This window comes from Paenibacillus sp. J22P15, assembly GCF_056269345.1.
The window spans coordinates 173,015-288,357 of sequence record NZ_JBWDNT010000005.1 but is presented as its reverse complement, the minus strand read 5'-3'; the positions used below and the strand labels follow the sequence as shown (position 1 = coordinate 288,357).

50 protein-coding genes, 1 tRNA gene and 2 pseudogenes (2 of these 53 running past the window's edge) are annotated in these 115,343 nt (G+C 45.4%); 8 read left to right on the top strand and 45 right to left on the bottom strand.

The window, feature by feature from the left end; translation table 11 throughout:
* The 24 genes from AC0YN6_RS14740 to AC0YN6_RS14625 all read right to left on the bottom strand — a co-directional run.
* A protein-coding gene (locus AC0YN6_RS14740) for an ABC transporter substrate-binding protein (protein WP_475747708.1) crosses the window boundary here: on the bottom strand, positions 1–1,243 show its 5' portion. Its footprint begins 71 nt before the window's first position; 1,243 of the gene's 1,314 nt are visible here — the first part of the coding sequence; it begins with the start codon at positions 1,241–1,243; its stop codon lies beyond the left edge, outside the window.
* Positions 1,244–1,347: 104 nt separating this feature from the next.
* Positions 1,348–2,898 carry a response regulator gene (locus AC0YN6_RS14735; protein WP_475747707.1) on the bottom strand — a complete coding sequence of 517 codons (1,551 nt, stop codon included), beginning with the start codon at positions 2,896–2,898 and terminating at the stop codon, positions 1,348–1,350.
* Position 2,899: 1 nt separating this feature from the next.
* A complete protein-coding gene (locus tag AC0YN6_RS14730) occupies positions 2,900–4,717 on the bottom strand; it encodes a sensor histidine kinase (protein ID WP_475747706.1) in 1,818 nt (605 codons plus the stop codon).
* Positions 4,718–4,817: 100 nt separating this feature from the next.
* Positions 4,818–11,933 (bottom strand): discoidin domain-containing protein, encoded by a 7,116-nt coding sequence (locus AC0YN6_RS14725; RefSeq protein WP_475747705.1) that lies wholly within the window; start codon positions 11,931–11,933, stop codon positions 4,818–4,820.
* 323 nt (positions 11,934–12,256) lie between these two features.
* On the bottom strand, positions 12,257–17,344 hold the full coding sequence (locus tag AC0YN6_RS14720; RefSeq protein ID WP_475747704.1) for an Ig-like domain-containing protein: 5,088 nt from the start codon (positions 17,342–17,344) through the stop codon (positions 12,257–12,259).
* 120 nt (positions 17,345–17,464) lie between these two features.
* Positions 17,465–22,807, bottom strand: coding sequence for a DUF7402 domain-containing protein (locus AC0YN6_RS14715; protein ID WP_475747703.1), 5,343 nt, complete (start codon positions 22,805–22,807; stop codon positions 17,465–17,467).
* Positions 22,800–25,775: a malectin domain-containing carbohydrate-binding protein gene (locus AC0YN6_RS14710; protein ID WP_475747702.1), complete on the bottom strand. Its 2,976-nt coding sequence runs from the start codon at positions 25,773–25,775 to the stop codon at positions 22,800–22,802. The genes AC0YN6_RS14715 and AC0YN6_RS14710 overlap by 8 nt, the downstream gene beginning before the upstream one ends.
* Positions 25,776–25,897: 122 nt before the next feature.
* On the bottom strand, positions 25,898–26,719 hold the full coding sequence (locus tag AC0YN6_RS14705) for a helix-turn-helix domain-containing protein (protein WP_475747701.1): 822 nt from the start codon (positions 26,717–26,719) through the stop codon (positions 25,898–25,900).
* Positions 26,720–26,831: 112 nt separating this feature from the next.
* Positions 26,832–33,293, bottom strand: a complete 6,462-nt coding sequence (locus AC0YN6_RS14700) for a discoidin domain-containing protein (RefSeq protein WP_475747699.1) — start codon at positions 33,291–33,293, stop codon at positions 26,832–26,834.
* A gap of 387 nt (positions 33,294–33,680) precedes the next feature.
* A complete protein-coding gene (locus tag AC0YN6_RS14695; RefSeq protein ID WP_475747698.1) occupies positions 33,681–34,049 on the bottom strand; it encodes a DoxX family protein in 369 nt (122 codons plus the stop codon).
* 464 nt (positions 34,050–34,513) lie between these two features.
* Complete coding sequence (locus AC0YN6_RS14690) at positions 34,514–35,362, bottom strand: EamA family transporter (protein ID WP_475747697.1); 849 nt, start codon at positions 35,360–35,362, stop codon at positions 34,514–34,516.
* Positions 35,363–35,590: 228 nt separating this feature from the next.
* Positions 35,591–36,358, bottom strand: a complete 768-nt coding sequence (locus AC0YN6_RS14685) for a DeoR/GlpR family DNA-binding transcription regulator (protein WP_475747695.1) — start codon at positions 36,356–36,358, stop codon at positions 35,591–35,593.
* 247 nt (positions 36,359–36,605) lie between these two features.
* Complete coding sequence (locus AC0YN6_RS14680) at positions 36,606–40,394, bottom strand: family 20 glycosylhydrolase (RefSeq protein ID WP_475747694.1); 3,789 nt, start codon at positions 40,392–40,394, stop codon at positions 36,606–36,608.
* Between the two features lie 102 nt (positions 40,395–40,496).
* Positions 40,497–45,491 carry a beta-N-acetylglucosaminidase domain-containing protein gene (locus AC0YN6_RS14675; protein ID WP_475747693.1) on the bottom strand — a complete coding sequence of 1,665 codons (4,995 nt, stop codon included), beginning with the start codon at positions 45,489–45,491 and terminating at the stop codon, positions 40,497–40,499.
* A 149-nt stretch (positions 45,492–45,640) separates the two neighbouring features.
* A complete protein-coding gene (locus AC0YN6_RS14670; protein ID WP_475747692.1) occupies positions 45,641–48,820 on the bottom strand; it encodes a beta-N-acetylglucosaminidase domain-containing protein in 3,180 nt (1,059 codons plus the stop codon).
* A 35-nt stretch (positions 48,821–48,855) separates the two neighbouring features.
* Positions 48,856–51,807 carry an Ig-like domain-containing protein gene (locus AC0YN6_RS14665; RefSeq protein ID WP_475747691.1) on the bottom strand — a complete coding sequence of 984 codons (2,952 nt, stop codon included), beginning with the start codon at positions 51,805–51,807 and terminating at the stop codon, positions 48,856–48,858.
* A gap of 85 nt (positions 51,808–51,892) precedes the next feature.
* Positions 51,893–54,862, bottom strand: coding sequence for a family 20 glycosylhydrolase (locus AC0YN6_RS14660; RefSeq protein WP_475747690.1), 2,970 nt, complete (start codon positions 54,860–54,862; stop codon positions 51,893–51,895).
* A gap of 147 nt (positions 54,863–55,009) precedes the next feature.
* The gene (locus AC0YN6_RS14655; protein WP_475747689.1) at positions 55,010–55,855 is read right to left on the bottom strand and encodes a carbohydrate ABC transporter permease; all 846 of its coding nucleotides are present in this window, start codon (positions 55,853–55,855) and stop codon (positions 55,010–55,012) included.
* 13 nt (positions 55,856–55,868) lie between these two features.
* Positions 55,869–56,771, bottom strand: a complete 903-nt coding sequence (locus AC0YN6_RS14650) for a carbohydrate ABC transporter permease (RefSeq protein WP_475747687.1) — start codon at positions 56,769–56,771, stop codon at positions 55,869–55,871.
* Between the two features lie 91 nt (positions 56,772–56,862).
* Complete coding sequence (locus AC0YN6_RS14645; RefSeq protein WP_475747686.1) at positions 56,863–58,227, bottom strand: ABC transporter substrate-binding protein; 1,365 nt, start codon at positions 58,225–58,227, stop codon at positions 56,863–56,865.
* 187 nt (positions 58,228–58,414) lie between these two features.
* Entirely contained in the window at positions 58,415–59,692 is a 1,278-nt protein-coding gene (locus AC0YN6_RS14640; RefSeq protein WP_475747685.1) for an extracellular solute-binding protein, read from the bottom strand.
* Positions 59,693–59,721: 29 nt separating this feature from the next.
* Positions 59,722–60,708, bottom strand: a complete 987-nt coding sequence (locus AC0YN6_RS14635; protein ID WP_475747684.1) for a substrate-binding domain-containing protein — start codon at positions 60,706–60,708, stop codon at positions 59,722–59,724.
* Positions 60,709–60,721: 13 nt separating this feature from the next.
* Complete coding sequence (locus AC0YN6_RS14630; protein WP_475747683.1) at positions 60,722–62,506, bottom strand: cache domain-containing sensor histidine kinase; 1,785 nt, start codon at positions 62,504–62,506, stop codon at positions 60,722–60,724.
* 1 nt (position 62,507) lies between these two features.
* Entirely contained in the window at positions 62,508–64,133 is a 1,626-nt protein-coding gene (locus tag AC0YN6_RS14625; RefSeq protein WP_475747682.1) for a response regulator transcription factor, read from the bottom strand.
* Positions 64,134–64,537: 404 nt separating this feature from the next.
* Here AC0YN6_RS14625 and AC0YN6_RS14620 point away from each other — a divergent pair, with 404 nt between their 5' ends.
* Both AC0YN6_RS14620 and AC0YN6_RS14615 read left to right on the top strand, forming a co-directional pair.
* Positions 64,538–65,482 (top strand): permease, encoded by a 945-nt coding sequence (locus tag AC0YN6_RS14620; RefSeq protein WP_475747680.1) that lies wholly within the window; start codon positions 64,538–64,540, stop codon positions 65,480–65,482.
* 23 nt (positions 65,483–65,505) lie between these two features.
* On the top strand, positions 65,506–66,432 hold the full coding sequence (locus AC0YN6_RS14615) for a TIGR03943 family putative permease subunit (RefSeq protein ID WP_475747679.1): 927 nt from the start codon (positions 65,506–65,508) through the stop codon (positions 66,430–66,432).
* Between the two features lie 186 nt (positions 66,433–66,618).
* Here the strand turns inward: AC0YN6_RS14615 and AC0YN6_RS14610 are convergent, their stop codons facing one another.
* From AC0YN6_RS14610 to AC0YN6_RS14600, 3 genes are all read right to left on the bottom strand, one after another.
* A complete protein-coding gene (locus AC0YN6_RS14610) occupies positions 66,619–67,719 on the bottom strand; it encodes a HupE/UreJ family protein (protein WP_475747678.1) in 1,101 nt (366 codons plus the stop codon).
* A 99-nt stretch (positions 67,720–67,818) separates the two neighbouring features.
* Entirely contained in the window at positions 67,819–71,940 is a 4,122-nt protein-coding gene (locus AC0YN6_RS14605; protein WP_475747676.1) for a LamG-like jellyroll fold domain-containing protein, read from the bottom strand.
* A 446-nt stretch (positions 71,941–72,386) separates the two neighbouring features.
* Positions 72,387–77,294, bottom strand: a complete 4,908-nt coding sequence (locus tag AC0YN6_RS14600; RefSeq protein WP_475747675.1) for an alpha-N-acetylglucosaminidase TIM-barrel domain-containing protein — start codon at positions 77,292–77,294, stop codon at positions 72,387–72,389.
* A 257-nt stretch (positions 77,295–77,551) separates the two neighbouring features.
* Here AC0YN6_RS14600 and AC0YN6_RS14595 point away from each other — a divergent pair.
* Positions 77,552–77,743: pseudogene (locus AC0YN6_RS14595) on the top strand (transposase zinc-binding domain-containing protein); the annotation flags it as partial.
* Between the two features lie 473 nt (positions 77,744–78,216).
* Here the strand turns inward: AC0YN6_RS14595 and AC0YN6_RS14590 are convergent.
* Positions 78,217–82,692 (bottom strand): discoidin domain-containing protein, encoded by a 4,476-nt coding sequence (locus tag AC0YN6_RS14590; protein ID WP_475747674.1) that lies wholly within the window; start codon positions 82,690–82,692, stop codon positions 78,217–78,219.
* 203 nt (positions 82,693–82,895) lie between these two features.
* On the opposite strand from AC0YN6_RS14590, the gene AC0YN6_RS14585 reads away from it, so the two are divergent.
* Positions 82,896–83,054: a hypothetical protein gene (locus AC0YN6_RS14585; RefSeq protein ID WP_475747672.1), complete on the top strand. Its 159-nt coding sequence runs from the start codon at positions 82,896–82,898 to the stop codon at positions 83,052–83,054.
* 44 nt (positions 83,055–83,098) lie between these two features.
* On the opposite strand, the gene AC0YN6_RS14580 is transcribed toward AC0YN6_RS14585, so the two are convergent.
* The 9 genes and pseudogenes from AC0YN6_RS14580 to AC0YN6_RS14540 form a co-directional block, all read right to left on the bottom strand.
* Positions 83,099–83,713, bottom strand: coding sequence for an SGNH/GDSL hydrolase family protein (locus AC0YN6_RS14580; protein WP_475747671.1), 615 nt, complete (start codon positions 83,711–83,713; stop codon positions 83,099–83,101).
* A complete protein-coding gene (locus tag AC0YN6_RS14575; RefSeq protein WP_475747670.1) occupies positions 83,700–86,075 on the bottom strand; it encodes a glycoside hydrolase family 95 protein in 2,376 nt (791 codons plus the stop codon). The genes AC0YN6_RS14580 and AC0YN6_RS14575 overlap by 14 nt, the downstream gene beginning before the upstream one ends.
* An 8-nt stretch (positions 86,076–86,083) precedes the next feature.
* Positions 86,084–86,926: a carbohydrate ABC transporter permease gene (locus AC0YN6_RS14570; protein ID WP_475747669.1), complete on the bottom strand. Its 843-nt coding sequence runs from the start codon at positions 86,924–86,926 to the stop codon at positions 86,084–86,086.
* Positions 86,927–86,939: 13 nt separating this feature from the next.
* Positions 86,940–87,833: a carbohydrate ABC transporter permease gene (locus AC0YN6_RS14565; RefSeq protein ID WP_475747668.1), complete on the bottom strand. Its 894-nt coding sequence runs from the start codon at positions 87,831–87,833 to the stop codon at positions 86,940–86,942.
* A gap of 90 nt (positions 87,834–87,923) precedes the next feature.
* The gene (locus AC0YN6_RS14560) at positions 87,924–89,297 is read right to left on the bottom strand and encodes an extracellular solute-binding protein (RefSeq protein WP_475747667.1); all 1,374 of its coding nucleotides are present in this window, start codon (positions 89,295–89,297) and stop codon (positions 87,924–87,926) included.
* 94 nt (positions 89,298–89,391) lie between these two features.
* Entirely contained in the window at positions 89,392–90,984 is a 1,593-nt protein-coding gene (locus tag AC0YN6_RS14555) for a response regulator (protein ID WP_475747666.1), read from the bottom strand.
* Positions 90,977–92,815: a cache domain-containing sensor histidine kinase gene (locus AC0YN6_RS14550; RefSeq protein ID WP_475747665.1), complete on the bottom strand. Its 1,839-nt coding sequence runs from the start codon at positions 92,813–92,815 to the stop codon at positions 90,977–90,979. The genes AC0YN6_RS14555 and AC0YN6_RS14550 overlap by 8 nt, the downstream gene beginning before the upstream one ends.
* 432 nt (positions 92,816–93,247) lie before the next feature.
* Positions 93,248–98,209 (bottom strand): glycosyl hydrolase family 95 catalytic domain-containing protein, encoded by a 4,962-nt coding sequence (locus AC0YN6_RS14545; protein ID WP_475747664.1) that lies wholly within the window; start codon positions 98,207–98,209, stop codon positions 93,248–93,250.
* 262 nt (positions 98,210–98,471) lie between these two features.
* Positions 98,472–98,975: pseudogene (locus AC0YN6_RS14540) on the bottom strand (transposase); the annotation flags it as partial.
* Between the two features lie 1,261 nt (positions 98,976–100,236).
* On the opposite strand from AC0YN6_RS14540, the gene AC0YN6_RS14535 reads away from it, so the two are divergent.
* Positions 100,237–100,521, top strand: a complete 285-nt coding sequence (locus AC0YN6_RS14535; protein WP_475747663.1) for a hypothetical protein — start codon at positions 100,237–100,239, stop codon at positions 100,519–100,521.
* On the opposite strand, the gene AC0YN6_RS14530 is transcribed toward AC0YN6_RS14535, so the two are convergent.
* From AC0YN6_RS14530 to AC0YN6_RS14515, 4 genes are all read right to left on the bottom strand, one after another.
* Entirely contained in the window at positions 100,511–101,911 is a 1,401-nt protein-coding gene (locus AC0YN6_RS14530) for a DHA2 family efflux MFS transporter permease subunit (RefSeq protein ID WP_475747788.1), read from the bottom strand. The two genes, AC0YN6_RS14535 and AC0YN6_RS14530, sit on opposite strands and share 11 nt — an antisense overlap.
* A 97-nt stretch (positions 101,912–102,008) precedes the next feature.
* Positions 102,009–102,575 (bottom strand): TetR/AcrR family transcriptional regulator, encoded by a 567-nt coding sequence (locus AC0YN6_RS14525; RefSeq protein WP_475747662.1) that lies wholly within the window; start codon positions 102,573–102,575, stop codon positions 102,009–102,011.
* Positions 102,576–103,163: 588 nt separating this feature from the next.
* A complete protein-coding gene (locus AC0YN6_RS14520; protein ID WP_475747661.1) occupies positions 103,164–103,856 on the bottom strand; it encodes a DUF4367 domain-containing protein in 693 nt (230 codons plus the stop codon).
* Positions 103,837–104,397, bottom strand: a complete 561-nt coding sequence (locus AC0YN6_RS14515) for a sigma-70 family RNA polymerase sigma factor (RefSeq protein WP_475747787.1) — start codon at positions 104,395–104,397, stop codon at positions 103,837–103,839. Before AC0YN6_RS14515 ends, AC0YN6_RS14520 begins: the two co-directional genes overlap by 20 nt.
* 320 nt (positions 104,398–104,717) lie before the next feature.
* Here AC0YN6_RS14515 and AC0YN6_RS14510 point away from each other — a divergent pair, with 320 nt between their 5' ends.
* Complete coding sequence (locus tag AC0YN6_RS14510; RefSeq protein ID WP_475747786.1) at positions 104,718–104,951, top strand: winged helix-turn-helix transcriptional regulator; 234 nt, start codon at positions 104,718–104,720, stop codon at positions 104,949–104,951.
* 292 nt (positions 104,952–105,243) lie between these two features.
* Positions 105,244–105,543: a hypothetical protein gene (locus AC0YN6_RS14505; RefSeq protein ID WP_475747660.1), complete on the top strand. Its 300-nt coding sequence runs from the start codon at positions 105,244–105,246 to the stop codon at positions 105,541–105,543.
* Here AC0YN6_RS14505 and AC0YN6_RS14500 read toward each other — a convergent pair.
* From AC0YN6_RS14500 to nrdR, 4 genes are all read right to left on the bottom strand, one after another.
* Positions 105,434–108,997, bottom strand: a complete 3,564-nt coding sequence (locus tag AC0YN6_RS14500) for a DUF4855 domain-containing protein (RefSeq protein ID WP_475747785.1) — start codon at positions 108,995–108,997, stop codon at positions 105,434–105,436. The genes AC0YN6_RS14505 and AC0YN6_RS14500 overlap by 110 nt on opposite strands.
* Before the next feature lie 599 nt (positions 108,998–109,596).
* Complete coding sequence (locus tag AC0YN6_RS14495) at positions 109,597–113,883, bottom strand: S-layer homology domain-containing protein (RefSeq protein ID WP_475747659.1); 4,287 nt, start codon at positions 113,881–113,883, stop codon at positions 109,597–109,599.
* A 630-nt stretch (positions 113,884–114,513) separates the two neighbouring features.
* Positions 114,514–114,589 (bottom strand) — tRNA-Ala (locus AC0YN6_RS14490).
* Between the two features lie 43 nt (positions 114,590–114,632).
* Positions 114,633–115,115: a transcriptional regulator NrdR gene (gene nrdR / locus AC0YN6_RS14485; protein WP_053377232.1), complete on the bottom strand. Its 483-nt coding sequence runs from the start codon at positions 115,113–115,115 to the stop codon at positions 114,633–114,635.
* A gap of 143 nt (positions 115,116–115,258) precedes the next feature.
* Here nrdR and AC0YN6_RS14480 point away from each other — a divergent pair, with 143 nt between their 5' ends.
* Positions 115,259–115,343, top strand: partial view of an alpha/beta-type small acid-soluble spore protein gene (locus AC0YN6_RS14480; RefSeq protein WP_190865494.1) — the 5' end (the start) only. It continues 134 nt past the right edge of the window; only the first 85 of its 219 coding nucleotides appear in the window; its start codon is at positions 115,259–115,261; its stop codon lies beyond the right edge, outside the window.

The following is a 115,343-nucleotide window of genomic DNA, read 5'->3' as shown; positions in this document are numbered from 1 at the left end:
GATCTTCCAAACCAATCAGAATACGCTCTAATGCTTCGTTATAAACCTTAGCACCGTCCGGATACAAGTAAGGGGCCTCCAGGAAGTTATATTTCGAATCTATCATTTGATCACGAAGTGCAAGCTTTCCTTCTAGAACCCCTTCTTCTTTCCATGCTGCTTGCTTCTCCGCATTATCATACAAAGCTAGATCCGTTGTACCGCGAGAAAACTTCATTTGGTATTCCTCTGACCCCAAGACTTTCAGGAAATCCAATGCTTCTTTTTTATTTTTAGAATTTTTGAATACGCCAAATTCAACACCGCCCAAACTTGTAACGCTTTTTCCACTTTTACCGACAGGCAATGTCGTATAGCCAGTATCGATGCCCGCATCTATTGTAGGAGCGATCTCCCAGTCTCCAACTGGAAAGAATGCAATCTGTCCATTCAACCACATTTGATCGTAGGTACCATCCACTTTTGGAGCCCAACCATTTTTAACGAAGTCACTCATTACTTGGAAAGCTGCAATAGATTCAGGAGAATCGATCAACGTTTTCGTGTAATCCTCATTCATTTGTTGACCACCGTTAGACCAAAGCCAGTAATCTGTTGCCCAATTTCCGCCTTCGAAGTTAGTCGCATAAATCGTTTTTCCATCATCCGTCTTCAAGTCTTGGTCTTTAATTATCTTAGCAATATCAGCCAACTCGTCGATCGTTTTCGGCGGTTCCGTAACTCCTATTTTGCTTAAAATATCTTTGTTGTAGAAGAGGAAGACCGAATTGTTGCCCATAGTAATTCCAAATATCTTATCGTCGTATGTAATCCTTTGCTTCTGTCCTTCGGACAGCTTATCGTACATTTCCCATGTCTTTACTTCATCCGTAATATCTTCAAGCACGCCGGATTTGAAAAATTCCTTCCCCCATACCATCTTGCCGATATCAGGAGCCTGTCCGCCGCTCAACAGAATCAATTCCTTGTTCCGCATCTCTTGACCACCGTTGCCCCACGGTGAAGTAATTACTTCGATGGTTGCATTCGGATATGTTCTTTTGTAAATCTCAGTTGCAATGTCTAAACCGTCATCAGAGTTGCCCGATGACACAATTTTTAATGTGAATTTCTTGTTTGTATCCGCTTGCTGGTGACCTGTCTCTGGCGATGAGTTGGGCTGCTCTCCTTTATTACTCGCCCCACATGCAGACTGTAATCCAATGATTAACATTAACGCGATTACAAATGGCGCTTTTTTCATTTGTCTTCCCCCCAAAGTAATTATTTATATTGTACATTTTCATTATAAAGCGCATACATTTTTAGTTAAATAATCAGATATTCCGAACCTTGTTCTAATATTCTTCACTTCACCCGTTGACGAAATTCATTTGGCGTAATCCCTGTACTTTCTCGGAAAACTCTGCCAAAGTGGCTCTGATTTTTGTAACCAACCTTCGTTGCTATTGTATTTGCACTCCATTCGGTCGTACGTAACAACTCTTGCGCCTTGTTCATACGCACTGCGGTGAGATAATCCCAGAAATTATCCCCAGTCTTTCGCTTAAAGAAGGTACTGAAATAATTTTTGCTCATATTAACCTGCTCTGCAATGCTCTCAAGCGTGATCTCCTGCGCATAGCTTTCCTCGCAATAGCTTAATACCTTCGCAATAATCCGCCCATCTTCGCCCATACGATTCCTGTCCATTAGATCAAATAATTGTATCGTCAATTCACAGATCTCTGAGCTTAGTAAAGATAATGTCGAATATTTCTTCAGTTCTTCTACACTAATGAACTGGATCAGTTTCGATATATTGTCATCTTTGTCTGTCAACAGGCTAGTATGCTGAATTACTTTCTTCAAGGCTGATACATGCTCATAATAGAACTGGTACACGTCTTCTGGTCGCCTGTTTTGGTTGCTCGCCAAAGATTTCTCCGTATCAGATAAATACTGAAGAGCCTTTTCTCGCATGCCAAGGGTCACCCGTTCAAGGAACAACTCGATCCTTCCCACATCATTGTGAACCTTATGGTCCCAGCTTGTCTCAACTACATACTCAAATCGTAGTGTTTGATCGTTATAAAACCGCATTTCCAAAGCCATATTAGCTTCCCTATAAGCCATCACCATCTGCTTGAGCGCATAGTTCGCACGGCTAACCCCGATAATAAATTCATCTACGAATTCCTTATGCAGCGCTGCATCGATTCGGTTCAAATATTCATCTTGCTCGTATATGAGAACGAGTTCATCATCATGATTGAAGAAAACAATTCCATTCATCTGCGAGCGAGAATTATGCAGTATCCCCTCTACTATCTCCCCAATTTTATTACGAGAAACGGTACGATTACGATTAAACCTAATAATAGCCAGTTGACATTTTTCTTCATAGAAATGATGACGGTAGCCTATCGTTTGATTCATATCAACATACCGTTCATAATCCACAATCAAATAACGCAACAGATTTTCCCGAATCATCGGTTCCAACTGTGCGACTGACTGCTTCAACTGATTGTTCCCAACTTCTTCATCGAGCGCCCGTACTACAACGCCTATAGCTTCAACCAGCTTCACCTCATCGACTGGCTTAACAAGGTACCCGCATGCTCCATAATCAATGGCTTGACGCGCATATTCGAACTCTCGGAATGCGGACAGAACAATAACTTTAAGAGCAATATTTTGCTCCTTGAGCACACGCATTACATCCAATCCATCCATTTGAGGCATTCTGATATCCATAATGACAAAATCTGGACGTTCGGATTTAATAATCTCTAACGCCTGCAAGCCATCAAAAGCCTCACCAACAATCATGATATCAAGTTCGTTACGTTCGATTAATTTTTTAATAGACTGAACGATTAACATCTCATCATCTATAATAACGGCACGTTTCATGTTAACCCTCCCAAGGCATGTATACTTGTACTTTCGTTCCTTCGTTACGACGACTCAGCACCTTAACTCCATAAGGCTTCCCATATTTTAATCTAATTCGCTCATGAACATTAAGAATACCAATTCCTTGCCTTCCTTCCCTCACAATATTCGATTCCAAATAACACTCTAAATCAGTGTTAATCTCGGTGAGTTTCCCTTCAGTCATACCAACGCCATTATCGCTTACTTCGAGAACAAGCACCTTATCCTCGATTGTACTTATAACACTTATAAGTTTTCTATCTTTCTTGTTCTCCAATCCATGAAATACAGCATTCTCAACAAGCGGTTGAAGTAATAACTTCATAATCTGTGAGCGCTCGACCTTTTCATCTATTTCAAGAACGACATCTATCGTGCCGTTATAACGGATATTCTGAATTTCTAAATAGCTCTTAATATATTCAATTTCTTTAAACAGCAATACCATCTCATTCTTTTCGTATATCGTATAATGCAGTAAATTGCCGAATGCAACTGTAACCCGCTCTACATCGCGACTTCGCTCCATCACTGCAAGAGATTGAATCGTTTGCAACGTATTATAGAGAAAGTGTGGATTAATCTTCGCCTGCAAAGCCTTGAACTCAGCCTCCTTCTTATGTATTTTCTCTATATACAGCTCCCCCATCAGCTTTTCTATTCGGTCCAGCATTGTATTAAATCCGTTGTTAAGAACCCGAAATTCATAAGATTTCGATTTCTCCGGAATTCTCAAATGGAATCGACCTCTACCTGCCTCGCGCATATGAGTAACAAGATTGATGATCGGGCGTGTATTGATTTGGGATAAGATGCTAGCAATAATGACACTTGCAACCATACAAATTAGAATGAGATATACAGTGAACTTAGCCATTTCATGCACATTCTTCTGTAGGGTGGTTAGTTTGCTAATATACACTAACTTCCAATCGTTGATTGCAGAGCTCTTGAAAGTGACCAATACCTTCTTTCCTTCCACTTCTCCGATGAAACTCCCACTACTTCGTTCAACAGTCAAATTCCCATTCGTTTCTTCGCTTATCAGCTTAATCCCTTGGGCGGGCTCAGCAGATGTTGTATAGATTGGACGATTATTATGATCGACAAGCAGCACTAAATCTCCCGAGTCCATAACTGATTGATCGATAATGTCTCCAATTTTGGTAAAATCTATATCTACCAAACTTATAGCAAGATTAGACGTGCTGAAAACGTTCAAATCTCGAATCGGATAACTTAGCGATATCCGTTCTTGAACGTTGGGGGGATAATAATAATTGGTTAAATGGTTAATGTGATATGAAATTTTTACTTGGTTCTCAATAAGATTATCTTTCCATATTTGCTGCAAGAAAGGTGAATTCAAATTGGCGGACTGAAAATTTGAGCTCATATGGAACTCCTGATTGTAAATCATTATGTTATTGATATCCGGATTAAGTGCCTGGACATCACCCAACAAGCGAATAACTTGCTGCCTATTTAAATAATTTGTATAATCGGAGTTCCCTTGGTAGCTTTTTAATGTTTCAATAACATTTCGATTAACGGATACAATCCGCATTGAATTTTCAATATGAGTAAAATATTCATCCATCAATAACATCGTTTGTCCCAAAACTTTGAAGGAATGTGTTCTCGCATCCGCTTCCATGGACGCAGAGGATTTAGCATAGGATATGTAACCTAAAGCACTTAAAGAAAGGACTAGCAATATGGAATAGGACATAATCATTTTCGTAGATATGGAGTGGAATCGGTTATTCCAGCGCTCTTTGTCCCATAATTTCATCTAAGCATCCGTCCTCTTAAAGTAATAATATTTGATATGATTAATTCATCCTATCGATAAAAAGAAAAGGGGAAGGCATCCCACCATCCCCTTTTCGAAATTAACCCAGTATCAATCTAGCAATCTCTGCAAGATCAACGATGTCGATTTTATCGTCACCGTTCATATCCGCTTTTTCATACATAGCCCATTCTGCATCAGCAGAAGTCTTTCCATAACCAACTGCGATGAGAGCGAGATCCCCAATGCTGATTTTACCGTCTCCATTTAGATCACCAGAAGCCGCTACATTCACGGAAGCTTTAAATGCTTGCAACGCTGCTTCTAGTTGAACGATCGCTTGCTCCACTTGATCTTGAGTAGCCCCGCCTTGACCCGCTACTGCCTTGGCAAGATCAATTGCCGTTTGCAATATCGCTTTCGAACCAGCTGGATACTGACCAATTCCAGCTCCTTCTACCGCTGCATCATGCGATGCTTGCGCACTCGTAATAAGTGCTTGCAATGCCGCTTTATCCAAGACAATAATTTGAATCGTGTACGGGGAACCATTGTTCACCGTCGTTTCGATTCCGCTTGCACCCGCAACAGCCGCGTCGGTTAAGAAGATCGAGCTCGTTAAGTTCTGGTCAGCCTCTTTGGCCTTGAAGTTCAGTTTCAATACAGGAGCCGTAGACTTTATTGCACTTCCGGACCCCGCACTTGCCATCAGAATGCGAACCTCACCTTCTCCTTCTTTCTTTCCGACGATAGAAAATCCACTCTGCAGGGCATCGACTGAAAGCAATTCTACTTGGGACGGATCATAATGGATCGTTTGATCCAGCGCATAAACGCTATCTGCAACATTGCTTAAGATGTAGGTCACATCAAAGGATTCGCCTGCAATGACGCTAGCGTCTCCCGTAGCCGTTAGGGTGTAGCTGCCCGTTTCGACATTTTCTTTAACTGTTATTATTGCTTTGGCTCTTACTGTTGTTCCTTCAACTTTGCCTGCAACGGAGAACACACCCTTGTTCGCCACCATGTCTGGTGTAATAGAATCCCAGGCAACGTCAACCATTCCGGTAGTCCCATCGTTGTATACGGCCTCCACCTGTGCAGGCAGCGCTGGGACTTCACCTTGCTCCGTATCTACAGTGACCGATTTGTGGTCTACGATTGTTTTCACAAAAGGCTTCTGCGCTTCGAACACCTCAAATTCCATCAGTCCGGGATTGTATGCGATCTTATTGATCGTCAGCTTTACCCAACTGGTTGTGATTGGCGTTTCAAAATCTACTACATTGTCTCCACTGGCTTTCAGCCCTGACAACTCTCTCGATCCGCCTTCCCATTCGAGCTTGGCATTCGTAAACACATCAAGAGGCGAATTTTCCCGTTCCACGAGATTAATTCTGCCAAGCGTAACTTCCTCATCGAACGTCAGCTTGATCCATGGGTCGCCTAGACTGCCTTGGCTGGCCCATGCCGTCGTCCGATTCCCATCTATCGCATTTCGCTCTGTATAGGAAGTAGTGTTAAAAGCTGAGCTCGCCGTCACGGTCGAAGTCGATGCGATGTTACTACTTCCCGTTACTTTAATTGACACCGGACGGCTTGCAACGGTCACCCCATCTAGAATAACATTTACTGTAACCGTTGCTTGAAAACCGATACGAACATCGTCTTTCAGGATGATCGTGTTACTGCCTTCCACAACAGCAAGTCTGCTGTCGCTGAATTGATATTCCACAGTAGCCCTTGATAAATCTACTAGCTCGCCATTATTTAGTAGTCCCTCCAACGAACCGACAATCGGTTCATTCCACTTGATCAAACTCTTATTTAAGGACAACTTCGCTTCTTTCAAGAAAGGGTTCAGATGCATTTTGCCATCAGCATCTACATCCACATAGAAGTAATCGCTTGCGCTATAGCCGTTATGCCTTGTGGTTACATTGATCTTCGCTCTTCCTTTTTCTCCGGCTGTAATCACTCCAGACGTTCCTACCGATGCGACGGACGTATTTTCACTTGTAATTGTGATTTTCGCATTTGTAAGATCCACAGGATCACCAAGGAAGGAATTTCCTTTCACATCAACCGTTAAAGTTTTACTATCTGCACCCATTTTCGGATCAATCTGAATGTTAGCAAGACCTGTCAAATCTGACGATGCGAACACTCTAACTTCCAACACATCGATCGGGCTGCCGCCTTGACCGCCGCCTGGGAAGGAAACCCTTACATAACGTGCCTGCACACTTGCTTTGTTCGGATCGACCGGATAGTTGTAATACAAGCCCTCTTGTTCCCAAGCATACAAAGTCGTATTACTTCTCGGAACGGCCAGTGTATTTCTCGATGTTGGCAATCCGCCGCCAGACAACGTGTTTGTTTCATTACCTGCTGTCCAATTTACACCGTCATCACTGTACTCAATCTTTACTTTTTCAGGCACATTGTAATAAGTAACATTGTTAGCATTCGGCATGTGGTTATTGAAAAATAAATTAACACGAGTAAGATCATAAAGCTTACCTAAGTCATATGTGATGCTTGAATTTTTTTCACCTTCCGCTGATACCCATTTGGAGAGATTGCCTCCGCTCGGGTCATTGATTATGCCATCTGATAATTTCTCGGCATTACCACTATCGGTTGTAACTGTCGGCGTAATGCCAGCTGCGACGTTTGCATCCGGGATAAGTGTAATGTAGTTGCGGGTTGATGTATACGTCTGTCCATCTACAGTTATGTCAGCCCAGTAGCTGTACATCGTAGGAGTCGAGATGATATCTGTAAATTGCATCGTGTTGCCGTTTACAACGAATGGCACTTGATCAGCAGGTACTTCCGTTACAATGATTTTACCCGTAGGGTTACTGCGGTTACCGTCAACTGTTGCATAGTGGTAGGTGATATTTTCGCCGCCTAGAATATCAATCGCGCCGCCCTTTTCTGTGAAGCCCTTGAATGTAACATCAAGGTCTTTATTGGTCGAGAATTGACCCCAAAATAATGCGCCTTCTGTGAACATATTCACACCAACAAGCGGAAGATTAGCCGAAATCGCACCTCCCGACACTTTTACAGGGTATGTGTCGGTCTTAACCTGAGTTTCATTTACCCCATCATCATAGGTTGCCGTAACTGTAATTGTAGCTGTACCGTCACCGGCAGCTGTTACTAAACCTGTTGCTGAGTCTACAGTTGCTACGCTTGTCTTATCACTTGTGTAACTAAGTGTAGCCGGTGCGAAAACATTGGTGTAATTTTTCAGATAGCTTTCTGCTCTAAGTTGCAGCTTATCGGTGGATGTCTGGCTGCTAAATAATTTAACACTAGTCATCGCATAGTTTCTTGTCTGGTCTTCGGTTGTAATCTTCAAGATAGTATCGATTGGGTCGGCAACAACACTCGATGTGTCGATTGTAATATAGTATTTGCCATTGTTTTGCTCAATTGTGAATGGCAGAGAAACCCCCTTGTTCAACCACTCGACCTTGTTAACCGGATAATTAAAGGGACCAATTCCGCTCATTGAGTCTTGATCGGTAAATCCTGTTTTGCTCACGCCAGAAATTTGGTTTTTAATCATGTGCATATACACATATTGGTCACGATACATGGCGTAACCCCAATCAGGACCCTGACCGTGTGCGATTGCTTTCTGCGGGTTAGTATGCCAGCCCTGTTTAATCGTGTAATCCATTGTGTATGGCAATGTACCGTACATAGACTCACGTAAGTCAGGACTTCCATCATTCACCATCCACTTTACAATGGAAGTACGAATATCTGATAATTGCTGCGAGGAAATCGGCACCATTGAGAATATATTGGTGTTATCCAAATTGCTGCTCAGGTTATCCATACCGCGGGTAACCGTTATGGACGAGTCATAATTCATGACATAACCGTGTCCATATTGGTTAATCATTTCCTTTGCTGCTTCCGGCCAACTGTCGCGCTCGTTGCCGCCTGCGTAAATTGTCCAAACGTCCAATGCTGTTGTATAGGGGTCGTTCCATTCCTCATGTGCCACTTTTTTTGTTTGTGGCAACACACTATATCTCCAGCCACCGTCGTTATAAGGCTCACTGTTCCAGAATGGACGCTCGTAAAGTGTAATATCTTGGTCACCCGTTTGGGCATCGGGGTTTGCATCAATTAATACACGATCGTTATAGTTACGGGCCGAACTCCATGCTATGTCTACATTGCCATAGCTCTGAGGATTACCATCGGCAAAGACATACCATGGGTCGTATCTTTCTACTAAGTCTTGGATATCACTTTCTATAATGTTCTTTCCACTGTATTGAGACGACAGGTATACACCAAATTTTAAACCGTAACGCTCCGCTGCCTGCTTCGCCTGCATAACTCTGTCTTTTACCTGCCATGTGCCGTCCTCAGATTGGTACATAGCGTTATATTTGTACATATTGTTACTATCGCTTGGAGTTAAGTTTGCGTTGCGTGACGGCCAGTAGTAAATTGCGTTTTGAACGCTTTCTGTTGATAGCATAGTCATGCCCATTTCTTTCGCTGTGTGTGCCCACTCGTCATAGTTGTAGTTCGGGTCGTAAAGATTCGGCATGGTTCCTGTGGTGTGTGACAGGGCCGCCATTTTGCCCTCAATAAACCAATCCACCGGGTTTTCCTTGACCGTGATCGTAAATGGCTTTGTTGTAGAAACAGCTAGACCGTCTGTAACCTTCACCGTGAAGGTATAATCCTTTTGTGATGCGCCCTGAGCACCGTCTGCAACATGACCTGCAATCTGTCCGTTAGATGTCAATGTTAGACCGGGCGGCAACTGACCATCGGAAATTTCCCAAGTGTAGTTGGGATTTCCGCCCGCGGCCTGGAATGTAAAGGGAGATGCCTGAGGGGCAATGCCTGATGTATGCAGGTTGCCGTCATATTTTGCAACCATCCACACATAGGGATTTTCATCGTAAGCAATTGGCAGCATATTTGACGGATAGTCGTTTGCTGGGACATTTGCATTACGAGCATCAAATTCAGCTTTATCAACTGCGAGTCCCTGTGTAACAATTGTCAGTTCGTCATCTGTTGTGTTTGGGCCTGTTACGGAATAGGTTAGATTAGGAATCTCATTTCCTGCGTTATCAGAAAGCCTTGTGTAGAAGCCGAGGAAGTTCATGTTAGTGCCGGAGTTTTTATGTTGAATTTCAATTAAAAGATTATTCCAACCTTGTTTTAATTCGATTGCGTATTTTGTACCATTCTTATTCACACTGCCAGCAATTTGGTCTTGTTTCCCGCTGAGAATACCGTTAGCGAATAGTTTATACACACCCGAACCGCCTACCTGCCACTGAACCGTTTGCGCTGTGGGACTGTAAACATAGGTTGCAGCGGCAACCCACTTGTTGGTTGTATCCTGCCCCTGCTTGACATCAAAGTAACCCATCAAGTCATTGTAATCGTCATAGTTGCGGTTGAAGATCCGGTCGTCGAAATATTGCCAGGTGGATGTTTCTGTGCTGTACGGATCGGCAAAAGACTGACCAATGACAGGAACGATGTTTCCAAGAGGTAGCTCTGGCTGATCAGGCATAGCTTTGCCGGTAAGTGAGATTTCTCTGAAACCGAACAAATCGTTAATGCCTGTTGCAGGTGCAGTATTAATTGCCATCTTAATTTTAGAAACATTATTTACACCAACGCCCAGATCAATTATACGATCAACATTTTTACCTGTAACCGCGGTATCTCCAAAATAAAGCACCTTAGAGTCGGAGTCGAGCAACTGATAGCTGACATGGAAAGGCACTGTTCCAGATGCCTCCGTCATATTGAATGTAATTGCATTGACCATCGAATTTTGCGGTAAGTTGGCCGTGATCGTTGGGTAGTCATCATCCCAGACAACACCCTGTTTATCATTGGACTTCCAAGCAGTGCTTACATTACCATCAAATGCATTAGATGCCAAATTTGTTTGATAGGTGGATGATGCTGTTATTCCGGTAAAGCCTGTGATTTTCTCCACGCCTTGAAGCAACGGTGCGCCTATCAACTGGGCAGTTCTAAAGCCGAACAAGCCGTTCCTTGTGGAGTCAAGTGTGCTAGTGCCGCCATTGCTTGGGTCTATAGACAGTGTAACCTTGCTGACATTGGTCAGACCATAGTAAAGGTCGATTTTCTGATTGTCAGTAACAGAACCGGATACATCATACTTTGTTCCGCTTGCAAGCACATTGTTCGCTGCATCATAAAGCTTGTAGTTAACCGCAAACTTGTAAGTGCCTGAGCTTTCGTGTGCCACAAAAGGAATGGATGTAATAATTTGAGGTTGCGGCAGTGTTATTGTCAACGTTGGATTGCTGTCCCACCCTGTCGTATCTGGACCCAGCGGGGTGCTAGACTGCCAGTATGTATCTTTATTTCCATCGAGTGCATTAGCTGCTCCATTTGCATCGCTTGTAGTGCTGGCAGATGCCGTAACACCAGTTATATCGTTAACATCGTTATCCGGTGGTGAAGGAGGCAAAGCATAGACACTGGCTTCGCGCATGCCGTAGTTGGTACCAGTGCGTCTGCTGCCATTTGTTCCACTTGTTGCGTCAATCGTGAACAAAACATAAGCAACATTTTGCTGAACCTTGGGAAACTCAATTACTTTCATGTCATTTATGTCATTTGTTACATTATTAACTGTACCTGAACTAAGCTTTACTCCCGATGTGTTATAAACCTCATATTTTACGGAAAACGGATCTGTTGACGGTGTCGAAGAAGATGTGTAATATCCATGAAGCCTGATAGATGTTACGTTTCCGGTATATTCAAGCACTACTTTACTTTGCCTTGTACCGCCGCTGCCTGAATTGTCGGTTCCACTCAGCGAGGATTGCCAAGTTGTATTCAGGTCTCCGTCAACATTCAAGCCTCTTGACGACCCTTTCAAAAGAGTTGGGTCAGGGCTGCTAGCAGTGTAAGCCCAAATCTTCTGAGTTTGGTTGAAAGTCGGTGAATCCATCTCACTAGTAGTTGGCGGTGTCAATCCGTAAATATTATCAACCACCGGATTTGTAAAAGGACCAGTTACTGCCCATTGATTAATATAGGGTGCAGTGCCTGACGTTTGTAGTGCATTTACATGTGGAGCACCCGGCATAAGTGTGATCACTCCCGCTACCATTGATAGTGCTAGATAACCAGAGAAGACTTTTTTGACACGCTTTTTCAGCTTCAATTTCAATCCCTCTTTTCATTTTTTCATTATCATGGTTAACCTGCATTTCCCAACAAGGGTTCGTTGATTTGCCCAATCACTTCCTTTTATGATACATGTCGTATCATTCGTTTCATGGAAAACGCTTACAAAGGCAGTGAAGACACTTTCCTTTGCAACCTAATAATAACAAGCCATTAAAATCTGAATACTCGAAAAAGTATATTTCTCTCTGATATTTCTTAAATGGGGTTCTTTGAAAAGAATGAATTTCACTGTTTTTTGATATTCTACTGAAATTCAGCTCAAAAAAAAGGGGAGGCATTACGCCTCCCCCATTCGCTTTAACCCAGTATCAATCTAGCAATCTCTGCAAGATCAACGATGTCGATTAAACCGTCACCGTTCATATCCGCTTTTTCATACATAGCCCAGTCTGCATCAGCAGAAGTTTTTCCATAACCAGCTGCGATGAGAGCGAGATCACCGATGCTGATTTTACCGTCTCCATTCATATCACCAGAAGCCGCTACATTCACGGAAGCTTTAAATGCTCGCAACGCTGCTTCTAGTTGAACGATCGCTTGCTCCACTTGATCTTGAGTAGCCTCGCCTTGACCCGCCACTGCCTTGGCAAGATCAATTGCCGCTTGCAAGATCGCTTTCGTACCTACTGGATACTGACCAATTTCAGCTCCTTCTACCGCTGCATTATGCGAAGCTTGCGCACTTGTAATAAGTGCTTGCAATGCCGCTTTATCCACTGCGATAATTTGAATCGTGTACGGGGAACCATTGTTCACCGTCGTTTCGATTCCGCTTGCACCCGCAACAGCTGCGTCGGTTAAGAAGATGGAGCTCGTTAAGTTCTGGTCAGCCTCTTTGGCCTTGAAGTTCACTTTCAATACAGGAGCCGTGTGCTTTATTGCACTTCCGGACCCCGCACTTGCCATCAGAATGCGAACCTCACCTTCTGCTTCTTTGTGTCCGACGATCGTAAATCCACTTTGCAAAGCATCGACTGAAAGCAATTCTACTTGGGCCTTGTCATAATGGATCGTTTGATCCAGTGCATAAACGCTGTCTGCAACATTGCTCAAGACGTAGGTCACATCGAATGTCTCACCTGCGATGACGCTAGCGTCTCCCGTGGCCGTTAGGGTGTAATCCGTTGTTATAGGTGCCGCTTCCACGATAACCTTCTGCAAAACATTACCCAGATAACCTTCAACGTTAGCAACCGCAATGATTGTACCTGTATTTGCATACATGGCTGGATCGAATTCAGCAAATGTTAACGCCAAATCTTGAGTACCATTAGTAAATTGTGCGCTAATCGTTGATGGCAATTCAGGCGCTGTCCCCGCAATGGTAGTAACATCCTCAAGCTGACTTAGCAGCTCAAGTCCTTCGACGTTAACCGTTGTGCTGACCTTACCGTTTAATCCGACCAATTGTCCGTGAACAGTGAACGTACCTGACTTTTTGTACTGGGATGGATCCACAAGATCCCACTGGATATTGGCCCTTTGGCTCGTTCCATCTTCGAACGTCACGTTGGTCGATGTAGGCAATGCCGGAGCTGTGCCTACCTGCGTAGTGACAGACGCAATTGCGCCTACTGTTTTTATCGTATAAGGCTTGTCGATGTAAACCGTGTAGGTTTGGCTTCCTGCCAACGTTGTTTGGGCCAGAACCAGCACATTTCTTCCCTTGATCAGATTTAATGAAACTGGCGTAACATCATCTGTAAAGCTGCTTGTAATATCTGTACCGTTCAGCTTAATGGCAATGCTTGTGTTATCCAATACGACTTTAGGTCTGATTAGTGTCACAGGTTGTGTATCATCTGTTACAGTTGCCATATAAGTGTCGTGCCCCGGGTTAAAATCGCCGTTCAATGTAGCATTGCCAAGGCTCAAATCAGATGCATAATTGACATACTGCGGATTCGTTATGACTTGAATATCATCAAAAAACTGATCACAGTTATAGGTACCGAATCCGAAGCTGCCGCTTGTATAGGCGTTGCTAGAATGAGAGATTATTTTTTGTCCATCAACGACAAGTCCAATTTTGCCGCCGAACACTTGAATTTGAAAATCATGCCACTTCGAAGGATCAAATCCTTCGGGGGCAGGAGCTGTTGCTAACGTTGCATCCCCGGGGTTGTGTTGATTGATTGCAAAGAACGGTGTGCCCGCTGGATACTGACTAGATATGCCGCCTTTCAAGTTTCTTCTAAAAATAATTTGGTAAGCCGATGGGTTAGCTGTAGGATTACCTTGCGCATCAACGAATACGGTAAAGCCGTCGTACTGATGCACATTATCCGAAACATTGTTCCATGCCCCTAATTTCCACTTGAATTTAAGCATGTAGTTGCTCCACGACTGGTTAGAATATTGGGAAACACCACCATTCTGATAAAGCACTTTGCCGCTTTTGTTGATGCCTGATGATTCGGGGTTGTCAACTACGCTCAATTTGCCATTATAGTAATTCGTAAAATTGCTAGGTGTAACGCTGTTTTCAAAATCCCAACCCAACTGTTCAATATTGTCATTCGAACCATCATAAGGCGGCGGTGCTTGGAAAGGAATAAAGCCAGGCTCCGGTGCTTGATTTCCACCATAGATATTTAACTGATCAAAGTAATTATGACCGGTACCATTCGGTGAACCAAGTGATACGTAGTTGAAAGAGTTTGGTGTGTTTTCCCATGTTGTGCTATTGAGCGTCTTCACCACTTCCCCGTCAATAGAAAGCACGATTGTCCCTGGCGTTGAATAGTCGAACTTAAGCGTGTGCCAGCCCGTCGTTCGGCGAAGATTCGTTGCCGTTATTGTATTACCAACATTCACTACATAGTTGCTTCCATTAATGGCTGTATTAACGCCCATCGCAACGATACCCTCAGTTGTTCCATCGTCTACTCTTGCGTAAGTATTCGTTGTCACATATAGCGGATGTCCCACGTCATAGGTTACAAGACGTGATGGCGCCCTGTCGAAGAAATCAACGGTGACCACTTTGTTAAGATTGTCTGCAAAATTGCGGTAAAGCATTGACTTTGTTGCTCCGAGGTTGTTTAAGTCTAAGGCACCTTTACCAACAATATCCTCCGACATATATTCTTTCGAAATAGTAGGTTGAACTCCGCTGTATGACCATTTCGTCAAATCCAATTCTTCCTCAAAATGATCCGAAAAATATAGGTCTTGTGGAGGCGTTATTTCCGTATTCGTAATGGCGCCTGCATACTCTGCCGGGTAACGCCAAGTTTGAACGCCGATATTCGCATAATCCATTTTGGAATCATCAAAGCTTTCAAGTCCATCTTGTGGTCCCCTAAAGTTGAACGTAGTGTTGTCAACGACAACCTGGCCGTTTTGAAGATTGCTATTTTCAATGTTAAATTGGTGCGCATTCACCGTTTTAATATTTGACATATGAATCCCAACCCAACCCATATCAAGATTGATGTTGTTTGGCGCGATGTCCTTCATCGTCGGAATTGCGGCAACTTTATCTATAATAATCTGATCAAAATAGTTGGGCTGTGAATAGTTGTCACGCGGGTAGTATAGAAATGCCGTCATGATACCACCGTCATCGCCACCGTCCTGCTGAACATTGTGAATATAAATATTTGAGAACGTATTGTGGTGGGCATACTGGTCGCGTTTCAGGTCGTAAGGAAAAGCCGGATTCGTATATCCATCACCTAACCAGCCGTTATCCCAGCCTTGAACATTTGAACTTTGCAGTATAATCGCACGGCGCGGAGAATTATACATTTCAATATGCGATACCGTATTGTATGTTGCATTGCTTATCCCAACCGCGTGAGACAGCAAGGAAAGCTGACCTACGTCATGGATAACTAAGTTGTCGATAAGATTATGATTGGTAAAGCTTTCTGCCTGAGAGTTTCCGTCCACACCTGGAAAACCGCCCTGAATATCGACGCCGCCATGACCGGTATATTCAATAAGCGAATTGCTGACGGTAATATTGCTGGTGCCTACTCCAAGCTCTACACCCATCAATCCCGCATTTTTAATGTGTGAGTTTGTCATTGTAACATGACTCGCATAATTCAATGTGAGCACGCCACTCATAAACTGCGGACGTTCGCTCTGGCCTGAATATGTCGGGTTAGACGAATTTTTTGCATAATCTGGGAATGGATACTGCTTTACGCCATTACCATACTGAAGCCATGGAAAACCGCTTGAGTAATAACTCGGAAAGCTGGTGTCTTTAAAACCAAGTCCATCAAAAACGATATTATGAACAGGCGTAATGACGGTGTCATCCCATGTACCGGTTCTCTCGCCGGTCATGTTAATAATCTGTTCCGTCGTCGGAACAATAATATCCTGCTGCTCCAAATCTACTTCATCATTCTTTGGATAATAGTAAAGATCGTATGATACCGGGTTAAAGTAAAACTCACCAGGGGTATCCAAATAAGCTAGATTTCCTTGCAAATAATACCTGGAAGTGCCTCCGATCGTGTAGAGCGATGCAAAATCTGCAACATTGTTCGGGTTGAACGTAAGCACTTTCGAAGAGGGGTTTATATTGGTTACAGGCAAAGTATTGGAATTCCAAGAATGATCTCCACCAATATCGTTAGTGACAATCTGTACCGTTAAATCGCCCCGTGCTTGTGCGTTAACAAGCTTGCTTTCAAATATATTCGAAGCATCGGCAGCCTTGTAAGTCATATTGATATAAGATCCGCCTGCAGAATAAAGCGGATTGTCAAAAAACGATGACGGAAAGCCCGGATATTTATTTGAGTTAAGCGTCCTTGCCTGTGTTGCTCTCGTGTCATTGACATACATGGTGTTCACATGAAATGCTCCGCTTGCATTATTCGGCAGCGGACCTGAAGTAGCAGGGAGCCCATCCGGAAATATTGTATTCAATTGCGACTGCAAATTTGTCTTAAATACTTTGCCGACCATGCTTTGCTGCATATCCGACTCAGGGTTATTCGGATCGGCTGATACCTGCACTTCCGACCAGGCGGAGGTTGTTTTCATACCACCAATAAAGGACACACTGCCTGGAGCGCCTAATGTCCGATAGATCACATCAAATCCATTTGTTCCCGAATCATTCTTATCAAATGTAATTGGCTCGTATACATAATATTTGCCCGGAGCAATAAAAACGTAAATATCACCAGTCATATCATCATTAATTAAGCGAACAGCATCCTTAGCCGCTTGCAAGGTCGCGAATGGATGGTCGTAAGAGCCGTCATTCGAATCACTGCCAGATGTCGACACAAAGAACTCAGCCTGTATTCTATTGGTGGAAACGCTTTCTGAAGCAATAGCACTATTTCCCATAGTTGAGAATAGGCTGATTAACATGCAAAGTACCACGAATGCATTTAACTGCTTTTTACGCATTTACTGTCCCTCCCAATTTTCATTAATCATCTGCGGTTATTTCCATGCTTTTAAACACATGGATTAATTCATCCATTTGACAATAACAGGGGGAGACATTGCAGCTCCCCCCATTCGTAGTTAGCCCAGTATCAATCTAGCAATCTCAGCAAGATCAACGATGTCGATTTTATCGTCACCGTTCATATCCGCTTTTTCATACATAGCCCAGTCTGCATCTGCAGCAGTTTTTCCATAACCAGCTGCGATGAGAGCGAGATCCCCAATACTGATTTTACCGTCTCCATTTAGATCACCAGAAGCCGCTACATTCACGGAAGCTTTAAATGCTTGCAACGCTGCTTCTAGTTGAACGATCGCTTGCTCCACTTGATCTTGAGTAGCCTCACCTTGACCCGCCACTGCCTTGGCAAGATCAATTGCCGCTTGCAATATCGCTTTCGAACCAGCAGGATATTGACCGATTCCCGCTCCTTCTACCGCTGCATCATGCGATGCTTGCGCATTCGTAATAAGTGCATGCAATGCCGCTTTATCCACTGCGATAATTTGAATCGTGTACGCGGAACCATTGTCCACCGTCGTTTCGATTCCGCTTGCACCCGCAACAGCCACGTCGGTTAAGAAGATGGAGCTCGTTACGTTTTGGTCAGCCTCTTTGGCCTTGAAGTTCACTTTCAATACAGGAGCCGTAGACTTTATTGCACTTCCGGACCCCGCACTTGCCATCAGAATGCGAACCTCACCTTCTCCTTCCTTCTGTCCAACAATCGAAAATCCTCTTTGCAAGGCATCGACTGAAAGCAATTCTACTTGGGCCCTGTCATAATGGATCGATTGATCCAGTGCATAAACGCTATCTGCAACATTGCTCAAGACGTAGGTCACATCGAATGTCTCACCTGCGATGACGCTAGCAGCTCCCGTAGCCGTTAGAGTGTAATCCGTTGTTATAGGCGCCGCTTCCACGATAACCTTCTGCAAAACATTACCCGGATACCCTTCAACGTCAGCAACCGCAATGATTGTGCCTGCATTTGCATACATGGCTGGATCGAATTCAGCAAATGTTAACGCCAAATCTTGAGTACCATTAGTAAATTGGGCGCTAATCGTTGATGGCAATTCCGGCGCTGTCTCCGCAATGGTGATAACATCCTCAAGCTTGCTTAGCAGCTCAAGTCCTTCGACGCTAACCGTTGTGCTGACCTTACCGTTTAATCCGACCAATTGTCCGTGAACAGTGAACGTACCTGTCTTTTTGTACTGGGATGGATCCACAAGATCCCACTGTATATTGGCCCTTTGGCTCGTTCCATCCGCGAAAGTCACGTTGGTCGATGTAGGCAATGCTGGAGCAGTGCCGACCTGCGCAATGATTGGCGCAATCTCGTCTATTGATTCAATCGTATAAGACTTCTCAATATTAATAGTGAAGGCTTTCGTACCTGCCGACGTAATTTCCGACAAAACAAGTTTATTTCTTCCTTTATGCAAACCAAGAAGCTCTATTGCTGTGCTATAGTCGTTAAATTGATCCGTAATATCTACGCCGTTAAGCTCTACCTTTGTTTCCGCTCCAGCCAAAACCGGACGCGGACGGATCAAGGTAACTGGCGCGTCACTATCGTTGATCGTCGCAGCATAGAGAAACGCAGTCGGATTGTATTTACCATTCAACGTCACATTACTTAAATTAAAATCCGTTCCAAATTCGACATAGGTCGGATTGGAAATAATTTCGATGTCGTCTAGTAACACCTTAGAGTTGATTCCACCAAAACCGAACCCTCCGGATGTGTACATCCCGTCATTAGCTGACATTATTGTAACGCCATCAACGATAAATCCGACTTTACCTCCGTAAGCTTGAATTTGGAAGTCATGCCATTCTGTCTCATCGAATCCGCTTGGCAGTGCAGCTCTCCCAAGCGAGACGTCGCCTGGATTATGTCTGCTAATTTCAAAATATGGTGTACCTGCCGGATAACCAGGAGCTCCATTTTTATTCCGTCTAAAGATTACTTGATAGCTCGACGGATTTGCCACAGCTGTACCTTGAGTCATTACATAGATTGTAAAATGATCATATTGATTATTAAAAAGATTATGGGTGCCCCAATTAACAAACTTCCACTTCATATTGACAGTATAATTGCTCCATGGAGCATCTGACTGATAGAATAAAGTCCCATCATTACTTGAAGTTTGTAACACTTTATTGTTCAAGTCTGTCGGATCGGCAATCACGCTCAATTGGGGTTTTCCTGAGCCGAAAAGATTAAAATTCGGTACATTTCCATCCTCAAAATCCAAATCTAGCTGAACCTTATTGTCGTTAGATGAATCATAGTCGGGCACAGGCGGCGTGGATACCAAACCAGGATCTGGTGCTTCTGTTCCGCCATAAATATAGAACTGGTCGTAATAACTTACGCCTTTGCCATCATCGGTTCCAAGCGCAACATGATTAAAATTGGTCGCTGTATTCAATGTGTTAACCAAGACATCATCAATGTACAGCTTCACATCCGTACCGCTCGTATAATCCCATTTCAATTCATGCCAGCCATAGGTACGCGGGACAGAAGTAGCCGTCACCTTGGAACCATCTGAGAAAACATAAAATTTGGAACTGGACGTCGTGTCCAAGCCAAGCCCCACTGTATTAGTAGAATTGTCTACTCTTGCGATCGATTTAATGGTTGTTGCTATTGGTTCTCCAACATCATAAGTAGGAAGGAAGTTGTTTTGTCTGTCAAACAATTTCACAGTGACTATTTTATTAAGGTTAGTACCAAAATCCCTGTATAATACAGGTTTTGAACCTGCTGCCGCCGCGTCACTGTTTATTTTCAGTGATCTTTTGCCGACCCTCACATCTTCCGACATGAATTCTGTTGACGTGGTTGGTTTATTTCCGCTATACATCCACTTGGACAATTCCAATCCTTTCTCAAAATCATCCTTGAAATAGATGTTGGAAGGCTCTTGGTAAGTAGTGCTTGCCGGCAGGTATGCGCTCGGGTAGCCGACGATTACTCCTATATTCGCATAATCCATCAATGAATCGTCAAACGTGTCTATCTGTGAGTATCCTCCAAAGTTAATGTTTGTGTTGGTCAATACATATCTTGAATCGCCGCCGCCTATTTCAGCATTGTAATGCTGTGGATTGACGGATTTAAAATTGCTTATTTCGAATCCTGACGTTCCCATGTCAAGGTTCATGTTATTTGGAGCTATATCCGCCATGCTCGGGTTTGCTCCGGTGCTGCCAATGAGCATCTGATTAATATAATTCGGCCTGTTGATTGGACCTCGATACAAGAAGCAAGCAAAGAATGATCCGTCATCCCCGCCATCTTGCTGGTTGTCATGCAAGTAAATATATTCAAAGGTGTTATGATGCGAATACAAATCAGTCATTGGATTGTAATCTCGGTCCCCATCTATCGTATTTGGGTCTCCATCCGGAGCCGGATAATTAGGATTGCGGCTATATCCTGCAGAAAGGAAGATTCCTCTTCTTGACGAATTGTAAACCTCTAGATGGGATAACGTGTTATAACCTGAGTTCATTATTGTAATGCCGCTTGCTGAACCGACCAGCTCGCCTATATTACGAACAATCGTATTTGTTATTGTGTTATAGCTGTTATATCCATTCCCTTCCGAGTCCCCGCCGATGCCTGGATAACCGCCCTCCAGTTGAATACCGTTCATACCGGCGCCTTCTACCAAGGAGTTATTTATATTCGTGTATTGGTTGGCCAGATATACGTTTATTCCCATTAAACCCACATTCTTTATATGCACATTTTGGATTGTAATATGGTGTGTGTTCGTAAGCTGTAAGGCGCCCTTCTGAAACTCAACTCTTTCGGTCTGTTCGCTGTAAGACGGCTGTTTGACTCCGACTACTTGAGCTTCCGGCGGGTAAATACCCATGCCTGAGTAATCTCCATAATTCCATGCAAAACTGTAATAGTCAGGGAAATTAGTATCCTTTATCTGCAAACCGTCAAAGGTAATGTTCGATACAGTGCTTGTGCGTGATGAGCCCATGACTTCAATTATTTTCTCAAGTTTGGGAATTACGATATCCTGACTGCTTATATCGCCTGCTTCAGAAATCGGATAGTAATACAGGTATCCGGTTGTTTTATTGAAATAATATTCACCCGGCTGATCCAGAAAGCTTAAATTTCCCTGTAAAACAAACCTGGCGGCGGCGCCTATCGCATAATGCGGACGGTTTGCTTCAGGATGCCCAGGCGTTGTTTTGAAATGAATAGTGCCTGTGGACGGATTGATGCTTCCAATCGGAATCGTATCTGTCATCCAATCCCTGTAATCACAATCCCAAACATACACCTGTGCATCCAGTTCGCCGCGTGCCTGTGCATTTATCAGACCCGCTTCCGATACGGCATCCAGATTTTTACCATATTCAGACGACACTGTAACTGCAGCATTTGGTGAAATATTGGCATCTGTTGTATCCAATACCTTGAATTCTGAAAGGCCATTATTGCCGCTGCTGCCTTCAACCTGGAATTTGACCCAGCTTATGGTCTTATCTGGAAATGTAACCTCTTTAGCTGCGCCATCATTTGGAATCCCGGTTACATCGATTGAGCTTCCATCGCTGAAAGTCAATGTACCTCCCTTTGTCCAGTCAGAAGGGTTCAAACGGTCATGAAGGGTGACCTTATTGATCGTTTGGCTGCTGCTCCATTCAAGCTTGATCCATGGATTATTTTCACTGTTGGACGACCACTCGGTATTGGTTAAATTATCCACGGCTTTAGTCTTTATGTACGAGCTGCTGGAACTATTATAAACAAGTGATGATATACTTCCGCCCATGGCACTCATATATTCCGTAGAAGATACAGGAAACCCGGGATACCGATTTAAATTCCTTGTTCTCGCCATTACCGCCCTTTCATCATTTACGTATAACGTGTTGAAGTTGACTTCTGTTCCCACATAGGTCTTGTAAACATCACCTTCTACTAAAGCAGGCATATCTGCATCTGCTCCTGTACGGGCTACCAAGCTCCACTCTGAGGTTACTTTATTCCCGCCAATAAATTTCGCGCTTCCCAGTTCATCCAAATTTCTATAAATAACGTTAAAGCCATTGGTGCCTGAATCGCTTTCATTGAATGAAATCGTCTCGTTCACGTAATAATTCCCAGCAGCAATAAAAACGTAAATATCACCAGTCATATTGCTGTTAATTAGCCGCACAGCATCACGAGCCGCTTCCAAGGTCGCGAATGGATGGTCGTACGAACCGTCATTGGTGTCGTTACCTGTTGGTGCAACGAAAAATTGTGCTTGTATTCTGCTCTGTGTTACACCAGAAGCCTGTGCAGCATTGGTCCCCCAACTTAACAAGGTCGTTGATAGCATACAAAACATAACTAGAATAGTTAATTGCTTTTTAAACATTCGGTTTTCCTCCTTCATAAAGTACTACTGTTTGATTTAGTGCCGGTGCAGTTACTGGAAATTTCAATTTCTCATTATTTGCAATATTTGCTTCAATGAAGTATTCGAAATCTTCATCTGATTCCGGCAATAAGGAAACCTGATAAACACCGCGGTTTACATGAGTGCATGGTACTTTCTGATAATCCTCTTTCCCAAGATGTCTCCAATAAAGTGTTGCATCTACTGGACTTGTCACATTACAAACAATGATCACTTTCAGTTGAAGCGTCTCACCAACTCCAATGCTCGTGCGGACTGTTGGAACGATCAACCGAGCTTTGCCCGATAAAACACTAGGCGGCAGTGCATCTTCCGGAAGCGGCTTGCCGAGTAAATTCTCAAGCTCCTTACCAAGTTTATAAAGCTGAGACTGCATCGTTTGTTGCTGAATGTTGGCGAAGTTTCCCATTTCACCAGGGGTAGAGATGGTTGCTAGTAAATAACCGTTAAATTCCGAATACTGAACAACCAGTTGTTTGTAAATCGGTAATAGCTGAGTGTTAGCAATCATTAGTTTCTGATCAACGGAGGCATGCGCATGAAGTTTCTCTAACGCCGTTTCATACAATCCTAACGTGCAACCAATCTGGGCAGCAGCGCGTACAAACCGGAATTGATTGAGCCAATAATCGTATCGGTCCAGATGCCCAGCACCTTGAATAAGACTTCGTAAAGCTTCTAACTTTGCTATAAAATCATACTGAGTAGATACGTCATCCCATGGTGCTCGATTCACTTCGATCGTACTGCCCGGACCTGATACCCAATTGATTGGGCGTGGTAGATTACCATCTATTTCAGTAAAAATTGAAGCTGCATCTGCCGCTATTTCCGAACCAAATTGAGCTGTTGTCCAATCTTCATAAAAATCTGCAACGGGCAAGTCACGATCTCTGACTTTAAGCTCTGGCAGATCCGCTTCATATGAACCAACTGCAGGTCCTCCGCAATTGATAAATCGCGAGTAAGCAAAACCCTCAAACTGATTAATATCGTCGGTCTTCCCTACAACCTCTATCGCACTTAAACAAGCTTCGCCGTTATGACTTCTAAACGTTAAATCAAGCAACCCATCCGATACTTTTACTTCTTCGATCGAACGTTCCCAAGGCCTATTAATGCCTGCCCCAGCAAAGATGTCGAGTTGAAAAAGTCTTGCTTCTACACCGCTATTCGTGTATACATCAAAAACTCGTTTGCCTGGTTCTTTAATTTCCCACTCTTTGAATTTCAGCGTCAATTTATAGGTGCCGTTAGGTATTTGCAAACGGTATCCTTTCATTCCTGTTCGAACGGTATTATAGATTTCATCTGAACAATCCAGTATTGTTTCTAATTGTATGGATTGCCCCCCTGTAGATCCTTCAGAACTATAGTCCGTTTCCACTTGTTTTCCGAAGTCGGGACTCCAGCTTGCTTGCTCCCAGCCTGCAGCTGCAAGAGCAGCAAAGGTTGGATCAATCACTTTGGTTCTCCAATGGATGCCCATTAATCCTTCGCAGCCATAAGATAGTGCATCAGCGGCATCTCGGCGCATCCGACCTGACCACAATTGCGGCAAATTCATGGCAGGATCGTCTTCCACCCATGGAATTGCCCAAGTTGGACGTTCTTGAATCATTTGAAAGCTCGGCTCCACGAAATCAAGTCCGAGATTTCGGTTTATGCAACTGAAAGGCACAGATTTAGGAAGATGGCGGTCAAACAATGTCCGATCCGCTTGAGGACCAAGTACCCAGCCGCTTGTTGCAATCTGAATAGCAGGATTTACTTTTTCTGCGGCTTGAATTGCCAGTTGGATATCTGTTAATGTCGCTTGCGTTTGTTCCACTGAATTTCCGCCCCATGTCCAACTTTCTGGTGTCCATAACCAAAAATAATCAAGCGGGTGAGCACGTTCGATTCGTGTAAAAATCCCTTCGTAAAGCTGCTGAACTGTTGCTTGTTCCTGAGCGTTCAACCCTTTCTCTAATAAATGAGATTTAACTTCTTCTGGTATAGTAAGAGGTCCTTCCATTCCTAAACATGTGGTAATGTTATGCTCCTTCGCATAATCGAAAATATTTTTTAATACACGTCCAAAACGATTGAAAAGTTCATTGCTTGCTTCCATATCTTTTGGCCAAGGAGCCATATCTTGCATGTAATCCGCACCATAGTCGTCTCTCTCGAACAACTGATCGCCACCATCGGTAAAGCTGCTCGTTGTTTGCGCTGCATACCCCCATGCTCCGTTAATAGTCGTATAATGCCTAGATTGATAACTGTACGTTACATCGCCATTTTCCTTCACATCTTCTGCAAGTCCAATCCAGGTTGTCGGTTCCGCACTTGCATATAGATTTGTTCGCGGTCTCTCCGGGTACGTATGTAGTCCAATAAAATTCATACGAAGCTTCGTCAGTTGGGAAAGTACGCTTTTGTAATCATCTTCACTCCACCAATCCGGACCTTCCGGGAAATCATGGAAAGGAAGAATACCCCGTAAACGAAATAACGGTGAGCTCGTTTCATCAAGGTTTGGCAAAAAAAAAGGGATTTGTTCGTCAGGCACGATATCACCATGAAGGGAAAACCGGATTCCATAACGCTCGGCTAAACGATAAGCGGCATAAAGCAATCCTCCCTCTCGACCGCCTGTCACGATAACCCATTCCCCATCAGCGACTGATAACGCTTTCAAGATGTAGCTCTGTTCAAGCGTAGTTTGCTCTTGTTGCTCATTTACCACAATAGAATCCCTAATCAGCCTACTATCCGGATATCCGATAATAATTCCATTCGCACCTTCTGGAACGAAATCCACCGAAAGGATAGGCAAAAGGGTGGAAGTTCGCAAATAAATGTATCTGCGTACTTCCCTTGCCGCAAATCTTTCATACTTGGATGCGTTTCGCGAGTAAATAATTAGATTCTGTTCAAGCATGTATAGTCACTCCAATGTTGTGCGTTGTTATTCTGCATATTATGAAATCAGTTTACTTCGCGAGAGTCTCACCAACAATGGCTGTAATTTGTTTATTGTGTCTGTAATTGAGCGTTATGTATTTATTTAAGCTGATTCATGTTCCAGTGTTGATTACGAATTTCTGTAGGTGTATGAGTAGTCCATTTCTTAATCGTGCGTGCAAAATGATAGGAAGTTTTGAAGCCGCATTGATAGGCCACTTCTGTGATAGTCAACCCGGTATGGACTAATAAATCTACGCCTTGTTTGACACGATACTGCCATAAATAATGTATTGGAGTCATTTTCATATGCTTGTTAAACAATTTAATTAAATGCTCCTCTGTAACATTCGCTGCTTTTGACAGATCCGATAGACTAATGTCGTCGCTATAATGTCTTTGAACAAAATTTTTGGCTAAGTAAACCGCAGGGTGTTCATCTTGACCTTTCTCATGTTCGCTTGCCTCAGCTGCATACAAATAAAAGGCAGTTAAACCAAGCGCACGAAGCAGCATTCTATTTTCCCATGCGGACTTATGTTTAAGAGGTATCATCTGATTAACCAGCCGGTTCATTTCTTCAGATACTGGAATAGAAAAAGGCAGTTGCTTAAAAGCATTCTCAATCTCTGTCGATCCTTGCTCCACTTCTATAGTTACCCATCGATGCCAAGTTTCTTTCTCTCTAGCAAATTCGAATCTCTCTCTATGACCAGGCTTCAGAAGCACAACATGGCCAGGTTGAACAATATGTAATACTTCATCTATCCATAAACGAAGGGAACCCGAATCTAATATGAAAAGCTGCCAATCCCGCTGAATCCGCGGTCCGAATTGACTGCCTGGTGAATATACAATGGTGCCTGGTGATGCATGCAGAATACGAAAAGCAGGAAACCCGGATTCCATTTCATTTTTCATATGTTTTATTACCCCTTCCCCCTATTCGAACACGGAAGCTACGAACCATTGATTAATTCATCCTATCGACAAAAAGAAAAGGGGAAGGCATCGCACCTTCCCCTTTTCGAAATTAACCCAGTATCAATCTAGCAATCTCTGCAAGATCAACGATGTCGATTTTATCGTCACCGTTCATATCCGCTTTTTCATACATAGACCAGTCTGCATCAGCAGAAGTTTTTCCATAACCAGCTGCGATGAGAGCGAGATCCCCAATGCTGATTTTACCGTCTCCATTTAGATCACCAGAAGCCGCTACATTCACGGAAGCTTTAAATGCTTGCAACGCTGCTTCTAGTTGAACGATTGCTTGCTCCACTTGATCTTGAGTAGCCCCGCCTTGACCCGCTACTGCCTTGGCAAGATCAATTGCCGCTTGCAATATCGCTTTCGAACCTACTGGATACTGACCAATTCCAGCTCCTTCTACCGCTGCATCATGCGATGCTTGCGCACTCGTAATAAGTGCTTGCAATACCGCTTTATCCACTGCGATAATTTGAATCGTGTACGCGGAACCATTGCTCACCGGTGTTTCGATTCCGCTTGCACCCGCAACAGCCACGTCAGTTAAGAAGATGGAGCTCGTTACGTTTTGGTCAGCCTCTTTGGCCTTGAAGTTCAGTTTCAATACTGGAGCCGTAGACTTTATTGCACTTCCGGACCCCGCACTTGCCATCAGAATGCGAACCTCACCTTCTCCTTCCTTCTGTCCAACAATCGAAAATCCACTTTGCAAGGCATCGACTGAAAGGAATGTTACTTGCGTTGGATCATAATGGATCGTTTGATCCAGCGCATACACGTGTTCTGCAACATTGCTGAGCGTGTAGGTCACATCAAAGGACTCGCCCGCAATGATGCTTGCGGCTCCGGTAGCCGTTAGGATGTAGCTGCCCGTTTCGACATTTGCAGTAACTGTTATTATTGCTTTAGCTCTTGCTGTTGCTCCGTCCACTGTACCTGCAACGGAGAATACACCCTTGTTCGCCACCATGTCTGGTGTAATAGAATCCCAGTCAACGTCAACCATACCGGTAGTCCCATCGTTGTATACGGCCTCCACCTGTGCAGGCAGTGCTGGGATTTCACCTTGCTCCGTATCTACAGTGACCGATTTGTAGTCTACGATTGTTTTCACAAATGGCTTCTGCGCTTCGAACACCTCAAATTCCATCAGTCCGGGATTGTAAGCAATCTTCTTGATCGACAGCTTCAACCAACTGGTTTTAATTGGTGTCTCAAACTCTACTACATTATCTCCACTGGCTTTCAGCCCTGACAATTCTCTCGATCCGCCTTCCCATTCGAGCTTGGCATTTGTAAACAAATCAGCAGGTGAATTTTCCCGTTCCACGAGATTAATGCCGCCGATCGTAACTTCTTGATCGAATGTCAGCTTGATCCACGGGTCACCTAGACTACCATTGCTGGCCCAAGCCGTCGTCCGATTCCCGTCTATTGCATTTCGCTCCGTATAGGAAGTAGCGTTATAAGCTGAGCTCGCCGTCACGTTAGACAGCGATGCGATGTTGCTACCCGCTACTTTAATTGAGACCGGAAGGCTTGCAACGGTCACCCCATCTAAAATAACATTTGCCGTAACCGTTGCTTGTAAATTGTTGCGAACATCTTCTGCCAGGATGATTGTGTTACTGCCTTCCACAACAGAAAGTCTGCTGTCGCTGAATTGATACTCCACAGTAGCTCTCGACAAATCTGCTTGTTCGCCATTACTCAGCAAGCCTTCTAATGTAGCAACGATAGGTTCGTTACGTTTAATAGTCGTTTTATTTAGGCTAACGTTAACTTTGTCCAAATAGGCAGTTTCATAGATATTTCCTTCCGTATCAACAAATAAATACGATACTTTGTTGATAGAACGTCCGCCAATTTGAACCTTGATATTCAATTTGGCCATCCCCTGTGAAACAGCAGTCAGTAGGTTGGAATTACCCACTGCAATGACATCCGGATTCTCGCTTGTTACAGTGATCTCGGCGTCCTTCATATCCATCGCTTCACCCAAACCCGTATAGGCTTGAATATCAAATTTACCAGTAGTCGTATCAATCGGCTTAAATGCGGATTCGAAGCGGTCGAACAAATGAGTCGTGTCTATTCCATTGATAGCCACTTCGAGCAAATCGATCATTGAACCGTTCGATCCACCGTCGAAGACGAGTCTCACATACTGTGCTTCGGCGATTAACGGATATGAGTTGTAGAATCCGAAGTATGCACCGCCCGTCGGGCCATTAACTGTGCTGGCATCCTTCCACTCCATGCCGTCAGTGCTCGTTTGAATTTTGATTGTTTTAGGTGTATTGAGATAATTTTGATCTAATGAATTAAAATTGATATTTACATTGGCAATGTCTGACTTTACCGGCAGCTTGAATTGAATCCACGCCTGTTCACCCGCTGGCACCGACCACTTGGATTGATCAACATGAATGCCGTCAATGGTTTTGCCATCAACTAGATGAATGATGGCATCTTGCTCGTGACTAGCCGTAATCTCAGCGGTCTTTGCAAGATTTCGGTTCGGTAACAGGTCCATAAATACTCTATTTGTCGTGAATGTTGTGCCGTCCAACGTTACATCGGCCCAAACGACTCCTCTTGTAGGTTGTTCTACATAAGGCGTTATGATTTCATCTGATTTAAAAGTAAACGTATTTACTTCCTTGATCACGACAGGCTTATATTTATCGCCTGCTTTCAGATCGACGATTCCGCCATGCCATTTAATCTGTGCTGCGTTCAGCCCGATGGATCCGCCTTTCGACGATCTGCCTTCGATTTGATAACGAAGCCCTTCTAATGTGCCGTGCTCGCCATAGGCTTCTTTTCCATTAATCATTAAAGTCGCACCTATCATTGTTTCGCCACTATAAATTTTGCCGTCTTTTACCGTTACTTTAAACGTATCTTGCTTTGTTACCCCTTCGTAAGTACCACTTACCGTGATGGTTGTTGTTCCGTTCGATACTGGTGTTACAATACCACTACCGTTAACCGTCGCAATTCCAGTATCAGAGCTACTATACTGGATACCGCTAAGCTTGGCTTTAAGCGCCGGAAAGGTCATATATCCTTCGGCATTAATTTGTAGTGATGCCGGAGTCAACTGCTGACCTGTCGTAACAATATCAGTAAGCGTATATTTCCGAACAGCGCTGTCCGTTTCGATCTTAATAATCGTATCGATCGAATCCTCTTGAACGTTAGCAAGATTGATTGTCAACACGTCTCCGTTCTGCTCAAATGATTCAACTGCTTTTTCTTCATTTAACCATGTTACCTTAGTCACATGATCTTTTACTGGACTAATTGTCAATACCTTGCCCGTAATAGCACCAAATCCTTTTTTGCTGTCAGGGCCTTTCATAATATGCAGGTAAATATTGTTGTCCCGATAGGTTGCATAGCCCCATTGTGGGCCTCTCGTGCTGTTCGGGAAAGCAAACTTCTCATAGTTGCCTTTACCGTCATCTTCGTAGCCATAGCCCGCCAAGAAATACGGCATTGTGCCGGTGGTGGACTCGTGTCTCTCCGGCTTGCCTTCGGGCGCGAACCAACTTGCAAGCCCTTCTCGTACATCGATAAACTCTTGAAGGGATTTAGGGTATCTTGTTGCAACATCCTCCGGAGAATCCCAGTTTGTTCCACGGCTCATTATTGGCATCTGGTCATTGTTGTCCACGTACCCTCTGCCGGCATTCGTAATCATTTCTTTTGCGACCTGACGGTAATCATCGCGTTTCGCATAGTATGGTGTATAGTTGTTCTTGGTGTGGACAGACTTCCATGGCTCCATCGGAGTTCGTTTCACAAGATGATTGGCATTTGCGTTTGCATAAATATGGCTTGCTTCGGCCGTTCTTAAATCCACATCACCGTACTCTGCACCCCATGCATTGGAGTTGATAATGATTTCATTGCTATAATTGCGCACCATACTGAACATGACGTCAAAATTGGAATTAGGCATGGCTTGGGGACCATCAAAGTAAAGATAGGCCGGATCATAGCGCAAAATAAGATCCTCAACATTTTGCACAAACACATCTGTAGACCTATGCTGTAGACCGCCGCCCTCGGTTGCATAATATAACCCAAAGTTCATACCGTAACGTTTTACTGCTTCTTCAAACTGTTTCAATCCATCTACGACTTGACCATTCTCATCCTTTGGAAGATATTTTTGCCGGTCATGGTTCGGGTCTGAAAATTTTGACGGCCAGTAATAATTTTGTTGTAACGCTTCAACCGACACTAATGAATGCCCTTGTCTTTTTGCTCTCTCTGCCCAAAAATCAGTGGAGAAATTGGGATCGACAAAGTAATCATAGATTGGACCGGTATGAGATAATGCGCCTACCCGCCCTTCTTCGAACCATTTATTCGGACGCTCTTTGACTGTGATCATAAATTCCTTTACAGCTGTATTTCCATTCTTGTCACTTACTTGAACGGTGAATGGGTAATCTCCCGGTGCACTATTGATGCTGATAATGCCTTTGTTGCTATTCAGATTGACATTTCCGTTCACTAATCCATCGGCAATGGTGCCGTCTGTATTTAATTCCAATCCGTCAGGCAATTCTCCACCAATAATTTTCCAAGTATAACCAGGCGCACCTCCACTCGCCATAAATTGAAAAGCCGATGCGGCAACTCCGTATTTGTTACCTGCATTAGATTTATTCCAAACGTAAGGCCATTCCTTGTAACCAATCGGCATATTGTTGGTTGGAAAAGATGCATCCTCACTCGCGATTCCTTGCGTAGCAATCGACAATGTTTCGTTTTCACCTGTAACGGAATAAGTAAGATTGTCAATTTTATTGCCATTGATATCCGTCACACGACCGTAGAATCCTAGATAAGATACATTCGCATCCTGCGCAATCGGAACGCCGTTAACATTCAGATCCTCGGTGAAGCTATGCTTTATCTGTAACAGGATTTTATTCCAGCCAGCTTTTAATTTAATGTTCGCAATTGTCATATCCTTCTGTACTTCAGCAGCTGCTGATGGTTTCGTTACCGCAATATCGTTGACGAACAACCGGTTTACGCCGCTGGACCCAAACCTAAACTGAGCATCTTGTGCATTTGGGCTGTACACATAGGTATGCGCATACACGAACTTATTCTGTGTATCGATACCTTTTTTCACCGTGTAGTAACCATATAAATCTTGGTAATCATCATAGTTTCTATTCCAAATCCGATCATCAAAATATTCCCAATTCCGATTGCCTTCACCGCTAGTCAAGGCTTCGCCGATTTTCGGTGTAATATGAGCTGTCGGTTCTGGATCTACGGTTCCAACAGTCCCATCGCCGTCAAATACATTAACTTCAGTAAAACCTAGACCGACATTTTTCAAATTTTTCTGCCCGTCATGTACAATCAACAGTTCAACCTTTGAAACATTGTTCACAGCCTGTTCAAGTGTTACTACACCAGGGTTCTTTCCCAATGGATCGATATTTGTGATTGTACCCGTCCCGAGCACTTCATTACTTGCACCTTTTAGCGTGTAATTCACCTTCTGAACATCCGATGTATTGGCCGGCCAAGCTGTATTGTGTCGGTCAAACACCTCAATTTGTTTCACTTTGACAGGTTGCTTCCATGTCAAATGTAACGTTGGTGCAGGGTCCCAATTCGGCCAAGAAGATGGTGCGCCGCCTGTATCATGCATTTGTGAAATCCAATTCGTATTCTTATCACCATCAATAGCAAACTTTGGCAAACTTGAAGCAGAATCTGTTCCGTCTGGGAAACCAACAGCGCCAGTTTTCCAAGTGGAGCTTGATGTCGCTGCGGCCTTTCTTGCCCAGTTTCCATCTATTGGTCTATCTGCGCTTGAAGGATCCGATAGTGGGGCTTCATATACTTCCAGCTCACTAACCCCTGTAATACTGGGATATGGTGATCTGCCTTTATCGATTTCAACCTTCATTTCCACAACATTTTGAAGAGTAATACTCGGCGTGAAAATAGTTGGTTTACTTGAATCGCCAGACGTACTGTCCACTCTAATCGTGTCCGATGTAGTTCCATCGACAAATTTAAATGTGAGGTGATAATACTGATTGACATGTCTGCCATCTCCCCACTGCGCAATCGTTACAGCACCAATTTTAATCGGTGTTTCCCACTTGAAACTCAACCATGGTGCGTTGTCATTTTCAGTTACCCACTGATTTCTCGTGCTACCGTCAGCAACGAAAGCAGGAGGATTGGATGCAAAAGTCGCCGATGATGCTGTAATTTTCGCCGTTGGCGCAACATTTTTATTTTCCGTAATGCCCGTGCCATAGATTTCATCCGCAACTGCCGTATCATAGGGCCCCGCTAACAGCCAGCTATTAATAAACGGAGCATTTCCTGATGCCTGCTGTGCATCTACCCGAGGAGCATTAGGTCCAAAAGTGAAAATTCCTGCTATCATGGATAACGCTACGCCTAAAGAGGCTACTTTCTTCACACGCTTATTCAGTTTCAGCTTCATTTTCAATCCCTCTTTTCATTTTCATGGTTAACCTACTTTTCCGCATAATGGTTCTCCGATTTGTCCAATCACCTCTTTTACTCACTCCCCCTAAGAAAACGCTTGCAGAAACAGTGAAGACAGCTCCGTTTTCAACCTGATAATAACAAGCTATTAAAAAACTGAATACACCAAAAAGTACAATTTCCCCTAAATATTTCTTAATTGAAGTTCTTTAAAATGCACGAATTTTATTGTTTTTTGATACTCTATTCGAACGTAGCGTGAAATGAGGGCACTGAACATCCCCCATTCGTAGTTAGCAACAAAAAAAAACCTTGATTTCTCAAGGTTCTCGGCTTTTGTGTATGGTTGAACCAAGGGGGACAGAACCCCTGACCTCATCGCTTACCCAAAAAGAAGGGGCAGTTCATCTGCATATAAGAATACTACTGCAATAGCAATCAAGAGATTCAATAAGGCCGGTATCATTTTCCCGATCGGATGTTTGACTCTCAAATGCGTGATGCATGCCAATAACATCATAATGCCTATCAGAATTCCAGCCCATGCGGCAAAAACCGGATACCAATAGCCGATAATGAGTCCTATGCATCCAACAATTTGAACGTAGCCCGTAATGACTCGGAACCATTGAGGAAGCTTAATCGAATCAAACAGTTCTACCTGATGCTGGGCTCCTGCAAGCTTGCTTCCCCCAAAGAAAGCCATGGAGAAAAGCAGCCAACTTTGAAGAACGATGGTTAGTATATGCATTTTAATCCACTTCCTTTTTCATTTATTATAATCCGACACCAATCAGTGTCCTATTTCATAATATAACACCATTACGTGTCCTGTAAAGCATTTATTACGATACTGCCGAGTTCGATCAGTATTTCCAAGGAAATTATTAAGATCATTTTCACACCTCTTATGTTTAACACCATATAGGTGTCTAATTTCCTAAGGAGAAAGAAATATTAACATTTTGCATAGAAAAAACCCGCAATCTTTTGCGGGTTAGATGTTCTAAAGACTGGATGACGTCATTAACGTCATATATTCAATACGCGATACTTCGATCTTCACCAGCACCAATTCTCAGCATATGCATGACCGATTTCTCTCCATCCAGCAGCATCAAATCAAATGCCGCTTCCGAGGCTGTTCCAAAGGTTCTTTCAGGAGAATCCTCAACTTCAACACTACTGCTATTGGTTTATTCTGAGCTTCTAATATCAACCCAACATTCCAATAGTAACAATACCTATTGCAATAATGGACGCAGCCACTAGTCTACGCGCCCCTTCAGATTCCTTCAGAATAAAAATACCTAGTAAAACTCCGAATACGGTGCCCACCTCACGAATAGGAGCAATGCGAGCCACGGGCACATAATACATTGCTATCAAAAACAAAAGATAAGATCCCGGTGAAAGGATTGAACCGACTAGGAGAACCCGCCAATTTTTCTGAATCGCTTCTTTAACTCGAGCGACTGAAGCAACAAAAGGGGTCAGGCCTAGCATGAATCCGATATTGGATATTTCCAGCAATGAAAGAGGGGATAAATATGAAAGATTGATTTTGTCGACTAGGGTATACGCTGTCGTGGTCAACCCTACACCTAGAGCCAGCAGAATCGGTCTTAACTTAATCGCAAATGAACTAGCCCCTATTTTCTTCCCACTCATCAAGAAGATACCGCTTAAAATGAATAACAAGCCCAGCCATCCCCAAACGGTTAACGTTTCATCCAAAAACATTACTCCGATCAATGGAATGAGTAAGGTGCTCGTTCCTCTCATGATGGGATATACTTGCGATATATCGCCCGCGTCATAACTTTTGGATAGTAAAACTGCGTAACAGCTTTGTAATAACAATGACAGACCTATAAGAATAAACGCTTCAACAGGTAATGCAGACTGAATTAATTCCCTTATTAAGTGAGGAAAAAGTGCAACAGTTGTCGGTACAAGGATCATCCATAGAAACAACTGCTTGTTCACGCTTTGCTTAGCCAGCATATTCCATACTGCGTGAGCCAATCCCGAAAAAACTACAAGTATAATTGAGAGCGTCAACAATTTACTCCCCCCTGTATTCCCATTACCTACACCCCTTCTAGCTTACGCACCCATATAATAGCACGGGGATACATACAATTACAACGATACAATTACAAACACACACAAACACATAATTGAGGAGATAGAAGTTTTCACTTTATGAAAACGATAAAAAATCGTCCACCTATTGTGAACGATTCAATATAATTAAACGATATTAACCTCTTATTTACATTCCGCCACTTAGTAGTGTAAGGAGATCCCATTCTTTTCATACAGTTTCACAATCTCCGGTGCGATCTTCGAATCCGTTACGAATCGGCTCACTTTCTCATTCGGACAAACATTCAATAAAGACACGGTCTCAAATTTGCTGCTATCCGCCAATACGATCGTCTCTCTTGCGCGAGTCATCATTTTCTTCTTAAGCAATACTTCTCCTATCCCATAATCCGTAATTCCTTGTTCAATCGATATTCCACTAACACTCATAAAAAAAAGGTCCGCATTAAACTGTAAAATAAAAGATTCAGCAAAATCACCAGTAGTACATCTTTCTTTATTACGCACTACGCCGCCAATAAAAATAACAATGAAGCCCGGCTTCTCCATAAGTTCATTGGCAATTGGGAAAGAATTGGTCAAAACCGTAAGTTGATCGAATTTCTCTTTTAACACCTGAACAAATGCGGTATTCGTCGTACTGACGTCGAGAATGAGAGACTGACCATTCGAAACCCATTCAGCAGCTAGCTTAGCCAATTCCCTCTTTTCATCCCTATTCTTCAACTCACGTATTGTAAATGAAAGCTCCTGGGTACTATCATATGTTTCAATTAGTTTAGCTCCGCCGTGCACTCTTTGCAGATGCCCTTCCTTCTCCAAATACTCCAAATCCCGCCGTATCGTTTCAAACGAAACCTTGAATAATTCCATTAGTCCCGAAACTTTCACACTTTTTTCCTTATTTAACTTTTTTATAATGGCATCATGTCGTTCATGAGCTAACATATATCGCACTCCTAATTATCATTTTCGAGTGTTTGCATGTATTTTAGTGTGTTTACATGTAAATTCTGTGTATTATCTCATTCTAGCACAAGTTATTCCTAGTTCCAAAGTAAACGATAACTCTAGATCTGTTTTGAACTTTTGTCCCTTTATTTCCACAAAAATACACCCCTTAGAATTCATCGGATTAACCACAGGGTTTTCCAATGTCTATTCTAAGGGGTGCACATCAACTCAATCGTCAATCTTATTGCTGCAAAATTTTCTGTGCGACTCCTGCGAGGTCAGTAATGTCGATCTTATTGTCGTGATTGAGGTCGGCATTCTTCACGTTATCCCAATCCGGACTGTCAGAAGTCATGCCATAAAGCGCCGCTATGATCGCAAGATCGCCGATGCTCACTTTGCCGTCGTTGTTCACATCACCTGGGATGCCAACTGGTACCGGCGTTACTTGGATGCTGATCGAAGAGGTGTCCACTTGCGTCTCAGTTCCTTTGTCATCGCTAAGCGTTGCATCAGCTACCGAAATCGTCCCCGATGCCGCTTGCGTTACATCCTTTGCCTTGAAGACGATTTCGACGAATTCAGCCGTGTCTGTTACGGCATTGCCGGCGCCTTGACTCGCTATGATAAGGCGCAACGTTCCTGCTTGATCCTTAGACTCGACGATGGCTATGCCGTCTTTCGTTGACTTCGCCGAGACAAATTCCATGACGCTCGCATCATAGTTTAGCATGATGTCCTGACCGTAAACGCTTTGTGTCACGTTTCTCAGCCCGAAACGAAGGGTGAACTCGCTACCTGCAAGAACAGAGTTCGCACCGCTGAGCGTAGTTCCAGGAGTCAGTGTAACGACGCCTTCTACGGTTACTTTGCTAACAGCCGTAAAATTACCTTCGGCAGTAGTTACGGTGATATCCGCACTGCCCGCTTTGAGCGCCGTCACGATAGCTTTGCCGTTGCCGCCATCAACTACTTTAGCAACAGTATCATCACTGCTCGACCAAGTTACTTTTTTATTCGTCGCATTAATCGGCTGTACAGTGGCGACCAGTTCCGACGTCTCGCCTTCTTTCAAAACAAGCGACGTCTTATCCAGCTGAACAGCGATCAGCGGCACAATGGAATCGATCTCTGCGATTTCAGCATCTTTCAAAGTTCTGTTGTAAATCACCAAATTATCGATACTGCCTTGTGCTTTATTCATAATTTTCTCTGTCGGGAGTACGAAACTGGAAGAGTAACGTTTATTGTTCAAAGGCGCTTTGATGCTGACAGCTTCTCCGACATATCTCCCATTCATATAAAGCTTTGTCTTACTGGTATTCATGTCAGATGCGCCCGATTTGTACGTTAATTCTTCCTTCAAGGTAATATTGACCCACTCATTGGCAGGCAGTGTATAATCGAACAAGAAATCATATGCAATCCCCAGTTCACCGCGTTTAAAGCCCAACTTGCCAGTACCGTTGTAGTTAGCGTATAAAGTACCATCTCTTCCAGCAAATATTTCCGTATTTTCTGGAATGCTCGACAACTGAATATCAAATGAAACGGTATAAGGGAAACCTACGCTGTCAAACGGCAACGAGATATACCCATCTCCATTTAAAACAATTCCTTGTCCGGTTGTTCCTTCTCCCAGAACTCCGTTGATGACTGCAGCGCTATACTTATTAGGCGAGGTATCTTCTGCATAGCCCTCCGATAGTTGATCAAAGGTATATTTTGCGATAATGTCACCTTCCGACTCTACAAATCTACCTGGATTGGCGCCCCCGGCAACATTGTACAAGGCCCCGGCGCGTTCCACAAATTGTTCTGCGGTTTGGCCGTCTGTTTTTTCACCATACCACGTTTTTTCGGCTGTTATGGCGACGGCACTTCTCATTCTGTCAAATATATCAAATTCCGAGAATCCTCCGCCAAACGACGTCATATCATTCCAAATGGCAAATTCAGCGCCTATGGTTTGCGGATGAGCAATTGGCATAATGGCAGTTCCGTCTCCTGCGCCTCTTGCCGGCCAAAAATTATTCACGTCAAATCCATTATATAAATTCGTCAAATTCAAGCGATCGGGGTATCCGGCATTGAAACCCGGCACAATATATAACCATCCGCCCACCGTATTAATGATATCGTAACCCGCCGCATACATTTCCTTCACGTCCGACCAGTATGGCGCCCAAATGTTCATCGTAGCTTCGTTCGTTACCGGAGTCGTTCCATTGAAGCCTTTCGTACCCAGTGAACCCCAAAGTCTGGTTTCATAGCCTTTGCCGTTGACGTACTTGATCAACTTGTCTGTATAAGCACACATCAGCTCAGAGTATGTTTTATTATATTCGTCCGTTCCAATATGGAATTTATCGGATTGAATAACAGGATCTTCACCATCCAAATACTCATCCAACAAGTCCAATACAAAGTTGACGGTATTTGCATCCCGAATATCTAGGGCTCCCGCAGAAAGCATCTTTACGCCTGGCACGCTTCTAAAAGCCTCCGAGTGATAAGGAGTGTCGATTTCTGTAACGACATCCATACCGTATCGCTTCATATCCATTTGATATTGTTTATAGTCTTCCTTCGAATAAAACCCGTCTTTGGCTACAATTTGCGGGTATTTTGTACTTTCTAGACGAAATGCGGTATATCCGGAGCCTCCCCAATAATCATTCACATGGATTTGTATTTCATTCATTTTGAACCAAGCCATATAAATGGTCATTTCTTGAAGGTAATCAAGCGGGATATACATTCTTCCCACATCGATCATGCCCGACCTCACCTTATATTTCGGGTAATCGCGCGACAGACCTTTTGGAACATGGATATGATCCTTGTCTTGATATAGAATCTGCGTGATGGATATTCCGCCATACAGTATGCCCTTGGCTTTTGAACCAGCAATAACGATCATATCGTTGATATCAAGGTTGTAACCTTCTTCGCCAAGAATGGATTGCGCGTCATCCAGGGTCAGCACAATATCGCCGGGCTGAGCCGGGCCCGGACCTATTTGAATGTCCTTATTCAGCATATCCTTGAAATAATATTGAATCGTGTTGGCGGTTTCTAGTAACGAATCCTCCGCTACTACAATCTTCGAGTTGTCTGTCAAAACAAAGTTTCCGGTACGACCTTTCCATTCCCGTAAGCCCGGCAAAACTTTAGGAACCGGGTTGTCATCGCTGTCTTGTTTATATTGGCCTGGAACTACAAAATTAATATCCTGCTTTGAAGTGGCAACATCACCGGGATCAGCGATATTCTCAACCTTGTACAACAAATTAACGTCCATATCGACTAATGGCTTATTGACTGTGCCATCCCGTGCAATCACTTCTTGTGTATCAGTACCGTACAGACTGATTTTATAATTTTCATTTACTGACGGTAAAATAAGCTTCTTGCCATCTTCCGACAGTTTTAACTCATGCTTTTCGGCCTCTTCCAGTGCTTTTTTTGCCGTATATGGAGTATATTGGTATACTTCGATTTCGTAAATGCTGGAACCGTAATACGACCCGTTGGTATGTTTCCATTGTTTGTATTGTTGATATTTAATATATCTAGCCATTTTGGGGCTAAAGGTAATTTCCTTTAACTCTTTAGCACCGTTGGCGACTCCTGCCACCTTATACACGCTTTCATAAATATTGCCGTCGGCGGAAATAAACACTTCATATTCAGGCGAAGTTGCATGGAAATTAAGGTCGATTTTACTTACTTCTTTTACTTCGCCTAAGTCAACGATAAGCCACTGATTGTCTAGTTTATCCGCAGACCAGCGTGTGTTAGGATCTCCATCGACTGCTTTTTCTCCTACGAATTGCGGATATTTCCATACTCCTCCGATCCGCCCTCCTTCAACGCCCGAGTAAGTTACGGGTTTGCCCAGCGCCAGATTCGGATTTGCGGACCCATTCCCTTCCGCCGATACTAAGACTCCCTGAAACAAAATTGTTATCAACAAAAGAATGACAAGTATCGCAAACTTGATTTTGCTTCTTCTCATGATTTTCATGTATATCCTCCCATAGGAAATTAAGGGCCATCTATCGAACCTATTGATCCTGAATTTAAGGAAGGAGGCCACCTTGCACGCCTCCCTCTTATTCCTCTTTCACTACTGAATGATTTTGCCTGCGATGGCTGCGAGGTCAGTAATGTCAATCTTATTGTCGTGATTGAGGTCGGCATTCTTCGCGTTATCCCAATCCGGACTGTCAGAAGTCATGCCATAATGCGCCGCTACGATTGCAAGATCACCGATGCTCACTTTGCCGTCGTTGTTTAAATCTTCTGCAGTTCGCGTAATGATCGAATCCTTAAACGTATCGAACGCCTGCTGCAATGCAGCGACAGCAGCATCCACTTGTACTTGCGTTGCGTTCGAATTATTCGTCACCACAGTGGCCGCATCGATTGCCGCTTGAAGCGACTGCTTCGAACCAGCTGGGTACTGGCCGATTTGTGTACCTTCAGCTGCAGCATCGTGCGCCGCATGCGCTTCACGAATAAGATCATTCAGATCCGATTTATTAACTGGAAGCGTGATTTGAATGTCCATCGAAGATGAGGCCAGTTTCGTTTCCGTTCCCTGATAATCGCCCAAAGTCATATCGGATACTGTGATAGACCCTTCCATCGCTTGCGCCACATTTTTCGCTTTGAACGTCAGCTTCAGCAGCTGCGCGCTGCCAGTGACACTATTTTCGGCACCCTTGCTCGCCATAATCAGACGAAGTTTGCCAGGTGTATTCTCCGCAGTTGCGAGCAGGGTAATACCGTCCTGAAGCGAATCGGCCCACACGAACTCCATCGCATTCGAATCGTAATTCATGGAAATGTCAAGCGCATACACACTTTGCGTCACACTATCCATTCCAAGCTGAATCGTGAACTCTTTGCCGGCTTGAACCGCATCTTCGCCTCCTAAAACGATTGCAGGGTCCTTTGGTATTACAACGGGAGTTCCTGCGCCGACATATAGCTCGTTTAAACGCAGGCCGGAACCCTCGTTCCATTTCAATTTAAATTCGCTGACCGGTGCATACGCTTGCAGATCAATGTTCTGATACGCGCCAGTAAATGTTCCGACGTCAATCCACTCCGCATCCGCCGACTGCGCCGCGGCAGCCTGCGCGGCTTTTTTGACCATTAGTTTCACTTCCGATCCCTCGTTTTTCAACAGGATCAGATTGGTCGCGCCCGGGGTGTCGATGTTGTTGTACGTCAGCTCTCCCGCCGAGTTGTCAACTTCAAAATAGCTGAAAATATCCTTATCGAGCAGCTTCTCCAGGCCGCTCAGATTACCTGAGAGAACGAAGGCGTCCTCCTTGACGGTTGTATTGATCTTGACTTCGTTGACCTTGAGCCATTTGTTCTGTACGCCATCGGTAAGCTTTACATAACGGCCCAATTTACCTCCGCATTTGACGATATTGATGTTTCCTGCGTTGCTGAACGTGATTGGGTCACGCCAGCTCGTTCCATCAGAACTGAATTCAATCTTACCGGAGGTTACCACGTCCGTAATGGAGTCGATGAGCATGTCATAAATGGGAATCTCGCTACCCAGATCGAATATAAAATACCGATTTAGGTTCGGGGATGGCTTGAGCCACAAATTCGTGGATAGATTGCCGTCCACAATATTTCCCGCGTTTCCCGAATAGATACTGACATTATAAGCCGCTGCTGACAGAGACACCGAACCGCCAAATTTTACCGATAGTTCGGTAAGTGCGAAAGTCCTTGCTTCCTGAGATGCGTTGCTTACGCGAATGTATTTCGCTGCAGTAATGTGTGGATCCGACCAAGACATTGCCCTCCAGTTAGTCCCGTCTGCCGAATACTCGGCGGTCAGAAACTTGAGGCCCGCGTCCATTTTCAGCGAATGTGCGTTTTTCAGCTTGTTAAATTGAAATCCAAAATAATCCCCGGGTTCCAGCGTAATCTCTGCGATATTCTGCAGGGCTGCGGAAGCGCCTTCAAACGTCAACGCCTGATTCTTTAGCGCGGATACATTGGTATAGATCGCCGCGGGTTGTTCCACGTTTACCTGAAACTCCTTGACCGATAAACCGCGGTTGGGCGATCCGGTGTTCTCGTCGATGAACTCGTCCGTCGCTCGGTAGCGCAGGTATTTTGCGGTAAGGTCAAGTCCTTTCGCAGAGACCGTGCTCGTGTCGAATTCCGCGACCTCCGTCCAGGTTCTGTTGTCCATTGACACTTCGAACATGCCCTTTTTATAGTATTTCGTGTTGTCCATCACTATTGATACGTTGTCGATATGCATTTTCATGCCTAGATTCACGCCGAAGTATGCGCCCTTCGATACCACTGCGCCCGAGTCGGCAGCTGTCGTCAGATCGCTGTCCAGCATCTTTGTGTAATCGAGGATCGTGCTGCCGAAACCGCGCATTTTGAGCGGTAGCGAGAGCGTTTCCATAAGCTGCATTTCCAGCAGATTCAGGACTTCCTCATTAAAGGGCGCGATTTCTTTTTGCGCAACGACCTTGGCCGCGGACACCGCTGTTTTAAGCTCCGCTTTGCGCTCGGAAATCAACATCATTGCCGCCTTAATGGATGCCGGATCATCAGCCGAAATCTCTCCCAACTCCATCAGCCCCTGCACAGTGTTTCTGCTCGACTGTGCGATCTTCCTCATTTTGTCCAGCCAGGGCGTGAGTTCTCTCGAGATACCGTTTGTGCCCGGATATGCCTTCAGCTTATCTACGGCCCCTATTATCTCTTCGAACGCCCGGAGCAGAGACGCGCCAGATTCCGAAATATCCTCACCGCCTGCCAGCGCCTGTTTAAAAGCATTCATCTGCGGCAGCAGGTAGAGCGATTCGTTTGCGTCAAACGGGTTCAAGCCGTGTGAAGCGTTCTGCGAAAAAATGCGCAGTGCGCTCGCCGCCTCGGGATTATCCCGGATGATGTAGTCAAACGAATCCTGCCAGCTCTGCTCATAATCATATTCGCCGGTATTCCAAGAATAATCCGCGCCGCTGAACAGCGACACCTTGGATGCCTGAGCCTGATTCATTGGATTCGAGGCAAAGCCCGAGACATTCTTAACGCTGGAGTAAAGCCCCTTGGAAGGACCCATATGGACATAGTCCGCGCGCCCCAAATCGTTTACCGGATAGTTCCACCAGATATAGACTGGTCTTTCGATATATTGCGTGACCCAGTCGACGACGCTCTGCTTGATCGGCGAAACGACGTTATCACCTGTCCACATGATTTGTACGTCCTTCGGGAACCTGCTAATATTTTGCAGGTAATTGATCGTTGCCTGAGTGCCGCTATCCTTGCGATAATACTGCGGGCAAAAGATGATCGGCTTGACATCGCCCTTGGGCTTGATATATTCACTGTCCATCCGCGTGATAAAGGTCACGAGCTGATCGTTGTTCGTTGCGGAATCATCAAAGAAAATTGCGAATTGCCGGACGCCGATGCCGTACATCTGGTCGAACTTGTTCTTGAGCGCCTGAATGTCGGCTTCCGATCCGAGGTTGATCTTACCGCCGACATGTGCTGCCCAGACAAACTCAACGTTGGTCTCCAGTCCCTTATCGACCAGTTCTTTCAGCTCGGCGAGCTTCTCGGACGGGTAGGGATCTTTCCATTGCGCAGCATGATAGGGATCATTTTTGGGCCCGTACAGATAGGAATTCATTTTGAAATCGCCGCCGAACGCCATCAAGTCCTTGCGGTTCTCGTGCGACCATGGCGTGCCGTAAAAGCCTTCGATGAAACCGCGAAATTTAATATCCGAATAATCTTCGATCAGCACATCGGTCAAAACGCCGTCCGCCTGCTCCAAGATCTGATCGAGCGTGGTGACTCCGTAAAATGCGCCGCTATTGTCAGCGCCCAAGATGGCGATGGTCCTGTCCGCTGCAGAGGTCTTGAGCACATAGCCATCATCCTTTTTCACGGAAACCGCCGGATCGAATTTTCCGTTTAAGTACTCATTATCGGCTCCCTTGCCGTTGTCAATGCCGATCAGCACGTCAATATCGTCCGCAGAAGCGGCCTGCTCCACCTTTGTGACGGTGAAGCCCCGTTCCTCGAAAATGATTTGTGACTTGGCTGCGGTATGCTCGCTGACACCGTCTTCAATCACCAGATTGATCGTTTCTCCTGCATACTGCAATGCACCGTCACCGTAGGCACTACCGTGTACTTTTGGATAAAAGATGTAATTGCCTCCAACCTTGCCCCGGACTACAACCATGTAGTCCTTCATATCCAACGCATTGTTCTTTGTAAAGGTCGCGGTAAGCGTAACAGTTTGATCCTGCTCGCCTCTTGTAACTAAAGCGTCACCGCCGTCGATAGTGATGGCGTTGCTGTTCGACGTCCATGCAATGCTGACGTCGTCTTGATAGGCAAGCGGAAGATTGAAATTATCATGCACCAACCCTGTCACCTTGATGTTTTGCTTAGCAAGCGCTACGTAGTCGTTGTCCTCGAGCGGTGCTTGAAACACACGAAACTCATACAGCGAGTACCCCCATTTGTTTGGAGTGCCGTCCGCGTTCAGACGGGGCCGTACTCCCTGGAACTTCACATAGCGAGCTGTGACTGGCGTTTCAAACTCAAAAGCTTCAGTTCCTCCCGCCGTATAGTTGGCGCTGTCCTCTCGCAACTTCGTCGTGATTTCCGTCCACTGGTCGGTGTCATTGGACGCCATCAGCTTGAACTCCGTAGGGTACCTCTCGAAAGCCGCCTCGATCTTGTTGAAACGATACTGTTGTCCCAGATCGACATAAATCCAGGATGCATAAACATCAGGAGTATTACCCGATCTGGAGGCCCAGCGCGTGCCTGCATTCCCGTCAACAAGATTTTCCTTTACGAAGCTGCCGTCATGTCCACTCTCGAACACCGGTTTCCCCGTCGTTAGGTTGATATTGGTCGTCTTGATCCCGCCCTCGACAGTCGAGTAGGTTGCCGCGGTTACCGATTTATCCAACTCTAAATGAAGACTATTCGATTCACTTCCCTCCGCTGACACAATAATTCCCTGGAACAAATTCATTGTTAACAAGAGAATGCAAAATATTGCGAAAATAATTTTATTACTTGCCCTGATTACCATGTAAATCCTCCCCACTCTTGAAACCGTTTTCATATTTCCTGTCAAGACCGGTTTAGTTGACCTCCAATTCGCCGATACTCGACTGCTGAAAATAAAGGAAGGAGGCCGCCTTGCACGCCTCCCTCTTATTCCTCTTTCACTACTGAATACTACTGAATGATTTTGTTTGCGATGGCTGCGAGGTCAGTAATGTCGATCTTATTGTCGTGATTGAAGTCGGCATTCTTCACGTTATCCCAATCCGGACTGTCAGAAGTCATTCCATAATGCGCCGCTAAGATCGCAAGATCGCCGACGCTCACTTTGCCATCGTTGTTTAAATCTTCTGCAGTTCGCGTAATGATCGAAGCCTTAAACGTATCGAACGCCTGCTGCAATGCAGCGACAGCAGCAACCACTTGTTCTTTCGTTGCGTTCGAATTATTCGTCACCACAGTGGCTGCATCGATTGCCGCTTGAAGCGACTGCTTCGAACCAGCTGGGTACTGGCCGATTTGCGTTCCTTCAGCTGCAGCATCGTGCGCCGCTTGTGCTTCACGAATAAGATCATTCAGATCCGATTTATTAACAGGAGGAAGCGTGATTTGAATTTCCATCGAAGATGAGGCCAGTTTCGTTTCCGTTCCCTGATAATCGCCCAAAATCATATCGGTTACTGTGATAGTCCCTTCCATCGCTTGCGCCACATTTTTCGCTTTGAACGTCAGCTTCAGCAGCTGCGCGCTGCCAGTGACACTATTTTCGGCACCCTTGCTCGCCATAATCAGACGAAGTTTGCCAGGTGTATTCTCCTCAGTTGCGAGCAGGCTAATACCGTCCTGAAGCGCATCGGCCGACACGAACTCCATCACATTCGGATCGAAATCCATGGAAATGTCCTGCGCATACACACTTTGCGTCACACTATCCATTCCGAGTTGAAGTGTGAACTCCTTACCGGATTCGACTGTATCATCGCCCGTTAGTGCAACGGATGGCTCTTTCGGTATCGCAGCGGAAGTTACTTTAAACTCCCTTACAATTACCCAGAAATTTTGCGTATCCGTCACTCGTATGCGCACGAATCTTGCATTCTGATTATCAACCGGAACGTTGATCTCCATCTGGTCTTCCAAAGTAGCGAGCGGCGTCCAGTTGGCTCCGTCCACTGAATATTCAAGTATGCCGTGATGAATGTAATCGCTCAAGCTGCCGGTCTTACCCATTAATACCTGAACGTTTGAGACTTTACGCACTTCATTGAGATCAACGCCGAGCACGTCGCCGTCAGCCGGACTGTTGTTGCTCCAGAAATAAGTGTTGAGATTTCCATCAAGCATTTTGGCAGGTGTGTTAGTTTGGTACGTTCCCATCGTCGTAATTGGAAATGGAGTTGCCGGAACAACGCCTAACCAATTGTCGTTTTCCCGGATAGCGCGTGCGAAGAAATCTTCAAATACTTGATTCGCCTTAGCCTGGGTAATAGCACTTATTTGCGTCCTGAGAGCAGTCAGCGCCGCTCTGTGCGATGCCGACTGCTGCTTATTGTTGCGCTTCTGGGAAAGCAGCATTTGAGCGGCTTCTACGCCTGCCTTGCCATACAATTCGTCCTTATTCAGGTAATTGTTAGTCTCAGCAATAAAGTTAGCGTTACCCAGCGTGCTCCGCAAAATAGACGGCGCCTGCTGCAGCTTGGTGAATTCGGCAGCTAATTGGTTCGCCGCGTCCGTTATCGTTCCACCGCTTGTGAAAGCGGTCCATAAGTTATCGATTAACGGTTTCAAAGTCAGAGACTCCTTAGCGTTAAGCGGTGAAGAATAATGGTTTTCGGCAAAAGTTTTCAGCGCATTGACAGCCGCTCCACCGAATCTCTTGATGCTGAGCTGCCAAGACTTATCAGGATCATACGCCTGTGGGTTCCATAGGTAGTCTGCAATAGAGAAGAGCGCAATCTTGGACGCTTCCGCCTCATTCATCGGATTGGCGGTAAGGCCGATGATCCCATGGTCGGCTAATCCGGCATCACGGTTATAAAGCGGACCTAAGAAAATCCTATCGCGCGCAAAATCATTCACTGGGTAGTTATCCCAGATCAACAGATCATGCTTATAAATCGCTTTCGCTTTGTCGGCATCCGATACGGAAATTCCGGCAGGTACGACGGCTGCCCCCGTCCACTGTACGATAATACTTGGATCAACTAACGCCGCAAAACGGTTAATATAAGTCGTTGTAGTGATATTTGCATAATCCGTCGGAACCGTGATCAGTCGGTGAGCTCCTGGATGCGTGTCGATGAATTCTGTTTTGAACCGATTGAGCAGGAAAGCTTGCCCAGCAGCTGGTGGGCTGGCATCCCCGTTAAACTTCGTTCTATCAGCGCTGCATGAAAGTGTCTTATTAATATCATCTAGAAAAATCGCATAAGAACGTACGCCTTTATCCCACATGACTTGCGCTTTTGCAGTCAGAGCTTGGAAATCGGTATCGTCCGAATAGCACATCGTGTTCCCCGGGGAAATAGCGAATACGAATTCCACATGTTCCTGCTTCGCCTTATCGATTAACTCAGTAATTTGCGCCACTTTATCGGCTGGATAAGGATCTCTCCACTTATCCCGGTGGTAGGGATCATCCTTTGGCGCATAAATGTACATATTCATTTTCTGCTGTCCGTAAAAATCCAACTGGTTGAGCCGGTCTTCATGCGACCATGGATCGCCGTAAAAACCTTCAATGGACCCGCGCCAACTCATCTTCGGCCAGTCTCTAACCATAAGTCCAGGGACCGAATAACCGGAATCCTTGGCAGTAATCACTTGACGCAGCGTTTGTGCGGCATAGAAAGTGCCGGTTTGATTTTTACCCGCAAGAACGATACTTTTGTGACCTGATTGATCGATTCCCGCAGCTAGCACGTATCCGTCATCCTTTAATTCTTCCGGTCCTGTCACACCCAAACCTTGCAGTACGGAAGCGGAAGCATTGTTCTCCGACGGTCCGCCAACCCATACATTGACCGCAGCGTCGGGAACGGTGCTGCTATCATTTGAGCGCTTGATGTTCTGAACCCCGGCATTTCGCAAAATAGATTCTACAGCTTGAACGGCTGCCGGATCCGTGCTGCCGCCCGTTATCAGCCCCACTTCCGCAGGGATATCAAATCCATCGCCCAGCAAAGAGACCGACTGCGGTATAGGTGAAATTTCAGGAATTTCACTGGCAATCGCACTCTCAGTTGCTTGAGAAACAGGTACGTTAAATAAAGGAACGGCAATTGTGAATGCAAGCAGAAAAATGTTCGTTTTCTTGCGTAATCCATTAAAGAAAACAGATCCTTTAAAATTCATGCATATAGCCACCTTTTTAATAAAATTAGCAATGCCTACTGAATGATTTTGTTAGCGATAGCTGCGAGGTCGTCAATGTCAATGATGTTGTCGTTGTTCATGTCCGCGAGTTTGACTTGATCCCAATTCGAACTCGTAGCGTTCTTGCCATAGTTCGCCGCTGCAAAGCCCAGATCCCCGATACTCACTTTGCCGTCGTTGTTCACATCTCCCGGAATGCCTACAGGTACTTGCGTGACTTGGATCGTGATCGATGAGGTGTCTGCTTTCGTTTCGCTTCCTTTGTCATCGGCGAGCGTTGCGTCCGCTACCGAGACCGTCCCCGATGCCGCTTGCGTAACATTCTTCGCCTTGAATACGATTTCGACGAATTCAGCCGTTCCGGTTACGGCATTGAGGGAGCCTTGACTCGCTATGATTAGGCGCAGCGTGCCCGACTGATCCTTCGATTCGACGATGCTTACGCCGTCTTTCGTTGACTTCGCCGAGACGAATTCCATTACATTGGCATCATAGTTCAGCTTGATGTCTTGACCGTAAACATTCTGAGTCAGCTCCTTCAGTCCGAAACGAATGGTGAATTCACTGCCGGCGAGAACGGAGTTCGCACCGCTGAGCGTAGTTCCAGGTGCTGCCGGAACGACCGCTTCTACGGTTACCTTACTAACAGCCGTAAAATTGCCTTCTGCCGTGGTGACGGTGATGTTCGCGCTGCCCGCTTTGAGCGCCGTCACGATAGCTTTGCCGTCTCCGCTATCTGCCACTACAGCAACGGTTTCGTCGCTGCTCGACCAAGTAACGTTCTTATTCGCCGCATCATTCGGCTGTACATTAGCGACTAGTTCTGACGTCTCGCCAACTTTCAAGGCAAGCGCCGTCTTATCAAGCTGAACGCCGGTTACCTCTATCGGCTGAGAACCAACCCATTCCAGAACCGATAGAACCGGTCTGTGATCGGAAGCAACATCTTCCATAATGACTTGAGCGTTAACAACACGCCATTGATTGTTGTTTCCGTACATGACGTAGTCGATCTTACCGCCCTCTACATTGGTCGAATCCGTAATACCCGCCGTAGCGTCTGTCCACTTGCTCGTTAAAGATTTGATCGGACCTGACTCCGGAGTTGCGTTTAAATCACCGGCCAAAATGTAAGGAGAAGTCGATCCATAAAGTTCAACAATCTTATTTACTTGATTTGCTTGAATGATCTCCGAGCTCCACTCCAGATGTGTTCCAGAGAACGTAAACTCAGGCAGACCGTTTGTTGGCGCAATCTTTGCTGTTAACACAACACGCTGCTCGGCTCCGCTTGAATTCGGCAGCAACGTTTTCTCCGAAGAGATAATTGGATAACGGGAAAGCAACGACACTCCGTATTCGCCACCTGACAAGTCGATTGCCTTACCGAAAATTACATGCATTCCCGTCAATTCAGCCAATTTCGCAGCTTGATCTACTTTACCGCTTCTTGGGACATTTTTATCCACCTCTTGCAAGGCAACGATGTCCGGATTCAAACTCATAATTACATCAGCAATGCGAGGTAAATTTACAATATTATCAATCCCTGCGCCATGATGAATGTTATAAGTCAGGACACGCACTCCAGGTCCCGACAAGGCTTCTACAGTAACTGTGCTTTCCGCTGCAAAGGCGCCTTCTGTCGTTGTCGCCTTGATTTTCGCTATTCCCGCCGTAATCGCAGTAACGATGATTTTCCCTCCGATCGTCGCAACTTTAGCAACCGTTTCGTCGCTGCTCGACCAAGTTACGTTTTTATTCGTCGCATTATTCGGCAGTACAGTGGCGACAAGCTGCGCCGTATCGCCTACTTTCAAAGCAAGCGACGTCTTATCAAGCTGAACACCGGTTACAGGCACTGTCAAATCCTCCGGAACAATCTTGTCGTATTTGAAGTTATCGAACACTGCAACTGTAGGACCGAACACTCTGACGCCCATCTTGCCTTCCCCGTTCGGAATTGAGTTCAAGCTGCCTTGGTAATACTGCGTACCGTTTACGAACAAGGTAACAAGCGATCCTTCAAACTTGATTTTCACCGTAGAAGTAACGCCTTTGGCTAGCCTCGCTTCCGTATTGTTCGACAGCAGCCCGTAGCTGTCCTGCGCGTTCACCCAGTACCAACTGCCGTTATCGTAACCAACCGATGCCCAGGCATCATTGCTCGTATAGCGGAAAATGATGCCTGCACGAATGTTGCCATTGTTTGTCGGCGTTATTTGAAATTCAATTTCTCCATCTTTAATGTTCGGCGAGTTGTTATCGATAAAGACATTGCTTGTGTTGTTAGCCGTCAACTGCAGCGCATAACCGCCAGCTTGCGACGAATCGCTTACGACCGCCATGCTGCCAGTTCCCGCCCCGATCGCGTGCTGCCAACCGCCAAGCTCATTATTCTCGAATGTTTGCTCATAGTGGATAGGCTCCGAATCCGGATTCGGCGGATACACTTCGAACTCATATAACGAGTAGCCATAACTGCCGGCCCGTAGAATACCCTGCATTTTCACATAACGGGCATTCTCTGTCGGGAATTTGATGACTTCCGTACCGCCCGCTCCCTTACTCGTCATGTAGACATCCTTCCACGTCTGCGCATCATTCGAAACCTGGATTTTATACCCTTTGGCGTAAGCAGCTTCCCATTTCAAGATCACCTTGTTGATGTCGATGTTTTTGCCGAGATCTACGTAAATCCATTCGTTGTCGTTGTATTTGGACGACCAGCGGGAGGTTCCCGACTCAATTTCGTCAAACGCCAGGTTTGCTGGAAATTTAGTGACTTCTACTGAAGAAGCCACTGCCGGCTGGCGTGCAGCTATGTTTATCGTCCACGGCGGAGAGACTTCGGCAATTACTTTCGGTTTGGAATTAGTGCTTGTTTCGGCAGCCAGGGCCGACTGGAACGGCAGAGAAGTCAATAGTAATGCGGCCAAACAGAAGACGCTGATCATTTTTCTCATTTTTTTCACCTCAATAATTCGTGATATGACTAAAAAACAGAGAGACCCCCAAACCTTTTGTTTGAGAATCTCTCTGATGTGTAAGTTATTCTATTATTATTTTTGCAATGAACGCTAAGTCCTCAATATCGATCTTGCCGTCATTGTTCATGTCGGCATGCTTGATGCTCGCCCAATCTGGACTTGTGGACGTTTTGCCATAATTAGCTGCCACGATACCCAGATCGCCAATCGATACTTTTTGGTCATTGTTCACATCGCCTGGAATACCAATCGGAACGGTAATCTCAACATTGTAGTTGGACACGCTATTTAATGGCGTTTCAACGCCATCTACATCGGCGACGACAGCATGATTCACGTAAACGGAGCTGCTTACAGTTTTGTTCAACTGTTGAGCCTGGAAGTTCAGCTTCAAAACGTCCACTGTTCCCGTTACTGCGCCATTCGAACCTGAAGATGCTGCAAGCAATCTCACAAGCCCATTAGATTCGGATTTACCGACAATTGTAAGTCCGTTGACGAGTGACTCCGCAGACACAAATCGCAATTGTGCTGGATCATAACTAATCGTCAGATCCTGGGCATAAACATTCGGAGTGACATTCACCAAGCTGTACGTTAAGCTGAAAGGCTGCTCGGTTAATACGGATACCGGACCAGTCAACTGGACACCGGATTCCACTTTTACTTCCAGCGCAGCGATAGCTGTCTGTAAAGTAGTTGCCGCTGCATCGACCTGCGCTTGTGTCGCGTTCCCGTCATTGCTCACGATGACGGCTGCAGTCAAAGCCGTCTGCAGCGCAGTCCAGGATGCCGTTGTGTAGGTACTGCTGTTCAATGCTTGTGCTTCCGCAATTTTTGCATTCAGCGTTGTTTTATCGGCTGCAATGAGTAGAGCAACCTCGCTTGCGCTCAACGCCCTGTTGAATATTCTCAATTCATCCATACTGCCTTTGAAATGCGAAGTTTTTACTCCAGTTCCAGGCTGCGCTTCTACTCCAACTAATGACATCGGACCATTCATTTTACCTGCGATTGTTTCTTTTAGCACACCATTTGCATAAAGAGCAGTTCCGGCGCTTGTACCTACAAATGTCAGATGAGTCCATTGGTTTGAAGGAATACTATAATTGAACGTAGAGTCTTTAACACCATAAATGGAAACCCCAACTTTACCTGTTTTATTCCACTGGTTGATCTTAATTGATGAAGATGAGCCGCCCAGAAGCACCTCATTTCTCGACGTACTCGGCTGTCCGTTAACCCAGACGCCTACTGTCCAGTCTCCTGTTATATCTTGCCCGCCTAAATTTACATAACCTGTGCTTCCATCAAAACTTACCCCATTTCCAAACTTACCCGATGTCCACGTTGCGCCGCCAACTAAAGTTCCATTTCGAGCACCAGACGTATCCACCAAGGTGGTTCCAGTTCCTTCATCCATCTTCCATTCTGAATTTATTGGGACAAAAGGTTGCTCCCATACAATTGGGTCGGCGAAATATTTTATCCCTTTATTTTGCATTCGTACTGCTTGATCTGTAAGCCTTCCTTTAAAATCATCCCAGTTTCTACTGCTCTGAGCGGTCCAGCCGACTTCAGCATTCGCAATTAATCGCGGATAGAGCATATAATCCATATTATCTTGAGTCACAATGGTTTCTGACCATAATGTACTATCGATTCCATAAATATTTGCTCCTGAAATACAATCGGTTGGGTTCCAATTATAAGCTTTGTGAGTATTGATGAGTCCTCTCCAAGATAAGCCAAGCGGCGAATCTGCGTAGTATTTCATGTCAATATAAGCATTAGCTGGAGATACGATGACCTTCATCCCTTTTGCCTTCGCTGAAGTTCCAGTTGAAGCGGTGCAATGCCAATTCTGCAGAATAGAATCACTTGTTGCTCCGCTTGAGACATCCGACGGGTCCCACCCAATTACTTTCTTTCCATAATTTTTAACAATAGCTGTAGTTCTGCCAATAAAATAATCGTAATCTTCAGCTGAAGTTGAGTGAGATTCATCCCCGCCAATATGAATATAGGGTGAAGTTGATATTGCAGCAAGCTCTTTAATTACATCATCAACAAACGCATACGTAACTTCAGATCGAGCCATAAGTGTACTATAGCCTACTGCAATATCCGTTCGCATTGGCTTTCTTTGTCCATCAGGATTTAGTTCACCATATGAAGCTAAAGCCGCATTCGTATGACCAGGCATATCGATTTCTGGAATGACTTCAATATATCGATCATTCGCATAGCTGACGATTTCTTTAAACTGCTCCTGTGTATAATATCCGCCTGGACCTCCGCCTACCTGTCCCTTGCTTCCAATCTCCACTAGATCAGGTCTAGATTTAATTTCAATACGCCAAGCCTGATCATCAGTCAAATGCATATGAAACTTGTTGATCTTATATTGCGAAGCCAAATCGATCTGACGTTTAACTTGTTCCACAGGAAAGAAGTGTCGTGCCACATCAAGCATGAGTCCACGATATTCGTAAGCAGGCTTGTCACTAATATTGGAATTAGGGATCACCCATTGTACACCAGAAACAACGGTGCTCTTCTCAATATCTGCTGGTAAGAGCTGTAATAAGGTTTGATTACCTCTAAAAACACCTTCCGGTTTATTAGCTGTAAGTGTAACTTGATTGGAAGTTGTAATTAAATCATACCCCTCGTTGCCTAGGGCTGCGTTTCCACCAATTGTAGTGAGGTAAATACTTCCTGAAGTTGGATTGTTTGATTTTATGACGCTAATTTGGAATCCGGTTGAAGCATTCAGCTTATTGGCAAGCTTTTGTCCGATTTTGAATAGCTCTTCTGTTTCCTCAGGGGTATTACCAGCTACATAAATAGAAGTGGTTTGTGTTAAAAGAAATTGCCCAGTTCCAACTGTATAACTTATAGGTTTTGGTAATATTGAAGGCGAATTAGAAGCGGCGATAGCATGATCAGGAAGTGCGCTCATAATATTTACTGATAAAAGTAAAGCCAAGGCTGTAGAAACTACTTTTTTCCCAATTAATTTTTTCATCCTACTTTCACCTCTCCTACATGTTTGTTTAGTTAGCCTCACGGTATACGTCGTAGCCCTGTTACTAACATGCTTAAAGTCAAGCTGCACGTTATACAAACTCTAGCATCCTCCGAGCGATCCCCCCCTTTCCGACTGATGACTGATTTACTTGACCGCACCAGCCGTAATCCCGCTTGCGATTTGTCTTTGAAAGATCATATAAATAATAAGTACTGGAACGATCGTAATCAGAAGTGCTGCGAACAAAGGCCCCCACTCCGTACGATACTGCATCTCAGCTTGCATCACTCCTATTTCCACCGGCAGCGTATATTGAGCCGGATCGTTAATCAGAATCGTACCTACAATGTATTCGTTCCAAATGTTCAGAATATTGACTATGCCTATCGTAATCAATCCTGGTTGAGACAATGGGAGCATGACCCGAAAGAACGTCCCATAATAAGAAGCTCCATCAACGATTGCAGCTTCTTCCAGTTCCTTAGGCAGTGATTTGAAGAATCCTATAAGGACAAAAATTCCAAATGCAAGTAAGCTGGAGGTATAAACGAGTATCAAGCCCAGCTTTGTATTAATTAAGCCCATTGTGTTCATTAAGAAGAATAAAGGGATTAGCGCTAATACAAAAGGAACCATCATTGAAGAAATATAGAGAAGAAACAAAGCATTGCTGCCTCTAAACTTATATCTCGCCAGTACGTAAGCCGTCGTTGCCGATAAAAGCAGCGCCAGAGCGGTCGAGCCAATTGTAACAACAAGCGAATTGATGAAATACGTATCAAAGTTATATTTACTCCATACATAGGAAAAATTGGACCATAAAAGCGGAAACTCGGGCAAGGCCCATGGCGCTTTTAAGAAAAATTGTTCGTTATTCTTTAGAGAATCCAGCAAGGTCCATAAGAGCGGGTACAGTACCGATATGCCCCATAAAATCAAAATAGCATAAATGACCAGCTTTGCGATCGGATTTTTAGTCTGTAAGTTCATCTCTTTATCCCCCTTAGCTCATCTCAACGGTGTCATGACGCATTAACCGTTGAAGTACGATTGTCGTGACTAACGACAGAACCAAGATGATAAACCCTATCGAAGCTCCGTAACCGAAATGAAATTGCCGGAATGCCATCTGATACAAATATGAGCCCATAACCTGTGTGCTATTATCCGGCCCACCCTCCGTCATGATCCATACAATAACGAAGGAACCATTCAAGGTGGTCATCATGATATTCAAGATGGATACTTTTATTTGCTCCCATGTGAGAGGAACGGTAATGCTCCAAAATTGCTTCCACTCGCCCGCGCCTTCGATGTTGGCCGCTTCGTAATACGATTCAGGAATGCTCTGAATTGCTGCGATCAGAAGAATCATATAAAACCCTATACCTGCCCATATGGCCGGAGGCAGGAGCATCCAAATGGTGTGTTCGGGAAAGCCCAGCCATGTTATCGTGACTTTTTCCTTTGTGAATAACGACAGAAACGCATTCAAGAAGCCGATTTGCGGATTATATATAAAATTCCATAATACTCCGATAACAACGACGGAAATGACATTCGGAATAAAGAAGATCGATCGAAAAAAACCAGCCAGTTTAAAACCGAAGCGAGTAAGCGCTACTGCGAAAAAAGTCGCTAGAAACATAATGCCGATTACTTTTCCTGCAACAAGGAAATAATCGTTGCCGATCGCTCTCCATACAATTGGATCGTGAAGCATCTCTTTGAAATTATCAAGACCGATAAACGTTTTTTTATTCGACATGCCGGACCATTCGAAGAAAGAATAATATAAGCTTTGTACGACCGGATAAATCGTAAATACGCCAAAAAATATAAGCGTCGGGATGATGAATGATGCAATAAATATGTTTCTCTGCCATTTTACCGTCCCTGAGTTCATACTTCCCATCCCTCCGTGTATACTCGCAGAAAGTGATCGAGGCGGTAAACCCCGATCACTACCGCTTTAAATAAGTTCTGTTGTTGGCTTATTATTTGCTAACCTTTTTCACCACGTCAGTAACCCTTTTCACCCATTCTTCGGGTGTAATGGTATTGATGGTTAGCGCGTCCGTTGCATCCATCATCGCCTTATCCACGTCCGCGTTATAGGTGATAGTCGGGATAACGATCGTGTTCGGGTCCGTCAAATATTTCGCTGCATCTTTAACAAAACTCGGAGCATTGGAGGCACTGATGTCACCTTTGATGTTCGAAGGAGCACCGCTGAGCTCGGCCCACTGCGAAGCTTGGTCTTTCGAGAAAATAAATTGTAAGAACGCCTTAGCCGCTTCTTTATTCTTACCATTCTTAGCAACGCCTACAGTAGCCGTGGAGGTGTTGGCAACCACTTTTCCGCCCGCTTCTTGCGTAACCGAAGGAATGAATCCAAATTCGAAGCCCTCAGGAACATCCTTGGACATTTCGTTAGGCAGCCACAGTCCATTCGGAATAAAGGCATCTTTATTTTGCAAGAACAGCATTTGTGAATCAGTGTGATTAATTTGAATGGAGGCCTTATCAATGAAGCCTTTATCGCGTAAGGCTACAATCTGATTCAAGGCAGCAAGAACGGCAGGGCTCTCAAAAGCTTCTACTTTATTGGCTGCCATATCTTGAAGAATGGTGAAATCATTGTTGTTCGCCGACACGATCGCAGGGTACAGAATTGAACCGTTGATATAGTACGGGTATTTGCCTGTGTGAATGAAAGGCGTAATTCCGTCAGCTTTGATTTTATCGCTTACATCAAGGAAAGATTGGAAATCAGTCGGTTCAGTCCAGCCTTTTTCCTGGAAGAGCGATTTGTTCCAGAACACACCCCAGGAGTTCAAAACGAGTGGAATATTATAGGTTTTACCGTCAAATTGTTGTGCTGGTTGAGCCAGGATATCCGTAATCAGATCGCCGTCAACATTCTTGGCATCCTTCAGCCAGTCGGTCAAATCTTCAAGCAGGCCATCTTCTACCATTTGGCGGTCATTCAAGCCCGCACCATCGATATACACGAAATCAGGCGGATTGCCACCAATCCAACGGGGTTTATTTTGATCATTTATTTTTGGCCCTGCGGATTCTTTAACGTTTAGATCCGGGTTCGCAGCTTGGAAATCAGCAATAACCTTTTTCCACCATTTGTCGCCATACCCGCCAACGAAGTATTGGATTTCGAAGTCACCCGTCAGCTTAACCGGTTCGTTCTCGGCAGCAGGCGCACTTGTTGATTCAGCAGTAGGTGCAGCATTAGAAGGCGTATTGGAGGACTCTACATTGTTTGAACTACTGCATCCCGCTAGCGATACGGCAGCCATTATAGCGGCGATACCAATCGCCGCAATCTTTTTCTTCATAATCATAAAAGCAAACCCTCCCAATAATGATGTTTTTACGCTTTATTTATGAACTCTTATTTGAGCTCCAGCGTGTAGCTTCATCATAAATTGGGAGGGCTTTAATCTCTATTGAATATCTTCCATATATTCTTTATTTTCTTCTTTTCTGTGTAATCGAAGAGGAAAGTAACCTATTTATCATTACTTCCGTTCAATTTTGCTGACCTCTCTTCATTTCTGCGAATTGCTGGAGCTTGTCTAATGCTGCTTTTGGGGTAATATTCTCGTATAGGACGGCGTCTCCCATCTTGCGGGTGTAATCCAGCACAGCTTGCCAGGAAGGCTCCTTCACCGGATAGAACTTCGCTTTACTTAATGCTTCCAGATCGCTCTTCATGACTTCGTCCTGCTTGGACAATCGAGCGCCTACTGTCGTAGTAGCCGGAAGAAAACCTTCCCGTTTAATCATTTCTTCATATGCCCGATCCTCATATAGAAAATCCAGAAACTTGGACAAAGCTTCTTGGTTTGTATGATCAGTCTTAAAGGAAACGAGCACATCATGTACACCGAAAGTAATGGGAGGCATACCGTCCTTCACTGGAATCGGACCTTTACCCCATTGCAGCTTCGGAAACTCCTTTGGGACGACTGATGAGAAATAATTGCCGGATATCATCATGGCAAGCTGTTCGCCACCCAATACCCGTTGCTTCTCGTCGCGTGTCGTGACGGTTGGTTCCGGATCGGTCAAGCCTTTATCAAACAGTTCTTTAAGAAAGGTTACACCCTCAATATTTGCGGGGGAATTAATATTCCACTTCCCATCTTTAATCCAATCTCCGCCCGCGCCGTAAAAAATATAAGACAAAGTCGCCTGAGTCTCATTATCCGATAGGTCAACGCCGAAACCTTCTGCCGCTCCGAGCGCTTTGACTTTGCGTGCAGCTATCTCAAGCTCGGACCATGTTGTCGGAGGGGAGATAATACCCGCCTTCTGGAGCAGGTCCTTGTTATAATATAAATTCCGGGTGGTGGCTACGTACGGAATTGCATACTGCACCCCATTCATCTGATCCATCTCAACTAAATTCGGGTAAAGCTTACTCGCTAGCTCAGGAGATATAATGTCGCTCAAATTATTAAGCAAACCGTCCTGGGCATAATGGGCATATACATTTGTGTTTAGGAGGTCGGGAGGCTGACTCTTGCTAATCATTGTCGTATAGATACCGTCGAGATTATCCCAGTTGGCGACTTGTAGCTCAACATCTATTAGAGGATTCTTCCTCCTAAATTCATTAACAAGCTTCTCTAGCAGCGGCTTCGTCTCTGAACTGTATTCGGCAGCGACGAAGCGAATCAATGCCCTTTCCTTCTTTGGAGCTACAAAAGGCTCCGGGCTCGTTTTCATACATGAAGAGAGGGCAAGCGGTAAAAGAATGACAGCCACAATAAGAGGTTGCACTTGACAAGATTTTCGCTGCATAGGGTTATCTTATCCTTCCTAAGTGGGGTCTACTTGCTATTAATAAACGGGAACAGCAGCTTCTGATTCTCAATTGTATACATATTTTCTTTTGTAATCACATTTGATTCGATATAAGTAATTGCATTGGTTTCGTCGCCCTCTATTAACTTCAACGCCGTTTTCACTCCAAGGTAGCCCATATTAAAGGGCTTCTGCACAATCGATGCTTTTATAATCCCAGCCTCTAGCAATTGTACCTCGTCGCTGGTGCTGTCAAACCCGATTAGGTTAATCTCTTCTGTCTTGTTCAACTCCTTCAATACTTTAGCAACACCCTGCGAAGCGGATCCATTCATCGTAATAAACATATTAATGGGGGAGTCGCTCATTATAAGTTGCTTAGCGATGCCGTAAGCCCGATTTTCGGAATTGTCTGCATAATAGGTCCCTATCCAGCTATCCTTGTAGCCTGCAAGTGCGAGCCGCATCCCTGCCAACCTTTCCTCAGAAACTATTGAATTCGCATTATCGCTAATAATTGCAAGGATTGGATGGCCGTTTGTTTCCTCAATTGAAGTTTGACCCGCTAGACGGCCTTCCTCCATGTGATTGCTGGACACGACTATGGGAGAAGGTTCCATATTCGGTGATTGATTAATAATGACTAGTTTAATACCTGCTGAACGGGCTTTGGCAAGAACAACCCGCATCCGGTCATCCATGATGGCGGCTAAGATAATGGCTTCCGGTTTGCGTTCAATCGCCGCTTCCAACATTTGAATTCGGGCATTAGAATCATCTTCTGAAAGTGGACCTTCAACGCTTAGATTCAGCCCCATCTCTTTGGCAGCAGCTGCTGCTCCCTGGTTCACAGCCTGCCAGAAGTCAAAACGAGAGTTTAAAGTATTCAGAAAAACCGTAACACTTCTCTCCTCATGGGCAACACCTGTGAATAGCTTGAAATGAAATACAGAGTATATGGAAATTATAGCAATGGCCAGAACTAGCAATTGGGTAAATCGATGCTTCCGCATTAGTCTGCACTCCTTAATCAAGTTTGGGTATCACTATCGTAATACAGGTACCTTCCTCGATTTCACTACGGATTTGGATACCATATTCATGCCCAAAATACAGCTTGATCCGCTCGTTGACGTTACGGATGCCTATGCCTTGATTACGAATATCTTCCTCATTGCTAAAGAGGAGCCTCCCCAGTTGCTCCGGTGTCATTCCATGTCCATTATCCTCGACTTCAAATACGACTTGATCTCCCGATATTCTCCCGCGTACCGTAATCTGTCCATCCTCAATTCCGTACATGTTGCGAATTCCGTGGTAAATCGCATTTTCCACAAAAGGCTGAAGCAATATTTTCAGAGTCTTATAGCCGAGAATAGATTCATCGATATCGATTACATAATTGAGCTCATTATTATAACGCATCTGTTGTATAAGCAAATAGTTCGTAATATGTTCAATTTCCACCCGAATCGGTACCAACTCTTGGTCCTTCGTAATGCTTGCACGGAACAGCTTGGCTAGAGCGGAAGTCATGAGAACGACCTCCTCATGCTGCTTCTGCTCGGCCATCCAGACGATGGAATCAAGCGTATTGTATAGAAAATGGGGATTGATTTGCGATTGAAGCAGCAACAACTCGCTCTTTCGCTTGTTCTCTTGGTTCTTAATCGTCTCCTCCATCAGGAATTTGGTTCTGCTAACCATTAGATTAAACGATCGGCCCAGCTGTCCTATTTCGTTCATTAGGCCGATTTCGGTCTGAATATCGAAATTTCCTTTCTCCACCTGCTTCATATCCGATTGCAATATTTTAATCGGCTTCGATAATCGGTGAGACAGCCCTAGGGAGATCAGCAACGAAAATGCTAAACCGCATAAGGAATAAAAGATAATAGAATTGCGTAAATCGTCTTTACTAGCAATCAGATCATCTGTGTAGGCGACTCCGGCTATTCTCCATCCGAAATTCGTATCCTGTACGGAATAGATGCGCTTGCCATCCCCTTCGTTAACTACAAATGATTGACCGCTTGAGGCCTGAAGAACCTCCGTAATTCGTTCGGTCTGTAATTTACTATCGTAAAGTTGCTGCTGAGGGTGATATACGATATTCCCTTCTCTATCCAATATAAAGAGATAGCCTTTTTTGCCAAGGTTAATGTTATTACAAATATCGTTTATAATACTTAGGTTCAGGTCCACAAGGAGTACGCCTTCGGCCGTTATTCCATCTGTACTCTTAAGTTCTCGGCTCAAGGACACGACCCAGCGATATTCGTTCTCGATTAAATTCTGTACATGGGGTGCGGAAACGACAGATTTGCCACCTGCCGCCTTAGCCATCTGGTACCATTCCTGATCCTCCAGCCGCGTGTTCGGATTTAAGCTTGTAATTCTATGATCAGTTACAAATCTATCGTTGTACCCGAATACCATGATGGAAGCAATATCTTTACGCGTGTATAGAATCGCCTGAAATAAGTCGGAGATTCGCTTCTCGTACGTACGGCGATTTTCTGAGCTAATGAAGCTGTTTTCGGATATGTAATATTTGACGTCCTTATTCGTCAGAGTGAGCAGCGAAATATTCTCCATGTTGTCGATATAGGATTGGATGTTCAAATTGACCTGCTTTATAATCTCCTCAATGTAGCCTTTCGAATTTCTCTCAACAGCAGCGACGGACACTTGATAGCTTACTAGACTCGTCAATACGATCGCGGCTAAAATCACAAAGGAAAACGCCAGGGATATACTGGACTGAATGCTTTTCAGCGGAAATAATGGCAAGAGACGTTCTTTGAGCATGTTAGGCTCCGCTCCCCTTTATTTGTTTATCTCGGTAATCTTTTGGCGTTGTTCCCGTATGCTTCTTGAATAAAATACTGAAATAATTCGGATCCTTGTATCCGACCTGCTCTGCGATTTCATACAATTTCAACGTTGAGCCATGAAGAAGCTCCTTCGCCTTAGCGACTCGTACACCGGTCAAATATTCGATAAAGGTTACTCCCGTATGCTGCTTGAATACAAGGCTGAAATAGCTTGTACTCATAAGAACATGACGGCATAAGTCCTGCAGGGATAACTTCTCATTGGCATAATTCGTATCTATGTACTCTACCGCGCGATGAATTTGCATATTCGTCAGGTAGTTGCGGTTATCCGTGATGGTGGAGATGACGGAGCTCACCACATCCTTTAACCAAACTTCGATTTCATCCAGCGTCTTAAATCTAAATACATCCATCATCTTTATTTGTTGATCGAATGGATGCACATACTCATGAATGGCAAGCTCCTGTATTGAGTTCATAAGAGAGAGAACAACCTTCTGCATTTGCAGCATGCAGGCTTCTACCGGAGCCAATGATGTCTTCAGCTCAGCTACCCCAATTTCGATCAACTGGTAGGCGTCTTGAATGGCACCTGTTTTCATAGCTGTGGCAAGCTTGCGGTCCCAGTCCAAGCTCAGCGGCATGGAGTCCGAAGGCTTTCCTTCTATATCCATAATACTGAATACGCGATTTTTCCCTAATAGAAATCGATAATCTATAACAGACAACGCACTCTTGTAGGAAAGAGGAAGCTGCTCAGCACGTGTGCAGGTTCTGCCGATCCCGATCGTAACCGTAAACTTCAAATACTTCTCAACTTGATAGCGTACTTCCTCTGCAAGAGAATAAACCTGTTCATACAAGAGACTCTCATTCTCTTGTCCAGAAATAATCGCGACCATCCTCTCTTCACGGGTACGGAATGTAAGTACATGATCCCGCTCCAACGATTCCTGAAAAATAGCAAATGCGGCAAATCGCAATAATTCGGCATCATGTTCATAGAAAGGAAACTCCCGCTCTCCAAAATCATCGATATCCACTACCATTACCAAATACAATGGCGATACCGGCGGTAGGTTGAAATAAGCTAATCGTTCTTCGATTTCCACCTTGCTAAGCCCTACAGCAACTAGACGTTCAAGGAACCGCTCCTTGAGCAGTGGAAGACTTTGCTCCAATTGATGATTTAATCTGGTTAGATCTTCGCGACGCTGCTTTTCTTCATCCATCTCTACTTTAATTCGTCCGAGCAGAAGCCGTATTTCTTGCGCCGTGATCGGCTTCAGGATAAAATCAGATATCTTAAGCCTAATCGCCTGCTGTGCATATTCAAATTCATCAAACCCTGTTAATATAATCATCTTTATATACGGAAACTGCGCAGATATCAATCCGGCCAATTCTAATCCATCCATAAATGGCATGCTAATGTCTGAAATGACCAGCTCCGGCCTATTTAACTCTACTGCATCCCAAGCCTCTCGCCCGTTGGCATAATCACCTATCAATTCAAAGCCAAGCTCATTCCAATTAATCGTATTTTTCAATCCGATCCGGACTACCGCTTCATCATCGACAATAATCACTTTGTACATCGAAGTCCCTCCAGCTTTCACAAATACGTATAAGCATAATATCAATATGTCCTTCTATTCTAAAGGGATGAATGTTCGTTTGTTTTTCCATATGCTATTTATTCGCATTACGAGCTCTTTATCCTGCTGCTAGGGATAGAAAAATGGAAAACATTTGCTTTAAGCTGCCGTTGGCAAATTGCTCCTTTTGCCGTTCAACTAACGTTACTCGTTAGTGTAATTAATAACTGAGTTTATTTCCTTTTTAAGATAAGCAAAGATCGAGATTAATTTTTTATTATTTCTTAATAATGGGATGACGCTAGAATAACATTTAAGCTTTAAAATAAGTACAAACACACATAAAAGCAATGAAATATTGATAATTATGTTGTTTTTAATTATATGTTAGGGGGTGGGGTTCAGTGAGTTTTTTAAGCGATTTTCGCACGATGGTCATCGGAATTTTATTGGAGTCGTTTCCTTTTATTTTGCTGGGCGTCATCATCTCAGCGTTGCTTCAAACGTTGATCAGCGACCATACCTTGCAGAGATGGATGCCTAAGAGGACGATAACCGGCATTCTATTCGGCTGTTTGCTAGGCATCGTTTTTCCGCTTTGCGAATGCGGATTGATTCCCGTCGTGCATCGGCTGATCCGCAAAGGCATGCCGGCTTATATCGGTTTAGTCTTTATGATGGCGGGACCTATCATCAATCCGGTTGTATTTGCGTCCACGTTCGTTGCGTTTAAAGCGCAGCCGGAAATGCCGATCTACCGAATGGCGCTGGCGTTTGCCGCTGCCGCGGCGATTGGACTGTGGGCGGCAAGGGGATTACGCGAGTCCGCGCTTCGGACACCTGCGATCGACGGTCATGTTCATGTCGGGGCATGCGGGCATGATACCAAACAGCCGAGCCGTCCCGGAAAAATGCAGAACACCAAAACCTCATGGCGGCGCAAAGTTCATGAAACGTTGGAGCACGCGGCCATCGAAATGTTCGACGTCGGCAAATTTTTGGTATTGGGAGCAGTCATTGCGGCCTTGCTACAAACGATTGTCAGCAGAAGTTGGCTTGTTTCGTTAAGCGATGGGGAAGTGGTTCCGCAATTGTTTATGATGGGGCTTTCCTATGTGCTTTCGATTTGTTCTACCGCCGACTCTTTTGTGGCCGTTACGTTTAGTCCCGATTTCAGCTATGGTTCCTTGTTGGCCTTTCTCGTTTTCGGCGCCATGCTAGACATTAAGAGTACGTTGATGCTGCTGAAAGTATTCCGCGCCAGAACAGTCATCATCGTATCGGTCATCGCGGCTGCTGTTGTTTTGGCGGGATCGATTCTTATCGACAAACTGCATCTTTATTTCTAAATAATGGGAGGTGATGGACAACCATGAACGTCTGGAGCGCATTTGCGCATCGCATGATACGAGCAGTTGTTTTGTCCGCATTCGTTTATTTTATCGTCCAATCGGTGCTTGCTGATGCGTTGATTTATTATGTGGCGCCAAGAATGGAAGTATGGGTGAAATGCCTGGCCATCGGCATGTATGTGTTGGCCATGCACCAGTTCTACATGGCGGCAAAGGATGTGTTCACCAAACGTAAAGCGTCGGCAGTCGTCTGCGCTTGCTCGTCGCACAGCCATTCACAAGGGAAAGCGGGCATTATCGTCCTGTATGGAGCGCTGATCGTTCCGCTTATTCTCGCTTTCTCGTTTCCGGATGCGGCACTCGGAAGCAATATGGCGGCAAGGAAAGGCCTTAATCTGTCGCCTTCCGGCATTCTTCTTAACTCCGATACCAGAATCAGTTACGCAGGCACGAAGGACCTAACGGATGGTGCATCGCCACCCGGTACGGAGACTTTGTTTCCGGCCGACGAATACACGCTTCCTTACGCAAAACTTGCCGCTGATATGATAAGCCAGCCTCTTATAACGGTCTCCAATGATCTGTTTATCGTATCACTGACGACGCTGGATTTGTATCGGGATCAATTCGTCGGCAAGAAAGTGCAGCTTGAAGGTTATGTCTACCGTCTGGACGACATGTCCGAAAAGCAATTTGCCATCGGGCGGTTCGCCATGCGCTGCTGCACCGCGGATTCCGTTCCGCTCGCGGTATTGGTGGAATCGGACGATTCCGGAAAATGGGAAAACGACAGCTTCGTAACCGTTTTGGGAACGATCGAGAAACGGGTATACCGCGAGAAGGAAGTGTTGGTTATCGCAGCCAAATCGATTATCACACAGACGGAACCGTCCAATCCCTACGTTTACCAGGAATCCTTCTTCGGCGTTGAAGCCGCATCGCAATAACGGCTGTTCCGGACCCTGTACCTGCACGTTCAGGTATAGGGTCCTTTGCGCTCTCATTGAACCTGCCCCCGCAAGGGTTCTGCTCTTAATGCAGCCGTTCAACCTGATCTGGAAAAGGGCTGCTTCCCGGTATTCGTTCTACCAGGAAGCAGCCCTTTTCCTTGCACTTGGCTATGTAATAGGAGGCTACAGCATCCGTTCCACCGACCAAAAGGCGCCGACGGCGACAATCGCCGCCGAGGCGATCCGCAGTCCGATGGTGTAAAACTGCTCTCGTCGCTGCCAGAGAATGAGCAGCGGCAGCACGGCAGCGATTAGCGCCAGCTGCGCTGCCTCGATTCCTAGGTTGAAGCTCAGCATAGATACTACCAGATCGGCTTTTGGAATCGTCATTTCTTTTAAAATGCCGGCAAAGCCCATGCCGTGGATCAAACCGAATGCAAAAGTGATTAAGATGCGATGACGCACCTCTTTGGCCCAAATATTTTCCAGCGCCACGTAACATATGCTAAGCGCGATCGCGATTTCGACCCATCTCGAAGGCAAGTTGACCAAGCCGAGCACCGTAAGCGTAATGGTGATGCTATGTGCGACGGTAAAGGCGGTTACGACCGACAAGTATTGCTTAAGAGGCTGCTTCTTGATGCACAGCGCAAGCAGGAACAGCAGGTGATCGAAGCCTGTCACGATATGCTCCATGCCGAGCACGAAGAACGACCGCCAACCCTCGAGTTTCTCGAAGCTATGGCCCGCCCCTTCCGCTTTCACCGTTGTATCCCAAGTGCGCGTATCGCCTTTCAGCGCGGCCTCTTGCGTTCGTTCGCCATGCTTGTATGAGACGAGATGAACATAGGTGCCCGTTGGATCCCCGACGTACAAGTAATCCGTAAGCCCAAGCTGATCTCCCTCCATTACGGAAGGGAACAGGTAAGCCGCAGTCATGTACTTCACGTTATCCCGCTGCTCCATCCGAAGCTCCTCTAATTGACCGCGCTGAACGAGTCCGTTCACGGTCAACTGCAGATCGCGCGCTAGCCATTCGTCGATCTTGGTTTCGGAAGCTTGAATTTCTTCCAGCGTCAGTGTTTGATCGCCGTTCAAGTCCGCTGGCAAATATTCCGTCACGGACAAGTCGTCGATGGAGAACTCCCACCGCAAGCCATTCTCGGAAACCGTCAACGAACTGTACGAGGCGCTGAACTCATGGGCGGATACCGGGACAGCAAATATTACAAAGAGTATTACGGACAGCAGCAATCCCCTTAACGTGTGAATCTTCTTCATCATTTGCACTCCCTCATTTGTAAAAAACGGAGGAGAGGAAGACCGTTTCTTGTCCCTCTCCCCCGATTACTCATTCCTACCTAGTTGACGTGTTCGGCGTTTCTACCATTCGAATATCAATTTGGCAAGGATGACCAGATCCTTAATATCGATGCTGCCGTCATCGTTCAAATCGGAACTCTTGACCTGCGCCCAGTCCGAATCGGCCGAAGTTTTGCCGTAAGCCTTGGCGATGACAGCTAAATCGCCAATAGTCAACTTATTGTCGTTGTTATTGTCGCCGATAACACTCTCAATAACCGAATCTTTGAAGTTTTGCAGAGCCGCATTCAAGTCGGTTACAGCCTGCGTTACCTGCTCTGCCGTTGCCGCATCATCGGCCAGCACAACTGCGGCATTGTTGATAGAGGTTTGCAGTTTTGCTTTGGATCCGATTGGGTAATTGCCGATCCGGATACCCTCAACAGCGCTGTCATGCACTTGTTGAGCCTGCTCTATCAAGCTTTCCAGAGCCGTTTTATCTACTTCTCCTTCTTGGATTTGCAGATTTAACGTTTTAGCGGGATGCGACGTTTCTACACCTGCACTGTTTGCTGTCACAGTGTTGACCGTGATCGCCGTTTGGCCGTTGACTGAATCGGACTTCGCTTGCAGTTTGAGGTTCAGCAATATTTCATTCGAATCGGCGCTGCTCTCTCCCAAATGTACGGCAAGAAGCCTGACTTTACCTGCGATTTGATCATCGATCGCCACAATCTTGAACTTATCTACATCGAGCGATTCTGCACTTACGAATTCCACCTTGTCGACGTCATAGGTGAAAGTGATATCCTGCGCCAGCACATCTGGATTCCTTAGAAACCCGTAATGTAAAATTACTTCGCTGCCTGGCGCTATAATCGTCGGGCCTGCGGGCTCAAACAAAATGTCGGTTTCTTGCGCCCGAATAACGTTAATGGTATACACGCTGACCGCGCCGTTCTGAGCAGTTACCGTCACGGTTACCGTATTTTCACCGACTTTCAGAGCAGAGCCGCCGGCGATTTCCGCGGTTGACGTTGATTCCTTAGTGACATAGGTTACGTCAACGGAAGTAACCAGATTAGGTACGTGTACGGTATAGTTCAGCTTGTCGGGCGCGAAATCGTCGACCGGCTTGCTGTCTACCTTCAATTCGAGAAGCTGGGAATGCTCTTGATTGACGGCTTCACCGGTAAAATCAATCTCGCTCATGCTGGTGAACTTACCGCTAGTGCCGTAGGTGCTTTTGACGACAAATTTCACGTAACGGCCTTCCACCGATTTGTTCAGCACCACAAAATCACGGTATACGGTACCCGTCCATGTTTTGCCGAAGGTGCCGGTTGCCCGGTTCGCTTCATTGCCAAGGAACACCGGATCGCTCAGGTCGGACAGTGTGTCCGAAGCGTAAACCTCGAAATCCTTAGGAAATTCCATCGCGGATTGGCTGAGGCGGCTGGTCCGCTGAATGCCGCTAAGCTTGAACGCGTCTTTCATATCGACAATCACCCAATGCGGGAAGTCTGGCACGGGCGCTTGCCATTTGGAATGCCAGATCGTGGACGTTAAGCCGTCCAGAATGTATTGCGGCAAGTTGTTCTCGTAATCGTCATAAGAACTGTAAGATTCGACGGTGAAAGCCGTCTTCGGAATAAAGGAATAGACAACCGATTCCTTGGCCGATTTCAAAGCCCACATCAAGTCGATATAAGCCTGGTCGACCGCAGCTGCCTCGTCACCCACCGTCAAAGCTTTCGCTTCGGCAAGCCGGGCCTCCAGCTCGGCCTTCGATTGGACAGGAATAGACAAGCCCGTCGTCGCGTTGATATATGCCATGAATTGTTCGGATTCCGCGATACGAGCGGTCAACTGCTCGAAGGTGTACAATTCAATATCCTCATAATAGGAATCGGACAACGCTTTGGCTTCCGTTGCGGTCAACGAGCGCTTCCAAATTTTCAAATCGTCAAGCGTCACGTCTGCGCCGCCATACTTTTTCTTACCATCTGCGCCAATAATGATATTGTAAGCTGTATCTAAGCTGGAAGTATCGAAACCGGACAGATTCGACGTTGCTTTCTCGACGCCGTCGACATATACTTTCCCTGCTTTTCCTTCACGGTCAACCGTAATCGTATAATTATGCCATCCAGTGTCAGTGCCGGCTCGCGCGTCTATACGGGTCTTTCCGCCGATATTAAGCGTCATGCTGTTCGCGACTGCCGGACCGATATACCAGCCCGAGTTGCCTCCCGAATCCCAGTCTTTGTTGGAAATGACCGACTGGTCGCCTGCCAAATTTCCTTTGTGCCAGAACGATACCGTAAAGCTGCCATTACCGAATTTCAAATCAGAACGATTGCCCAGGTCAATGTAATTTGAATTGCCAGGGGCGATGCGGATCGCTTGCCCGGAAACTCCCTCAACATAGGATACACTGCCTGACGGGGCTGCCGCTCCGACTGAGCCTGCCGCCGCTTCATTCAGATCGTTCTCGAATTTCATATCCACGACGAGGTCATCCCACATCGTTTCTTCGTCGATCGGCGTTAATTCCGGTTTTGTGCCTCCAGTTACGACGGAAGCCTGCAATGTGGAGGTTTTGTTCCCATATGAATCGACACCGGTAACACTTATGATGAATGCAGATTGCGCGTTCAGCCCTTCGAGCGGAACATTCATACGGTTCGGAATCGGCGAATACATATAATCCGCCAGAACGCCGAACGATTTGACAGTATCGCCAGATCGCTTGTTTACGATTTTGATATCGTAATGATGCATCGATTGATCGTCCAGCGCTTGCTTGAACGAAAGCACCGGTACGTTATTCTCTCCTGTCACCATTTTAAGTTCATTGTTTTCCGGAAACTTTGGCGCTACTTTATTGCGATTTGCGGACGTATAAACGAAGTTTTGTTTGATCTCTTCGTTCGTGCTGCCCTTCAGCTCGACAACCCAGCTCTTGCCTGCCAAGGAGCCGGCGCTGCGGGGAGTCGAATCGGACGGGGATTTGTCCGGGTTGTACGCTATGCGATCTACCTCGACGCGATCCTCGTATACCTCGATGATCTGGGATTGGGGCGTCGTGAAAATGAAACGGCCCTGCTCCAATTTATCGCCTTCGACGGCAGCATAGCCGTGCTCTGTTTCGATATAGGACATCGATCCTAAATTAATAGAAGTGAAGTCTTTCTGATTAATAGAACGATCATCGTTAATATTCAAGTGCGAATGTCCCGAAAGCGTAATAACCTGCGGATAGTCCTTCAGGTCCGCGTACATATTCGGGTTGGATGCCTGCTGGCCGTCCATGACTGTGTTGGAAACCGGGTGATGGAAGGAGATGAAGATCGGCTTGTTGCGGTTTTCCGGAACGGACGTCAGTTCGGCAAGCCGCCCCTTCAACCAATTTCGTTGTGCCGTATCACCGTTATAGTTGTTGCTGTTCAGGAAGAAAAATGAATAGCCATTGATTGTTTTCTCGTAATATCCGTTCGATTGCGTCGTAAACCATTCTTCAGGGTAATGCTGCTTGACTTTGGCAACCGTCCAGTCATGATTGCCCATGGCGATTTGAATTTTCGTCGTCCAAGCTTTGCGGTCCAGCTGCGTCTGCAGCAGTTCTTTAAGGAACGGATGTTCATCCTGCTTATCCCCGCCGTTGTCGTTAATCATATCGCCTGCAATGACGATAGCATCCGGATTCGGCAGGATAGAGTCAATCGTATCGAAGAAGCTGTGATACTTCGCTTTAGTCTTATTTTCAGCTTCAGCTGTTCCATAGCCTACATGAGTATCCGACATGGCGACAAATCGCAGCAGCGGTTTTTCGGTTGATTTGATGATATACCCGTAAGTGGCGCTTTTGCTCCATACGCCGTCTTTCTCGGCGACGACGGCGATATTGGCCGATTCAGTCAGGACGATCGGAGAACCGTCATATTTGGAACTGGTTTCATCCGGCAATACGCCGTTCAAAGTGTAATACACATTCGCGCCCGGGGTTTCGCTATTCAAAGAGACGCTGACCGTCTCCTCGTAGCGTCCCGGTGCCTTCGATGGAACGGGCATTCCGACGGTCTCTGTGGCATACGCCCGCGAAGGGGAAATCGAATAACCGGATGGCACCGCGGAGTAGATGATGGAGCATGCGAGTGTGCAGGCCATTAAGGCCGACATGAATTTTTTGCCTTTCAACAAAATAATACCTCCTTAATAAAATACGAGATTGGTGTTGCGGCTTTGGATGCGAATCAAAGAAAAAAGCTTTATTACAGCTCATCACTCCTTTTCTTGAACAACAAAAAACACAAAATATAGTTAGTGATTGTGTTGTTTTATTCGTTATTCAATTGTATTTTATGGTTTTTTTGTTTGTTGGACATTATCTGTAATTAAATAATTTGTAAATGATGGGAATTCGGTTCATCTCCCCCTAGGCTATCCACCAAATAAAAAAAGTCCACGAAATAATCGTGGACTTGAATGGTTTATTTGGTGGAGCCTAGGAGGATCGAAACCCTGACCTCATCGTTGCCAGCGATGGCTCTCCCACGTTGGTTAGTTTCACTACCAAAAAAGTTTAATCTAGCTCCAAGACCCAGGGGCAATGTTCCAGCTGCAGGTTTTATCGCTGAATATCGTCACTACATATTCATAATTAGCGTTGCAATGGCTGCGAGGTCTTCAATGTCGATTTTACCGTCCCCGTTCATATCCGCTGCCTTCGCTTTCTGCCATTCAGCACTTGCTTCCATTAAGCCATAATAAGCTGCTGCAACGGCCAGATCGCCGATGCTAACCTTGCCATCATGATTAATATCTCCCCTAATTCCACCCGTTATAACCTGAATGCTAATGGAGGACTGAGCTGCTGTTTCTTCGTCGCCTATACGATCCCCAAGTAGAGCATTTGAAATTGAAATCGTGCCTGATGTAGATTGTGACACGTTTTTAGCTTGAAAAGTCACTTCAAATATTTGCGCATCGCCGGTCACCGCATAGTCCTGACCTTGGCTTGCAGCAATAAACCTCAACTTGCCTGGAGTATCACTCACATTCTCCAGAAGGTTGAATCCTTCAATCAACGGTCTAGCGGATACATACTCAAATACATTAGAATCGTAATTCATCGTGATGTCCTGTGCGAATATGTCTTTAGTCAGATGACTTAGTCCAAAATCAATATGGAATTGTTGTCCGACCGATACGGAAGGATCGCCTTGTAATGTAGTAGCGGGTGTTTTCGTTGTTTCCGGTACAACTGTGATGAGGCTTACTGCAGTGTGACCTCCATCTACACTTGTCGCGGTTATGGTTGCCATCCCCGCCTGTAAACCGGACACCGTGACATGACCGTCCGTAACCGTCACTTTTGCTATGTTGTCATCGCTACTTGACCAGGTTACGGATTTATCCGTTGCGTTGACAGGTGTTACAGTTGCTGTTAATTCCACCGTTTCTCCTGTTTTCAGGGTGATGGCAGTCTGATCGATTTGAACACCGCTAACGGGCACGCGTAGTGGGTGTCCAAATATAAGAAACTCTTGAAACGCCGTCCAGTTCTGTCCAGGTGCTTGATCGAATGTGATCCGCACATGCCTTCCCTGTGCATTGAAACGGTGAGACTGCACCTGGCTGGTGTCGGTATTATTCATTTTATCTACAACCGTTATCCAAGAAGAGTTATCCTTAGAAGCCTCAATCTTATACTTCCACAGCACTTGCTTCTCAAAATGAATTTCGCCACCTGACAGATCGTAGTTATCTCCCAAGTCGACTGCCCACCAATTGCCGGCACTTCCACCGTTCGCAATCCACATACTGGACAAATTTCCATCGTTGCCCTTGGATGAAGAGCTGGAAGAGCTAATAGCGGATGAAGGCTTATTCAACGCAAGATTCGCAGGCCGAGGTAAGACCGTTACCTGACTTGTCGCTTTGAAATCTCCGTCCAAACTGGTTACCGTAATCTTGACTATCCCCGCTTTTAAACCTGTTATAATGGCTTTATCGCTACCGGATGCTTGCACTTTCGCTATAGCTTCATCGCTGCTTGACCATGTGATTTTCCTGTTCCAAGCATCCAGTGGCAACACTGATGCGGTCAGTTCCGAAGTTTCGCCCTCGATCATCGTAATCGTTGTATTGTCCAATTGAACTCCAGTTGCAAAAGGCCCTGTTGTTACAACCTTAATCTCGGTAATCGCTTTGAATCCTCCGTCCACCGTTGTCGCGGTTACGCTTGCCGTGCCTTTCCCTTTTGCTGTAACAGTGCCATCGCTGTCTACGGTAACGACACCTGCATTACTTGTCGTCCAGACAACGGCTTTGTTGCTGGCATGGATCGGTGCGACCGTGGCGATTAACTTCTCCGATTTGTTCGTATCTAAGTTAAGTGTAAGTTGCGGTTTGCCCATTGTAATGCCGGTTACTGGTACGCCTCTCGTATTAACCGAGAAGCTATTAAACTCCACTAGTCCATTTATTTTGGAGGACACATTGACTGCGCTCATAAACAGACCAACATCCTGCTTCTCAGCACTGCTCGGCACATTTGCCGTGCCAACGGTCGTCCAGGCCGTTCCATCCGAGCTGCATGATCCTGTGAACTTAGAGCCTGCACGATCAAGCTTTATGTATACAGGTGCAGCAAATCCCGCCTTGGACGATACGGATTCGAACATCCCGTCACCGTTCGCGTCCCATGAAAACACGCAGCCGTTGCTTGGCGTAACTGCAATATTCACATATCCGCCCGAGTCATTTGCTGCTAAATCGTTTCTGGCGATAATGCCTGCTCTCGCCCATCCCCACGTATTATCCTGATGGACAACATGTGTCATCACTGAGGTATCTGCTGTTAATGCTTGATCCTGATAAATCGCTCCATAACCGTTCGTACCGCCCCACAAATCTTCCCCACCGCCAAAAATCCCAAAATTATCTCCAGACTGCCCGAACTGCGCATTGTTAAATGAGACTGTTTTATAGGCCGCTTCTATTCCTTTTGAAACAAAAAGGCGAAGCTTACTAATCGATTTCTCAGTTTGATCTCCTGTACGGTACGTTGACTCCACTGACAATGCTTGAAGCAGATTATCAAGGGTACTTAGATCGGAAGTGGTAGTCACTTCAAATTTTACCGTAAACGATTCTCCGGGATTGATCTGATCAATCGTTGTTGCTGTCAGAGCTTTCACTGTAAATGAAGAACCCGGAGCAACGGAAACAGCCACCTCTTTAGCAGACGTAAAACTATAGTCATTTTTCAGAGTTGCCGTGATCGTTGCCGGTATTCCGGGAGTAATAACAGCTTTATCTGCGGTAACGGTAATCCCTAATGGGGACGAGCTACTGATCTCATCCATTACTTTTTGAGCAATTTGATAAATATCACCTTGCGGCTCGGTTGCATAATTGTTTTGTTGTCTCGCCCATGCTTCTCCCACAGCGTACCAATCAATCTGTTGTTCCGGTCGACCTTCCGAAAGCGCCGCCTTTAACTCATCGAAGTACATGCTCCATCGTGAATAATAAAAGTCACCTACCAAACCGGCCCATTCCCGGTTCGCGTAATCATGAAGCCCGCCTGAGGTAGAGCCCGAGCGGTCTCCCCAAACGGTAAGAATCGACCGTACATCGTACTCCAGCATATCGCTTTCGGCTGCGCTAGCCGCCATTGACTTTGCACTTTCCAGTCTTGGTCCAAGTAAAGTCTGTGAATTCGTCGCCACTACTTCATCAAGAAGCTTCATCCATTTTAGCCATGTACCAGTTAGCTTATTGAAATTCTCCTTATCTTGTGCGTCGTAGGCAGCCTTAATCTGCGGTAGCAGGGTTCGGCTTCGATTGGATAGTACCTGACGGGTAACGTCCATCAGATCATATCGGTAAGCGTCATTATTACGAAATTCCGAATTCACACCAAGTAAATCAGGCAAGGCTTGATCGAAAGCAAGACCATCGTACCGCATATTACCCGGGGACCAGGCTGCAGCTGTATTTACGGTAAGACTAGGCTGCGCTCCAAATAAACCATCTTGCGATTCGCTCCAACCGTTCGCGGGTGTTTGATAAGCAGTCTGGCGAATGGTGTTCCATGCAGCCTTCGCGTTCTGATCCGTACCGCCATACCGTCTCTCCGCCCAAGTATCGAACCACTTCTCTAAGTCAACCGGACCTTCCTGCCACGCGATTTCTGTGAAAAAGTCAAAGGCAACCGGATTATTCTCACTTCCCTCCGGCATCAAGGCAATTCCGGACAGCTTGCTGCCTGATTTCTCCTTCCACTTCCAGTAACTTGTATTCCATTCAGCCAAGTTGGCACCCATAGTCGTATGACCGCCGAAATTCCAAATGGATCCGTATGCATATGGGATATTGAGCCAAGATTGCTCTCGATTTAAATTGGCATAGCGGTCTGATAATCCGTCAAGAATGAGCATCTTCGATTTATCAAGGGATGACAACAGAGTTGATGAAGGATTATTCTGCCATCCGAGAATCGCCCATATCGCACCAGGATGTGCAGCCTGAAGTGCCGTTTCAACAGCTTTAGCTGCCGTGCTGACCGGGACATCTCCCGCATTCCCACCTTCGTGAAGAAGATCCATTTTAAACATAGTTGTGATACCAAAACGCTGAACTTGATTACGGTAGAATGATTCCGCAACTTGTGGGAATAATCCATTCCGCGGATCAAGCCAATCAGGACGGTTAAAGCCCACCCAGTTTCCTTGAGGGATAATGCGTGCTCCGGGATTCTTATCTACAAACTTTGTAGGGACGGTGCCGAAATAGCCAGGGAACACAGGCGTCATTCCGAGTTCACGCAAACGATCCGCAATTTTCTTGCCCAATATGGCACGCTCGTTAATCAAATTTTCCGTGATCGGCCCTGTAAAGCAGCACATGTTTTGCAACAGCCACCAGGGCTGATGACTTGGCTGCGGGATCCAATCGCTCATTTCCTGAGCGGTATACCCGAACTCCTGAAAGGTGTCATAGTAGACAGCCTCTTGGCCTACTGTCACTAAAACCTCCTTTATTCCGTTTAACGCCAATACGTCTATCATTCGCTCCCAGTCCTGCCAATTCCGGTAGGCACCGGTATAGCCATCATCCGTATCGTTCAGCGCGAAACGATGAGGAACATTGGCCGTCTGAACAATCTCCTGTTTCGGTAACGGGAGTTGTTGTGGGAGATTTAGCTGATCCCCGTTCCAGTTTATATTCGCCTTTGCGACATATTTCAAATACCAGTTGAACCCTGTCAGGAGGACAGCTGGGCTTGTTCCTGATATTTCAACCAATCCATCCTTACTTGTAATACTGAAATTCTCTCCTTCCTCACCTAGAGGTACAGCTACAAACCGCACCTGTTCATAGTGATTCGGAACTAACCGTTTCAGCACATCAACGGCAGGCATGGTGTTAAATACTACTGGTTGAGCCTGGGCTGTTGATATGATAGGCGAATGAACTCCAGTTCCTATTCCTATGATCGTAACCAGCGAAAAAACCAAAAATGCGAGAAAAATAACTTTTTTCATATACTCACCTCTTTCATCATTTTCAGCATGTGCCTATATGGGATCTTAGGATTAATCTCTGTACACTCCTCCTATTTCTCCATAGATATGGGGCGTGCGAAAACGCATAGTCTGGAAGTAGAACAGTTCCCCCATATAAAAGGTACATTTCTTGAAAGCGCTTAACAATGATCATTTTTGAAGCAAGTTTGATATTAATTGTTCTGTGTAAACAAAAGGCCCTTGTTAGACAAGGACCTTCTTAGAGAGATGTATTGCCCAAATGTCAAACGTTAAATAAGGAACGCTGGATTGAAGCCAGGAAAGACGCTTTACTGAATGTCGGTTATTTTCATGTTGTTTTTACCATCCCTGATCTGTTAAATCCGATTGCTTATCAAAACCCAAGGATTGTTTATGATATTTTATTTAAGGCCGTTGCCGAAACCTTATCTGAGCTTTCCGCTGACATACAAAATTGAATGATCCGCCAAAGCCAAAGTTGACCACCCTTGATTTTTAAAAAAAGCTGACGGGTAAGGATCTCACCATCTCTCCTTGCTGTGGTATTGGCCATCTCGGTAGGGGTTCGCCAGAACAGGTAATTGCATAATGTTTTTCAAATGCCTCTTTATTGGGGAGGGGAAACTGTGTCTAATCTGGCATTTTTGATTTATATGAGCACTTATTTTACGATGTAACATCTTCGGTTTGAATAAATTAGTTTCCAAAAGCAGAATGAGATTCTTTATTTCCCCATAGTTCTAACCCACCACGGTTTCGTCCAAGAAAATTATGTATGGAAAAAACCAGCCCTTCAAAAGACTGGTTCGCCGCGGCGTTTATTCGGCTCCTTATGATTCGAGATGACACCCATGCTGAGCGTACATAGTAAGAGGTCCATGCGCTGCGCATGGACCTCTTTGTTTGGCTGAATCCCCTATTATTCCATCAATAGAGATGCAATCTTCGCAAGATCCATAATGTCGATTTTGCCGTCCTTATGCAGATCGAATTTCTGGACATTATCCCAATCCGGACTTTCCTTGTCTTTGCCATAATGAGCGGCTGCCATCGCCAAGTCTCCAATGCTTACCTTCTCATCCCCGTTAAAGTCGCCCGGCATGCCCGGCTGCTGCGTGACCTCGATTTGCATATCCGCCGGTTCGGCTTCGATTTCCAGCCCGCTGCCGTTGCTCAATATCGCTTCGGAAACGGCGATCGTTCCCATCTGGCTGCTCGTCACGTCCTTCGCTTCGAACGTCAGCTCCAGAATATCCGCATCCTCCGCGACGGCATGTGCCGATCCTTCGCTCGCGATAATGAAGCGCATCACACCGGCCGACAGTTCTTTCGTCTCCACAATGCTTACCCCTTCAATTAATGAGGCGGCATTCTTAAAGTCAAAGAGATTCGCGTCGTATTCAATCGTAATATCTTGGGCAAAAATCTGTTGCGACAGTTCACTTAATCCGTACTTCACTTTAAACGAGCCGCCCGTCTGCACGGATTGCGGTCCGGTTATCGTGACCGCATCCGGCGGCGTTACCGCTTCCAGATCCGCGATCGCTTGCTCTGCGTCAGTCAGCCTCGTAATATCGCCCACAAGCGCCTGTTGTGCTGCATCGAGCGCATCATAGCTCGCTCTCGCTGCTTGTATAGCTGCTTTATTCGCTAACGTAACCCGGGACTTCACCGGCAAGGCTGCAATTTCGTTTATCACTTCCTGTACCGTCTCATCTACTACTGATAAGACACCATATACATTGAATGCAAATAAACTTCCACCTTGTAGTTGAGTATCAACAAAAGTAATTCTCATATATCTCGCTGTGACTTCATCCTGGCTACGATCAATACCCGGAATTGAATATTTATCAGTTTTGTCAGCATACATGGAATATGTGATGTCATCGGTTGAATATTCAATTTTGTACTTAATTGGCTTATTACTGAATAGATATTTTTTCGTATCTACATAAGAAATTTCGTATTGATCTCCCAGATCAACTTTCAGCCACGAAGGATCAGCCGCCCCAGCCGCTTGAGCCCAGCGAGTTGTTGCATCGCCATCTACTGCTTTGGAGGCATCGTAAGCAGCAGAATATAATGATGATGCTGTAGCTGTCTTACCATGAGAAATCGGCGTACTTAAGCGCGGAGTTACAGTAAAGCTTACACTTCCCCTCGCTGTTTTTCCGCCATCGTAGGTGACTGTGATTGTTCCTGTGTAAGTGCCGACAGCCAAGCCTGCCTTCGGCAGTACGGTCCATGATTTGATAGAGCCTGCCGAAGGTACAGTCGATCCGTTGCCACTTATCGCAAAGTTCGAACTGTCTGTCGTTACAGAAGTGATCGTTGCATCACCATTTCCGCTATTTGAAATGATTATCGCCTGCGCTGCAGGAGTGTATCCCACTTCTGCGGATGCAATTGTCGTATTTTCGACAACTAGGCTTGGAGTCCTGACAAATTTGGATCCATATATGCTCACTTCACGAACATTGCAGCCTGTGTTGGAAGAGTCTAATATGGTTAATTTAATATATCGGGCACTCAAAGGAGCATCTAGGGATACAAACACTCTTTCGCCTGTAGTCGCATACTCTTCATCCCCGAATGTACTCCACTCTGTATTGTCTATAGAGTACTCAAACTTATACTTAATTAACTTACTGTTAATATTATAAATTTCAGCTCCAATTTCTTGAATGTCAGTCGCATTATTTAAATCTACAGTCACCCACTCATTTTTTGCACGTCCGCTTGCTGCTGCCCAACGTGTTGAACTGTCGCCATCAATAACCTTTTCGGCTTCATAGCCTACGCCGTAGATCGAAGATGCGGTGGCCGTACCAAACAGTGCAAGATTTGCAAGACCGGACTCGCTATGATAAATGTCCTGCAATTCCGACGCAGTGAGAACTCTGCCGTAAATTCTAATTTGATCTACTTTGCCTTCAATGCCAGGATTGTTATCAGAAATGTATCCTGAAATGTATTTCTGATCATCGCTGTTCCAGAGAATATCGTTAACAGCGGATGTGGCCTGTTGCACGGCATTAATGTATAGGTTCAATGAACCCTTTGAATCTGCCGTAAGTGCCATATAATACCACTCACCAGGCGTAATAGAGTCTGCAGAGACGACATCCACACCATTCAGACGCGCATGAACTTTACCCTCTGCGTCGACAGCCAATTGATGAGATATTACTGAGGCGTCTCCATTGGTTTTTGCAATAATATTTTGCAATCCTGAGACAGGCAGCGAATCTAAGTTCACCCACAAGGCCGCAGTATAGGCAATAGTTGCTCGGGTATCGGCAATCATCAGTGCACTATCCGCTGATAGTTGCAAACCGTTAAGCTGTTGGCCATCCACCCACTGAGATGCTCCGGAAACGGTTCCTTGAATGCCTCCTGTTAAGTGGTTTGCTGCAGTCGATCCAGCAGTTTCGTTTAAATGCCACATCCCTATCCTAGTCGTATCAGTTATGTTGATAAAGTATGCAGAAGGGTTGTCAGCGTCGTTGCCGTTCACACCTGCATTTTGCATTATAGATTGTGCCCTTGCATCCCAAGCGCCGTCTTCTACTGGAATGTTTCTAGTGCTTATGTTTTGAGAAGTCAGTCTATCCTTCATGCCTGCTGTGTGGTAGTTAAAGTAGCTGCTGTTGTTAAAGCTGTGATATGGCACACCCGCGTCGGTTGAGAAATACCACGTTCCCGTACCCTTCACCACATTGTTTGTATCAATTATGCCTGAAGAGCCGTTGTCACGGTAAAGTACAAAATTTGTGTTTCCAATATTGTATAAATAGTTGTTGTAAACTTTAGTGCCAGTCTGCGTCCCAAGCGTGTAGATACCGCCGCCATCATGCGAGCTTTTCATAAAATCATAAATGAGATTATTGCTTATGATGTTATTTTTTGAAATAGGAGGGGATTTAAGTACGTATTCAAGATAACCCCAGCCCCAGCCCACAGATATGCCAGTGTAGGGAATGTTATAGATATCGTTATGGTCGATGACCGTGTTCTGTGTATAGCCGGCAAAGATCCCAACATTATCGATAAACTCTGCGCCAACTTTAGTAATCGTATTGTGAGAAATTGTATTATCCTTTACAATACCTGCCGTAGGAACTCCCTTGTGATCATCAAGCGTAATTTCGCCTACATTAATTCCATTACCTGAAGTATCGCTGATTGTATTTCGTGTAATCAGATTACCAGTGGAACCTTCTCGAAAAGCAATACCGGCATTTCCAGTATGTGTGATGGTACAGTTTTGAAAGATGCTATTCTTTGTATACCAAAATTGCAATGCGCCTGGGGTCATGGTGCTCACCGTGTACCATTGCTCGTTAACCCACGGCTCGTTAGCATAGATGGAACCACCTTGAAAATCAGGATATCCCAACTCGCCGTTAGGAAGAAGCCATGTGTTATAGCTGAACGTGATACCATCGAATTTAATGTATTTTACTGGAGCTTCAGCTGTTCCATCCGCGGAAACGATCGTTTCCAGATGTCCTGCAATCACTTCAGCGCTGGCCAGGTCTTCGCCTGCTCGCGGAATATAATACATCACATTTGCGGTACGATCCAAATACCATTCACCAGGCTGATCCAACAACTCATATGCATTCTCGATATGCACGATTGAACTGCCTGTATAACTTGCCTGAGTATGTGCAAAATCCCAGCTCTTAGGTTCTACGTTAATTTTCCCGCCAGAAATATCTTTTACTGCCAGGCGGGTGTGTTTCCAATTCCATGGTGTGTACAGTTCGATGTTTCCCTGGTTGCCCCAAGTCGCCATATTAGCATATATTCCAGCAGCTGGCAGATTGAAAGCTTTTGCAGCTTTGTTTTTGGAAAATCCGCCTGGATTAATCTCGCTGCGCGCTCGGTTGGCTCTGACACCGCTTACATACAATTGACGCGTATCAAAGCCAGCGGGCACAGATGTTTTGTAAACGTTCCCATTGTGCTGCGCCCAGTTAGTAAGTTTTTTTCCACCGCTAATCACGGGATGCTCGCCAGCGTAGGCGCGGTATACCACGTAAAAGCCGTTGTTGCCGGAGTCAGCCGATGTCAGCGTCAACGTATTGTCCAGCACATAGGTGCCTTCGCGCAAAATGATTTCATAGTTCTCTGTCATTGTACTGGGCTTGTTTGCCCTCAATACTGCCTGTGCTTTGGAAATAGTATGGTACGGGTTGCCTTCGCTGCCGTCGCCGGTCGCATCATCACCTGCAGGAGAAACATAGATCTGCATACTTGTTGCCGGGGTACCGGCTTCTGCGTGCGCCACTATGCCAAGCTCGGTATTAATGATACCGGCAAGCATGAGAAAAACGCAAAAAATGTGAATATACCTCTTTTTTACTCGGGAAGATAATCGGTTCATCTTGTTTATCCTTTCTTATTTAGACATAGTTTGTGTGCACTCCTCCCTCACAGAATAGCGCAATCAACTCTTAAATTTAATCAAAAAAACTTGGTTTTTTTGTTTGATTATTTCGGATTCACAAAACGAGACCTTTTAAATCGTAAGCGTCAAACTCTCCCACCTTCGAAATACTACCGCAGGCTGGAGCGCGGCACTTTTCAGTGGCCGCAAGCCAGCGCTTCCAGCGAGAAGACGCATTCCGACCAGATGGAGATGATGACCCGGAGGTGCTGGACAAGCTGCTTCCTTGGTCGGCGTCGTTGTCGTTGACTTGTCGAGTGTTTAAAAACGAAGCTACAGAGAAACAGCCCTCAACTTGAAAACAAGGTGGGGGCTGTTTGACGCTTACGTATATATTTCATGGCTATAACCCATCTACTGACAGCAAGCTCTCTGCTACGATTTCTGACTGTGCCCTTTGACCCAGCTGATTGTAGTGAAACCCATCATCTTCCCGATACTCACTTTTCCCCAGCATGGGCGTGTATAAATCATTAATCATTAAATGATATTTTGTCGCCAATCGCCGCATGGCATGGTTTCGATTCACAACGAGATCATTCACTTCAGCATTAATTTCATTTGTAAGGTTTATTTTAGTTACAGGTGTTGTGAGTCCCAGAATTAGATGGGTATGGTTGATTCGGCTGAGAATATGCTGAATAGCTTTCTCCAAATCACGCTCATATTGCTCCCTAGATAAATGCAAGCCGTGTAATCCATTATTGAAATGAATCGCTTGATAATGATAATCTGTTTGCTGGAGCATGTAATCCAGTTCAAATAAGAAGGCCGGGTTATCCACTCCCTTTGAAGTAGCAAGCTGATCTGCAAAAATTCGGCCTTTAAGCTGTTCATTTACATAGGGGCGATAAGCTCTAGTAATCGAGTCTCCTACCAGCAGCACCCTTTTTTCATCCTGCTGCTGTGCTTCCTGCCACCAAAAATCACACCATTCATATTTTTCAAGCTGTATCATCGCTTAACCTCCGCACAAACATAAATGTAACAGGTGATTTGAACTTAAGCTCAACCTGTGTTCTTTGATCTGCCGTTATCAACTCTATCGTTTGATCCGTTTTAGTTGCATTCAATGTCACTTGTACTTCCTGTTGAGTTAAATCCCACTTGATCGAAACCTCGATACCGCCATCAGCGAGTAGGGGCCCTCCTTCGCCGCGTATCCATCTATCAGGTAGAGCCGGCAAAATACGTATTTTCCCCGGTGTAGATATCATCAGCATATCTTGTACAACAGCGCTCCAGCCCATATTGGCATCAATCTGGAAAGGCGCCCAAGGTAAGTCAATGGTCAGCCCCATGTCTCGCCAATCATTGCACAGAACAAAGAAGTTGCCGAGGACAGATGAACGGCACAGCTTATCGAAGCATGCTAGCGCTTTGTCGCCTTCACCAATCCGAGCGTAACTATTCGCAGTATGCATAAACGACCATCCGCATTGTTCGATTAAGTTTGCTTCGTCGAAGCGATTATCGACAGCTTTTACAAATGCCTTATAAAGCTCTGGTTTACTATCAGGGTCGATTTCTGAACCAGGAAATAAGGGGTATACATGGGCGAGATGACGATGTAGATTATTATCATGGAAATGAGGATGCATCCATTCGCGGATAGCTCCTTCCTCATTCACTTGATATGACGGGATTCTTTCTAACATCTCCTCCCATTTGCCAATCACATGCTCGAACATGCCGGCTTTAGGAGCTAAAGCGACTAAATTCGAAAGCACTTCCTTCGCTATAGCAAAATCCATCGTCGCATTGACCGTCGTCTCCATAACGTCCACAGCTTCAAGATCATACAGAATGTTCGCCTTGGCATAATTGCCCGGTGTATTTTCCGGAGAAACCGAAGGGCTGATCACATACTTTCCATCGGCGTCCAAAGTCAGATAATCTTCATAGAACAATGCCACTTCATAAAGGAAAGGCAACGCTCTTCGACGCAGAAAATCTTCATCCAAGGTGTACTGATAATACTTGGCATAAAATTGCGCCACCCATCCCGCACCGGAAATCCAATGCACAATGTGAGGATAGATGATTTTCAACAGCCCAGATTCCGGTGTAGTCGGGGCTGGAATAAAGATACCTCTGCAACCAAACAACTGTCTGGCATTCATTCTGAAATCTGCCATCTTGTTATCCATATAATCAAAAACTGGAACAAGCAATTCCGGCATATTTCCACTTAACGCTTGCCAATGGATCATTTGTAAATTTTCATTGACCATATGGAACGCCCATAATGCTTTATATTCACCACACCAGAGTCCATAAAGATGACATGGTTCTCCACCCTCACGCGTACTAGACACAAGCAAATATCGGCCAAAAGACCACATCTTCTCCATCATAGCCAAAGAAGCTTTCCCTCTATAGGCATCCATAAGATACTCTTCGTTATATCGATCATGATCTTCAGCATATAAATGAAATGTCATCGACTGAAATAACCGGCAGTGCTCGCGCATGTGCCTATCTAGTAGCGCAGCGTAGTCCAAATTGATAAGAGTTAATTCATTTTTGAGCTGTAGCCATTGATAATTTCGCTCTCCCGTCGCAAAACATTTGACGATAATCAACACCCGATCTGAATCTGTGATTTGTATTGCTCCGTTTCTACAAGAAAGATTCCCTCCATCCGTGCAAACTTTGGCAACAGCGCCAAAATCCATGCCATTATCATTACGAACAGCATATAGAAGAAATTCCTCTTGCGCCAAGACTTCCATCCCCTCAGCTAGTGCGAGCACATCCGGATCAACTGCTCTAACCCCCCCGAACTCATCATGTAAACCAAAATCCAGTTGACACGAGATACACCCTGGCTCCGAGCTTCGAATCTCATAAACAATGGCGTCATCCGTACGTGACACGAACAATACTCTTTCATATCGGACGTCTCCATCCAACCAAGAAACCGTCACCTCGCCTGTGTCCATGCTGAGCGTTCTGCTATAATCTTGAAAGGCATGCTTTCCTTGCATTCGAACTTGAAGATTCCCTAAGGGTAATGGGAATGCGTGCTGTGCATTATAGCCAGCCTGACTCAGTACATCCGGAATGACACGATCGGCTTCTATTGGCCTCTCTTGTTGCAGCAGTTCACGAACAAAGGGCAATTGATTGCTAACGTCAGGTAATTCCGGTGTAATCCCTTGCCACCAAAGATCTGCATGATTCAAAAGTATGGTCTCTTTATGAACACCACCATAAACAGATGCGCCAATAACTCCATTACCGGACGGGAGAGCTTCTCTCCATTTCGCCCCCCACCAAGAAGCCGGATACATCAACTTCAATTTATTTCTGGCCATCGTCATCACTACCCCTTTACACCACCTGATGTTAAACCTTTCTCAACATACTCTTGTAAACATAAATAAATAATAATGGTTGGAATATTCGCAATGATGATTGCTGCGCATAGTCCAGCGTAATCCGTTGTATATAAACCTGTAAAATTCATTAACCCAAGCGACAATGTACGCATTGCCTCTTTTTTGATGAAAATCATAGCAAGAATCAAATCATTCCATGATGATAGAAATCCTAGAATGGCCATCGTGGAAATGACTGGCTTGGAGAGCGGCAAAATAATCATGTAGTAGATTTTCCAGATTCCAGCTCCATCCATGATGGCTGCTTCCTCTAGTTCAGCAGGCAATGTTTTCATAAAGCCTGTAATAACAAATACCATGTAGGGAATACCACCTGCGATATAAATAGAGATCAAAAATAAATAGCTGTTAGAAGCCTGTAAAGTAACAGATAATTGCGCCAACGGAACTAATACAGCATGTATCGGAATCATCATACCTGCTACAAAAAAGTAAAATACGATTGTTAGCCATCGAGAATTTATTCTGCCTAATACGAAAGCAGCCATAGTTGAAAATACGATTGCGGTGATGACATAAGTCCCGCAAACAAACAAGCTATTTAAAAAATATTTTCCCATATTCCCCTTTACCCATGCAGAAACGTAATTTTTGAAATGAAGGGTTTCAGGAAAACCAAAGTAATTCGTAAAAATTTCATTATTCGTCTTCAATGAAGCAAGAAGCGTATAAATCAAGGGGTAAATAAATACAACGGAGGCGATTAATATTCCGATATACCCCAACAACTTCCCAATATCTATTTGTTTTGCCCCTATAGTCTGCATTTGGTTTTCACTCCTAGTATTCTAAAGTATCACGTTTCATCACGCGGCTTGAGAGAACGGTTAAGAAAAATCCAACTATGAAGATGATCGTTGCCACTGTACTTGCTGGACCAAACCGACCATTGCTGAATGCTTCGGAAAACATAAACGTGCTCAATACATCGCCTGCATGTCCCGGGCCACCAGTGCCATTAGTAAGAACATAGATTATATCAAATGCCTTTAATGATCCAATGAGTAATAAAATAACATTTATTTCAAGAACCTTCCAAATCATTGGAACCACGATAAACCATAGTTTCTTGAATCCGTTAGCGCCATCAATTTCCGCAGCCTCCAACACATCTTCAGGAATGGAAACAAGTCCTGACAAAAAAATAATCATGACGATCCCTAGCCCCTGCCAGCAATTAATAAGAATAATCACGATCAATATCGTGCTCGGATCAGCTAACCAGGGATGTATGAAGCTCTCAAGTCCAATATTGGTTAGAAGTCTATCAACGAGTCCATCGCCAGGGTACAAAATAAACTTCCACAACAACGAAACAGATGTAGCGGATAAGATAACTGGCATAAAGAATGAGGCTTTCAGATAACGAACCCCTTTTATTTTGGAATTTAACACGACAGCTAACAGAAATCCCACAGGAATTTGAATGACAATATTCAATACCATGAGGTATATGGTATTTCTAAAAGGTTTCCAAAAATCAGGATCCGATAGCACTTGTATATAGTTTTGGAGTCCAACGAAATCCATATCGATGCCGCCGATTCCATCCCAGGAATGGAAAGATAAAAAAAATGATTTGCCGATCGGGTAAACCAAAAGTGCCGAATAAAATAACAGCGCGGGCAGAAGAAACAGCGCGATTCGAAAATATTGCTTGCGAATCCGTTCCATTGTAATTCCAACTCCTTTTTTTTGAAAAAAATAGATGTAAAAGCTAATGCTCATTAACTTTTACATCTATCTTATTAATCGATTGCTTTATTATTTATTTTTTGCTACAGCGTCATCCAACTGTTTAACCGCGTCAGCAGGTGTCGTCTGTTTAGCAAGTACGGATTGAGTCAACTCATAGATTTTAGAATTCACTGCTTTGTTTACTTCCGGCGCTGCGAAGTCGCCGCCAAACGCTGAAGCTACTGTCATTGCCTTTGTAATTTCAGCGATCAACGCCCCCGCCTTGACTGGATCTACATCTGCTTTAACCGCTGTCAAATCATGTGCTGTCTCGGAGATCAATTTAGCTCCATCAGCGCTTGTTAAGGCTTTTACTAATGCAATTGCCATATCCTTTTGGTGGCCTGTAACCTTGCTAGAGATGGCAAATGCGTCAGAGGTGCCGCCCATCCAAGCATCTTTAAACTCCTCTTTACCCTCGATAACTGGAAACGGGAAGAATCCCACTTTATCTGCAAAGCCTTCCGGCGCATCTGCTGCCCCTACTTCTCCTGCTGTCCAAGAGCCTGAAAGTCTCATTGCTGTTTTACCATTATTAAAATCAGCAACTTCCCCTGCATAGCCCAGACCTATATAGTTTTTCCCGAATGCACCTGCATCTACAAGTTCGATCATTTTATCGAATGCATCGACTACAGCTGGTGAATTGTAAGGAATTGCTCTTGATCCGACATCAATCGCCGCTTGTGTCCCACTTAATTTCAAGGAAAGAACTGAGAATAAATGCTCAGATCTCCAAGTATCAGCATTTCCGATACCCCATGGTGTAACTCCTTCTGCATTCAGCGCCTTAATCACATCAAGCAATTCCGTCCAAGTAGTCGGTGGTTGTACATTGGCTTTCTGGAACAATTCTTTATTGTAGAAGAAACCTACGCCAAATGCCCCGATTGGAGCAGCATAATTACCCGGCAAACCATACTTGTAGCTATCCAACGCGCCTGAGATAAATCCGTCCTTCCATTTCGTATCCGCATTTAGCTCCTCTGACAGATCCAGTATCTTACCAGCCTGTGCCATATCCGTTTCACCATAATTGTTACCAGGATAAGCGACAAAAATTTCAGGCAAGTTATCTGCTGCTAAATCAACATTTAATTTCGTTTTGAGCTGCTCGCCCGGCATGAATTCTCTCTCAACACTTACTTCAGGATGCTCTGCGATGAAATCGTCAATAATTTGAGCAATAGCTGGTCCAAATGGATGATCAGGTGTGTAAACGGTTGCAATCCGCAGTGTAACTTTTTCAGCTGCTACATCTGTTGGTTTAGAAGTTTCTTTCCCTGCGTTTCTATCCGAACCTGACGACGAAGCATTATTATTATTCGTACTGCATGCACTTAAAGTCATCGTGAACAGACACACGCAAATTAATAATAACGAAAGCGACTTTCTTTTCATTTTTTGACCTCCCAAGAAAATTGATGTTACAGGTTGATTATAATAAGTTCCTTATTTCGATAATAGGTAATTAATTTTGGTTGAAATGTCGAATTTATTTGGTTTCCTGAAATTGATTACGATATTCTCTTGGTGTCATAAGATACGTTTTTTTAAACACCGTACTGAAATACCGTTGATCCTCAAACCCGACAAGTGATGCAATTTGGTTTACTTTTATTTCCTGGTGTTTTAAATAGTCAGCAGCTTTAGTCATACGAATAGAGGTAATATAGGAAACAAAACTTTGCCCAGTTACTTCTTTAAACAAATCACTCAAATAGGTCGCATTCATATACAACTGACCGGCAATTTGCGTCAAGGAAATGTTCACGTTATAGCGGCTTTGTGCATACTCCATCATCTCTACAACCGCTCTTTTTCCGTCTGACTGTGTCTTTTTATTAATAGCCAAACTCAGCAAACTGAAATGATTTGTGAGCACCCGTTGCATATGATCCAAGCTATCGTATTGCATCGGATTCGTTGTAAAATCCGCATAAGTCATTGGAAGAGGAGTGTGATCTGTATTCTCAATCAACCAGCGTTCCCCTAGCAACCAGCACATGTCTAACATTTGTCGTAATGTTCTGGTGGATTTGGTTTCTGAGAAGGCCTTGTCTATTATTTTCACTATCGATGTCGAAATCCCGATCTGACTGCCTAGTACAACCTGATTGTACAATTCTTTCTCTAGTTCATAAGAATACTGAATATGTTTGTCTTCATCCATGAACGGTTCATACCTCGTTACTTTTCTATCAGGCATAAAGACGGAATACATCAAGGCATGAACGGCCTCTTGATAGCTTCTGCTAATGCCTGATATTTTTTGATGCTGAGCACTTATTCCACATCTCACCGTGAAAAATTTCAAACGCTTGACCCATTCAAACACACGAGTGATATATTCATTCAGAAGAGGTTCTATGGCTTCCTTTTGCAGGTAATCGTTGTAGAAGATCACATGCAAACTTCCAGCGTGTTGAAAAACGATGCCTTCCAGCGAATCTCCGAATAGATCCATCATAAAATTGCTCATAATGTAGTAAATCAACGTTATTTCCGTATTTCCCTTACCTTTAATAATCGTTTCGGAATCTTGAATGCGAAAAGATATGCAAGCAAAATGACATGTCTCTAAATCTGCATTTAAAGATCGGGATAATCTTTTCGAAACATCATAGCGTCCTTCGATCACATCGAGAACAAGCTTTTCTTTCAATGATGATTCCAGAATGATATGATCCGAATCTATCGTTTGTATCATCTCCTGCTTTTGTACTCTGACAGCTTTAGCAAAAGCATCTAATAAGTCACTTTTGTCAATTGGTTTTAATAAATAGTCCACAACATCAAGATTAATCGCCCTTTTTGCATAGGCAAAGTCATTATAACCGCTGACCACGATAAAGCTAGCCGAAGGCAACACAACCTTGGCCTGTTCAATAAACGATAGTCCATCCATCCCAGGCATACGTATATCCATAAATATAATGTCGAAGTTAATCCTCCGTATGCATTGAAGCGCCTCATCCCCATTAGCAGCTTCTTGAATCTCATCTATCCTATAAGAAGATGAAGACAGTATCTTTCTAATCCCTCGTCGCATCCAAACTTCATCATCAACAATTAATATTTTAGACATGATGCATCTCCTCCATAGATATCAATGGTAGTTTTATCTGGACAGAAGTACCTGAACCGATCTTACTTTGTAGGGTAATGCCATAGAGCATACCATAACAAAGACGAATGCGGTCATGTACATTTTTGATACCAATCCCGATCCGGATCGGAGGATCACTACTGAAAGCTTCCTTTCCACTTTCCAGAGCAAGTGTAATTTCTCGAACTTTTTCCTCTGCAATCCCAATACCGTTATCAAAGATTTTAATAAGCAGATGCTCCCCTTCCCGCTGTACATTAACGATGAGCATCCCTTTTCCTTGCTTGGGTTCCAAGCCATGATGGACGGCATTTTCAACAATTGGCTGCAACAAAAACTTCAGCATTTGATAATCCAATTGAGTTTCATCAATTTGGAAGATTGCTTCTATTCGTTTGTCATAGCGGATACTCTGGATCGTCATATAATTTCGAATACTTTCGATTTCATCACGCAGCGGCACCGTATGTACGCCCGAATTTATACTATAACGAAACAAATCACCGACAGATCTGCATATCACACTAATTTCTGAGACTCCTCTTACTTCCGCCATCATACTTATCGAGTTCAACGTATTATATAGAAAGTGTGGATTTATTTGAGCTTGCAAAGCAATTAACTGAGCTTCTTTTTCTTTAATCGACACTCTATACACCGTATTAATTAACTCGGATATTTTGTTGCTCATGTCATTGTAAGCAAGCATCAAAGCACCAATTTCATCCTTCGATTTAATTTCATTCATCTGCACAAAGCTTCCGTTGCCCATTTTTTTCATGGCAGAATACAGCTTTTTAATCGGCGATGTAATGGATGACGAAAAAATAAGGGAAATCAATAGTAATATACATAAGGAAGATATCGTAATAATCAAGGTTGCATTTTTAATCGCTGTCGTACTAGGTTTTAGAAGTGGATCTAGATCCGTTACAGTAATATACCACCAACCCACGGATTCAGAATAATAGTAGGTTATCAATTTCTTATGACCATCAATGATCTCAATCTTATTCGATACATCCATTGGCAATTGCTCAGGCAGCCACGTCGCTTGGAATGGTTCTCCTAAATTCTCTTCATCCCTTGCATATACTAGCCTTCTGTCTCCATCAACAATATAGAATAAATTCTCGTTTTTATTTTGAAAAGCAGAAGCTATTTTTCGAAATGCACTCAAGTCAAAATCAACATAAATTAAGCCAATTTCTTCATTTTCATCTTCTTTACTCATAATGCTTCGCCCAATTGATAAAATATACTTTGGTGTTTCAGTAACGTAGTAATCCGCTTTATGTGTAGGAATAATTACTCGTTCCCCTTTAAGCTCTTTCATTTTTTTATACCAAGGTTGACCAACAAAAGAATAAAACGGGGTTATCGCACTCCGTGAAGTTTTATAATATTTATTATTCGTATCATCAAATATATAAATACCGAGAATATCACTGCGAAGCCCGATCAACACATCCACTGTATTAAACAGTTTTTCCTCTGCCTCCGCTCTTTTTAAGCCGTATTTATACTTCAAACTCTGCAGTGTTTCTTGCATTTCTATAGAATAGTTAGGCGTTAGGGTAATCTTCTCTACATCATCCATATAGTTTTCGATATTCGCATTAATAACGCCTACCATTTCTAACATGTCTTGCGATAGCACGGTCTGTACAGTTTCAACCGATTTGTCGTAATACAAATAAGCCGGAACTAAGAGCGCCGGAATAAGGAGGACGAGATACGAAAAAATCAATTTCTTCTTGAGTTGATTTCTAAAATCGATAAGGCGAAAAAGCTTATGCAATAGTCTCATAGATATTTCTCCTAGTTAGAAATTTAACAATTACTATTTTTGCATAAAAAGCTGCCCCGTTTATCTCACTCGATGCTGATCGAACAACTGCAGGTAACCCCCTATCTGTTTTCTTCAATTTTGGGTACAATATACTTCTCCCATAAAGCCCTACCACTATATTAAACTTCATCATAAAAGAAATCATCAAAAGAAAAACCATCATTGTGGACGCCACGTATACAAAAGCACGTTATAACCAAAAATCACCGAAAGAGTTTTTACAAGAAAAATCAAAGAATGTTCGAAAAGCTGTCTACTTAAGGCTGTAAGTGATTGCCTCTCCGAGTTGAAAATCCTCCTCTGATTGGCTTCTGAGGAGGATTATCTCTAACAGGGCTGCCCAATCGCAGTTAAAAACTACGATCGGGACAGCCCAAATTTAAATTAACACTATCCAATGATTATTCTAGAGATTGCAGCCAAATCTGAAATATCAATGATTCCATCTTGAACAATATCAAATAGTTTGATGCTATCCCAATCTGGTCTTGTGTTATCTTTGCCATAGTGAGCAGCGATCATAGCCAAATCACCGATGCTTACTTTTCCGTCATGATTGATATCGCCCGGAATTCCAGGAGCTTTCACAGTAACCTCCACAGTGTAAGAAGACAGCTCAGCTGTTACGTCCGCACCTACCCCGGTACCAATCGTAGCAGAAATAATAGCAATAACTCCTGTTGCTGTGGCACTAATCTCTTTTGCTTTGAAAGTCAGCTCTAAGATTTCAGCATCCGCCGTAACCGCTTGATCAGCTCCAAGACTAGCAAGCACTAATCGAATCTCACCAGGAACACTCGTTTCTGGTTCAAAAATACTTACTCCGGCAATTAACGAGTCTGCCTTAACGTATTCGAACAGATTCGGATCATAATTCAGTTTAATGTACTGGCCATAAATAGTTTGTGTCACATCGCTAAGCCCATATTTTATAGTAAACAGATTTCCATGCTGAATCGCATTCGGCCCTGTTAATGTAGTCGCTAGCGACGGTATCTCTTCATCAGCATCCAATGTAATTGCAATCGAGTGAGCCTCTTTCGCTGTAAAACTAGCGCTTTGGGTTACAAAACCAGTCTTACTTACAGTGTAAGTGTATTCTCCTTTTTCCGGTAGTGTGAAGGTGCTACCATCGCTACCTGAATTGTATAGGTACCCGTCAGCATCCTTTACTTCTATTGAAGCATCTACAGGCGAAACATTAAATTTGACATCTCGGTAAGCTGCAGAACCCCCATCTGCTCCTATTAAGCCTAATTTAACATAGGAAAAATTGAAGTCGGCTCGCGTCCAAAATACATAAACATCTTTTATCCCAGTGACATTCACATTTGGAGTTATAGTTGCCTCAGTGAGATTTTTATAACCACCCGTATTAATGAAACTATCCAAAGTAGCAATCGTTGTAGCTTCTTCTACTGTACCTTTGCCTGGCTCGGCAATGCGAATATGAATTTGTCTCGTTGTGTTTGTCGGTGTTGCATAGCCGATAGCGATACTTTCGAGACCATTCTGCAGGTCAACGCTGTTGTATTTCAGCCAGCCATTATCACCGGCATACTCAACCCAATCCTCGCTGAACCTCATTTTACCTTCGCTATCATTGCCAGCAGATTCCCCGTTTCGATCTATCCCTCTAAGCTTGATGGATTGAATCCCCAATTTCACTTGAATTCTTGTAGAAATCAACGGATCCTTGGTGGAAGTGGCCACAATGATAATCTCTTGATTTTTGGCACCTTCTTTTATCGAAAGCACGCCGCCGTTGCTAATTTTAACGCCCGAGTAGCTCCCGCTCAAGCTCCACTTCACATCGTTGCTGCCTATTTCGGTTGAACCGTCCGAATAGTCGACCCCTGCTAAGTAGGTCACATCCTTACTACCCGTTGCAGGCAAACTGATTTGCGTATTGCCCACAATCGTAATCCCATCTATTGGTCCGTTGTCCTTATCCGTGAAAAATTGTAAGGATTTCAAGTTGACTGGTTGGGCGAAGGTAACATACAGATCGTGTGCTCCGCTTACTTCGTATGCCAAGTTGGCGGAGAACGTTTTGTAACTATTTAAATCCCCTGTATGATTAGCCAGGATATTCGCAATCACTTCTCCGTCTGGCTTATCCAGTCGCAACTCAATTTTCCCCAGCTCTCCTTGGTCCTTCTTATCAGAGGCAGCCTGAATGAAAACTTTAGTTGCTCCTTTGTCGAATTGAACATTTTTAAACACCGCATAATCACCGGCAGCAGCACCTTGCAGCGCAGCAGTACCTTTGATAACTTGGCCGTAAAGGAAATTGGCATCTACTGCTTGCATAACTTCATAAGGGTTAATCTTAACGGCTTGAATATCGCTAATCTCATAAGTTTCGCCTTTTTGAGCATCAATGACAATGGTATTGCTATCTACGATGGTGTAAGCAACCGCTTTGCCGCTATTCACTACAGTAGCAGTGCTGATATTACTTCCTTTTACCGTTATTGAACCTGTAGTGCCCGTTTTTAAAACCGCCGATGTGAGTTTCGACTTCTCCCAAGCCATGTCGACCTCCACATTCCCTCTGGCTTTCAAGCCAGACACGCTGCCTAGGTTCCATTTGGAAGGAAGTGCTGGAAGTAATTGAATTTCCCCGCCTTGGCTTTGCAGTAGCATCTCAGTTATGCCGGAAGTTGCACCGAAATTCCCGTCGATCTGGAATGGAGGATGCGTATCAAACAAATTGCTCAGCGTTGAATTGTAAAGTTGCTCCTTGAGCAGCTTTTGGGCACGATCGCCATCGTGAAGGCGCGCCCAGAAGTTAATCTTCCACGCTTTACTCCAGCCTGTTCCGCCGTCACCTCTAGTATTTAAGGTTACTTTCATAGCTTCGACAAATTTGTCATCCTGTTCACTGCGTCCCGCAACTACTTGCGATCCGGGGTGTAGTGCGTACAAATGATTCACATGACGATGGCCGTTATCACCTGTAATATCCATGGCCACTTCGTCTTTCCACTCCATGAACTGCCCGCCAAGTCCAATCTTTGGTCCTGCAAGGCGAGACTGTGCATCCACGATTTCATCCAGTTCCGCGCTCTCGATGTTCAGAACCTTACTTGCCTTGATCACCTCATCGAAAATTCCCCAAACTACACTTTGAACTTCAGTAGCACCCAAAGAATAAGGGCCGTGTTCCGGAGAATAAGACGGATTCGCAACCAACGTGTTGTCGCGCGTATCCACCCATAACGTATCTACCCAGAACAAGGCAGCACCTAGTAGTACATCATAATACTCCCGAAGGAAATCTTCATCCATCGTGAATTGATAACGCTCCCAGATGTGTTGAGCTAACCAAGCCCCATCTTCAGGAGAGAAAAAGGCGCTACTTATCGCAGGGGCGGTATTTCCCCATATATTGTTCTCGTGGTGTGTTGTCCATCCTCTGACTGGATCGCCTGACGGCGTGACATAGCCATGCTGCGCGCTTAATTTCCCTCTCGGCACTAAGCTTTTAATATATTCGATCAAAGGCAGATTACTTTCCGAAAGATTGGTTTGCTCTGCAAGCCAGTAGTTCATTTGTAAATTGATATTGGCGTGGTAGTCCGCGCTCCATGGCGGATTGGTTCCGTTCGCCCATTTTCCTTGCAAATTGGCTGGCAATGACCCTTCTCTGGAAGATGCAATTAATAAATACCTGCCAAACTGATAGAAAAGCTGCTCCAAATAAAGGTCTTCCATTTGTGTATTAGTTCTTGCATAGCCGGCCAACAATCGGTCCGTCGGCTTATTTGGAAATGGTGCGTTCATTAGGTTTAGATCCACACGGTCAAACAGTTCTTTATAATCGGCAATATGGTCTTCATACAAATTGTCAAAGCCTTTCTTTGCCGCTGCTTGAAGCCTTGCACTAACAGTGATAAGCGGATCTTGGTTAGTGAAATAGTTGAAACTATCATCCATGGACTGCAAATAGTTCGTGCCTGCAGCCATCAGGATCAGGATAGAATCCGCATTTTCCACCTGAATGCCATTATCCTTCGCAACCATCGTTCCACCAGTAGGAATGACCTTGATTTTCTGAGCAAAATGTAGCGTATTGGCAAAGTCCGTTGCAGCATTGACCTTATTATGGTCGCTTGGCCACCCGGTCATCGTTATGGTGTCCCCTGCTGAAGAGATTGTCTTCATACTTTGGGCAGATGTTACATTGACGAACTGATTAATCTTCCCAGATTCTGTCGAACTCAAGCGTATAGCCATCACTTTATCCGGATTACTTACGAAATATTCCTTTTTCATCTTTGCATTGCCCAGTTGATAAGAGACATTGGCAACCGCATGATTCAAGTCAAGTTCCCGTTTGTAATTGGTAACAACAAGTTCCTCAGGAATAGTACTGTCGTCGATTAGAACATCTAGATTGGACATTTGCAGCGCTTGATTGTTTCCGTACAAAGAGGTTACGGTAAGCTTGAAATATTGGTAGGAGCCTGGCTTATCCAGATCAAAAACTTGGACTTGCTTCCGCCCCGCGAGTGCAAAATTCGTTACCGTATCAATGATTGTAAATGTTTTTCCATCGTTGGAGGCGGAAAGCGTCCAGTTCTTCGGATCCCTACCCTGCACATCATTACCAGTTGCAATCGAGTAGGAATGGGTTGGAATTGCTTCATTGTATTCCCAATCAATCACATATTCTGGCGCGCCGGCATGACCATCGGCAAAAAACTTAGTGTCCTTATTCCCATCAAATAGCATCCCAATAATCTCATTCTGATTTTTTATGTTATCTTGAGCGGTATAAGAACGACTAACGAAGGGCTTCGCCAAAGTCAAATCGTGCAGCCATATAGAACCCAATTCCTGATAGGAACCGAAATTTTGCTTTGTACCAATTAGACCATTTGCTCCGTTGATCAGATTCGTAAGCGAACTAGGAACATTGTAATTTCGAGCGATAACTTTGCCCTTCTCATCGATGTAAGGGGGCGTTCCTTTGGAATATTCCGTCATCAAGTCTTGCAACTGCGTTCTAGCTTGTTGTAGAATGTTATGTTTATCCTCTGCACTGCCCTTATGCCCTCCGTTATAATCGGGATTCGCACCGGGACCACCAGACCATAGCGATTCTTCGTTGATTAGGATTTGATCCTTATCTGCACCGCCAAATACCATTGCGCCCATAAATCCATTCCCTATTGGAAGCGCTTCCGATTCCCAGTTCGTTGCAGCCTTTGTATACCATGTCTTCAGCGGAACTGTACTGGCGGCTACAAATGGAATTTCTCCAGATGCAGAAACTGGATTAGCAATGATTCCCGAGATGGCCATCGTTACTGCTAACGCAGAACAAGCAATCTTTTTAAACATCAAACAACCTCCTCAAATTTTCTATTCTATTTTCTAATAATCCTCCTTCCCTCTACTTATTCATTGATGAACTATCTTCCAGCTGTTTCCTCTTGATTATTATTCAAATGAATAATTCAGACAATGTAGTATTGTCTTAAAGTAGTTGATTATTATGCTCTCATAAGCTAATCCGTATTGCTGGCCAAAATAGAGCTTAAGCCGTTATAACGCATTTAATTGAATCATCTTCACCTCATTTCTTATCGTAACAAGCTCTTTTTTGCCGTCGTTCAAATTCCATCAACAAGTAACGGCTAAACACGATGCTCGTATGACTGATCAGCATATCAAAGGAACGGCCCTGGAACTCGGTTCCCAGTTTCAAATAGCTTTTGGTTACTTTGAAGAAGGTCTCAATGCTCCACCGCATACCATATATGCGGACAATCTCACTCGGTTCTAAAACAAGAACCGTGCAGAGAATGACCAGCCATTCGCACCGCTTGTTACGGTTTTGAACAAAGACGAGTTTAACAGGCATGTCGCAAGAAGAATGGACAATTGCTGAACTCCAAATCGAAGTTTGTTTGTTCTTAGGCAGGATCCGGTAAAGTTCACTCAGCGTCAGACGTTGTCCTTCGTAAACGTAGCGCTGCTTCATTTCCTTGACCATGCCAATCGTGGCGAGTCCTTCAGCCGCGAGTCCTCGAATGAGCGGCATCTGAGTAAACCAGCTGTCCATCAGTACGTAATCCGCATGGGAACCAGCCTTCAGATTAGATTCAGAGAACATTAATGCAACGCTAGTGTGCTAGACTGAATAGTAGACACAGATTAAACTGATAAAATGAAAGAAACTGGAGGACTGTGTTGAGATGAAAAAAAACACTTTATGATGAAGCGTACAAAAGAAGACAGTTCAGTATATCAAGGAAAGCAGGAAGGCGGTGGCTGAGGTAGTCCGTGAGTTGAAGATCAAGAACAACATGGTATACGGCTGGATGAGAAATATGGCAATGAGCCAGAAATAGCTGTGACTCAAAAGTTTAAGGGTCTGAAGATCATCAGTTTAGGGGATTCTGCTACAAATTTTATTGTAAACGCTCCAACCTACTGCTATAAGGGAAATTCTTTGGAAGATTTGTATAATAATTTTGGATCATCCTTAGAGGTGACGCCCCTGTGATGGGTGCGAAGGCAAAAAGGAGCCTCGCAATCTATTTCTAAGCTCCACTTCAGATTAACTTGATGCGACTTGAGAAGGTTATATAATCCTTCTAAATCAAGGGTCATACAATCGGTTAAAGACCACTGCTCATTCGTCCATTTCAACAAAGGTTTCTCATACAATATCCAACTTAAAGGAACTCGCATTAATATCGAAAGGAATGACACTACTCCTTCGTCTATTTGATTATTATTAACTTTAGAAACACTCCGGATTTTCGGAGGCCTACCGTTATACCCCATCTTCTCTTTTAAGCGTCCCATCAGTTTAGAAATTAAGTCTTTATGAATTCCGAAAAGTTCGTAGAGTTCGGTTTGCGTATACCCCAAAATCTCCTCTTGAAGTAAAACGGTTCTCCGCTCAAACAGACTCAATCGCAACAAAAATCTTATATATAGGTAGCCGCAGTCCCGCGGTGATATCGCGAACCGTTCCAAGCTGTCGGGCCCATGCCTGATATGGACTTACAGCTCGAAGTTTGTAAATTACAGTTTAGAGAAGCCTTTACAGGTGGATTGTTTACTGTAATTGTCTAGTCTGCTTTCATGATATTCATTAAGAATCATTACACCTGACTTCGCGAATGATAATTAGATCATTTCCATTGAACAATTAATTGTTCCACTGTTAATTTTTAATCGCTATCCGAAGTTATCTTTTTTCCTCGCCAAACAAAGTATAGAAATTTCGTCCCCAACTTCGTCCCCATCACCAATATATGGAGGAGACTGATTGATGATCATCCGAAAATAAAACAAAAAAACCCTTGCTACGCAAGGGTTTTTATCGTTTTAAGTTTGGTGGAGCCTAGGGGGATATGACTCGTTTAACTCGCCAAACCGTCTTGGGATGTATGAATCTTGATCTAATGGCTGTCGAAGTATATTCGAAGGGGACTTTTAGCGGTAGATTCAGACGCCGTGCTCCTCCATTAGACGAGAGTGCTTCGAAGCCTTTCACTTCATTACGTCCGCGCGGGCGAACCCCTGACCTCATCGCTGCCAGCGATGCGCTCTCCCGCATTGGTCAACTTCACTGCCCCAAAATTTTCTCGATTTCGCTTACTTTCGTTTCGCAACAAATAAAAACAATTAAACTTTAGCTCTTTTAATATAGAAAGCTGCCACTAACCCAAGCACGGATATAATGAGACCGAACAAGAATGCATTTTGAATCCCAGCCGTCAAAGCTTCCGACATAACTAGGTTGTCACTGGGATTACTTGAACCAGACAGATAAGCATTCTGTCCTGACGACATGATACTCACCGCGATCGCTGAACCAACGGCTCCAGATACTTGCTGAAGAGTACCCATTACTGCATTTCCATCTGGGTATAGTTCACGTGGCAATTGATTGAGACTGTTTGTTTGTGTTGGCATCATAATCATGACGATACCGATTAGCAACATGGTATGCAAAATAGTAATTGTAGTAGCGGTTGTCGTTGTTGTAACATTCGTGAACATAAATAGGGCAATCGTCGCAATAAAGAACCCGGGAATGACCAACCATTTTGGACCATACTTATCAAATAGACGCCCCGTAATAGGCAATAATATACCATTAATGACTCCACCCGGTAATAAGACGAAGCCTGCTACTGATGCCGTCAGAAGAATTCCGCCTTGCAAATACATCGGTAACAGGATAGCTGAAGATAAATTCAGCATCATAGCTACAAATACTAAAAATAGCCCTAGAGAAAACATGGGATATTTAAACACTCGAAGATTAATCATCGGTTGCTTCATCTTACTTTGGCGTATACCAAATAGTAAAAGGGAGATGAAACCGATCAGTATCATAGATAGAACGGTTGGACTTGTCCATCCTTCACCGGCACTACTGAATCCGTACACAATTGCTCCAAAACCAATCGTTGATAACACAATCGATAATAGATCGACTCTTGGTTTCTTGATTTCCGTAACATTTTGCATAAAGTAATAGCCAAATGCTAAAGAAAAAATCAATAGAGGCAAACAAATCCAGAATATCCACTCCCAGCCGAGTGATTCTGTAATAATCCCTGAGACAGTTGGACCAATAGATGGTGCAAACATCAAGACCAAACCAAGCATGCCCATTATCATTCCACGTTTATGTGGTGGGTATATAATTAAAAGTACATTTGACATTAAGGGTAGTAGAAGCCCTGTGCCCACAGCATGAATGATTCGTGCTAACAGTAAGATTATAAAGTTAGGTGCCAATGCTGCCATCAACGTTCCCAAAATGGAGAATAAAAGCGCAGCGATAATGAGCTGTCTAGCCGTAAACCACTGTATTAATAGAGCAGATACAGGTACAAGCACTCCCAATACAAGTAAATATCCCGTCATTAGCCACTGTACCTGAGAGGGAGATACCCCAAATTGATTCATGATATCGGGTAAAGCCAAGTTCAATGCCGTTTCTCCGAATAATCCGATAAATGCACCGAGAATTAGCGAGATCATGATTGGCATTGGGCGGATTTCTTTTTGCATCAATGATGTAGTTTGATTTTTTGTGTTCAAAGAAACACTTCCTCTCTAGACCGGTCTATATAATTTTAACAAAAGAAATAGCTTATAAGGATCTCAGCTACCTCGTTAACAATGCAGGAATATGTGCAGCAATTGTCCTTAATGCAGCTCCATTTTGATTCGTCAAAGAACGCAGAACTGCCCCTTCAACCAAGGCAACTAGAACCAGAGCATACTCTGCTGCTTCTTGTTCGCTGTATCCGCTTTGAATCAATTTTTCTATATATACATTTTCCCAGACTGCAATAGCATCCTGAGATGCTTTTTGAGCAGTTTCATTAATCAAGGATACCTCTGCTACCAATAAGCCAATAGGAAGTCCTTCTATCTCCTTGTTGTCAAAAGCTTTTGCCATCATGATGATTACATCTTGGATCGCCTCAACCGGATCTGACTTTTGATCCATTACTTTCTTCATAGTCAAGCGAATATGTTCACTCATCATCTTAATTGCTTCAATGACTAATTGCTCTTTCCCATTGGGGAAATAGTAGTATACAGAGCCTTTTGGTGCGCCGCTTTCTTTAATAATTTGGTTTATTCCAGTAGCATGATATCCTTGAAGATAGAAAAGCTCAGCTGCTGTTCCCAGTATTTTATCACGGGAATTATCTTTTTTGCTCAAATCTCCCTCTCCCCTTTCAAATTATAACGACTAGTCTATATATTATATTTCGTATCTTACAATTTCAGTCCTTGTTTTGTCAAGCTGCGCGCGGGCGAACCATAAGGGGGTCATCTCCCCTAGGCTAACCACCAAAACAAAAAACACGCCATCATTAGGCGTGTTAAAAATTTGTGTTTGGTGGAGCCTAGGGGGATATGACTCGTTTAACTCGCCAATCCGTCTTGGGGTGTATGAATCTTGATCTAGTGGCTGTCGAAGCCGACTCGACGAGGATTTTTAGCGGTAGATTCAGACGCCGTGCTCCTACATTAGATGTATTTCCTTCGATGTCCACTCACTTCATTACGTGCGCGCGGACTGAACCCCGGGGTTCGCCCCCTATAGGGCTCCACCAAACAATAAAAAAACCACTTCATCAGAAGTGGTTTGAATTTATTGTTTGGTGGAGCCTAGGGGGATCGAACCCCTGACCTCATCGCTGCCAGCGATGCGCTCTCCCGTATGGGGATATTACACTACCCCAATTTATCTAGCATTCGACGGGTGGGGCGTTCAATTCATTCACGATATACACACATCAACTCATTAAGGCTCCACCGATTCGGCTACCTTCATGGCCTCGTCGCCCGAAATCGGACCGGACACGCCATACTGAATGCCGTCAACTACCCAAAACAGCTCCGTGAACTCGGCTTGCTCGAAAATTAAGCCGTCCGCTCCGCCCACTTTGGTCTGTGTGAACAGGTCCGTCGGGAACGACGCAGGCATGCGGCTCGCGCTGAACGTCACCGTCTTATCACCCGAGCCGTATGTGAAGTTTAAATCTCTGAGCGGTTGGTCCTTCATTCCCACGCCGACGATCTCAGCCAACTTGAAGCCTTCCGGGGCGACTTGAGGAACAAGCACACCGGAACCGAAAGCTGCTTTCGCTGCCTCCGCCGTTCCTAATGGAGTTGTAATCAATTGGGACAACTCCGAGCCTGTGGCTCCTCCGTTTCCGGGCAGCACGATTTCCGACGAATTATGCGTTGGCGTCGGGACTGCGGCGGGCTCTTGCAGCATCGGCAATCCCGCCACTATGACGACTGCCGCGACCAGCGCTGCCGCTCCTGCGAGCCAGGCTCTCGGAAGAACGAATCGGCGGCGGCCTCTCGCTTCCGCGGCGGCTTGTTTCCTGATCTTCTGTTTAACGCTATCGCTCAATTCCATTCTAGAAAACAACATATCATCCGACTCCTTTTGCAAATGTTGACGTAAATTACGCTCCATGTCCGTCATCGGTTGTCTCCTCCTTGCGCATTTCCCGAGCCAACGCCTCGCGCGCCCGGTGCAGTCTGTTTCTCACGGTACCCTCGGGCGACGACGTCGCTTTCGAAATTTCCCGTGTGTCCAAGTCCAGATAATAATATAAATACAAAGCCTCCTGATACGGCAGAGGCAGACGCAGCATATGCCGCAAAATCTCGCTTTTCTGCAATCTTTTAAGCGCTTCTTCTTCCACGTTGAATATTCGTCCCCGCTCCATCATGCTGGGATCGGTCGGCTGTTCCGTAAACATCCGCACGCCCATCTTGTCCCGGCAAACGTTGATAGCGATCGTCGTCAACCAGGTTTTAACCGCGCTATCTCCACGAAACGAGTTCCAGTTGCGATAAGCGCGAAGAAATACCTCCTGACTGATATCCTCGGCAAAATGCCGATCGCTGGTATAAAAATAAGCGGTGCGCATGATCGTCGAGCCAAAGCTTTCCATCAGCTGCTCTAGAGCTTGAGTGGGATCTTTCGGGAAATTTTCCTTGTTATTCGAGCCGGCCGGCATCACTGAATCATCACCTCCACCTATTAGACGGCCTGAGCGCATTTTTCGCTGCACTTCGCTTTAAATCTGACAGTCCAATAAGGATTTCGTCAATTTGAGCTTAATTCCCCATACTCCTTCTTGCTTGAATTTCAAACGATAAAAGCCACATGTACAGTATGCCTGTTGATGCGGCTTTTCGACTTCATCTTTGGTTTAAAAGATCCCCAATATCCGTTTATACTAACACTATTTTCTCTAGATGACCTCTTCGCTGTCAGCGATGCGATCTCCCTCCGTTGTTGGTTTCACTACCAAAGACACCCGCAAAAGCATGGAACATGCCCGTCTTGCTCGCTCTCCATTTCAACTACGAACACTTTCAAGATATAAGGCATGCCCTTGAGCGAGTGACGCCGCGCATGCTAGCATCTCGCTTGGGTGAGTTGCATGACTTGGGTGCAGTGAATAAACAGCTAATCGAACAACCGCGACCTTCATTTTTATATCGGCTGCACTGCCATGTAGATAAGCCAATCAATCAGTTGGCTGCCAGCTTGCAATCCATTCTATGAACCTGTGGCAATGGTTATCTAACGTAAAAAAACCTATCAGTAGATATCCATGTCGTGCTCCACCGCTGCGCTAACTAACCCCTGGTGGAGCCTAGCAACTACGACTTCGCATAGCTTGCCGCCGAGCGGATTGTCGCGGATTTCGTCGGGACGACGTTATCCAGCTATACGCCGCATGGCCCTCGGTCCTAAGGCCCAGACCTGGAGCTCGTCCGGTGGATGAGCGAAGCGCTGCGCGTTACCGTTCGTCGCGGAAGGGCGCATCGGGACGCCCGAGGAAGCGGCGTCGGCCATGCGCGCTGGGGCGTCTTACGTGGGGGCCGGAGGCGCCATCACGCGCCCGCAGTTCATCGCGGAAGCGCGGGACGGCTTACCGGCTTCATCCGTCCATTCAGGAAGTTTTATTCTGTATCGTCGAAAAAGCACATCCCGGGCGCGTTGCCGCGCTAATCGGAATGTGCTTAAATCAATTGTTCCCGAGTCTACTCCTGCTGCTGCCCCTCGATTAATTGAAGAACGCGATACAAGAACGTCGCCGCTTCCGCTCTGCTGGTCGTACTCTTCGGCTTCATATAGCCGTTGGAGCCCGTAACCAGCCCATGCTCGAACATCGTTGCCACGCTGTCCGTAGCATATGGCGCAATCTGGCTCGCATCACGAAAGCCCTCAAGTGTTGAACCGGATGCGGACGGCTTGATTGCCCCTGTCGTTTGCAGCGCTCGGGTCAGCATAACCATAGCGTCCTGGCGACTGATTGAGTCACGAGGAGCAAAGTTAACTTCGTTCACTCCCGAAACGATTCCCAATTGCTTGGCGATGGACACCGCATCGTAGTAATAATCATTCGGCTTCACATCGGCGAACGTCGAGGTAATCTCGGCGCGCAGGTCAAGCATGTTCACCAGCATCAGGATAAAATCAGCTCGCGTTACTTGATTTGCGGGGCTGAAAGTGCCATTTTCGATCGAGGTGCCTTTGACGATGCCCCTTTCGGCCAGCTTCTCGATCGCCTCGCGCGCCCATTCATGCTTGCCAAGGTCAGTGAAAGCAGCCGGTTTCTTGCCGCCGACAGTATAGACGCCGACTTGGTCGATGGAGAATCGCAGTACGCCCTTGTCTTTGTCATAAGACGCGCCATCAATTGCCGCCGCGCTGTTGCCCGTCAGCTCAAAAGCTTGCAGATCAGTTGCTTGCTCTTCCGCTTGAAGCGAATATGGAATCGCAATGGAAATCGGTGCCTTCGCATTGTTCCAAGACAGAGCTTCACCGTCCAGTTGCAATGCAATTTCCACGATTGGCCTGTTGCCGATCCGGCCAGCCGCTTCGTTGCCGCGATACTCGCCTGCATGGTCGCTTACGATAACGAGCAGCTTTCCGGCATTCTCCTTGACTCCAGCCAGCATGTCGCCAGTCAGAGCAAGCTGGGCATACGGCGTGGAGATATGCAGAATCAGATTAGACTGGTTCGTCAGATTAGCTGCCGGAAGCTCCAAAGCATAGCTGCCAGCCGCGTTCGACGGCTTCAATTCAAGACGAATATGCTTGTTGCTGTTGCTGTCGGCTGTTGCCTTGAGAATCGCGGCTTTCAGATCCGCTGCTCCGACCGAAGCCGCAGCCTGATTGCCTTTCAATGTCGGGACAAGCACGGCTTTGACTGAACCGTCCGCTTGCAACGTATACGGATCTTGCGCCGGACCGCCTCCAATGCTGCCTCCATTGCCTCCGCCAGTGGAAGGCGGCTTGCGATATTCGAAGGCGGCCTGCTCCGGAGTCGTCATGTCATCCGTTTCAAGCTCGACCGTATACAGTCCTTGCTCTTCTCCGGTCAACGTAAAGGCGATGCGGAAGCTTCCGTCATCCTCAGTGCCCGTCTGACCGGTATATTGAATGTTGCCTTTTGGGTCAAGCACTTTGACATACAAATGTTCTTTCTTGCCGTTCATGACCAACCCGTCGATCGTGACTTTCTTCGTGGAGGCGTCCACTGCGGCTTGTATGCCGTCCAATGTCTTCAGCTCTTGCTGCTGGGCAAGATCGTACACGCCGAATTCATAGAAAGAATAACCGTAGAACGTTGCCCGATTCAGTCCCTCAAACTTGATGTATCTTGCCGTCGTTGCCGGGAATACCAGCGTATTCTTGCCGTCGGACGCTTTAACCACGCCATTGTTGCCGACTTTCAAGGGCTCCCACGTCTGCTTATCATCCGAGACGCTCAGACGGTATTGGTCCGCGCGCGCATATTCCCAATCGATGCGGATCGTATTGAAGGTTTGCTTGCTGTCCAGATCGATCTGGAACCAAGCGGTATCGCGCACTTCGCTCGCCCAGCGCGTGCCCGGTGCGCCATCCAGCGCTTTCGAAGGCTCCAGACCTGCGGCTTCCGTCGAGGATGCCCCTGCTTCTTTGTCTTGCGCGATGCTGCCGATCTCGTAATACACGCCTTCCTTCAGCGCCGTATAAGCGCCTTCCGTTACAAATTCAAGGCCTTTAGCCCCTTCCAGCTTCGCATTGAATGCCAGCAAATAGCCTATGGCTTGCTCAGGATCGCTCTCTTGTGTACGCTCCATCATGATCAGGGCGTTGCGCATAGCGCGGACCGTATCGGCATTGCTAAGCTGCTTGTTGTCCGCGTATTTATCAACAAGAGCCAATAGACCTTCAGCGCCCAAACGTGCTTCTATTACGAATTTAACCGTCTTGGATTTGGCGGCCGCCACCGTCAGCTCCAGCACATGCTTGCCCGGCTTGCCCGTCAGATCTACAACAGTTCCTTCCGTATAAGGCTTGCCGTCATACTTGGCCGTTACTTTAACAATCCCGCTGCCGTCATCTCCCGGAATAGTCCAGGTGAAAGCGGCCTGTGTCGTATCAGGCACAATCGTATGCTCCGAGATCGGCTCCCCGTTCATGAGCGCTACAACATCAGGCGGAGCGGCGTCTTGCTTCTGATAAGTGCCTTTCACGAATTGATATAGCCAATCGTAGAGGACTCGGGTAGCAGGGTCCGCGCTTTTCGCCGCGTTGTAAACGGCGTTGTTGCCTTGATAGTAAGCTTTATACCCTTGCTGCATCAGCCCTGTATCCACGCCGCTGTTCAAGTAATCGATGAACCTCTCGCGGAAGACGGCGTCGTTGATCATCCGGTCATCGAACTCCAGCTCCAGCGACATTCCGTACCGTTTCGCCATATCCGCTGTATCTTCCAGACGCGAAGGATCCAGTTTCTCGAAGAAATAGTTCGGCTGCAGAGAGATGGCATCAATGCCGACATCCTTCCACATGAATGCCTTATAGGCCATAAAATGAGGAATCCAGAACATCTTCAGGCCAGCGTTATGAACGATGTCGCTCGCATTCTTGACCATCTCCGGGCCAGTCGAATGCGTGCTGATTTGTTCCTCCAGCCAATACATGCCGACGAGCTCCAGGTTCGAGTAGCCCGCAGCCGACCATCTGGACTTGACTTCATCGGTCCACCACTGAATCGCTTTGGCCCGGTTGTCCAGCGATGCGACATTACCGACCACACTTAGATTGAAGTTCAGATTTTCACCGTTAATGCTGCCGAAATCGGACTGATATTCGCCCGGATCGGGAATCATCAGCACAACCTTCGTCTTACGGTCAGGCTCTCCAAGCTTCGCGCCTACCTCGACCGTCGCCTCGTTCAACGCGCTCATATCCCCGCCGGCGTTAAACGTTTTATTCAAATACCATTCCCATTCCTCTTTTCTGGCTTTGCCGGGCGCTTCCGTCGCTCCGAAGCCTCTGCCGTTCTCCGACGTCAAACCCAGATACAGCACGCCGTCGAACAACCAATCAACAGGCTCCCCTTGCTTGTTCACATAGCTGATATTTGGGATAACCCGTTCCTTTGTCCAAGTTCCTGTGCCGTCCGGGTAATGCCCGTTATACAGCAAGCCCAGATTCTGAATCCCGCCAGTAGCATCCCCAGACTGCTGGAGACCGTAATGCTCAGGCTGCACCGGTTGAGCTCCGTCGATCAAACCGTCCGCGCCGGTAATCGTCACCTCGTCGATCATGCTCCATGCCCTTGGATGCATGGAGAACACCACTTTCACATACCGAGCGTACACGAGTCCTTCGGTATAATCGCCACGCTTGACGGCTCCAGTCTCTGCGCTGCCGTCCCACGTAAACGTCTCGATGTCGGTCTGATCGCCCCATAACATTTTGGTCGCATTATGGGACAATACGCCCCAGTTCACCTCATCGTCCGACACGTAGAATGAAACGGTGAGCGGTACGAGCGTTTCATTGTTCGGCCAATCGTGCAGGAAACGAGCGTTCACCTCCTGGATTGTCTTTTGCTCGCCTAGATCAAATACAACCGAACGGGATTTCATGTTGCGGTGGCCCACCCAGTTGCCGCTGTTACGCGATAGATCGGCAGCATTGCCGTCCGTCAGCTTCGTCCCGTCATCCGGGAAAGCGTCCTCCGGCTGTTCCGACCAAGTATACGTTTTCCCTTGAGCCACATTGTAGAAGCTGGCGTTTTCTCCGCCCGCCTCCTCCGCATACACGGAGGATATCAACGAGAACAGCATGACCGGGACAAGCAGCAAAGCAGTCAAACTTCGTCTAGTTTTCACCTATGCTCACGCTCTCTTTCTATGCATAATTAGTTCTGCTCCTGCGCCTGCAATTCAGCAAGCGCATCGAGCATGTTCAGAATGACAGCTACAGCTTCAGCACGCGTCGCCGAGGCTGCAGGGGCAAACCGGTTGTCCCCGCGACCATTCATGACTCCCGCCTCCTGGGCTGCTGCCACGTACGGCTTCGCCCAAGCCGGGATTTGATCCGCGTCCGCGTAAGAGAGCTCCTGCCCTTCCGCAGTCTTCAGGCCCAAGCCGCGAATAATCATCGCTGCCAGTTCCGCTCGGCTGATCGAAGCCTTCGGACGGAAGGTCCCATCCGCATAGCCGCTGATCAGGCCGGATTCCAAGGCTTGCGCAATATAAGGCTGAGCCCAAGCTTGAATCGAGCCGTTGTCCGCAAAGTCCAGCGAACTGTCCGAACCTTGCAGCTTCAACGCTTTGACCAGCATGACGACGAATTCGTCTCTGCTGACCGTCTTATTCGGCTTGAACGACCCGTCCGTATAGCCCGCCACGAATCCAAGCTCGACGGCCCGTTTGATCGACGCTTCTGCCCAATGGCTCGCAATATCGTTCAGCCGAACCGTTGTCGATCCGCCGGACTCCCCTCCATTGCCATTGTCTGGATCTCCGCCGCCCGGATTCGAACCGCCGTTTTGGCCTTCTTCCGGATCTGGAGTTACTGGAGTCGGAACCCATCCTCCGCCACCAGAGCTAGGCAACGCTTTGATTTTGATCTTGAACGTTTTCTCCGCGGATGCAGCTCCCTTGCTGATCGTCGCAGTCAGCACGACTTCCATGTCGCTGCTTGACGGACGTCTAAACAACTGTCCATTGGCATTCAGATAGTCAGGCTTCGAGCTGCTCCAGACGATACGCGTGCCGAGCTGTCCTTTCTGCGGAAGATAGAGATTCGCGGCGATGCTCTCTTTCACGTTTAGCTCGATCAGTCCCATGACGTCTTCGATCGTTAGACGATCGCGCGCAACGCTCAGCCCGGCATACGCCTGCTCGGCCTCAGGACGGGACAACTGAGCGGTTTGAATAGCCGCAGTCGCTTGTACCATCGCCTGTTGAAGCTGTGCCCAGCCCTCAGGAGAGTAATTGTCCTCCACGAGCTTGTCGGCCTCGATAGCCGTCAACAAGTCGATAATTGGTCGTAGATTGCCAAGCTTATATTCCTCGCCGTACACTTCAAATTCCTCAAAGGAATAACCGAACATAGTAGCTCTGGACACGCCTTCGAACTTCACGTATCTGGCTGGCGTGCTCTGGAAGGTCGTCACGACGCGTCCCGGCTTACCGTCAATCTCGCCGTTGTTGTCTTTCACAACGTTCGTCCAGTTCTCCTTGTCCTCGGACACGAGAATGCGGTACTTCGAACCGTAAGCCGTTTGCCACAAAATAGATACAGCATCAATGTTCTTCACTTCACCCAGATCCACCATGAACCAGGTATCGTCCACCCAATCGCTGGACCATCTGGTGTCCCCTCTGCCGTCCACCGCTTTGTCCGCCGTGTAGGACGAGGATTCCGGCTGCGAGGATTCGGCTTGCTTATGCAAAGCCAGATTTCCATGCAGGTCCACGTAGGTGTTCCTTACGATGAGTTCGTCAATCAGGCCTTTAAAAGCATTCGTTTCACTGCCGATTTTGGCTACTGGCAATACGAACGTTTCCAGTTTGGAGCCGTCTTTGAGAGTAGCCGTATACTCACTGCCGTTAATGAAGATGGAGGTCCCCGTGTCGTCGCCGATCATAATGACATGGGTCCAGCGATCGGTCGGCAGCTTATAATTGAATTCGCTGACGTAATTTTCTTTTGTAATAGCGAGTTTGCCGCTGCCCCCAATGTTGTATTTCAGCTGTCCGTCCGGAGATTCCAGCAGCACAGCTCCTTGCGGGTTGTCAGCGTCCGGTTTAAGCCACATGGACATCGTCCATCCGAAACCAAGCGTGCGCAGCGGCGTTTCCACGTAGCTGGCTCCGCCTTTGAGCCTTACTGCTTGCCCGAAGATTCCCTTCTCCGTGCCTGCATTCACCGCGTTCCCGTCAAAGCCATTGCCAGAACGATCCGCGAAGCCTTCGTCGAAAGTATAATCGAGCACGATATTGCGCTCATTGTCGACTTGAAGCTTGTGCGACTGATGAACACCCGGCGGGTCCACGTACTTTGCGGCATCCGCCTGGAAGCTAGCAAAGTTCCGATCGATGCGGTTGCCTCTCCACAGCTTCTCCGCCAACACTTGCATGGAAGGCAAGATCCGCTGATGCGAGTCCGCCATGGAGACGCCCTTCTCTACGGACACGTCGTTCCAGAGCGCGAACATGCCGCCTTTTACTTGCGGATGCGCATAAGGAAGCTTCGTCTCCAGCCAATCGTTAGGCTCCCATTCGTTGTAAATGAAATCGTAATTCAAATAGTTGCGGTACAACTGTGGAACGACATAGAGCAAGTTCGTGTTGGTATTGACAACGTCGTAGCCAAGCTCAATGGCCTGCAGGACGCTTCCATACGGCTCATACCAGATGTCCATCGTCGCATTGTTGCTGACTGGCGTTGTGCCGTCGTATGCCGACAGACTGCCCCACAGACGAGCGCGCTTGTCTTTGCTGTTAATGTGATTAAGCAACATATCCATGTATCTGCGGAACGCCTCTTTGTCGTTGCCGAAATATTCATCCGTGCCGACGTGCACTTCCGGGCCGACGAAGGTCGGATTGCTGCCGTCGAGATACTCGTCAAAGAGTTCTTTAATGAAGTCGAGCGTCTCTGGACGATTGATATCCAGCTGATTGTTGCTGCCCAACCTAGGGTCGTAAGTGATGAACGCGCCGGAATGGCCCGGCGTATCGATTTCCGGCACGACGTTTACGCCGTATTCCATCCCAAGCAGCTGCAGATCTCTGAATTGCTGCTTCGTATAGAAGCCGTCCTTGCTCGTCACTCCCGGGAATTTCTCGCTCTCCAGACGGAAGTAGCCGACATCGCCGACATCATCGTTCAGGTGAATCTGGAACCGGTTCATCTTATAGTAGGACATCAGTTTGACATAGTCCCGCAAAAATTCGATCGTATAAAACTTGCGGCCCACATCGAGCATGAAGCCTCGATCTGCGTATTTCGGATAATCGCGCGATTGCCCCTTGGGCATCTTCTTATGATCGGCAGCGTAGCCAAGCAGCTGCAAGATCGTTCTCGTACCGAACATGACGCCCGTCTGATCGGAGCCAGCGACGGAAGCATATTCGCCTATATTCAGTTCATACCCCTCAGTCCCCAACAGTGCTTGCGCAGCATCCAGCACCAAGTAGATGTCCCCTGCTTGAGGTGAGCCAACCGTTACTGTCAGCGGCAGCTTCGTTAAATCAAGCAAGTCCTGCTGCAAAATGTCTGCCGTTCCCTGCAGAGCCACCTCATCCTCCGCGCGAATGACGATTTTCGACTTGTCCGTCAAGCGGAACTCGCCTGTTGCGCCCAGCCACTCACGCAAAGAAGGAATGACGCGCGGCTCCGGGTTCCGATCGCCCGTCTGCTTAAAGAGACCAGGCACGGTGACTAGCGCATTATCCGTTAAGAGATATGTCGGATCGTTGTCGCTCTGGATTTGGAGCAGCAGTTGAACCTGAGTATCGACAAGCGGCGCTTGGATAGTGCCCTGCGCATCGATCACCGGCAAGCTGTCTGTGTTCACCAGCGACAGCGTATAACCATCCGGTACAGCGGGCAGATTCAGCTGAGTGTCTCCTTCGGAGACGACGATGCTGTTTTTGACCGCGTCCATCATAGGCGGCAACAGCGGTTTGCCTTTGTATACCTCGAATTCCCAGAAGGAGTATCCGTAATAGATACCCTCAATTGGACGTCTCGTTACTCCTTGAAACTTGACGTATTGCGCCAGTGTCGGCTCGAAATCGATCGTATCCTCGACTGATCCGCGGGCGACGAGCACGCGGTTGTCCGCGAATACGTTCCTCCAGATTACCGCATCGTCAGACACGAGAACTTGATATTGTTCCGCCGGAGTCTGCCAGTTGATGATGACTCTTCCGATTTCTACAGGCTCGCCCAGATCAACGTAGAACCACTGGTTATCCGTTCTTTCTGAAGACCAGCGGCTTGCATCCCGATTGCCGCCGTCGACCGCTTTCTCAGGTCCGAAAAAGTCTACTTCGTTCGACGACGAATAAGCCGTCTTTCCTAAAGCCAAGTTCCCTGTTGCGGCTTCAGACTTCTCCGATGAAACGGCAACTAAGATGAAAGCGATAACAAAAAACACTAAAAAAATATTCCTATACCGTAAACGCACTAAGATCCCCCCGTTGTTTATTAACTCGAATTTTACTCCAGCTTACCGCATGACCCTCCATGCTCAACTGCTGCAGCAATTTTATTATAAATAGGGACATTCGTTTCTTCGATATACTTGTGTTTACAATCCATATACAATTGTGGACATTTGGCCTTCTACGGTGAATCAAGGCTAAGCATGCCAGCATTTCGGTCATATCTGTTGCCAATTAATAGAACAAAATCGTGATCTTTTCGAAGAGTAGCGAAAAAGAAAAAAGCCATTTCAGTAGAAGTGGCTTTTCTTCATGTTATAGAATATCGAAGACTAGACGAAGAACTATTTAGGCGTAAAATAGGCTGTCGAGAAAGTCTCGACAGCCTGGCCATCACGATTTGTGATGGCGTTCTCATCATATGGAGCCTAGATGTAACGACTCGCACATGCTCGTCTATCCGTCATGGGATGTCCGAATCCTGATCTAATGGCTGACGAAGCCAACTCGACGAGGACTTTTAGCGGTAGATTCAGACGCCGTGCTCCTCCGCATTCGCTCCGTCCGCGCGGACTGAACCCCGGGGTTCGCCCCCTATGGGCTCCACCAAACACAAAAAAACACGCCTGAATCGGCGTGTTGACGTTTATGTTTGGTGGAGCCTAGGGGGATCGAACCCCTGACCTCATCGCTGCCAGCGATGCGCTCTCCCAGCTGAGCTAAGGCCCCAAATGACGACAAGATTGATCTTAGCACAGGGTCGTCAAAACTGTCAATCTTTATCTATCATACCATTGAGCGGATGTTTGGACAACAGGTTATTAAGCTCCTTCATGAACATATCAATGTCCTTGAATTGACGATAAACAGATGCAAAGCGGACGTAGGCTACCTCGTCTACGGGGTAAAGCTCGTTCATGACGATTCCACCGATATCGCTGCTGTCTACTTCAGCATGCGCTGTTGTGCGCAGCTCCTTCTCAACCTCAGATACGATAACCTCTAGACGCTCAACCGGCACTGGACGCTTCTCGCAAGCGCGGATAAGGCCGCGCAATATTTTGTCGCGACTGAATTCTTCGCGGCTGCCATCTTTTTTGATGACGATTAGAGGCGTCTCTTCAATCATTTCGAAGGTCGTGAAGCGGCGGCTGCACTTTTCGCATTCACGGCGGCGACGAATGGATTTGTTTTCGTTGGCCGGTCTGGAATCTAATACTTTTGTTCCGGCATAGTCACAGTATGGGCATTTCATGATGCGTATTGCCTCCTTTCTTGGTTGCAAGAGCCTCATAATCTGGACTCTTTACAAAATATTTTTATTTCCATGTAATTCCTGTAATGAAGTTCTGATTTTTGCACATAATACTTTTACCAACCGCAAGGAGGTGAACATACATGAGCGCATCCCGCAGCAGTAACCAATTGGTAGTACCACAAGCGACAGCAGCACTTGACCAAATGAAATATGAAGTTGCTCAAG

Excerpts from the sequence above, each read along its gene's own strand:
- AC0YN6_RS14735 (WP_475747707.1), bottom strand. The coding sequence starts at position 2,898 with ATGAAACGTGCCGTTATTATAGATGATGAGATGTTAATCGTTCAGTCT.
- AC0YN6_RS14730 (WP_475747706.1), bottom strand. The coding sequence starts at position 4,717 with ATGAAATTATGGGACAAAGAGCGCTGGAATAACCGATTCCACTCCATA.
- AC0YN6_RS14720 (WP_475747704.1), bottom strand. The coding sequence starts at position 17,344 with ATGCGTAAAAAGCAGTTAAATGCATTCGTGGTACTTTGCATGTTAATC.
- AC0YN6_RS14715 (WP_475747703.1), bottom strand. The coding sequence starts at position 22,807 with ATGTTTAAAAAGCAATTAACTATTCTAGTTATGTTTTGTATGCTATCA.
- AC0YN6_RS14710 (WP_475747702.1), bottom strand. The coding sequence starts at position 25,775 with ATGCTTGAACAGAATCTAATTATTTACTCGCGAAACGCATCCAAGTAT.
- AC0YN6_RS14705 (WP_475747701.1), bottom strand. The coding sequence starts at position 26,719 with ATGAAAAATGAAATGGAATCCGGGTTTCCTGCTTTTCGTATTCTGCAT.
- AC0YN6_RS14700 (WP_475747699.1), bottom strand. The coding sequence starts at position 33,293 with ATGAAGCTGAAACTGAATAAGCGTGTGAAGAAAGTAGCCTCTTTAGGC.
- AC0YN6_RS14695 (WP_475747698.1), bottom strand. The coding sequence starts at position 34,049 with ATGCATATACTAACCATCGTTCTTCAAAGTTGGCTGCTTTTCTCCATG.
- AC0YN6_RS14685 (WP_475747695.1), bottom strand. The coding sequence starts at position 36,358 with ATGTTAGCTCATGAACGACATGATGCCATTATAAAAAAGTTAAATAAG.
- AC0YN6_RS14680 (WP_475747694.1), bottom strand. The coding sequence starts at position 40,394 with ATGAAAATCATGAGAAGAAGCAAAATCAAGTTTGCGATACTTGTCATT.
- AC0YN6_RS14675 (WP_475747693.1), bottom strand. The coding sequence starts at position 45,491 with ATGGTAATCAGGGCAAGTAATAAAATTATTTTCGCAATATTTTGCATT.
- AC0YN6_RS14670 (WP_475747692.1), bottom strand. The coding sequence starts at position 48,820 with ATGAATTTTAAAGGATCTGTTTTCTTTAATGGATTACGCAAGAAAACG.
- AC0YN6_RS14665 (WP_475747691.1), bottom strand. The coding sequence starts at position 51,807 with ATGAGAAAAATGATCAGCGTCTTCTGTTTGGCCGCATTACTATTGACT.
- AC0YN6_RS14660 (WP_475747690.1), bottom strand. The coding sequence starts at position 54,862 with ATGAAAAAATTAATTGGGAAAAAAGTAGTTTCTACAGCCTTGGCTTTA.
- AC0YN6_RS14655 (WP_475747689.1), bottom strand. The coding sequence starts at position 55,855 with ATGAACTTACAGACTAAAAATCCGATCGCAAAGCTGGTCATTTATGCT.
- AC0YN6_RS14650 (WP_475747687.1), bottom strand. The coding sequence starts at position 56,771 with ATGAACTCAGGGACGGTAAAATGGCAGAGAAACATATTTATTGCATCA.
- AC0YN6_RS14645 (WP_475747686.1), bottom strand. The coding sequence starts at position 58,227 with ATGATTATGAAGAAAAAGATTGCGGCGATTGGTATCGCCGCTATAATG.
- AC0YN6_RS14640 (WP_475747685.1), bottom strand. The coding sequence starts at position 59,692 with ATGCAGCGAAAATCTTGTCAAGTGCAACCTCTTATTGTGGCTGTCATT.
- AC0YN6_RS14635 (WP_475747684.1), bottom strand. The coding sequence starts at position 60,708 with ATGCGGAAGCATCGATTTACCCAATTGCTAGTTCTGGCCATTGCTATA.
- AC0YN6_RS14630 (WP_475747683.1), bottom strand. The coding sequence starts at position 62,506 with ATGCTCAAAGAACGTCTCTTGCCATTATTTCCGCTGAAAAGCATTCAG.
- AC0YN6_RS14625 (WP_475747682.1), bottom strand. The coding sequence starts at position 64,133 with ATGTACAAAGTGATTATTGTCGATGATGAAGCGGTAGTCCGGATCGGA.
- AC0YN6_RS14615 (WP_475747679.1), top strand. The coding sequence starts at position 65,506 with ATGAACGTCTGGAGCGCATTTGCGCATCGCATGATACGAGCAGTTGTT.
- AC0YN6_RS14610 (WP_475747678.1), bottom strand. The coding sequence starts at position 67,719 with ATGATGAAGAAGATTCACACGTTAAGGGGATTGCTGCTGTCCGTAATA.
- AC0YN6_RS14600 (WP_475747675.1), bottom strand. The coding sequence starts at position 77,294 with ATGAAAAAAGTTATTTTTCTCGCATTTTTGGTTTTTTCGCTGGTTACG.
- AC0YN6_RS14590 (WP_475747674.1), bottom strand. The coding sequence starts at position 82,692 with ATGAACCGATTATCTTCCCGAGTAAAAAAGAGGTATATTCACATTTTT.
- AC0YN6_RS14580 (WP_475747671.1), bottom strand. The coding sequence starts at position 83,713 with ATGATACAGCTTGAAAAATATGAATGGTGTGATTTTTGGTGGCAGGAA.
- AC0YN6_RS14575 (WP_475747670.1), bottom strand. The coding sequence starts at position 86,075 with ATGGCCAGAAATAAATTGAAGTTGATGTATCCGGCTTCTTGGTGGGGG.
- AC0YN6_RS14570 (WP_475747669.1), bottom strand. The coding sequence starts at position 86,926 with ATGCAGACTATAGGGGCAAAACAAATAGATATTGGGAAGTTGTTGGGG.
- AC0YN6_RS14565 (WP_475747668.1), bottom strand. The coding sequence starts at position 87,833 with ATGGAACGGATTCGCAAGCAATATTTTCGAATCGCGCTGTTTCTTCTG.
- AC0YN6_RS14560 (WP_475747667.1), bottom strand. The coding sequence starts at position 89,297 with ATGAAAAGAAAGTCGCTTTCGTTATTATTAATTTGCGTGTGTCTGTTC.
- AC0YN6_RS14555 (WP_475747666.1), bottom strand. The coding sequence starts at position 90,984 with ATGTCTAAAATATTAATTGTTGATGATGAAGTTTGGATGCGACGAGGG.
- AC0YN6_RS14550 (WP_475747665.1), bottom strand. The coding sequence starts at position 92,815 with ATGAGACTATTGCATAAGCTTTTTCGCCTTATCGATTTTAGAAATCAA.
- AC0YN6_RS14545 (WP_475747664.1), bottom strand. The coding sequence starts at position 98,209 with ATGTTTAAAAAGATTGCTTGTTCTGCGTTAGCAGTAACGATGGCCATC.
- AC0YN6_RS14535 (WP_475747663.1), top strand. The coding sequence starts at position 100,237 with ATGACTCGTTTAACTCGCCAAACCGTCTTGGGATGTATGAATCTTGAT.
- AC0YN6_RS14530 (WP_475747788.1), bottom strand. The coding sequence starts at position 101,911 with ATGCAAAAAGAAATCCGCCCAATGCCAATCATGATCTCGCTAATTCTC.
- AC0YN6_RS14520 (WP_475747661.1), bottom strand. The coding sequence starts at position 103,856 with ATGACGGACATGGAGCGTAATTTACGTCAACATTTGCAAAAGGAGTCG.
- AC0YN6_RS14515 (WP_475747787.1), bottom strand. The coding sequence starts at position 104,397 with ATGCCGGCCGGCTCGAATAACAAGGAAAATTTCCCGAAAGATCCCACT.
- AC0YN6_RS14510 (WP_475747786.1), top strand. The coding sequence starts at position 104,718 with ATGCCCGTCTTGCTCGCTCTCCATTTCAACTACGAACACTTTCAAGAT.
- AC0YN6_RS14505 (WP_475747660.1), top strand. The coding sequence starts at position 105,244 with ATGCGCGCTGGGGCGTCTTACGTGGGGGCCGGAGGCGCCATCACGCGC.
- AC0YN6_RS14500 (WP_475747785.1), bottom strand. The coding sequence starts at position 108,997 with ATGATCGACGAGGTGACGATTACCGGCGCGGACGGTTTGATCGACGGA.
- nrdR (WP_053377232.1), bottom strand. The coding sequence starts at position 115,115 with ATGAAATGCCCATACTGTGACTATGCCGGAACAAAAGTATTAGATTCC.